The sequence below is a fragment of the Pseudomonas sp. TREG-RG-20F-10-E-6-01 genome, assembly GCF_022662455.1.
In the GTDB taxonomy this organism is placed as follows: domain Bacteria; phylum Pseudomonadota; class Gammaproteobacteria; order Pseudomonadales; family Pseudomonadaceae; genus Aquipseudomonas.
In genome coordinates this window covers 1-115,343 of the sequence record NZ_JAKNQP010000010.1, presented here as the reverse complement: position 1 = coordinate 115,343, position 115,343 = coordinate 1, and the positions used below count along the sequence as shown (strand labels likewise).

Annotated in this window: 98 protein-coding genes, 2 tRNA genes, 1 other RNA gene and 2 pseudogenes (1 of these 103 running past the window's edge); 46 read left to right on the top strand and 57 right to left on the bottom strand. The window is 59.6% G+C overall.

The window, feature by feature from the left end:
- The 5 genes from pgi to L8K08_RS24165 all read left to right on the top strand — a co-directional run.
- Window positions 1-1,275: the 3' portion of a glucose-6-phosphate isomerase gene (gene pgi / locus L8K08_RS24185; protein WP_242200421.1), read on the top strand. Its footprint begins 390 nt before the window's first position; only the last 1,275 of its 1,665 coding nucleotides appear in the window; its start codon lies off the left edge, out of view; its stop codon occupies window positions 1,273-1,275.
- A 105-nt stretch (window positions 1,276-1,380) separates the two neighbouring features.
- Entirely contained in the window at window positions 1,381-3,318 is a 1,938-nt protein-coding gene (gene acs, locus L8K08_RS24180; protein WP_242200419.1) for an acetate--CoA ligase, read from the top strand.
- A gap of 16 nt (window positions 3,319-3,334) precedes the next feature.
- Complete coding sequence (locus tag L8K08_RS24175; RefSeq protein WP_242200416.1) at window positions 3,335-4,204, top strand: oxygenase MpaB family protein; 870 nt, start codon at window positions 3,335-3,337, stop codon at window positions 4,202-4,204.
- 54 nt (window positions 4,205-4,258) lie between these two features.
- The gene (locus L8K08_RS24170) at window positions 4,259-5,275 is read left to right on the top strand and encodes a class I SAM-dependent methyltransferase (RefSeq protein ID WP_242200410.1); all 1,017 of its coding nucleotides are present in this window, start codon (window positions 4,259-4,261) and stop codon (window positions 5,273-5,275) included.
- An 87-nt stretch (window positions 5,276-5,362) separates the two neighbouring features.
- A complete protein-coding gene (locus tag L8K08_RS24165; protein WP_242200408.1) occupies window positions 5,363-8,296 on the top strand; it encodes a DUF748 domain-containing protein in 2,934 nt (977 codons plus the stop codon).
- 288 nt (window positions 8,297-8,584) lie between these two features.
- Here the strand turns inward: L8K08_RS24165 and L8K08_RS24160 are convergent, their stop codons facing one another.
- The 16 genes from L8K08_RS24160 to rlmE all read right to left on the bottom strand — a co-directional run bounded on the left by L8K08_RS24160 (window position 8,585) and on the right by rlmE (window position 24,806).
- Window positions 8,585-9,205: a BON domain-containing protein gene (locus L8K08_RS24160; RefSeq protein ID WP_242200406.1), complete on the bottom strand. Its 621-nt coding sequence runs from the start codon at window positions 9,203-9,205 to the stop codon at window positions 8,585-8,587.
- Between the two features lie 292 nt (window positions 9,206-9,497).
- Window positions 9,498-11,603: a polyribonucleotide nucleotidyltransferase gene (pnp, locus tag L8K08_RS24155; protein WP_242200405.1), complete on the bottom strand. Its 2,106-nt coding sequence runs from the start codon at window positions 11,601-11,603 to the stop codon at window positions 9,498-9,500.
- Between the two features lie 194 nt (window positions 11,604-11,797).
- The gene (gene rpsO / locus L8K08_RS24150) at window positions 11,798-12,067 is read right to left on the bottom strand and encodes a 30S ribosomal protein S15 (protein WP_003176135.1); all 270 of its coding nucleotides are present in this window, start codon (window positions 12,065-12,067) and stop codon (window positions 11,798-11,800) included.
- Between the two features lie 115 nt (window positions 12,068-12,182).
- A complete protein-coding gene (gene truB / locus L8K08_RS24145; protein WP_106579253.1) occupies window positions 12,183-13,100 on the bottom strand; it encodes a tRNA pseudouridine(55) synthase TruB in 918 nt (305 codons plus the stop codon).
- Between the two features lie 3 nt (window positions 13,101-13,103).
- Complete coding sequence (gene rbfA / locus L8K08_RS24140) at window positions 13,104-13,499, bottom strand: 30S ribosome-binding factor RbfA (RefSeq protein ID WP_016973761.1); 396 nt, start codon at window positions 13,497-13,499, stop codon at window positions 13,104-13,106.
- A 159-nt stretch (window positions 13,500-13,658) separates the two neighbouring features.
- Window positions 13,659-16,184, bottom strand: a complete 2,526-nt coding sequence (gene infB, locus L8K08_RS24135) for a translation initiation factor IF-2 (RefSeq protein ID WP_145162144.1) — start codon at window positions 16,182-16,184, stop codon at window positions 13,659-13,661.
- A 27-nt stretch (window positions 16,185-16,211) separates the two neighbouring features.
- Window positions 16,212-17,693 carry a transcription termination factor NusA gene (gene nusA, locus L8K08_RS24130; protein ID WP_008057419.1) on the bottom strand — a complete coding sequence of 494 codons (1,482 nt, stop codon included), beginning with the start codon at window positions 17,691-17,693 and terminating at the stop codon, window positions 16,212-16,214.
- 47 nt (window positions 17,694-17,740) lie between these two features.
- Complete coding sequence (gene rimP / locus L8K08_RS24125; protein WP_003235029.1) at window positions 17,741-18,199, bottom strand: ribosome maturation factor RimP; 459 nt, start codon at window positions 18,197-18,199, stop codon at window positions 17,741-17,743.
- A 140-nt stretch (window positions 18,200-18,339) separates the two neighbouring features.
- Window positions 18,340-18,416, bottom strand: a tRNA-Met gene (locus tag L8K08_RS24120).
- Window positions 18,417-18,512: 96 nt separating this feature from the next.
- Window positions 18,513-18,598 (bottom strand) — tRNA-Leu (locus L8K08_RS24115).
- Between the two features lie 22 nt (window positions 18,599-18,620).
- Window positions 18,621-19,004, bottom strand: a complete 384-nt coding sequence (secG, locus tag L8K08_RS24110; protein ID WP_010206600.1) for a preprotein translocase subunit SecG — start codon at window positions 19,002-19,004, stop codon at window positions 18,621-18,623.
- 4 nt (window positions 19,005-19,008) lie between these two features.
- The gene (gene tpiA / locus L8K08_RS24105) at window positions 19,009-19,764 is read right to left on the bottom strand and encodes a triose-phosphate isomerase (protein WP_003194193.1); all 756 of its coding nucleotides are present in this window, start codon (window positions 19,762-19,764) and stop codon (window positions 19,009-19,011) included.
- A gap of 66 nt (window positions 19,765-19,830) precedes the next feature.
- Entirely contained in the window at window positions 19,831-21,168 is a 1,338-nt protein-coding gene (glmM, locus tag L8K08_RS24100; protein WP_145162150.1) for a phosphoglucosamine mutase, read from the bottom strand.
- Between the two features lie 16 nt (window positions 21,169-21,184).
- Window positions 21,185-22,036 (bottom strand): dihydropteroate synthase, encoded by an 852-nt coding sequence (folP, locus tag L8K08_RS24095; protein WP_242200402.1) that lies wholly within the window; start codon window positions 22,034-22,036, stop codon window positions 21,185-21,187.
- Between the two features lie 8 nt (window positions 22,037-22,044).
- Complete coding sequence (gene ftsH / locus L8K08_RS24090) at window positions 22,045-23,955, bottom strand: ATP-dependent zinc metalloprotease FtsH (RefSeq protein ID WP_106579257.1); 1,911 nt, start codon at window positions 23,953-23,955, stop codon at window positions 22,045-22,047.
- A gap of 200 nt (window positions 23,956-24,155) precedes the next feature.
- On the bottom strand, window positions 24,156-24,806 hold the full coding sequence (gene rlmE, locus L8K08_RS24085) for a 23S rRNA (uridine(2552)-2'-O)-methyltransferase RlmE (RefSeq protein ID WP_034117848.1): 651 nt from the start codon (window positions 24,804-24,806) through the stop codon (window positions 24,156-24,158).
- 106 nt (window positions 24,807-24,912) lie between these two features.
- On the opposite strand from rlmE, the gene L8K08_RS24080 reads away from it, so the two are divergent.
- A complete protein-coding gene (locus L8K08_RS24080) occupies window positions 24,913-25,221 on the top strand; it encodes a YhbY family RNA-binding protein (protein ID WP_106579258.1) in 309 nt (102 codons plus the stop codon).
- Between the two features lie 8 nt (window positions 25,222-25,229).
- Here the strand turns inward: L8K08_RS24080 and L8K08_RS24075 are convergent, their stop codons facing one another.
- The 8 genes from L8K08_RS24075 to grpE all read right to left on the bottom strand — a co-directional run bounded on the left by L8K08_RS24075 (window position 25,230) and on the right by grpE (window position 35,696).
- Window positions 25,230-25,634 (bottom strand): MFS transporter, encoded by a 405-nt coding sequence (locus tag L8K08_RS24075; protein WP_106579259.1) that lies wholly within the window; start codon window positions 25,632-25,634, stop codon window positions 25,230-25,232.
- A 28-nt stretch (window positions 25,635-25,662) separates the two neighbouring features.
- Window positions 25,663-26,139: a transcription elongation factor GreA gene (gene greA / locus L8K08_RS24070; RefSeq protein ID WP_083356716.1), complete on the bottom strand. Its 477-nt coding sequence runs from the start codon at window positions 26,137-26,139 to the stop codon at window positions 25,663-25,665.
- On the bottom strand, window positions 26,136-29,357 hold the full coding sequence (carB, locus tag L8K08_RS24065) for a carbamoyl-phosphate synthase large subunit (RefSeq protein ID WP_145162157.1): 3,222 nt from the start codon (window positions 29,355-29,357) through the stop codon (window positions 26,136-26,138). Before carB ends, greA begins: the two co-directional genes overlap by 4 nt.
- A gap of 105 nt (window positions 29,358-29,462) precedes the next feature.
- Entirely contained in the window at window positions 29,463-30,599 is a 1,137-nt protein-coding gene (carA, locus tag L8K08_RS24060) for a glutamine-hydrolyzing carbamoyl-phosphate synthase small subunit (RefSeq protein ID WP_242200400.1), read from the bottom strand.
- 259 nt (window positions 30,600-30,858) lie between these two features.
- Entirely contained in the window at window positions 30,859-31,665 is an 807-nt protein-coding gene (gene dapB, locus L8K08_RS24055) for a 4-hydroxy-tetrahydrodipicolinate reductase (RefSeq protein WP_242200398.1), read from the bottom strand.
- A 10-nt stretch (window positions 31,666-31,675) separates the two neighbouring features.
- The gene (gene dnaJ / locus L8K08_RS24050; protein WP_119741042.1) at window positions 31,676-32,800 is read right to left on the bottom strand and encodes a molecular chaperone DnaJ; all 1,125 of its coding nucleotides are present in this window, start codon (window positions 32,798-32,800) and stop codon (window positions 31,676-31,678) included.
- A gap of 316 nt (window positions 32,801-33,116) precedes the next feature.
- Window positions 33,117-35,033, bottom strand: a complete 1,917-nt coding sequence (gene dnaK, locus L8K08_RS24045) for a molecular chaperone DnaK (protein ID WP_106579264.1) — start codon at window positions 35,031-35,033, stop codon at window positions 33,117-33,119.
- 102 nt (window positions 35,034-35,135) lie between these two features.
- Window positions 35,136-35,696, bottom strand: coding sequence for a nucleotide exchange factor GrpE (grpE, locus tag L8K08_RS24040; protein WP_017139264.1), 561 nt, complete (start codon window positions 35,694-35,696; stop codon window positions 35,136-35,138).
- A 254-nt stretch (window positions 35,697-35,950) separates the two neighbouring features.
- Here grpE and recN point away from each other — a divergent pair, with 254 nt between their 5' ends.
- Window positions 35,951-37,624, top strand: a complete 1,674-nt coding sequence (recN, locus tag L8K08_RS24035; protein ID WP_242200396.1) for a DNA repair protein RecN — start codon at window positions 35,951-35,953, stop codon at window positions 37,622-37,624.
- A gap of 87 nt (window positions 37,625-37,711) precedes the next feature.
- Here the strand turns inward: recN and fur are convergent, their stop codons facing one another.
- Entirely contained in the window at window positions 37,712-38,116 is a 405-nt protein-coding gene (fur, locus tag L8K08_RS24030) for a ferric iron uptake transcriptional regulator (protein ID WP_024077449.1), read from the bottom strand.
- A gap of 98 nt (window positions 38,117-38,214) precedes the next feature.
- Between fur and L8K08_RS24025 the strand changes: the two genes are divergently transcribed.
- Window positions 38,215-38,742 carry an outer membrane protein assembly factor BamE gene (locus tag L8K08_RS24025; protein WP_106579266.1) on the top strand — a complete coding sequence of 176 codons (528 nt, stop codon included), beginning with the start codon at window positions 38,215-38,217 and terminating at the stop codon, window positions 38,740-38,742.
- Between the two features lie 65 nt (window positions 38,743-38,807).
- Here L8K08_RS24025 and L8K08_RS24020 read toward each other — a convergent pair whose 3' ends face one another.
- Both L8K08_RS24020 and L8K08_RS24015 read right to left on the bottom strand, forming a co-directional pair.
- Window positions 38,808-39,110 (bottom strand): RnfH family protein, encoded by a 303-nt coding sequence (locus tag L8K08_RS24020; protein ID WP_242200394.1) that lies wholly within the window; start codon window positions 39,108-39,110, stop codon window positions 38,808-38,810.
- Entirely contained in the window at window positions 39,103-39,537 is a 435-nt protein-coding gene (locus L8K08_RS24015; RefSeq protein ID WP_124418492.1) for a type II toxin-antitoxin system RatA family toxin, read from the bottom strand. The genes L8K08_RS24020 and L8K08_RS24015 overlap by 8 nt, the downstream gene beginning before the upstream one ends.
- A 166-nt stretch (window positions 39,538-39,703) precedes the next feature.
- Here L8K08_RS24015 and smpB point away from each other — a divergent pair, with 166 nt between their 5' ends.
- The gene (gene smpB / locus L8K08_RS24010; RefSeq protein WP_003176160.1) at window positions 39,704-40,186 is read left to right on the top strand and encodes an SsrA-binding protein SmpB; all 483 of its coding nucleotides are present in this window, start codon (window positions 39,704-39,706) and stop codon (window positions 40,184-40,186) included.
- Between the two features lie 37 nt (window positions 40,187-40,223).
- Here smpB and L8K08_RS24005 read toward each other — a convergent pair whose 3' ends face one another.
- A complete protein-coding gene (locus tag L8K08_RS24005; protein ID WP_242200392.1) occupies window positions 40,224-40,991 on the bottom strand; it encodes an FCD domain-containing protein in 768 nt (255 codons plus the stop codon).
- A gap of 251 nt (window positions 40,992-41,242) precedes the next feature.
- Between L8K08_RS24005 and L8K08_RS24000 the strand changes: the two genes are divergently transcribed.
- From L8K08_RS24000 to L8K08_RS23950, 11 genes and pseudogenes are all read left to right on the top strand, one after another.
- Entirely contained in the window at window positions 41,243-42,937 is a 1,695-nt protein-coding gene (locus L8K08_RS24000) for a lactate permease LctP family transporter (protein WP_242200390.1), read from the top strand.
- 70 nt (window positions 42,938-43,007) lie between these two features.
- A complete protein-coding gene (locus L8K08_RS23995; RefSeq protein ID WP_242200388.1) occupies window positions 43,008-45,818 on the top strand; it encodes an FAD-binding and (Fe-S)-binding domain-containing protein in 2,811 nt (936 codons plus the stop codon).
- A 135-nt stretch (window positions 45,819-45,953) separates the two neighbouring features.
- Window positions 45,954-46,235, top strand: a complete 282-nt coding sequence (locus L8K08_RS23990; RefSeq protein WP_106579272.1) for a hypothetical protein — start codon at window positions 45,954-45,956, stop codon at window positions 46,233-46,235.
- 103 nt (window positions 46,236-46,338) lie between these two features.
- Window positions 46,339-46,735, top strand: a transfer-messenger RNA (tmRNA) gene (gene ssrA / locus L8K08_RS23985).
- Window positions 46,736-46,921: 186 nt separating this feature from the next.
- Window positions 46,922-47,310 (top strand): annotated as a pseudogene (locus tag L8K08_RS23980) (integrase arm-type DNA-binding domain-containing protein); the annotation flags it as partial.
- 849 nt (window positions 47,311-48,159) lie between these two features.
- Complete coding sequence (locus tag L8K08_RS23975) at window positions 48,160-48,369, top strand: hypothetical protein (protein ID WP_200623899.1); 210 nt, start codon at window positions 48,160-48,162, stop codon at window positions 48,367-48,369.
- A 64-nt stretch (window positions 48,370-48,433) separates the two neighbouring features.
- On the top strand, window positions 48,434-49,489 hold the full coding sequence (locus tag L8K08_RS23970; RefSeq protein WP_242200385.1) for an NAD(P)-dependent oxidoreductase: 1,056 nt from the start codon (window positions 48,434-48,436) through the stop codon (window positions 49,487-49,489).
- A 27-nt stretch (window positions 49,490-49,516) separates the two neighbouring features.
- On the top strand, window positions 49,517-50,170 hold the full coding sequence (locus L8K08_RS23965) for an RraA family protein (protein WP_242200383.1): 654 nt from the start codon (window positions 49,517-49,519) through the stop codon (window positions 50,168-50,170).
- Between the two features lie 465 nt (window positions 50,171-50,635).
- Window positions 50,636-50,890, top strand: a complete 255-nt coding sequence (locus L8K08_RS23960) for a DUF6124 family protein (RefSeq protein ID WP_242200382.1) — start codon at window positions 50,636-50,638, stop codon at window positions 50,888-50,890.
- A 107-nt stretch (window positions 50,891-50,997) separates the two neighbouring features.
- The gene (locus L8K08_RS23955; protein WP_242200380.1) at window positions 50,998-52,023 is read left to right on the top strand and encodes a hypothetical protein; all 1,026 of its coding nucleotides are present in this window, start codon (window positions 50,998-51,000) and stop codon (window positions 52,021-52,023) included.
- A gap of 127 nt (window positions 52,024-52,150) precedes the next feature.
- Window positions 52,151-53,584: a glycosyltransferase family 39 protein gene (locus L8K08_RS23950; RefSeq protein WP_242200378.1), complete on the top strand. Its 1,434-nt coding sequence runs from the start codon at window positions 52,151-52,153 to the stop codon at window positions 53,582-53,584.
- A 15-nt stretch (window positions 53,585-53,599) separates the two neighbouring features.
- Here L8K08_RS23950 and L8K08_RS23945 read toward each other — a convergent pair whose 3' ends face one another.
- Window positions 53,600-54,088: a TIGR00645 family protein gene (locus tag L8K08_RS23945; RefSeq protein ID WP_106579278.1), complete on the bottom strand. Its 489-nt coding sequence runs from the start codon at window positions 54,086-54,088 to the stop codon at window positions 53,600-53,602.
- Between the two features lie 165 nt (window positions 54,089-54,253).
- On the opposite strand from L8K08_RS23945, the gene L8K08_RS23940 reads away from it, so the two are divergent.
- The gene (locus L8K08_RS23940; protein ID WP_145162196.1) at window positions 54,254-56,074 is read left to right on the top strand and encodes a hypothetical protein; all 1,821 of its coding nucleotides are present in this window, start codon (window positions 54,254-54,256) and stop codon (window positions 56,072-56,074) included.
- Window positions 56,075-56,078: 4 nt separating this feature from the next.
- Here the strand turns inward: L8K08_RS23940 and L8K08_RS23935 are convergent, their stop codons facing one another.
- Together L8K08_RS23935 and L8K08_RS23930 are read right to left on the bottom strand one after the other, a co-directional pair.
- Window positions 56,079-56,408 carry a hypothetical protein gene (locus L8K08_RS23935; protein WP_242200376.1) on the bottom strand — a complete coding sequence of 110 codons (330 nt, stop codon included), beginning with the start codon at window positions 56,406-56,408 and terminating at the stop codon, window positions 56,079-56,081.
- A gap of 315 nt (window positions 56,409-56,723) precedes the next feature.
- Window positions 56,724-59,162, bottom strand: a complete 2,439-nt coding sequence (locus L8K08_RS23930; RefSeq protein ID WP_106579281.1) for an ATP-binding protein — start codon at window positions 59,160-59,162, stop codon at window positions 56,724-56,726.
- Between the two features lie 280 nt (window positions 59,163-59,442).
- On the opposite strand from L8K08_RS23930, the gene L8K08_RS23925 reads away from it, so the two are divergent.
- The 3 genes from L8K08_RS23925 (at window position 59,443) to L8K08_RS23915 (ending at window position 63,022) form a co-directional block, all read left to right on the top strand.
- Window positions 59,443-59,931, top strand: coding sequence for a DUF3015 domain-containing protein (locus L8K08_RS23925; RefSeq protein ID WP_083356699.1), 489 nt, complete (start codon window positions 59,443-59,445; stop codon window positions 59,929-59,931).
- Between the two features lie 89 nt (window positions 59,932-60,020).
- Window positions 60,021-61,874: a DUF4105 domain-containing protein gene (locus L8K08_RS23920; RefSeq protein WP_242200374.1), complete on the top strand. Its 1,854-nt coding sequence runs from the start codon at window positions 60,021-60,023 to the stop codon at window positions 61,872-61,874.
- Between the two features lie 842 nt (window positions 61,875-62,716).
- The gene (locus tag L8K08_RS23915) at window positions 62,717-63,022 is read left to right on the top strand and encodes a chorismate mutase (RefSeq protein ID WP_242200373.1); all 306 of its coding nucleotides are present in this window, start codon (window positions 62,717-62,719) and stop codon (window positions 63,020-63,022) included.
- Window positions 63,023-63,197: 175 nt separating this feature from the next.
- Here L8K08_RS23915 and L8K08_RS23910 read toward each other — a convergent pair.
- Window positions 63,198-63,293: pseudogene (locus L8K08_RS23910) on the bottom strand (DUF3077 domain-containing protein); the annotation flags it as partial.
- A gap of 109 nt (window positions 63,294-63,402) precedes the next feature.
- Between L8K08_RS23910 and L8K08_RS23905 the strand changes: the two are divergent.
- Window positions 63,403-63,759 carry a hypothetical protein gene (locus L8K08_RS23905; protein ID WP_242200372.1) on the top strand — a complete coding sequence of 119 codons (357 nt, stop codon included), beginning with the start codon at window positions 63,403-63,405 and terminating at the stop codon, window positions 63,757-63,759.
- Between the two features lie 70 nt (window positions 63,760-63,829).
- Window positions 63,830-64,318 carry a GreA/GreB family elongation factor gene (locus tag L8K08_RS23900; protein ID WP_242200371.1) on the top strand — a complete coding sequence of 163 codons (489 nt, stop codon included), beginning with the start codon at window positions 63,830-63,832 and terminating at the stop codon, window positions 64,316-64,318.
- Here the strand turns inward: L8K08_RS23900 and gdhA are convergent.
- Both gdhA and ettA read right to left on the bottom strand, forming a co-directional pair.
- On the bottom strand, window positions 64,315-65,652 hold the full coding sequence (gene gdhA / locus L8K08_RS23895) for an NADP-specific glutamate dehydrogenase (protein ID WP_242200370.1): 1,338 nt from the start codon (window positions 65,650-65,652) through the stop codon (window positions 64,315-64,317). The two genes, L8K08_RS23900 and gdhA, sit on opposite strands and share 4 nt — an antisense overlap.
- A gap of 347 nt (window positions 65,653-65,999) precedes the next feature.
- On the bottom strand, window positions 66,000-67,664 hold the full coding sequence (gene ettA, locus L8K08_RS23890; protein ID WP_053137900.1) for an energy-dependent translational throttle protein EttA: 1,665 nt from the start codon (window positions 67,662-67,664) through the stop codon (window positions 66,000-66,002).
- Between the two features lie 284 nt (window positions 67,665-67,948).
- On the opposite strand from ettA, the gene L8K08_RS23885 reads away from it, so the two are divergent.
- Both L8K08_RS23885 and glyA read left to right on the top strand, forming a co-directional pair.
- Window positions 67,949-71,800 (top strand): bifunctional diguanylate cyclase/phosphodiesterase, encoded by a 3,852-nt coding sequence (locus L8K08_RS23885; RefSeq protein ID WP_242200369.1) that lies wholly within the window; start codon window positions 67,949-67,951, stop codon window positions 71,798-71,800.
- Between the two features lie 240 nt (window positions 71,801-72,040).
- Window positions 72,041-73,294, top strand: a complete 1,254-nt coding sequence (glyA, locus tag L8K08_RS23880) for a serine hydroxymethyltransferase (RefSeq protein ID WP_145162219.1) — start codon at window positions 72,041-72,043, stop codon at window positions 73,292-73,294.
- A gap of 185 nt (window positions 73,295-73,479) precedes the next feature.
- Here glyA and yjiA read toward each other — a convergent pair whose 3' ends face one another.
- The 3 genes from yjiA to L8K08_RS23865 all read right to left on the bottom strand — a co-directional run bounded on the left by yjiA (window position 73,480) and on the right by L8K08_RS23865 (window position 76,899).
- The gene (gene yjiA, locus L8K08_RS23875) at window positions 73,480-74,439 is read right to left on the bottom strand and encodes a GTPase (RefSeq protein WP_145162221.1); all 960 of its coding nucleotides are present in this window, start codon (window positions 74,437-74,439) and stop codon (window positions 73,480-73,482) included.
- A 180-nt stretch (window positions 74,440-74,619) separates the two neighbouring features.
- Window positions 74,620-74,817, bottom strand: coding sequence for a YbdD/YjiX family protein (locus tag L8K08_RS23870; RefSeq protein WP_003194308.1), 198 nt, complete (start codon window positions 74,815-74,817; stop codon window positions 74,620-74,622).
- 15 nt (window positions 74,818-74,832) lie between these two features.
- Window positions 74,833-76,899, bottom strand: a complete 2,067-nt coding sequence (locus tag L8K08_RS23865) for a carbon starvation CstA family protein (protein WP_242200368.1) — start codon at window positions 76,897-76,899, stop codon at window positions 74,833-74,835.
- Window positions 76,900-77,073: 174 nt separating this feature from the next.
- Between L8K08_RS23865 and L8K08_RS23860 the strand changes: the two genes are divergently transcribed.
- The 3 genes from L8K08_RS23860 to L8K08_RS23850 are packed head-to-tail and all read left to right on the top strand — an operon-like array spanning window position 77,074 to window position 78,659.
- Window positions 77,074-77,442 carry a PilZ domain-containing protein gene (locus tag L8K08_RS23860; protein ID WP_242200367.1) on the top strand — a complete coding sequence of 123 codons (369 nt, stop codon included), beginning with the start codon at window positions 77,074-77,076 and terminating at the stop codon, window positions 77,440-77,442.
- A gap of 6 nt (window positions 77,443-77,448) precedes the next feature.
- Window positions 77,449-77,874 carry a hypothetical protein gene (locus tag L8K08_RS23855; protein ID WP_242200445.1) on the top strand — a complete coding sequence of 142 codons (426 nt, stop codon included), beginning with the start codon at window positions 77,449-77,451 and terminating at the stop codon, window positions 77,872-77,874.
- Between the two features lie 38 nt (window positions 77,875-77,912).
- Window positions 77,913-78,659, top strand: a complete 747-nt coding sequence (locus tag L8K08_RS23850) for a sulfite exporter TauE/SafE family protein (protein WP_242200366.1) — start codon at window positions 77,913-77,915, stop codon at window positions 78,657-78,659.
- A gap of 25 nt (window positions 78,660-78,684) precedes the next feature.
- On the opposite strand, the gene L8K08_RS23845 is transcribed toward L8K08_RS23850, so the two are convergent.
- Genes L8K08_RS23845 through katB form a run of 4 tightly spaced genes read right to left on the bottom strand, consistent with a single transcriptional unit; the run spans window position 78,685 to window position 82,989 of the window.
- Window positions 78,685-79,419: a hypothetical protein gene (locus L8K08_RS23845; RefSeq protein ID WP_242200365.1), complete on the bottom strand. Its 735-nt coding sequence runs from the start codon at window positions 79,417-79,419 to the stop codon at window positions 78,685-78,687.
- A gap of 27 nt (window positions 79,420-79,446) precedes the next feature.
- Window positions 79,447-80,814, bottom strand: a complete 1,368-nt coding sequence (radA, locus tag L8K08_RS23840) for a DNA repair protein RadA (protein WP_017139308.1) — start codon at window positions 80,812-80,814, stop codon at window positions 79,447-79,449.
- Between the two features lie 35 nt (window positions 80,815-80,849).
- Complete coding sequence (locus L8K08_RS23835; protein ID WP_242200364.1) at window positions 80,850-81,389, bottom strand: ankyrin repeat domain-containing protein; 540 nt, start codon at window positions 81,387-81,389, stop codon at window positions 80,850-80,852.
- A gap of 58 nt (window positions 81,390-81,447) precedes the next feature.
- Window positions 81,448-82,989, bottom strand: a complete 1,542-nt coding sequence (gene katB, locus L8K08_RS23830) for a catalase KatB (protein ID WP_242200363.1) — start codon at window positions 82,987-82,989, stop codon at window positions 81,448-81,450.
- Between the two features lie 287 nt (window positions 82,990-83,276).
- Here katB and mscL point away from each other — a divergent pair, with 287 nt between their 5' ends.
- A complete protein-coding gene (gene mscL / locus L8K08_RS23825) occupies window positions 83,277-83,693 on the top strand; it encodes a large-conductance mechanosensitive channel protein MscL (RefSeq protein WP_106579295.1) in 417 nt (138 codons plus the stop codon).
- 57 nt (window positions 83,694-83,750) lie between these two features.
- Here mscL and L8K08_RS23820 read toward each other — a convergent pair whose 3' ends face one another.
- Window positions 83,751-84,527 carry a ferredoxin--NADP reductase gene (locus L8K08_RS23820; protein WP_145162227.1) on the bottom strand — a complete coding sequence of 259 codons (777 nt, stop codon included), beginning with the start codon at window positions 84,525-84,527 and terminating at the stop codon, window positions 83,751-83,753.
- A gap of 456 nt (window positions 84,528-84,983) precedes the next feature.
- Here L8K08_RS23820 and L8K08_RS23815 point away from each other — a divergent pair, with 456 nt between their 5' ends.
- Both L8K08_RS23815 and L8K08_RS23810 read left to right on the top strand, forming a co-directional pair.
- Complete coding sequence (locus L8K08_RS23815) at window positions 84,984-85,694, top strand: LuxR family transcriptional regulator (RefSeq protein WP_242200362.1); 711 nt, start codon at window positions 84,984-84,986, stop codon at window positions 85,692-85,694.
- Window positions 85,695-85,860: 166 nt separating this feature from the next.
- Window positions 85,861-86,985 (top strand): methyltransferase, encoded by a 1,125-nt coding sequence (locus L8K08_RS23810; RefSeq protein ID WP_145162233.1) that lies wholly within the window; start codon window positions 85,861-85,863, stop codon window positions 86,983-86,985.
- A gap of 66 nt (window positions 86,986-87,051) precedes the next feature.
- Here L8K08_RS23810 and L8K08_RS23805 read toward each other — a convergent pair whose 3' ends face one another.
- From L8K08_RS23805 to L8K08_RS23795, 3 genes are read right to left on the bottom strand one after another with little or no spacing between them, the layout of a single operon-like run.
- The gene (locus L8K08_RS23805; RefSeq protein WP_071489954.1) at window positions 87,052-87,219 is read right to left on the bottom strand and encodes a DUF2474 domain-containing protein; all 168 of its coding nucleotides are present in this window, start codon (window positions 87,217-87,219) and stop codon (window positions 87,052-87,054) included.
- 12 nt (window positions 87,220-87,231) lie between these two features.
- Entirely contained in the window at window positions 87,232-88,239 is a 1,008-nt protein-coding gene (cydB, locus tag L8K08_RS23800; protein ID WP_124418507.1) for a cytochrome d ubiquinol oxidase subunit II, read from the bottom strand.
- 1 nt (window position 88,240) lies between these two features.
- Window positions 88,241-89,680, bottom strand: coding sequence for a cytochrome ubiquinol oxidase subunit I (locus L8K08_RS23795; protein WP_106579300.1), 1,440 nt, complete (start codon window positions 89,678-89,680; stop codon window positions 88,241-88,243).
- A 329-nt stretch (window positions 89,681-90,009) separates the two neighbouring features.
- Between L8K08_RS23795 and L8K08_RS23790 the strand changes: the two genes are divergently transcribed.
- The gene (locus L8K08_RS23790) at window positions 90,010-91,266 is read left to right on the top strand and encodes an MFS transporter (protein ID WP_145162236.1); all 1,257 of its coding nucleotides are present in this window, start codon (window positions 90,010-90,012) and stop codon (window positions 91,264-91,266) included.
- 145 nt (window positions 91,267-91,411) lie between these two features.
- On the opposite strand, the gene L8K08_RS23785 is transcribed toward L8K08_RS23790, so the two are convergent.
- The 4 genes from L8K08_RS23785 to L8K08_RS23770 all read right to left on the bottom strand — a co-directional run bounded on the left by L8K08_RS23785 (window position 91,412) and on the right by L8K08_RS23770 (window position 95,642).
- Window positions 91,412-93,595: a xanthine dehydrogenase family protein molybdopterin-binding subunit gene (locus L8K08_RS23785; protein ID WP_242200361.1), complete on the bottom strand. Its 2,184-nt coding sequence runs from the start codon at window positions 93,593-93,595 to the stop codon at window positions 91,412-91,414.
- Window positions 93,592-94,581: a xanthine dehydrogenase family protein subunit M gene (locus L8K08_RS23780; RefSeq protein ID WP_242200360.1), complete on the bottom strand. Its 990-nt coding sequence runs from the start codon at window positions 94,579-94,581 to the stop codon at window positions 93,592-93,594. The genes L8K08_RS23785 and L8K08_RS23780 overlap by 4 nt, the downstream gene beginning before the upstream one ends.
- Window positions 94,578-95,102, bottom strand: coding sequence for a (2Fe-2S)-binding protein (locus tag L8K08_RS23775; RefSeq protein ID WP_145162245.1), 525 nt, complete (start codon window positions 95,100-95,102; stop codon window positions 94,578-94,580). Before L8K08_RS23775 ends, L8K08_RS23780 begins: the two co-directional genes overlap by 4 nt.
- A gap of 96 nt (window positions 95,103-95,198) precedes the next feature.
- A complete protein-coding gene (locus tag L8K08_RS23770) occupies window positions 95,199-95,642 on the bottom strand; it encodes a DUF4879 domain-containing protein (RefSeq protein WP_242200359.1) in 444 nt (147 codons plus the stop codon).
- 210 nt (window positions 95,643-95,852) lie between these two features.
- Here L8K08_RS23770 and L8K08_RS23765 point away from each other — a divergent pair, with 210 nt between their 5' ends.
- From L8K08_RS23765 to L8K08_RS23750, 4 genes are all read left to right on the top strand, one after another.
- Window positions 95,853-97,148, top strand: coding sequence for an NCS2 family permease (locus tag L8K08_RS23765; RefSeq protein ID WP_145162251.1), 1,296 nt, complete (start codon window positions 95,853-95,855; stop codon window positions 97,146-97,148).
- Window positions 97,145-98,224 (top strand): tRNA (uridine(54)-C5)-methyltransferase TrmA, encoded by a 1,080-nt coding sequence (gene trmA, locus L8K08_RS23760; RefSeq protein WP_242200356.1) that lies wholly within the window; start codon window positions 97,145-97,147, stop codon window positions 98,222-98,224. Before L8K08_RS23765 ends, trmA begins: the two co-directional genes overlap by 4 nt.
- Window positions 98,225-98,397: 173 nt before the next feature.
- On the top strand, window positions 98,398-98,838 hold the full coding sequence (gene aroQ / locus L8K08_RS23755; RefSeq protein WP_145162258.1) for a type II 3-dehydroquinate dehydratase: 441 nt from the start codon (window positions 98,398-98,400) through the stop codon (window positions 98,836-98,838).
- Between the two features lie 5 nt (window positions 98,839-98,843).
- Complete coding sequence (locus tag L8K08_RS23750) at window positions 98,844-99,692, top strand: shikimate dehydrogenase (protein WP_242200353.1); 849 nt, start codon at window positions 98,844-98,846, stop codon at window positions 99,690-99,692.
- 114 nt (window positions 99,693-99,806) lie between these two features.
- Here L8K08_RS23750 and L8K08_RS23745 read toward each other — a convergent pair whose 3' ends face one another.
- Both L8K08_RS23745 and quiC read right to left on the bottom strand, forming a co-directional pair.
- Window positions 99,807-100,472, bottom strand: coding sequence for a TetR/AcrR family transcriptional regulator (locus tag L8K08_RS23745; RefSeq protein ID WP_145162264.1), 666 nt, complete (start codon window positions 100,470-100,472; stop codon window positions 99,807-99,809).
- Between the two features lie 81 nt (window positions 100,473-100,553).
- The gene (gene quiC / locus L8K08_RS23740) at window positions 100,554-102,455 is read right to left on the bottom strand and encodes a 3-dehydroshikimate dehydratase QuiC (RefSeq protein WP_242200350.1); all 1,902 of its coding nucleotides are present in this window, start codon (window positions 102,453-102,455) and stop codon (window positions 100,554-100,556) included.
- A 221-nt stretch (window positions 102,456-102,676) separates the two neighbouring features.
- On the opposite strand from quiC, the gene L8K08_RS23735 reads away from it, so the two are divergent.
- Window positions 102,677-104,011 (top strand): MFS transporter, encoded by a 1,335-nt coding sequence (locus L8K08_RS23735; RefSeq protein ID WP_145162271.1) that lies wholly within the window; start codon window positions 102,677-102,679, stop codon window positions 104,009-104,011.
- Between the two features lies 1 nt (window position 104,012).
- On the opposite strand, the gene L8K08_RS23730 is transcribed toward L8K08_RS23735, so the two are convergent.
- Window positions 104,013-104,891, bottom strand: a complete 879-nt coding sequence (locus tag L8K08_RS23730; RefSeq protein ID WP_242200348.1) for a DMT family transporter — start codon at window positions 104,889-104,891, stop codon at window positions 104,013-104,015.
- A 197-nt stretch (window positions 104,892-105,088) separates the two neighbouring features.
- Between L8K08_RS23730 and L8K08_RS23725 the strand changes: the two genes are divergently transcribed.
- The 3 genes from L8K08_RS23725 to L8K08_RS23715 all read left to right on the top strand — a co-directional run bounded on the left by L8K08_RS23725 (window position 105,089) and on the right by L8K08_RS23715 (window position 107,551).
- Window positions 105,089-105,505, top strand: coding sequence for a membrane lipoprotein lipid attachment site-containing protein (locus tag L8K08_RS23725; protein WP_145162277.1), 417 nt, complete (start codon window positions 105,089-105,091; stop codon window positions 105,503-105,505).
- 171 nt (window positions 105,506-105,676) lie between these two features.
- Entirely contained in the window at window positions 105,677-106,564 is an 888-nt protein-coding gene (locus L8K08_RS23720) for a neutral zinc metallopeptidase (protein WP_119740949.1), read from the top strand.
- Entirely contained in the window at window positions 106,565-107,551 is a 987-nt protein-coding gene (locus L8K08_RS23715; RefSeq protein WP_242200347.1) for an alpha/beta hydrolase, read from the top strand.
- 135 nt (window positions 107,552-107,686) lie between these two features.
- Here the strand turns inward: L8K08_RS23715 and L8K08_RS23710 are convergent, their stop codons facing one another.
- From L8K08_RS23710 to L8K08_RS23700, 3 genes are read right to left on the bottom strand one after another with little or no spacing between them, the layout of a single operon-like run.
- On the bottom strand, window positions 107,687-108,274 hold the full coding sequence (locus L8K08_RS23710) for an HAD family hydrolase (RefSeq protein WP_242200345.1): 588 nt from the start codon (window positions 108,272-108,274) through the stop codon (window positions 107,687-107,689).
- Window positions 108,271-109,140, bottom strand: a complete 870-nt coding sequence (gene tesB / locus L8K08_RS23705) for an acyl-CoA thioesterase II (RefSeq protein WP_242200344.1) — start codon at window positions 109,138-109,140, stop codon at window positions 108,271-108,273. The genes L8K08_RS23710 and tesB overlap by 4 nt, the downstream gene beginning before the upstream one ends.
- 41 nt (window positions 109,141-109,181) lie before the next feature.
- Window positions 109,182-109,751, bottom strand: a complete 570-nt coding sequence (locus tag L8K08_RS23700; RefSeq protein WP_242200343.1) for a GNAT family N-acetyltransferase — start codon at window positions 109,749-109,751, stop codon at window positions 109,182-109,184.
- 76 nt (window positions 109,752-109,827) lie between these two features.
- On the opposite strand from L8K08_RS23700, the gene L8K08_RS23695 reads away from it, so the two are divergent.
- Both L8K08_RS23695 and L8K08_RS23690 read left to right on the top strand, forming a co-directional pair.
- Complete coding sequence (locus L8K08_RS23695) at window positions 109,828-110,748, top strand: histone deacetylase (protein ID WP_145162292.1); 921 nt, start codon at window positions 109,828-109,830, stop codon at window positions 110,746-110,748.
- A gap of 170 nt (window positions 110,749-110,918) precedes the next feature.
- Window positions 110,919-112,145: a TIGR03862 family flavoprotein gene (locus L8K08_RS23690; protein ID WP_242200341.1), complete on the top strand. Its 1,227-nt coding sequence runs from the start codon at window positions 110,919-110,921 to the stop codon at window positions 112,143-112,145.
- Window positions 112,146-112,267: 122 nt separating this feature from the next.
- Here the strand turns inward: L8K08_RS23690 and L8K08_RS23685 are convergent, their stop codons facing one another.
- Complete coding sequence (locus L8K08_RS23685) at window positions 112,268-113,605, bottom strand: DEAD/DEAH box helicase (protein ID WP_242200340.1); 1,338 nt, start codon at window positions 113,603-113,605, stop codon at window positions 112,268-112,270.
- A 48-nt stretch (window positions 113,606-113,653) separates the two neighbouring features.
- A complete protein-coding gene (gene yedA / locus L8K08_RS23680) occupies window positions 113,654-114,550 on the bottom strand; it encodes a drug/metabolite exporter YedA (RefSeq protein WP_242200337.1) in 897 nt (298 codons plus the stop codon).
- Window positions 114,551-114,710: 160 nt separating this feature from the next.
- On the opposite strand from yedA, the gene L8K08_RS23675 reads away from it, so the two are divergent.
- Complete coding sequence (locus L8K08_RS23675) at window positions 114,711-115,157, top strand: Lrp/AsnC family transcriptional regulator (RefSeq protein WP_242200335.1); 447 nt, start codon at window positions 114,711-114,713, stop codon at window positions 115,155-115,157.
- Window positions 115,158-115,343 lie beyond the last annotated feature (186 nt).

Here is a 115,343-nt window from a genome sequence, read left to right as displayed (position 1 = left end):
ACTGACCTGGTCGGCCGCATCCATGATGGCCTGTGGCGCGGTTACACCGAGAAGCCGATCACCGACGTGGTGAACATCGGCATCGGTGGCTCGTTCCTCGGCCCGGAGCTGGTCTCCGAAGCGCTGTTGTCCTACGCCCACAAAGGTGTGCGCTGCCACTACCTGGCGAACATTGACGGCAGCGAGTTCCACGAGCTGACCCAGAAGCTGCGCGCCGAGACCACGCTGTTTATCGTCTCGTCAAAATCCTTCAACACCCTGGAAACCCTGAAAAACGCCCAGGCCGCCCGCGCCTGGTACCTGGCCCAGGGTGGCTCGGAAGCCGAGCTGTATCGCCACTTCATCGCCGTCTCAAGCAACAACGCCGCGGCCGTGGCCTTCGGTATCCGCGAAGAAAACATCTTCCCGATGTGGGACTGGGTGGGCGGGCGTTACTCGCTGTGGTCGGCCATCGGCTTGCCGATTGCCCTGGCGATCGGCATGTCCAACTTCAAGGAACTGCTGTCCGGTGCCTACACCATGGACCAGCATTTCCAGAACGCCCCATTCGAAGCCAACATGCCCGTGCTGCTGGGTCTGCTGGGCGTGTGGTACGGCAACTTCTGGGGTGCGCAGAGCCACGCGATCCTGCCGTACGACCACTACCTGCGCAACATCACCAAACACTTGCAACAGTTGGACATGGAATCCAACGGCAAGAGTGTGCGCCAGGACGGTACGCCAGTGTCCACCGATACCGGCCCGGTCATCTGGGGCGGCGTAGGGTGCAACGGCCAGCACGCCTACCACCAGTTGCTGCACCAGGGGACCCAACTGATTCCGGCCGACTTCATTGTGCCGATTGTCAGCTTCAACCCGGTGTCCGACCACCATCAGTGGCTGTACGCCAACTGCCTGTCTCAAAGCCAGGCACTGATGCTCGGCAAAACCCGCAGCGAAGCCGAAGCCGAGTTGCGTGAGAAGGGCGTTGCCGAAGCCGAAGTGCAGAAGCTGGCCCCGCACAAGGTCATCCCGGGCAACCGTCCGAGCAACACCATTGTGGTTGAACGCATCAGCCCGCGCCGCCTGGGCGCACTGGTGGCTATGTATGAACACAAAGTGTTTGTACAAAGCGTGGTCTGGGGTATCAACGCCTTCGACCAATGGGGTGTGGAGTTGGGCAAAGAGCTGGGCAAAGGCGTGTATAACCGTCTGACCGGCGCCGAAGAAACCTCGGCCGAGGATGCTTCGACCCAAGGCCTGATCAACTACTTCCGCGGTCGTCACCGCGGCTGAAGCCGGTAAACCAAGGCCAACGTCCGTTTGGACGTTGGCCTTGAACCCTCCCCCCACTGCGTGCATCTTTATGACTTGTCGCCAAAACAAGAATAAGGACCGCTCATGTTCGATATCAGCACATTCCCCAACGCCGATGCCGTCCGCCAGGCCGCGCAGCTCAGTCAAGCCGACTACCAGCGCCTCTATCGCCAATCCATCGAGCAACCCGACACTTTTTGGGCAGAACAGGCCAACAGCTTTCTCGACTGGATCAAACCCTGGCACACCGTCCAGCATTCAGACATTCACACCGGCGCCGCCCAATGGTTTGCCGGCGGCCAACTGAACGTCAGCTACAACTGCATCGACCGTCACCTGGCGCAACGCGCCGACCAGCCTGCCTTCATCTGGGAAGGCGATGATCCGACAGGGTCTGCAAAAATCACCTACCGCCAGCTCCATCAAAACGTCAGCCGCCTGGCCAATGTGTTGAAAAGCCGTGGCGTGAAAAAAGGCGACCGCGTGTGCATCTACATGCCAATGATCCCGGAAGCCGCCTACGCAATGCTGGCCTGCACACGCATTGGCGCGGTGCACTCGGTGGTTTTTGGCGGGTTCTCACCGGACGCCCTGCGTGACCGTATTCTCGACGCCGACTGCCGCACCGTGATCACCGCCGATGAAGGCGTGCGCGGCGGTAAACCGGTGGCGCTGAAAAAGAACGTCGACAAGGCCCTGGCCAGCTGCCCGAACGTCAGCACAGTGCTGGTGGTGGAGCGCACCGGTGCTGACCTTGCCTGGCACGAAGGCCGCGACCTCAAGTACCAGCAAGCGCTGGATGCCGCCAGCGACGACTGCCCGCCCGAGCCCATGGACGCCGAAGACCCGCTGTTCATCCTCTACACCTCCGGCAGCACCGGCAAACCCAAAGGCGTGCTGCACACCACCGGCGGCTACCTGCTGCAAGCGGCGATGACCTTCAAGTACGTGCTCGATTACCGCGACGGCGAAGTGTTCTGGTGCACCGCCGACGTGGGTTGGGTGACCGGCCACAGCTACATCGTGTACGGTCCGCTGGCCAATGGCGCCACCTCGCTGATGTTCGAAGGCGTGCCGAGCTACCCGGACAGCTCGCGCTTCTGGCAAGTGATCGACAAACATCAGGTGAACATCTTCTACACCGCGCCCACCGCCCTGCGTGCCCTGATGCGTGAGGGTCACGGACCACTGGAGAATACCTCCCGTGCCAGCTTGCGCCTGCTGGGCAGTGTCGGCGAACCTATCAACCCCGAAGCCTGGGACTGGTACTTCAACGCCGTCGGTGAACAACGCTGCCCAATTGTCGATACGTGGTGGCAGACCGAAACCGGCGGCATCATGCTCAGCCCCCTGGTCAGCGCCCAGCGGATCAAGCCCGGCTGCGCAACCCAGCCGATGTTTGGCGTGGAGCCGGTGCTGTTGGATGAGCAAGGCAAGCCAATCAGCGGCGCCGGCAGTGGCGTGCTGGCGATCAAGGCCAGCTGGCCGGGGCAGGTTCGCAGCGTCTACGGCGACCCGCAGCGCATGATCGACACCTATTTCAAACCCTACCCGGGCTACTACTTCACGGGCGACGGCGCACGCCGCGATGAAGACGGCGACTACTGGATCACCGGGCGCATCGACGATGTGATCAACGTGTCCGGCCACCGCATCGGCACTGCCGACGTGGAAAGCGCGCTGGTGCTGCATGACCAAGTGGCCGAAGCCGCCGTGGTGGGCTATCCCCACGACGTCAAAGGCCAGGGAATTTATGCCTTCGTCACGCCCATGAATGGCGTTGAACCCAGCGATGCGTTGAAGAAAAACCTGCTTGAGCTGGTCAGCAAGGAAATCGGCAGCTTTGCCAAGCCGGAACTGATCCAATGGGCGCCGGCCTTGCCGAAAACCCGCTCCGGCAAGATCATGCGGCGGATTCTGCGCAAAATCGCCTGCAACGAACTGGACAGCCTGGGTGACACCTCGACCCTGGCCGACCCCAGCGTCGTGGATGGCCTGATCGACAAACGCCTGAACCGCTAGGAACCCTCGAGTCGCCATGGAATTTATCCGCAGCCGTATCGAAACCCAGCTGATGAGCCTCACCGGCCTGTCGCTGGGCCAGCTGGACCTGGAAAACCCCAAGGGCGATCCAGGCCTGTTCGGGCCGGACTCGATCAGTTGGCAAGTCCATGGCGATTTCAGCAGCATGTTGATTGGTGGCATCAGCGCCTTGATGCTGCAAGCCTTGCACCCGTTGGCCCTGGCGGGTGTGTGGGATCACTCGAATTTTCGCCAGGACATGCTCGGGCGTTTGCGGCGCACCTCGCAGTTCATTTCCGGAACCACGTTCGGCTCGCGCAAAGACGCCGAATGGCTGATCGAAAAAGTGCGCACCATTCACCTGCAAGTGACGGGGCACGCCCCGGACGGGCGACCTTACGCGGCCAGCGATCCGGCGTTGCTGACGTGGGTGCATGTGGCGGAGGTCAGCAACTTCCTCACGGCCCACCTGCGTTACTGCAACCCTCGCCTTTCGGGGCGGGATCAGGATCGCTACTACAGTGAAATTGCGTTGGTGGCCGAACGCTTGGGCGCGCGGCATGTTCCGCGTTCACGGCAGGAAATTTCGGATTACCTGGCGCGCATTCGTCCCCAACTGCTGTGCGACGAGCGCAGCCGCGAAGTGTTGCGTCTGCTGCTCAATGCACCCTCACCCAGCACGCTGGCCAAACCTTTTGGTGCGCTGATGATGCAGGCCGGGATCGACTTGCTGCCCGACTGGGCGAGCAGCCTGCTCGAGCAACACCAAAGCCCGCTGCAACGGCAAATGATCCGCGCCGGGGTCAAGCGCAGTGCGCCGTTGCTGCGCTGGGCGATGCGCAATGGCTCGGTGCAGCGTGCCCATCGGCGGATGGGGTTGATGTAGGCCGGCGCCTATAGCTGTTAAACTCCGCGCCCCATTTACAGCAAGGCGCGCTCCATGACTTCCTTGAATCAGGCGCTGCGCGCCGCCCTCGATTACCGCCAAGACCTGATCCACGAGTTGCATGCCCAAGGCACTGACTGCTACCGCTTGTTTCATGGCAGCCAGGAAGGCGCCGGCGGCCTGACTATCGACCGTTACGGCACACAGTTGCTGGTGCAGAGCTTCCACCAATCCCTGGAAACAGCCGATCTTTTGGACCTGCACCAGTTGATCAACCAGTTCATGGGCCTGGAATTGCTGCTGGTCTACAACGACCGCTCCCGTGGCAACTCGCGGATCGACCGTGAAGACACGGTGTATCGCGCCGAGCCTGCCGCGCTGGTAGACCTGGTGGGCCATGAATGGGGCCTCAATTATCGCGTGCGTGGGCGCCATGCCGGGCAAGACCCGCTGCTGTTCCTGGACCTGCGCAACACCCGCGGCTGGGTCAAGGCGCACAGCGCCGGCAAGAGCGTGCTCAACCTGTTCGCCTACACCTGCGGCGTCGGCCTGAGCGCGGCGGCCGGTGGCGCGCGTGAGGTGTGCAACCTGGACTTTGCCGAGGGCAACCTGGCGGTCGGTCGCGAAAACGGTCTGCTCAACCCCCAATTGCCAACCATGCAATTCGTGCAGTCCGACTACTTCCCGGCGATTCGCCAACTGGCGGGCTTGCCGATCACTCAACGTCGCGGGCAGAAACTGCCGAACTATCCACGCCTCGAGCAGCGCCAATATGACCTGGTATTGCTCGACCCACCGGCATGGGCCAAGAGCGCCTTTGGCACCGTTGACCTGTTGCGTGACTACCAGAGCCTGCTCAAGCCTGCGCTGCTCGCGACGGCCGACAATGGCGTGCTGATCTGCTGCAACAATTTGGCGAAAGTCAGCATGGATGACTGGCGCGAACAGGTGCTGCGTTGCGCTGAGAAAGCCGGTCGCCCGGTACGCGACTGGCAAATCATGACACCGGGTGCCGACTTCCCTTCCCAGGACCAGCAGCCACCGTTGAAAACCCTCATCCTGCAGTTGTAGTACTTTTCCCAAGCGGCCCGGTGCTTCGGAACCGAAATCCCGTGCCATACTCCAAGGCACTCCTGTTCGACATAGATGGCGTCACTCATGCCCAAAGGATTGATCCGCGCCGCTGGCGCCTTGTTGACCGCCCTGGCTCTGTACAGCTTGCTGGGTTTTCTGATTTTGCCGGGCATCGCCCTTCGTATTGCCAATCAACAGCTGGCCCATTACGCCACGGTGCCGGCACGCATCGAGCGTATCGAACTCAATCCGTTCAGCCTGGAAGTGACAGCCTGGGGCTTGAAAATCGGCGAACCGGGCAAAGAGCAAGTGGGTTTCGAGCGTCTCTACGCCAACCTGCAGATCGACAGCCTTTGGACTCGCGCCCTGCACCTGGCCGATGTGCAACTCGACCAACCCAAGACCGAGCTGCTGTTCGACAAATCCGGCCAACTGAACCTGGCGCAGTTGTTCAAGCTGCCGCCGAGCGAGCCGACCCCGGCCGATCCCGACGCCAAGCCATTCCCGCTGCGCATCGACAGCATCAAGCTGGCGGGCGGCTATGTGCATTTTCGAGACCTGCGTCCCAGCGAACCGATCGAATTCCTCTACGACAAACTCGACTTTGAACTCAAAAACCTCAGCACCTTGCCGGAAGACAACGCCGACATGACGCTGGTGGCCGCCGGCCCTGAAGGTGGGCAAATCGACTGGAAAGGCAATTTCAGCCTGGTGCCGATCACCTCCAAGGGCACGCTGAAAGTTACCGACGGCAAGATGAAGGCCTGGTGGCCGTATGTTCGTGATGCCGTGCCGCTCGTGCTGGAAGACGGTGTGCTGAATTTCAGCACCGACTACACATTCAGCCTGGCCAAAGAAACCGAACTGAACCTGACCAACACCGCCGCCAGCATTGCGCCGTTTGCTATCAAGGCGCCCGATGGCCGCCCATTGGTGCGCCTGGAACGCTTGGACGTCAGTGACACCACGGTGGACCTGGCCAAGCAGCACGTAGTGGTCGGCAAGATTCGCAGCAACAAGCTGGAAACCTGGGCCGCCCGCGAAGCCGATGGGCAACTGGATTGGCAAAAACTGTTCGCCAGCCAACCGAGCAAGCCGGCCAAGGCGCCCGAGCCCGCCAATGCGCCGGCAACGGCCGACTCGCCAAAGGCTGAATCGGCCGCGCCTGGCAAGCCCTGGCAAGTACTGCTCAAGGATGTGCAGCTGCGTAACTATCAGGTGCACCTGGCCGACCGTCAGGCCAAACCTGCGGTAGCGCTGGAACTGGGCCCCTTGAACGTCGATGTGCAGAACTTCGACAGCCTCAACCAAAGCCCGTTTACCTTGAAGGTCGACTCCGGCCTGGGTAAACAAGGCAAGATCCAGGCAACCGGCGAGGTCAATCTCAACCCGGTCAGCGCCAAACTCAAAGTGAATACCCAGGACATCGACCTGCGGGTTGCTCAGTCCTATATCAGCCCGTTCATTCGGCTGGAACTGCGCAGCGGCATGTTGGGCAGCAACCTGGATGTGAACCTCAAGAGCACCGAGCCCTTGGCGCTTCAGGTCACCGGCCGCGCTCAGGTCGACCAATTGCACACCCTGGACACGCTCAAGACCCGCGACTTCCTCAAATGGCAGCGCCTGGTGCTCGAAGGTGTCAATTATCAACACGGCGACAGCCTGTCGATCAACAAGGTCAACCTGCTGCAACCGTACGCGCGCTTCATGATCAATGATGACCGCACCACCAACATCGATGACCTGTTGATCCCGCAGCCGGCCGACAGTGGCGCCAAATCGGCAGCCAAGCCGGCGGCCAGCAAAGATAAGCCGCTGGGCATCCACATAGGGCAGATCGCGATCAATGACGGCTCGGCCAACTTTGCCGACTTCAGCCTCACGCCCAACTTTGCCACGGCCATTCAACAGCTCAACGGGCAGATCGGCACCATTGACAGTCGCCAAGCCAAACCGGCCAGCGTCGACATCAAGGGCAAGGTGGATCGCTATGCGCCAGTGACCATCAAAGGCAGCGTGAACCCGTTTGATCCGATGGCGGCGCTGGATATCGCCACCAGCTTCAAACGCGTCGAGTTGACCACGTTGACGCCGTATTCCGGCAAGTTTGCCGGTTTCCGCATCCGCAAGGGCCGGCTCAACCTGGACCTGCATTATGTGATCACCAAAGGCCAGTTGAAGGCTGAAAACAAAGTGGTGGTTGAGCAACTGCAACTGGGTGAGAAAGTCGACAGCGCCGACGCCGTGGATTTGCCGATTCGCCTGGCCATCGCCCTGCTCAAGGACTCCGACGGCAAGATCTCCATCGAACTGCCGGTCACCGGCGACCTGAACAACCCGCAATTCAGCGTGATGCCGATTGTCTGGCAAACCCTGCGTAACCTGGTGGTGCGCGCGGCGACGGCGCCGTTCAAGTTCATCGGTGGGCTGGTCACGGGCGGAGGCTCGGAAGATTTGGGCAATGTGTCGTTCGCCCCAGGCTCCAGCGAATTGAACAAAGACGCTCAAGGCGCGCTGAATACCCTGGCCAAGGCACTCAAAGAGCGCCCTACCCTGCGCCTTGAAATCGAAGGCACGGCGGCTGCCAGCAGTGACGGTCCCTTGCTCGCCGCTGAGCGACTGGAACGTGAATATCAATACAACTACTACAAGATACTGCAGCGCCGTGGCGATAAGGTTCCGGCCCAGGCTTCGCTGCTGGTCGTCCCCGAGAAGGAAAAAGCGCCGTTGCTGGAAGGCATCTACCGCACCCGTCTGAAACAACAACCGCCGGCCGAGTGGAAAGACCTGAGCAGCGATGAACGCACCGCGAAGCTGCGTGACGGGCTGATCAAGTTCTGGGGCGCCAGTGATGTACTGCTGCGTCAACTGGGGCAAGACCGAGCCAGTGCCATCAAGGACTACCTGGTGGACAAGGGCCAGCTGGAAGATGACCGGGTGTACTTCATCGATGCCAACCTGGGGCAGGCGGAGAAGGATGGCCGGGTGGTAACCCCAATGCATCTGGATGCTGAGTAACACCTGAGACACCCATCCAAATGTGGGAGCTGGCTTGCCGGCGATGCAGACACCTCGGTCATTCAGTTGAATCGAGGTGATGCTATCGCAGGCAAGCCAGCTCCCACATTTGTTTGTGCTCGGCCTGGGGTTTTGTTTGCGCCCAGAATAGAACAGGCCCCGACACAAGTGCCGGGGCCTGTAATGACCACATCCGTGTGGTCGGTCGCATGAACTCCAGAGGTGCCTTGGGTGGATATCTAACTCGCCCTAAGCCGCCGCTATTCAGTTCAGACGAACAGTTAAGCGTTACTCTGCTTTCAGGCCATCGGCCGATACAGCTTTAACGCCTTTGATTTTCTTGGCGATATTCACCGCGGTGGTTTTCTGTGCTTCAGTCACAGCGACCGAAGAGGACAGAGAAACTACGCCTTTGTTGGTTTCGACTTTGATGTCGGTGCCAGGAATGCCTTTCTCGGTTACCAGGTCAGCTTTCACTTTGGTGGTGATCCAGGTATCGGAAGTGGCGCCCTTGGCGTCAGCTGCTGCGCCTTTGGTTTTGTCGACGTTGTCGGCTTTAGTTGCGCCGCCTGCCAGCAGGCCGTCAGCAGAAACAGCGGTCACACCTTTGATGCGCTTGGTGATTGCTACTGCGGTGGCTTTCTGCGAATCAGAGATCGCTACGGTCGACGACAGGGAAACCACACCTTTGTTGGTTTCAACCTTGATGTCCGAACCAGGAATGCCTTTCTCGGTCAGCAGGTCAGCTTTGACTTTGGTGGTGATCCAAGTATCCGAAGTGGATTCTTTGGCTTTGGTCATTTCGCCAGCAGCCATGGTCATTGGAGCTTGGGAAGTCTGAGCAAAGGCCACGTTAGCACCCATGGCCAGGGTCAGAGCGGTAGCAGTAGCGAGAGCGAACTTCTTCATACGAGTAACTCCTGTTTTATTGAAAGTCTGCAGTGGGTAAACCTTGATGCTGCAGCGTTACCAGGATTATTGCAGGCAGTGTGCCAAGTTAGATTTTCGAATTAAATCCTTATAAAACAATAACTTATAAAAATGACCAATTTTCGGAATCGTGCAACTTGCATGAAGAAGGCCGTCCTTGCATGCAAGTTGCGGCTTTTGGGATTTACTAAGCTTCTGATTTATCGGCATTTTCCTAAGCGCATAAAAAAGGACTCCGAAGAGTCCTTTTTTTCAGCGTGAGGCCGGGTAATTAAACGCCCGAAGCCTTGGCTGCTGCTACGTCCTTGATGGACAGCTTGATACGGCCGCGGTTGTCCACGTCCAGTACCAGCACTTCCACTTCCTGACCTTCTTTCAGAATGTCGGTCACTTTCTCAACACGAGCGTCGCTCAGCATGGAGATGTGCACCAGACCGTCTTTGCCCGGCAGGATGTTGACGAATGCGCCGAAGTCGACGATGCGCTCAACTTTACCGACGTAGATCTTGCCGATCTCGGCTTCTGCGGTGATACCCAGAACGCGCTGACGTGCAGCTTCTGCAGCTTCTTTGGTTTCGCCGAAGATCTTGATCGAGCCGTCGTCTTCGATGTCGATCGAAGCCTTGGTCTCTTCACAGATCGCACGAATGGTCGCGCCGCCTTTACCGATAACATCACGGATTTTGTCGGTGTCGATTTTCATCGCGATCATGGTCGGAGCATTTTCCGACAGCTCGGTACGCGACTGACCAATGATCTGGTTCATCTGGCCGAGGATGTTCAGGCGCGCTTCCAGGGCTTGGCCCAGAGCGATTTCCATGATCTCTTCGGTGATGCCCTTGATCTTGATGTCCATCTGCAGCGCGGTAACACCTTTAGCGGTACCGGCTACTTTGAAGTCCATGTCGCCCAGGTGGTCTTCGTCGCCCAGGATGTCGGTCAGGATGGCGAACTTCTCGCCTTCTTTAACCAGGCCCATGGCGATACCGGCAACCGGTGCCTTCATCGGCACACCAGCGTCCATCAGCGCCAGGGAAGCACCGCAGACCGAAGCCATGGAGCTGGAACCGTTGGACTCGGTGATTTCCGACACAACACGAATGGTGTACGGGAACACGTCGGCGGCAGGCAGCATGGCTGCAATCGAACGACGGGCCAGACGGCCGTGACCGATTTCGCGACGACCAGCACCACCCATGCGACCACACTCACCTACCGAGAACGGAGGGAAGTTGTAGTGCAGCATGAACGGGTCTTTTTTCTCGCCTTCCAGGGTGTCCAGCAGCTGTGCGTCACGGGCAGTACCCAGTGTTGCAACAACCAGAGCCTGGGTTTCGCCACGGGTGAACAGAGCCGAACCGTGAGTCTTCGGCAGAACGCCGACTTCGATGTTCAGCGGACGTACGGTGCGCGTGTCGCGACCATCGATACGCGGCTTGCCGTTAACGATGTTTTCGCGAACGGTGCGGTATTCGATTTCACCGAAGGCAGCTTTGACGTCGCTGGAAGAAGGCTGGCCTTCTTCGCCGGACAGCTTGGCCACAACCTGCTCCTTCAGCTCGCCCAGGCGAGCGTAGCGGTCGGCCTTGACGGTGATGGTGTAGGCGTCGGAGATGGCAGCGCCGAACTCGGCGCGGATCGCACCCAGCAGTTCAGTCGCTTCAGCCTGTGGAGCCCAGGTCCAAGTCGGCTTGGCAGCTTCGGCAGCCAGTTCTTTAACAGCGTTGATCACAACCTGGAACTCGTCGTGAGCAAACAGTACCGCGCCCAGCATCTGGTCTTCGGTCAGCTCTTTGGCTTCCGATTCAACCATCAACACGGCTTCCGACGTACCGGCAACGACCATGTCCAGGCTCGACGCTTTCTGTTGTTCGTAAGTCGGGTTCAGCAGGTAGCCGGTGCTTTCGTGGAAAGCAACGCGAGCTGCGCCGATCGGGCCATCGAAAGGAATACCGGAGATGGCCAGGGCAGCCGAAGTACCGATCATCGCAGCGATGTCCGGATCGGTCTTCTTGCTGGTGGAAACGACGGTGCAGACAACCTGCACTTCGTTCATGAAACCTTCTGGGAACAGCGGACGGATCGGACGGTCGATCAGTCGGGAAGTCAGGGTTTCTTTTTCGGAAGGACGGCCTTCGCGCTTGAAGAAACCGCCAGGGATCTTACCGGCAGCGTAAGTCTTTTCCTGGTAGTGAACGGAAAGAGGGAAGAAGCCTTTGCTTGGGTCAGCGGTCTTGGCGCCAACAACGGTCACCAATACGGTGACGTCGTCGTCAACGGTGACCAGCACTGCGCCGGAGGCTTGACGGGCGATACGGCCTGTCTCGAGGGTAACGGTCGACTGACCGAACTGGAATTTTTTGATAACCGGGTTCACGGTGTCCTACCTTCTTTGTGGCTCTTGGGGAACTTGTCTTCTTGCGAAATTCTTGGGCAATGCCGGGAATCGGCCCGACGCTCGTCCAGGGTAAAACGTGTATCCAGATAAAACTTGAGGCTGGGAGCCTGCCATGGGCCAGCGGGAACCCCACTGACACACGGCAGACAACCAACCTCTAGCGCAATCGCTGATTAGCGACGCAGACCCAGGCGACCGATCAGAGCCTGATAACGACCCAGATCCTTGCCTTTCAGGTAGTCCAGCAGCTTACGGCGCTGGTTTACCATGCGGATCAGACCACGACGGGAGTGGTGATCTTTACCGTTGGCCTTGAAGTGACCTTGCAGCTTGTTGATGTTGTGGGTCAGCAGTGCAACTTGCACTTCTGGCGAACCAGTGTCACCAACAGCTTGCTGATAGTCAGCTACGATTTGTGCTTTTTCTTGAACGTCGAGAGCCATGAGGCAATCCTTTTTTCAGGAAACCACCCAAAGGGTGATCTCAACAGGCCAGGGACAAATCCCTGTATCTAAAAATGAGTGTTGACCGTGCCTGTTAACAGCCACACTCGTTCGGTCATTCTGACCGAATCAGTCGACGCGGCGCGATGCGCCCGTCTTCGCTCACTTCACCGATACCGATGAAGCGACCGTTATGATCCTGTACCCGCACCATACCGAACTTCGGAGCGTCCGGGGCACGCACCGGCTGGCCGTTGAGCCAGTAGAACGCGCTGTGCTCCGAGAAGTGCAGCAATGGCCAATCCAGCAAACCGCTGTCCGATGGCATCAGGAAGCGATCAACTGCTTCATTGCCGCCTTCGGCGTGTACCGCTTCCAACTCTTCCAGCGTGACCGTCTGGGCCAGGCTGAAAGGACCGGCCTGGGTGCGTCGCAGTTCTGCAACGTACGCGCCGCAACCGAGCTTTTCACCAATATCTTCCACCAGGGTACGGATATAGGTGCCTTTGCTGCAGTCCACGGCCAAGCGGGCAGTGTCGCCTTCATGGGCGAGCAATTCCAAGCGCGCAATAGTAACAGAACGCGGTTCGCGCTCCACTACTTCGCCCGCACGTGCCAGCTTGTACAGAGGCTGGCCATCACGCTTGAGGGCCGAGTACATCGGCGGTATCTGACTGATTTGCCCACGAAAACCGGGTAAAGCAGCTTCAATATCAGCACGACCAACGGTCACGTCGCGAACCTGCAGAACATCACCCTCGGCGTCGGCCGTGGTGGTGGTCTTGCCCAGTTGCATCAGGGTTTCGTAACCCTTGTCGGAATCGAGCAGGTATTGCGAGAACTTGGTCGCCTCACCAAAGCACAACGGCAGCACGCCGGTGGCCAGGGGGTCGAGACTGCCGGTATGCCCGGCCTTCTCGGCATTGAGCAGCCAGCGAACCTTCTGCAAGGCAGCATTGGAGGTAAAACCAATGGGCTTGTCGAGCAGAATAATGCCGCTGACGTTGCGACGGATACGTTTGACCTGAGCCACCGCTTACTCCTTGGCGTCTTCAGGTGTGGAAGGGTGCTGGCTGTCTTCAGCCACGGCGCGCTCGATCAGCGCCGACAGGTGCGCACCACGCACGACGCTTTCGTCGTAGTGGAAGTGCAACTGAGGCACGCTGCGCAGCTTCATTTCGCGGGCCAACTGCATGCGCAGGAAACCTGCGGCCGAGTTGAGCACCTTGATGCTTTGCGCGATTTCTTCGCTGCTGTCCTGGCCCATCACGGTGATGAAGATCTTCGCGTGACCTACGTCGCGGCTCACTTCAACGGCGGTGATGGTGACCAGGCCAACGCGTGGGTCTTTGACTTCGCGACGGATCAGTTGGGCCAGCTCGCGCTGCATCTGATCGCCGATACGCTGGGTACGGCTGTATTCTTTTGCCATGTCTTGTTACCTGTTACTGCCACACGGTGAAACCCGTGGGGTCTGAAAGCGGCAAACGCCCGGCCTGACAAAAGCCAGACCGGGCGTTGCGTTTAGAGTCCGTACGCTGCGCGGGGCATCTGCATGCCCACGCGTCGCGTGGCTCCGGAAGTGCGCGAGTTAGAGGCTGCGAGCAACCTGAACCTTCTCGTAGACTTCGATCTTGTCGCCAGCTTTGACGTCGTTGTAGCTCTTGACGCCGATACCGCATTCCATGCCGGCACGCACTTCGGAAGCGTCATCCTTGAAGCGGCGCAGGGATTCCAGCTCGCCTTCGAAGATAACGATGTCTTCACGCAGTACACGGATTGGACGGTTACGGTGCACAACACCTTCGATAACCATGCAACCGGCGATCGCGCCAAATTTCGGCGAGCGGAACACGTCACGCACCTCGGCAACACCCAGGATATTCTCCCGAACGTCGCTGCCAAGCATACCGGTAAGGGCTTTCTTGACGTCTTCGATGATGTCGTAGATGACGTTGTAGTAACGCATGTCCAGGCCTTCCTGCTCGACGATCTTGCGAGCGCCAGCATCGGCACGCACGTTGAAGCCGAACAGTACAGCGTTGGAAGCCAGTGCCAGGTTGGCGTCGGACTCGGTGATACCACCGACACCGCCACCGACAACGCGCACTTGCACTTCGTCGTTACCCAAGCCGTTCAAGGCGCCGTTCAACGCTTCGAGGGAACCACGGACGTCAGATTTGAGGACGATGTTAAGCGTCTTCTTCTCTGCCTGGCCCATGTTTTCGAAGATGTTTTCCAGCTTGCCAGCGTGAGCACGGGCCAGTTTGACTTCGCGGAACTTGCCTTGACGGAACAGAGCCACTTCACGGGCTTTCTTCTCGTCGGCTACTACGCTCATCTCGTCGCCAGCGTCCGGGGTACCGTCCAGGCCGAGAATCTCGACAGGGATGGAAGGACCGGCTTCCTTGATTGGCTTGCCGTTCTCGTCGAGCATGGCACGTACACGGCCGTAGTTCGAACCAACCAGTACCATGTCGCCTTGGCGCAGCGTACCGTCTTGAACCAGAACGGTTGCAACCGGGCCACGACCTTTGTCGAGACGCGATTCAACCACAACACCGCGACCCGGGGCCGATGGCGTTGCTTTCAGCTCGAGTACTTCAGCTTGCAGCAGGACCGCTTCGAGCAGTTCGTCTACACCGGTACCGACCTTTGCCGAGACCGAAACGAACGGCGTATCACCGCCCCACTCTTCGGACGTCACGCCGTGAACCGACAGTTCGCTACGGATGCGATCGAGATCGGCGCCCGGCTTGTCGATTTTGTTCACGGCAACAACCAATGGAACACCAGCGGCCTTGGCGTGCTGGACAGCTTCAATGGTCTGCGGCATCACGCCGTCGTCCGCTGCAACCACCAGAATCACGATGTCAGTCGCCTTGGCACCACGGGCACGCATTGCGGTAAACGCGGCGTGACCAGGGGTGTCGAGGAAAGTGACCATGCCGCGTTCGGTTTCAACGTGGTATGCACCGATGTGCTGGGTGATACCGCCGGCTTCGCCAGCAGCTACCTTGGCACGACGGATGTAGTCGAGCAGCGAGGTCTTACCGTGGTCAACGTGGCCCATTACGGTCACAACTGGCGCACGGGAGAATGACTCACCTTCAAACTTCAGGGACTCGGCCAGGGAATCTTCCAGGGCGGTGTCGCTGACCAGGGTCACTTTGTGGCCCAGCTCTTCAGCAACCAGTTGGGCAGTTTCCTGGTCCAGTACCTGGTTGATGGTCGCTGGAGTACCCAGTTTGAACATGAACTTGATGATTTCAGCAGCCTTGACCGACATCTGATTGGCGAGGTCGCCAACTGTGATGGTCTCGCCGATCTGCACATCACGCACGACAGGGCCGGTTGGGCTCTGGAAACCGTGGGCGTTGCGCTTTTTCAGCTTGGCCTTGCCGCGACCACCACGACGGAAGCCATCGCTTTCTTCGTCGGTAGTACGTGGGGCAACGCGTGGAGCAGGCGCTTTCTCTTTGACCGAGGCACGATGTGGGGCGTTTTTACGCTCGCCATCGCCACCACCACCGCGACGATTGTTATCGTCGGCACGTGGCTTGTCCGGACGACGAGGCTCGTCGCGCTTGCGAGCGTCTGCTGCAGGAGCAGGTGCAGCGGCAACCGGAGCAGCCTCACGCACCGCTTCAACAGGCGCTGCAGGAGCGGCGACCGCGTCAGTACCAGCAGGTTGCGCAGCAGCAGGCTGGCGGCGCGCTTCTTCTTCGGCGCGACGCTTGGCTTCTTCTTCAGCCTTCTGACGAGCAGCATTTTCTACTGCGCGACGTTCATCCAGTTCGCGTTTGCGCTCGGCTTCGATTTCTTCCGGGCTGCGCTGTACGAAGACTTTCTTCTTGCGTACTTCAACGCTGATGCTCTTGCTACCAGCAACACGCAGGGTGCTGGTGGTTTTGCGCTGCAATGTAATCTTGCGCGGTTCTTCCACTTTCGCCTTGTGGCTGCTCTTCAAGTGAGTCAGCAAAGACTGCTTCTCACTGTCGCTCACACCTTCATCGGCGGCGGTGTGCGGCAGACCTGCCTCACGCATCTGCTGCAACAGGCGCTCTACCGGTGTTTTGACCTCATCGGCCAGTTGTTTCACCGTGACTTGCGTCATGCACTTCTCTCCTCAGGCCGCGCCTAGTTACTCGAACCAATGGGCTCGGGCGGCCATGATCAACTTGCCGGCACGATCATCGTCAATGCCGTCGATGTCGAGCAGATCGTCAATAGACTGCTCGGCCAGGTCTTCGCGGGTAATTACGCCGCGCACCGCCAGTTCCATCGCCAAATCCTTGTCCATACCCTCAAGCGAGAGCAGGTCTTCGGCCGGATGGGCGTCTGCCAGCTTTTCCTCAGTAGCGATGGCTTTAGTCAACAAACGATCCTTGGCCCGAGCGCGAAGCTCGTTGACGGTGTCTTCGTCAAAGCCGTCGATGTTGAGCATTTCTTCCAACGGTACGTAGGCAATCTCTTCCAGGCTGGTGAAGCCTTCATCTACCAGCACCTGCGCCAGGTCTTCGTCGACTTCCAGCTCGTCGATGAAGTTGCGCAGGATGTCACCGGTTTCAGCTTGCTGCTTAGCCTGGATGTCCGATTCGGTCATCACGTTCAGGGTCCAGCCGGTCAGTTGGCTGGCCAGACGCACGTTCTGACCACCACGACCAATGGCCTGAGCCAGATTATCTGCGCCAACGGCGATGTCCATTGCATGGGCATCTTCGTCAACGATAATTGCCGCCACTTCAGCCGGCGACATGGCGTTAATTACGAACTGCGCCGGGTTATCGTCCCACAGGACGATGTCCACACGCTCACCGCCCAACTCGCCCGACACTGCCTGGACGCGCGAACCGCGCATACCAATGCAAGCGCCCTGCGGGTCGATGCGTTTGTCCTTGGAGCGGACCGCGATCTTGGCGCGCGAGCCCGGGTCGCGGGACGCAGCCATGACTTCGATCAGGCCTTCGGCAATTTCCGGCACTTCGATACGGAACAGCTCGATCAGCATTTCCGGCGCGGTACGCGACAGGATCAACTGAGGGCCGCGGTTCTCGGTGCGGATTTCCTTGAGCAGCGCACGCAGACGCACGCCGACACGGAAGGTTTCGCGAGAGATGATGTCTTCGCGGGCCAGCAACGCTTCAGCGTTGTTGCCCAGGTCAACGATCACGTTGTCGCGGGTAACTTTTTTCACGGTACCGGAGATGATTTCACCCAGGCGCTCGCGATAAGCGTCAACGACTTGAGCGCGCTCAGCTTCGCGAACCTTCTGCACGATGACCTGCTTGGCGGTCTGTGCAGCAATACGGCCGAATTCGATCGACTCGATCTTTTCTTCGACGACATCACCGACCTTGGCGCCAGGGTGCGTTTCGGCAACCTTGCTTGGCCAGGTTTCGATGGCCGGATCATCAAGATCGGCTTCTTCGACGACCGTCCAGCGACGGAAAGTCTCATAGGCACCGGTGTGGCGGTTGATTTCCACACGCAGATCAACTTCGTCTTCAAAACGCTTTTTGGTAGCAGTGGCCAGGGCCAGCTCCAGCGCTTCAAAAATCACGTTTGCCGGTACGCCCTTTTCATTGGATACCGACTCAACAACCAGCAGTACTTCTTTGCTCATCGTACGCCTCGCCTTTCGCAAGCCATTGGATCCGCGGGATCCGCGTCTCAGTCAAAACTGGGAATAATGTTGGCCTTGTCGATCATATCGATCGGCAACAGGAATTCATGGTCTTCTACCTGCACCACGACATCCTGTTCTTCTACACCGCGCAGAAGGCCCTGAAAGTTGCGTCGCCCTTCAAAGGGAGAGCGCAGCTTGATCTTCACTTGTTCACCGGCAAATTTTGCAAACTGATCAATAGTGAACAGTGGGCGTTCCATGCCTGGCGAGGAAACTTCGAGGGTGTATTCAACGGAAATCGGATCTTCAACATCCAGGACACCGCTGATCTGACGGCTGACAATGGCACAATCGTCCACCAGCACGCCGCCCTCTTTATCGATATAAACGCGCAACATTGAGTGGCGACCTTGAGCCGAAAACTCAATACCCCAGCATTCATAGCCTAGGGCCACGACCACCGGGGCCAACAAGGCCTGCAACTCTTCTAGCTTGCTCGACACCTGAACCCCCTCGTGCATGTATGTGCATGCTGTGCAAAATAAAAAAATGGGCGAAACGCCCATCCTTGAAACGCCGTCGAACAGCGGCGTTGAAAGTGTCCAGCTAACAAAAAGCCCCTTAAAAGGGGCTCCGCTAAAACTGGTTGCGGGGGCCGGATTTGAACCGACGACCTTCGGGTTATGAGCCCGACGAGCTACCAGACTGCTCCACCCCGCGACAAAGCTGGGGCGGAAGTATACGACCGATCCCTTACAGGGTCAATGTAACCTTCCACCTACAAGAAAGCCCGCAACAGCGGGCTCTCCTGATAATTGGTACCGAGAAGGGGACTCGAACCCCTACACCCTATGGGCACAACCACCTCAAGGTTGCGTGTCTACCAATTCCACCACCTCGGCAATACAGCGTTTACAACCCTTCTTACTTCTGCTCTTGAGCTGGAGGTACGTCAGTCGCTGGAGTAGCCGACTTTTGCTCTTGAAGCACCGGGACATCATCAGAAGCCGGTTTTGCTTTTGGTACTTCCAACACTGCTGGGTTTGGGAGACCTACTTGAGTCAGCACATGAGCTTTCTCTTTAGCAAAGTAACCTAACCCCAAGCTGGTTATGAAGAAACCGGCGGCAAGTATAGCAGTAAACTTACTAAGAAAGGTAGAGGAACCTTGGCTTCCGAACACAGTATTTGAAGCACCTGCACCGAAAGACGCACCAGCATCCGCACCTTTACCCTGTTGCAACAAAACCAGGGCAACTACGCCCAGGGCAGCCAACAGATGAAAAACGACTACGACTGTTTCCAGCATTTTTTCAGTTTCCCGCGGCGCGACAGATCGCACCGAACTCATCTGCATTCAGGGAAGCTCCACCAATGAGCCCCCCATCGATATCCGGCATGCCGAACAGTTCGACCGCATTGGCCGCCTTCACGCTGCCGCCGTATAGAAGCCGCACACCTTGCGCGACTTCAGAATTCTCTGCCGCCAACTGAGCGCGGATGGCTGCGTGCACATCCTGCGCCTGTTGCGGCGTAGCAGTCAGTCCGGTGCCAATGGCCCAGACCGGCTCGTAAGCAATGACTGCCTTTGCAAATGCACCAACACCCAGCTCCTCGATGATGCTGCCCAGCTGACGCGAGACAACTTCAAGAGTCTTGCCCGATTCACGTTGCTCCAGGGTCTCCCCTATGCACAACACTGGAATCAAGCCACAAGCCTGTGCCGCTGCGAACTTGCGGTTGAGTGTCCCATCACGCTCGCCCATCATCTGACGGCGCTCGGAGTGCCCGACAAGCACATAGGAACAACCCGCATCTACCAGCTGACTCGGCGAAATCTCGCCGGTCAACGCACCTTGCATGGGCTCCACCGCAGAATTCTGCGCGCCGACCTGAATCGACTTACCTTTCAAGCCATCAACAACCTGGTTGATATGCAAGCAAGGCGGGAAAACCGCAACATCAACACCGCTAGGCAGGGCCAAGTGACGAAGGCCATTGATCAGCTCAGCGACACTGGCGCGGGTACCGTGCATCTTCCAGTTACCAGCTACCATAGTGCGACGCATGCTGTACCTCGTCGGTCAAAGTGGGCGCAGATGTTACCCAACCACATCATCACTGGCAAGCCGAATTCAGGCGCAAATTTCAGTTACCAGTTTTGCCAGGTCTTCGGCATGGCCGCGAACCTGTGTTTCGTCTTCGCCTTCGACCATGACGCGCACCAGAGGCTCTGTGCCGGACTTGCGCAACAGCACCCGTCCACGCCCCGCCATTGCCAGGGTTACGCGCTCGCACGCGTCTTTGACAGCAGGGTGCTCGATCGGGTTTTCGCCACCGGCAAAACGCACATTGAGCAGAACTTGCGGGCACTTACGCAGCGCCTGTCGCGCCTGAGCCAAGCTCTCTTCACGGCGACGCAACGACAACAACACTTGCAGAGCAGCAATAATGGCATCGCCCGTGGTGGTGTGCTGGAAGCAGACAACATGCCCGGAGTTTTCACCCCCCACCTGCCAGTTACGCTCCAGCAGCTCGGCGATCACATACCGGTCACCGACGTTGGCGCGTACGAACGGAATACCCAGCTCAGCCAGAGCGAGCTCAAGCCCAAGATTGCTCATCAATGTGCCGACGACACCGCCTTGCAGCTTGTTACGCTCATGCAGGTCGCGAGCAATGATAAACAGCAGGTCATCGCCATCAACCACGGTACCGGTGTGGTCCACCATCAACACACGGTCGCCATCGCCATCAAAGGCGATGCCCAGGTCGGCATGCTCAGCCAGAACGGCCGCCTGCAACTGCCCCATGTGGGTGGAGCCGCAATTTTCATTGATGTTCAAGCCGTTCGGTTGCGCCGAAAGCACCGTCACGTCCGCACCCAGCTCTTTGAATACACTCGGAGCCACTTTATAGGTTGCACCATGGGCGCAGTCGACAACGATCTTCAGCCCGGCAAAATTGGTACTGCTCGGAACGCTGCTTTTGCAAAATTCGATATAACGGCCTGATGCGTCGTTGATACGCGACACCTTGCCCAGCTTGCTGGACTCAACCACCGTCATCGGTGCATCCAGCAGCTCTTCAATCATCAACTCGATCTCGTCCGGCAACTTGGTGCCCTGGCCCGAGAAGAACTTGATGCCGTTGTCATCGTGGGGATTGTGCGACGCACTGATCACGATCCCGGCTTCAGCGTGAAAGGTACGCGTCAGGTAAGCGATCGCAGGCGTAGGCATTGGCCCCAACAGCATCACATCAGCACCGGCGGCGGACAAACCTGCCTCCAGCGCCGATTCGAACATATAACCCGAAATACGGGTGTCCTTGCCCACCAGAATGCGGCAAGCGCCCATGCTGCGGAACGCCATGCCTGCCGCCCAGCCCAGCTTGAGCATGAAATCAGGAGTAATCGGAAATTCGCCGACCCGACCGCGAATACCGTCGGTGCCAAAATATTTTTTAGTCATAAGTGCTCCGTCATTCTTATTCGGCTGATTCTACAGCGGCAATCATACGCACCACATCGACTGTCTCGGCGACATCATGCACGCGCAAAATTCGCGCACCTTTGGTCATGGCAAGCGCAGCAAGCGCCAGACCGCCGTACAGCCGCTCGCCCACCGGGCGATTCAAGGCCAGCCCTATCATGCTCTTGCGCGAAACACCGACCAACAAGGGCCGACCAAGGGCATGCAGGGCTTCTATATGCTTAAAGAGACTCAAATTGTGCTGGAGCGTCTTGGCAAACCCAAAACCGGGATCAAGGATGATCTTTTCGGCAGCGATTCCCGCTGTGGCGCACTGAGCGATTCGTTCGGCGAGAAACCCACTCACCTCACCTACCAGGTCGTCGTAGTGCGGGCTGTCTTGCATGTTGCCGGGCTCTCCCAGCATATGCATCAGGCACACCGGCAGGCCGGTTGCCGCCGCTGCATACAGGGCACCTTCTCGCTGCAGGGAGCGCACATCGTTGATCAGGCCCGCCCCCAGGCGTGCCGTTTCACGCATTACCGCCGGCGTAGATGTATCAACCGAGATGATGACATCAAGCTCGCGGGCGATACGCTCAACTATCGGCGCGACGCGCTCCAGCTCCTCCAGGGGAGAAACAACACGTGCTCCCGGGCGAGTCGATTCGCCACCAACATCAATCAACGTTGCCCCCGCCAGCACCATAGCCTCGGCGTGACGCAACGCGGCGTCCTGCTGACTGAAACGGCCGCCGTCGGAAAAGGAATCAGGGGTTACATTAAGAATGCCCATGACGTGTGTATGGGCCAAATCAAGAACCCGGTTGCCGCAAGGCAACCGGGTGGAGGACGACGCAGAAGTCATTTCAAACCTTAGTGGTCAGCCGCAGGGCCACCGATCGGGGTTTCAGGGCGTTCGTTCTGAACCACTGGCGGGGTGCCAGAGGTGCCTGAACCGCCTTCCCAGTCGCGAGGCTCACGAGGCGTACGACCGGCCATGATGTCGTCGATCTGGTCGGCGTCAATGGTCTCGTACTTCATCAGCGCATCAGCCATGGCATCCAGCTTGTCGCGGTTGTCAGTCAGGATCTGCTTGGCAGTGCCGTAGCACTGATCAATGATGCTGCGCACCTCGGAGTCGATCAGCTTGGCCGTCTCACCGGAGAAGCTGGCGCTTTGACCGCCGCCGCCACGCCCCAGGAACACTTCGCCATCTTCCTCGGCATACATCAATGGACCGAGTTTTTCCGACAAGCCCCACTTGGTCACCATGTTTCGTGCAATCTGGCTGGCACGCATGATGTCGTTGGAGGCACCGGTGGTCACACCGTCAAAGCCCAAGGTCATTTCTTCAGCAATTCGACCACCGTACAGCGAGCAGATCTGGCTGATCAGCGCTCGCTTGGAGAGGCTGTAACGATCCTCTTCCGGCAGGAACATGGTGACACCCAGCGCGCGACCACGAGGGATGATCGACACTTTGTAGACCGGGTCATGCTCAGGCACAACACGACCCACAATGGCGTGACCGGCTTCGTGATAAGCGGTGTTCTGCTTCTCTTTTTCGGACATGACCATGGATTTGCGCTCGGCGCCCATCATGATCTTGTCTTTTGCCAGCTCGAACTCTTTCATTTCAACGATGCGCTTGCCGGTACGGGCAGCGAACAACGAAGCCTCGTTCACCAGGTTGGCAAGGTCTGCACCCGAGAAGCCTGGCGTACCACGAGCAATCACAGCAGGTGCAACATCGTCGCCCATCGGCACTTTGCGCATGTGCACTTTCAGAATCTGTTCGCGACCGCGGATATCCGGCAGGCCAACCACGACCTGACGGTCAAAACGACCTGGACGCAGCAGCGCAGGGTCCAGTACGTCAGGACGGTTAGTCGCAGCAATGACGATGATGCCGTCATTCATTTCGAAGCCGTCCATCTCCACCAGCAACTGGTTGAGGGTCTGCTCACGCTCATCGTGACCGCCACCCATGCCAGCACCACGATGGCGACCAACAGCGTCGATTTCATCGATGAAGATGATGCACGGTGCGTGCTTCTTGGCCTGTTCGAACATATCGCGAACACGGCTGGCACCCACACCAACAAACATTTCGACGAAGTCAGAACCGGAAATGGTGAAGAACGGCACTTTGGCTTCGCCGGCAATCGCCTTGGCCAGCAAGGTTTTACCGGTACCCGGAGGACCAACCATCAGTACGCCGCGTGGAATACGGCCGCCCAGGCGTTGGAACTTGCCCGGATCGCGCAGGAACTCGACCAACTCACCGACTTCTTCCTTGGCTTCGTCGCAACCTGCAACGTCAGCCAGGGTGGTCTTGACCTGATCCTCGGAGAGCAGGCGCGCCTTGCTCTTGCCGAAGCTCATCGGCCCGCCCTTGCCTCCCGCACCGCCTTGCATCTGGCGCATGAAGAACATGAACACGGCGATAATCACCAGGATCGGGAAGCTGGCGACCAGGAGTTGAGTCCAGATGCTCTGCTGCTCAGGCTGCTTGCCTTCAACGACTACGTGGTTATCCACCAGATCGCCGATCAGACCGTTGTCCTGGATAGCCGGACGAATGGTCTTGAAGCTGTCGCCATCGTTGCGTTTGCCGGTGATCACGTAGCCATCAACCGCTACGCGCTCGACCTTGCCATCCTTAACTTGCTGGATGAAGTCGGAATAGTTGAGGGTCTGCGGCTCGTTAGGGCTGGAGAAGTTGTTCATCACCGTCACCAGGACTGCCGCGATGATCAACCACAGGATCAGATTCTTTGCCATATCGTTCAATTAACTACCCTCTGAAGCAAGCTCCGCTACTGGCGCGCGCTTCGCATGATATTCACCGGCCTAACTTACTACATTACCTACAACTCTGGCAGGCGCCGTCTGTAACCCTTTGTGAAACTTTGACTACACAATATTCGTAAAGCTTCGTGACGAAAGCGATATAAAAAAACCTATCGCCTTCCTCGAATTCCTCAAAAACGCTCTTCACTCGCCGCACCTTCAACACCGCGGAAGCCGCGGCACAGCAGGTATTGCTCCCGAGACCTGTCCCGAGAAGAGTCTGGCTTGCGCGTTTGCACCTTGTCGAACAACTTGCGGATGTTCTTGTGGTACTCGTCAAAACCTTCACCCTGGAAGACTTTCACCAAAAAATCACCACCCGGACGCAACACCCGACCCGCCAAATCCAGCGCCAGTTCACACAGGAACATTGCGCGCGGCATATCGACGGCCGGTAATCCACTCATATTGGGGGCCATGTCGGAAATCACAAGGTCTACCTGCGAATTTCCCACTGCCTCGAGGATCTCTGCGAGCACGGCGTCCTGGGTGAAGTCACCGTGAACAAAGGTCACATCCGGGATGCTGTCCATTTCCAGGATGTCGGAAGCGATCAAGCGGCCCTGCCCACCAATCAGACGACTGGTCACTTGGGACCAGCCACCAGGGGCCGCGCCAAGATCAATAACGCTCATGCCGGGGCGAATCAATTTGTCCTTGTCCTGGATCTCAAGGAGCTTGTAGCTGGCCCGCGAACGGTACCCGTCCTTTTGCGCCTTTTTGACGTAAGGATCGTTGAAATGCTCTTGCAGCCACTTAAGGCTAGTTTTGGAACGGGCCACGGGCCACCTCGAAAAATAAAACGGGTCGTGATTAACTGGGCGGTCCCGGACTCGCTCGGGTAAACTGGCCGCCGCTTTTTACAAGATCAGACGCAGGGGTCAGATTATGCCGCTCACTCAAGAGCAGAAGAAACAGTACAAATCCATTGGCCACCATCTGAAACCAGTTCTGATTGTGGCAGACAACGGTTTGACTGAAGGTGTGTTAGCCGAACTTGAACGCGCATTGGGCGATCACGAACTGATCAAGATCAAGGTCAACATCCTTGACCGCGAAGCGCGTTTGGCCGCCGTTGCAGAACTGTGCAAGGTCGGCAAAGCGGATCTGGTTCAGGTCATCGGCAAGATGGCGCTGCTGTATCGCAAGAACTTCAGCGTCAACAAGCAACTGTCGAACGTACACCGCTTCAAGTAACAAAAGGGTCACGGGCGTGCTTCGCGCGCCCCGCCACTCCATCCTGGCGCCGGTTGTAAAACCAGCACCAAGCCGGAGAACCCTAGCACAAGATAGCTGAATAGCTGCCAGCGCAACGCTTCCGGCAGCCACGTATGCACCACGCAAAACATTGCGCATGCGTACAGCGCCATCAACAGCAGTTGGCCGCGAATATCCCGCCACAAACTCCCCAAGCCCTCGGCCTTGATCAGCACCAGCACCTGGAGCGTCACGCACGCCGCCGCAAAACCTACCAGCAGCGCGCTGAGCAATCCGTCGATTTCATCGATCAGCAACGGCGCCAGGCCAATCAGGCCCAGCGTCGGCAGTAAACCAATGTGTAACAACCACACGCCGCCCACCCAAAGCATCTGGGCAAGCTGCCAAAGCATGGCGCCCGCACGAAGCGGGCGCCGTCTTTCAGATGTGACGAACTTCAACAATCTCGTACTCGATCACGCCACCGGGCGTTTTCACCGCCACCACATCACCCTCTTCCTTGGCAATCAAGGCGCGAGCAAGAGGCGAACCAACCGAGATCTTGCCGAGTTTGAAGTCAGCTTCGTCCTCGCCGACGATGTGGTAAACAACGCGCTCATCCGTCTCGACGTTGGCGATTTCCACGGTGGTACCGAAAATCACCTTGCCGGTATGCGGGATGGTCGTGACGTCGATGATCACCGCGTTCTGCATACGGCCTTCAATGTCACGGATCCGCGCTTCGACCATACCTTGCTGCTCGCGAGCAGCATGGTATTCAGCGTTTTCCTTCAAGTCACCCAGCTCGCGGGCCGTACCGATATCCTGGCTCAGCTTCGGACGGACAACCTTGGTCAGATGGGCGTGTTCCTCTTCCAGGGCCTTGGCGCCCTGGACGGTCATTGGGTATTTGGTCATGCCTTCAATCCTGCGTGTAGATCCTGCAAGCGACGCACGGTCTTTTCCGGACCGAACTTGAGCGCTTCGCAGATGGCTTCGCCAGCAGCAATGGTGGTGGTGCAGTAGATCTTGTGCTGCAAGGCATTACGACGGATGGAGTAGGAGTCCGCGATCGACTGGCGACCTTCAGTGGTGTTGATGATCAGGGTGACTTCGTCATTCTTGATCATGTCGACCACGTGCGGACGGCCTTCCGTCACCTTGTTCACGCGACGCACTTTCAGGCCGGCAGCTTCAATCAGCTTGGCGGTCCCGGCGGTGGCCACGACTTCAAAGCCCAAGTTGATCAGATCACGGGCCACGCCTGCAACCAGCGGCTTGTCATCATCACGCACACTGATGAACGCGGTACCGCCGGTCGGCAGCACTTCGCTTGCACCCATCTGGGCTTTGGCGAACGCTTCACCGAAGGTGTCGCCCACGCCCATCACTTCACCGGTGGACTTCATCTCTGGGCCCAGGATCGGGTCCACACCAGGGAATTTGGCGAAGGGGAACACCGCCTCTTTCACGCTGTAGAAGTTAGGAATGATTTCCTTGGTGAAGCCGATTTCCTTCAAGGTCTTACCGGCCATCACACGGGCAGCAATCATCGCCAGAGAAACGCCGATGCACTTGGAAACAAATGGCACGGTACGCGAAGCACGCGGGTTGACTTCGATGACGTAGATGTCTTCGCCTTGCAGCGCCAACTGAACGTTCATCAGGCCGACCACGCCCAGTTCCAGAGCCATTTTCTTGACCTGCTCGCGCATCTCGTCCTGGATGTGCGCCGGCAGCGAGTATGGCGGCAGCGAGCATGCGGAGTCACCGGAGTGAACGCCCGCCTGCTCGATGTGCTGCATGATCGCGCCGATCACTACGTCGGTACCGTCGCAGACAGCATCCACATCCATCTCGATGGCGCAGTTGAGGAAGTGGTCCAGCAGCACCGGGCTGTCGTTGGACACTTTCACCGCATCACGCAGGTAACGCTTGAGTTCTTCTTCTTCGTAGACGATTTCCATCGCACGGCCGCCCAATACGTAGGACGGACGCACCACCAGCGGGTAACCGATCTTGCTGGCTGCGCGGATGGCTTCGTCTTCGCTGCGCACGGTGGCGTTAGGCGGCTGACGCAGACTCAAGCGCTCAACCATCTGCTGGAAGCGCTCACGGTCTTCGGCACGGTCGATGGCGTCAGGGCTGGTGCCGATGATCGGCACGCCGGCTGCTTCCAGGGCGCGAGCCAGTTTCAGCGGAGTTTGGCCACCGTACTGGACGATCACGCCTTTTGGCTTCTCGACGCGGCAGATTTCCAGCACGTCTTCCAGGGTGACCGGCTCGAAGTACAGACGGTCGGAAGTGTCGTAGTCAGTGGAAACGGTTTCCGGGTTGCAGTTGACCATGATGGTCTCGTACCCGTCTTCGCGCAGGGCGAGAGCGGCGTGTACGCAGCAGTAGTCGAACTCAATGCCCTGGCCGATACGGTTTGGACCGCCGCCCAGAATAATGATTTTGTCGCGGCCCGACGGTGCGGCTTCGCACTCCTCCTCATAGGTGGAGTACAGGTATGCAGTGTCGGTGGCGAACTCGGCCGCGCAGGTGTCAACGCGCTTGTAGACCGGGAAGATATCCAGCTTGTGGCGATGCGTGCGCAGGTTCTTCTCGGTCACACCCAGCAGCTTGGCCAGACGCTGGTCGGAGAAACCTTTGCGCTTGAGGCGGAACATCAGGTCGCGGTCGATGGAGGACAGACCAAGGGTCTTGACCTTCTCTTCTTCCTTGATCAGATCTTCGATCTGCACCAGGAACCACGGGTCGATCATGTTCATGCCGAAGATTTGTTCGACAGTCATGCCGGCGCGGAAAGCATCGGCCACGTACCAGATACGCTCGGCGCCCGGCACGGTCAGCTCGCGCTTGAGCACGCTCATGCTTTCCGGGTTGCTCAGGTCGAGCTTCTCGTCCAGACCGCAAACACCCACTTCCAGGCCACGCAGGGCTTTCTGCAGGGACTCCTGGAAAGTCCGGCCGATGGCCATGACTTCACCGACGGATTTCATCTGGGTGGTCAGGCGAGCGTCAGCCTTGGCGAACTTCTCGAAGGCAAAACGTGGCAGCTTGGTCACGACGTAGTCGATGGACGGCTCGAAGGATGCCGGCGTAGCGCCGCCAGTGATTTCGTTTTGCAACTCGTCCAGGGTGTAACCGATCGCCAGCTTGGCAGCGATACGCGCAATCGGGAAGCCGGTGGCTTTCGATGCCAGCGCCGAAGAACGCGATACACGCGGGTTCATCTCGATCACGACCATGCGGCCGGTGTCCGGGCAGATACCGAACTGAACGTTGGAACCGCCGGTTTCAACGCCGATCTCACGCAGTACCGCCAACGAGGCGTTACGCATGATCTGGTATTCCTTGTCCGTCAGGGTCTGTGCCGGAGCAACGGTGATCGAGTCACCGGTGTGCACGCCCATCGGGTCGAAGTTTTCGATCGAGCAGACGATGATGCAGTTGTCCTTTTTGTCGCGGACAACCTCCATCTCGTACTCTTTCCAGCCGATCAGGGATTCGTCGATCAGCAGCTCTTTGGTCGGCGACAGGTCCAGACCACGGGCGCAGATTTCTTCGAACTCTTCACGGTTGTAGGCAATACCGCCACCGGTGCCGCCCATGGTGAAGGACGGACGGATGATGCACGGGAAGCCCAGCTTTTCGAGGACCGCATTGGCCTCTTCCATGCTGTGGGCGATACCGGAACGCGGGCAATCCAGGCCGATGGACTTCATGGCCTTGTCGAAACGCGAGCGGTCTTCAGCCTTGTCGATGGTGTCGGCGTTGGCGCCGATCATCTCTACGCCGAATTTTTCCAGGACGCCTTCGCGCTCCAGGTCCAGGGCGCAGTTCAGTGCGGTCTGGCCGCCCATGGTTGGCAGCAGCGCGTCCGGACGCTCTTTCTCGATGATCTTGGCAACGGTCTGCCACTTGATCGGCTCGATGTAGGTGGCGTCGGCCATGTCCGGGTCGGTCATGATGGTGGCCGGGTTCGAGTTCACCAGGATGACGCGGTAACCCTCTTCGCGCAGGGCTTTACAGGCCTGGGCGCCGGAGTAGTCGAATTCGCAGGCCTGGCCGATCACGATCGGGCCAGCGCCGAGAATCAGGATGCTTTTTATGTCTGTACGTTTTGGCATGGGTTTGTCACTCAAATCCGCAGGTCAGTCGGCAAGCCGTCTTGAACACTCTTTGAAGAGCCTGCGGGGGCCACCGACATTCGGGGCCGCCCGCAGGCCGCTCAGTCAGCGTCGCTTGGCCATCTCATTGATGAAACGGTCGAACAGCGGCGCTACGTCGTTCGGGCCCGGGCTGGCTTCAGGGTGGCCCTGGAAGCTGAACGCGCTCTTGTCGGTGCGCTCGATGCCTTGCAGGGAACCGTCGAACAGCGACTTGTGAATAGCGCGAACGTTAGCCGGCAAAGTCGCTTCATCCACCGCAAAACCATGGTTCTGGCTGGTGATCATCACAACGCCAGTGTCCAGGTCTTGCACAGGGTGGTTGGCGCCGTGGTGGCCGTGACCCATTTTCAGGGTCTTGGCGCCGGAGGCCAGGGCCAGCAGCTGGTGACCGAGGCAGATACCGAATACCGGAATCTCGGTTTCCAGCACTTCCTTGATCGCTTTGATGGCGTAGTCGCAAGGCTCGGGGTCACCCGGGCCGTTGGACAGGAACACACCGTCCGGCTGCAGGGCCAGCACGTCGCTGGCCGGGGTTTGCGCCGGCACCACGGTCACGCGGCAACCGCGCTCAACCAGCATGCGCAGGATGTTGTACTTGATCCCGTAGTCGTAGGCGACCACGTGGTATTGCAGGTCGGCAGCGGCGATGGTCTCGTGGCTGTCGGTCTTCAAGTCCCAGACAGTGGAGCGCCACTCGTAATGCTCTTTGGTGCTGACAACTTTCGCCAGGTCCATGCCTTTCAGGCCAGGGAAGCCTTGCGCTGCGGCAATCGCCGCTTCTTCGGAAATATTGTCACCCGCCATGATGCAGCCGTTCTGCGAGCCTTTTTCACGCAGGATGCGTGTCAGGCGGCGCGTGTCGATACCGGCGATTGCCACAACATTGTTGGCTTTCAGGTAATCGGACAGCGACATCGTGTTACGCCAGTTGCTCGCAACCAGCGGCAGGTCACGAATGACCAGACCAGCCGACCAGACACGATCAGACTCGACGTCTTCCGGTGTAGTACCGGTGTTGCCGATGTGCGGATAGGTCAGGGTAACAATCTGTTGGGCGTAGGAAGGATCGGTAAGGATTTCCTGATAGCCGGTCATGGCAGTGTTAAACACTACCTCTCCAACGGTTTGACCGTCGGCTCCAATGGCTTCGCCGCGAAAAATGCTGCCATCAGCAAGGGCGAGTATGGCTGGCTTAGTCAAGAAGACCTCCCGTAAATAAAGCCTGAAAGGGCGATCGCAGGTTGTAAAAAAGCGGAGTGACGTATGGACACGTCACCCCGCTTCTTCACTGAATTATTCTGCGCGCTTTTAGTGGACACACTAAAGCTGTAGCTTACAGAAAAAGGCTTTTTTGGTCCACCGCTAATGAGCCTTAAAGGCAGGGGAATGCGACAGGAAGTCGCCTAGCGGGTAAAAACGGGGCCTCAGGATAATCCTGAGGCCCCGTTTTAGCTACTGATTAGTGCAGATCCAGCACATCACGCATGTCGTACAGCCCCGCTTCACGACCTTCCAACCAAAGGGCGGCACGTACCGCACCCTTGGCGAATGTCATGCGGCTTGAGGCTTTGTGCGTGATCTCAAAGCGCTCGCCTTCGGAGGCGAACAACACAGTGTGATCACCCACCACATCGCCACCGCGCACAGTGGCAAAACCGATGGTGTCACGTGCACGCGCCCCGGTATGACCTTCACGGCCATACACCGCGACTTTCGACAGATCACGCCCCAGCGCATCGGCGATGGCTTCGCCCATGCGCAATGCGGTACCCGACGGCGCGTCGATCTTGTGGCGATGATGGGTCTCGATGATCTCGATATCCGCCTCATCACCCAGCACGCGAGCGGCCAGGTCCAGCAACTTGAGCGACAGGTTCACGCCCACACTGAAATTGGCAGCGAAGACGATTGGAATATCCTTGCCCGCCTCCACCAGCAACTGCTTCTGCTCAGCACTCAAGCCCGTAGTACCGATCACCATGGCTTTGCCCGCCTTGCGGCAGAACGCCAGGTTTTTCAGCATCACCTCCGGCAGGGTGAAATCGATCAGCACGTCGAACTCGTCAGCCACCTGCTCCAGGTTGCCCGACAACGAAACGCCGATGCGCCCCAGCGAGGCCAGCTCACCTGCATCCGCACCGATCAACGTGCTGCCCGGGCGGACAATAGCCGCCGTCAGCCCGGAGGCCGGCGAGCGCTGCTGCACCGCTTCAACCAGCGTCTTGCCCATGCGCCCGGCAGCGCCCATTACGGCTATACGTCGCATACTCACTTCCTTACAGGTCGCCGAAGAAGCGCTTCACGCCATCGAAAAAGCCGGTGGTTTTCGGCGAATGGGAGTCATCACCTTCCAACGAACTGCGGAACTCTTCCAGCAGTTCACGCTGACGACGCCCGAGGTTGACCGGTGTTTCCACCGCCACGCGACACATCAGGTCGCCAGCACCGCCACCGCGTACCGGCGCAACGCCTTTGCCACGAATACGGAACTGTTTGCCGGTCTGCGTACCTTCAGGAATCTTGAGTTTGACCCGACCGTCCAGCGTCGGAATCTCCAACTCGCCACCCAGGGCCGCATCGACAAAGCTGATCGGCACTTCACAGAACAGGTGTTTGCCATCGCGCTGGAAGATCGAGTGCTCGCGCACATTGATCACCACATACAGGTCGCCCGTAGGCCCACCTTGAGTCCCCGCCTCACCTTCGCCCGACAGACGAATGCGATCACCGGTATCGACACCCGCCGGCACTTTCACCGAGAGGGTCTTGTACTCTTCTACGCGGCCTTCGCCATGGCAGGAGTCGCACGGATCGGAAATGATCTTGCCCTGGCCATGGCAACGCGGGCAGGTCTGCTGCACCGAGAAGAAGCCCTGCTGCATACGCACCTGGCCGATACCGCCACAGGTTGGGCACGTGATCGGCGAGGAGCCTTTCTTGGCGCCCGAGCCATCGCACGGCTTGCAATTGACCAGCGTCGGCACACGGATATTGACGCTGGTGCCGCGCACGGCTTCTTCCAGGTTCAGCTCCAGGGTGTAGCGCAAATCGCTGCCACGCTGAGCGCCGCCACGCTGGCCGCCACGGCCACCGCCGAAGAAGTCGCTGAATACGTCGCCGAAAATATCGGAGAAATTCTGACCACCAAAGCCAGCACCGCCGCCGCCCATGCTTGGGTCAACACCCGCATGACCATACTGGTCGTAGGCCGCACGCTTGTTGGGATCAGACAGGCACTCGTAGGCCTCATTGGCTTCTTTGAACAGCTCTTCGGATTCTTTGCTATCCGGATTACGGTCCGGGTGGTGCTTCATCGCCAGGCGACGGTAAGCCTTTTTCAGGTCCGCCTCGCTGGAGCCACGCTCCACACCCAACACTTCGTAATAGTCACGCTTTGCCATAAGTCTTTGCACTCTTAAGGACGTTCGGCCAGACCCTCCTGAGCCTTGCCAAACTCGTTGAGCCCCAATACAGGCCCGGACCCAACTCACGTCAATTCAACGATCCTGGTCATAACTGCTTTTAGCCAGGGAGCCGGCCAAAAACGCGGTGACTGTCGCCAGGAAGCAGGAGCATTCCCAGTCACACCGCCAACATCCGAACCTTGTCGTATGTTGTAAAAATTCGCATACCCCAGACACGCCAACGCGGGAGCAAGCTCCCGCGCGGCGACATCCTACCAGTCACCGCTTGATAGCGGTCAACCGGGCGACCAACTTACTTCTGGTCTTTAACTTCTTCGAACTCGGCATCGACAACATCATCGTGCTTGGCTTCAGGCTCTGCGTGCTGCGCAGCGCCTTCTGCCGGCTGGCCTTGTTCGGCGTACATTTTCTGAGCAACCGGTGCGGAAACTTTCGACAGCTCCTCAACCTTGGCTTCGATGGCAGCCTTGTCGTCGCCTTTGATGGCGGCTTCCAGGGCAACCACAGCTGCTTCGATTGCGGTTTTCTCTTCAGCAGTCACTTTGTCGCCTGCTTCGGAGATCATTTTGCGCGTCGAGTGAACCAGGGCATCGCCTTGGTTACGGGCGCCGGCCAGCTCAGCAAACTTGGCATCTGCATCAGCGTTGGCTTCAGCATCACGAATCATCTGTTGAATTTCTTCATCAGACAGACCGGAGTTGGCCTTGATGGTGATCTTCTGCTCTTTGCCTGTGGCCTTGTCTTTGGCGCCTACGTGCAGAATGCCGTTGGCGTCGATGTCAAAGGTCACTTCAATTTGTGGCACGCCACGTGGTGCTGGTGGAATCTCAGCCAGGTCGAACTTGCCCAGAGACTTGTTCTGCGCCGCTTGCTTACGCTCACCTTGCAGCACGTGAATGGTCACAGCGCCCTGGTTGTCGTCGGCAGTCGAGAACACTTGCGATTTCTTGGTAGGAATCGTGGTGTTTTTCTCGATCAGCGCGGTCATCACGCCACCCATGGTTTCGATACCCAGAGTCAGCGGGCTGACGTCCAGCAGCAGCACGTCTTTCACGTCACCGGCCAGTACCGCACCTTGGATAGCAGCACCCATGGCAACGGCTTCGTCCGGGTTCACGTCCTTACGGGCTTCTTTGCCGAAGAACTCGGTAACCAGCTTCTGAACCAGTGGCATGCGGGTCTGACCGCCAACCAGGATCACGTCGTTGATCGAGCCAACGTCGATACCGGAGTCTTTCAGCGCGATGCGGCAAGGCTCGATGGTGCGTTGAACCAGGTCTTCAACCAGTGCTTCCAGCTTGGAACGCGAGATCTTCACGTTCAAGTGCTTAGGACCGGTGGCGTCTGCAGTGATGTACGGCAGGTTCACGTCGGTCGACTGAGCGGAAGACAGCTCGATCTTGGCTTTCTCAGCAGCTTCTTTCAGGCGCTGCATGGCCAGCGGATCACCCTTGAGGTTCATGCCGCTTTCTTTCTTGAATTCGTCAACGAGGTAGTCGATCAGACGAATGTCAAAGTCTTCGCCGCCCAGGAAGGTGTCGCCGTTGGTGGCCAACACTTCAAACTGGTGCTCGCCGTCAACTTCAGCGATCTCGATCACGGAGACGTCGAAAGTACCGCCACCCAGGTCGTAAACGATCACAGTGTGGTCGCCCTTGGCCTTGTCCATACCGTAAGCCAGAGCCGCTGCGGTAGGTTCGTTGATGATACGTTTTACGTCCAGGCCCGCGATGCGGCCGGCGTCTTTGGTCGCCTGGCGCTGGCTGTCGTTGAAGTAGGCCGGAACGGTGATCACCGCTTCAGTCACTGCTTCACCGAGGTAGTCTTCGGCGGTTTTCTTCATCTTTTTCAAGATTTCAGCCGAGATTTGCGGCGGCGACATTTTCTGGCCGTTTACTTCAACCCAGGCGTCACCGTTGTCAGCCTTGGCAATTTTGTAAGGGACCATCTTGATGTCTTTCTGTACGACTTCTTCGTCGAACTTACGACCGATCAGACGTTTCACCGCGTACAGGGTGTTGTGCGGGTTGGTCACAGCCTGACGCTTGGCCGACTGACCCACGAGGATTTCACCGTCGTTGGCGTATGCAATGATCGACGGCGTGGTACGCGCGCCTTCGGCGTTTTCGATAACTTTAGCAACGCCGTTTTCCAGCACGGAGACGCAGGAGTTGGTAGTCCCCAGGTCGATACCGATAATTTTGCCCATGATTTACTCTCCCGAAACTTTAATTTGGTTGCCGCAGCAGTGGTGGCTAACTGCGGTAGCACTTAAACGCTTGACTTATAGATGGGGCCTTTACGACTGATTTCAAGCCTGCTCATCAATAGAAGGTGCAACAGGTGCAGGAGCCTTGCTCACCACCACCATCGCCGGGCGCAACAAGCGACCGTTGAGCTGATAACCCTTCTGGAACACTTTCAATACGCTGTTGGGCTCCAGGTCATGGCTTTCCTGCATGGCCATGGCTTGGTGATGCTCCGCATTGAATGGCTCGCCGCCTTGCGGATCGATAGCTTCCAGCTGATAACGCTTGAGGGTGTCCTGGAACATTTTCAGCGTCAGCTCAATCCCTTCGCGCATCGGGCGGATGTTTTCATCGTCCGGGTTGGACAGCTCAAGGCCACGCTCCAGGCTATCGATAATCGGCAGCAGGTCATTGGCGAATTTTTCCAACGCGAATTTGTGAGCCTTCTCGACATCCTGCTCGGCACGGCGGCGGACGTTCTGCAGATCGGCGGCAACACGCAAAGACTGATCCTGCGCAGCAGCCAATTGCTCTTCGAGCACTTGCACACGAGTCGCCAGCTCATCACCGGCAGCCGAATTGGCGTCTGGAGTTTGCGTATCCTGCGTCTGTTCGTCAGCCATAGATTTCTCCTTTCAAAATCATGCGCGAACTCAACTCGCGCTTCTGTTCCGGTATATGGGGCCACAATTTCCAGGTTCAAGAGCGCAGGCGTTACCAAAAGTCTTTCGCCTGCTCTGGATCAATTCCTGCGCACTCATTCCTCATTGAGCTAAGAAACTTCTGCAATCAAGCAAATCGAGCTAAGCATCAGGATTGTCAGCCTCAAACAAAACACTGTATAAATAACCAGACCTAACGCCTCGGAGCGGCCGCCATGCTCGTGCACCTGTCTGTACATAACTACGCCATCGTTGAACATCTGGACCTCGAACTGGATCGCGGGATGAGCGTAATCACAGGCGAAACCGGTGCCGGCAAGTCGATCATGCTCGACGCCCTGGGCCTGACGCTTGGCGACCGTGCCGACAGCGGCGTGGTGCGACCCGGTGCGGACAAGGCCGATATCCTGGCGACCTTCGACCTGGCAGACATTCCAGAAGCCGAAACCTGGCTGGCCGAGCGCGACCTTAATAATGAGGGCCCGTGCATCCTGCGCCGGGTCATCACCGCGGAAGGCCGCTCCCGCGGCTACATCAATGGCACGCCCTGCCCTCTCGGCGACTTGAAAGCCCTGGGCGAGCTGCTGATCGATATCCACAGCCAGCACGAACACCAATCCCTGCTGAAAACCGATACCCATCGCCGCCTGCTCGATGAGTATGCCGGCGCCACCGACCTGGCCCGGCAGGTACAACTTGCCGCCCAGCGCTGGCGTCAGACTCGTCAGGAGCTGGAGCGTCTTTCCAATTCCGGCGACGAGCAGCGCGCTCGCCATCAGTTGCTTAGCTATCAGCTTGAAGAGCTCGAAAGCCTGGGCCTTGGCGAAACCGAGCTTGAGCAGCTCGAGCAGGAGCACAAGAACCTCACCAATGCCGAAACCCTGCTGGGTATCTGTCGCCAAGTGGTGGAGCAGTGCAGCGAAAGTGATTCGGGCAATGTCCTGAACGCATTGACCGCCAGCCTCAATCGACTGTCCAGCGTGAACAACGCGTCCGGTTCGCTGAGTGAAGCCACAACACTGTTGACCAGCGCACAGATCCAGGTCGAAGAGGCCGTGGGCGAACTGAATCGCTTTCTTGATCACTTCGACGCGGACCCAGCGCGCCTGCAGGAAATCGAAGAACGTCTGGACACTATTTACACCCTGGCCCGCAAACATCGAATTCAGCCAACCGAAGTAGCGACGATGCAGCAGAAGTTGCTGGATGAAATCGAAACCTTGAACGCGAATGACGAATCCATTGAGCGCCTCGGTGACGAGCTCGCCTCCTTTGCTCGCCACTATCAGGAGAAAGCTCGCGAATTAAGCGAGCTGCGCCAGCAGGCGGCCACAGGCCTGGCCGCAGCGGTAGAGCAGGAAATTCAGCGCCTCGGCATGCCGGGCGGGCGCTTCACCATCGAACTGCATGCCAACACCAGCAATGAGCTGCAACCCCACGGCCTGGAACAGGTGGAGCTGCTGGTGAGCGCCAACCCCGGTCAGCCGCTCAAGGCGTTGGCGAAAGTGGCGTCTGGCGGCGAGCTGTCGCGAATCAGCCTGGCGATCCAGGTCATTACCGCGCAAACCTCACGGGTACCCACACTGGTATTCGATGAAGTAGACGTGGGTATCGGCGGGCCGACTGCGGAAATTGTTGGCCAATTGCTGCGCCGCCTGGGCGAACGTGGGCAGGTCTTGACCGTGACCCACTTGCCGCAAGTGGCCGCTCAAGGGCATCAGCACCTGTTTGTACATAAAGTACGCGGCAGCGATGCAACCCACACGGCCGTCTCCAAACTGAACAAGTCGGAACGCGTGGAAGAGGTGGCGCGGATGCTGGGCGGGATCGACCTGACCAAAGAGTCTTTGGCCCACGCGAAGAAAATGGTCGTGGCAGCCAAGGCCTAAAACCCGGTAATTTCTTCTATTTAGAAAGCACGAAGGCGACCCTAGGGTCGCCTTCAATCGTTTTGCAGAGCAAATCTGCGTCGATTTTTACTTTTTCTTACGGATGTACAGCACCAGATTATGGTCCACCAAATCGAAACCATGCTCTTCGGCGATAGCCTTCTGGAGCTTCTCGATTTCCGGACTGGTGAACTCGATAACCTCGTTGGTATCCAGGTCAACCATGTGGTCGTGATGACCACCGTCAGCCAATTCGAACACCGCATGACCGCCGTCGAAATTATGACGAACCACCAGCCCTGCGGCTTCAAACTGGGTCAGCACACGGTAAACCGTGGCCAGGCCAACGTCCTCGTTAGACTCCATCAGCGCCTTGTAAACATCCTCGGCACTCATGTGGCGCTGCTCAGCAGAATCGAGCATTTGTAGAATCTTGACTCGTGGCAGAGTCACTTTAAGACCGGCTTTGCGTAGTTCGCTATTTTCAACCATGGTTAGCTTTCTCGCGGATGCTGCTTCGCAGCTTCTCTTAATACGGGTATGATCGGCGTTTACGTTGTCCCAGCCAAGATAGTGGAAGTCGCCCACCGATGCAAAACACCAAGCTCTTGCTAACCAGTTTCACCCTTGTGGGACTGCTCGCACTCGCCGGTTGTTCATTCCCCGGGGTTTACAAAATCGACATCCAGCAGGGCAATGTCGTCACGCAGGACATGATAGACCAGTTACGCCCGGGAATGACCCGACGGCAAGTACGGTTTATTATGGGCAACCCCCTGCTGACCGACACTTTTCATGCCGATCGCTGGGATTATCTCTACAGCATCCAGCCTGGTGGCGGTGAACGCCAGCAGGAACGCGTCAGTGTCATTTTCAATGGCAATGACCAGCTTGTCAGCCTGTCCGGTGACTTCATGCCTGGCGTAAGCCGTGATGAAGCCTTGCTGGGCAAGGACAACGGCACCAATGTGACTGCGCCCGCGCAGGAAGCAGAGAAGCCGAAGTCTGAAGTACCGGCCAAGCCAGGCTCCTTGCTGGATCAGATCCAGAAGGACGTGGACGGCGTGCAAACCGTTCCAGTCCCGACGCCTCAGCCTCTGGACACCGGCCCGCAGTAACTTTGCGGCGCTCGATAAAAAGCCCGGCATGCCGGGCTTTTTGTTGCCTGCCTTTTAGCAGGGGGTCATGAAAATTTCTGCCGGGCTCTCGCCGCCTTGGCCGCGCGCAGCCTGCGCACTTCCTTGGGGTCTGCCAGCAAGGGCCGGTAAATCTCGATACGGTCACCCGGCTGCACAGCGCGCGTATCCGCATCCGTAACTACCTTGCCGAATATGCCCAAAGGGCAATCAGCCCATGCCACTGCTGGAAAGTGCACCGTAATACCCGACGCCTGCACCGCAGCCCTCAGGCTTGTGCCAGCCGGCACAGTGACCGCCAACAAGACCTGGCGGTCTTCGGCGGCATACACCACCTCAATCTCAACCATGCAGTTGCTTGGCCCGCTGGCAGAATGCGTCCACCAGCGTATTGGCCGCCTGGTTGAACAAAGGCCCCAACGTTGCCCGCACAATCGGCCCCGCATAATCAAAAGACAGGTCCAGGCTGATCTTGCAGGCCTTGTCAGTCAGCGCCTTGAACACCCATACCCCATGAAGCTGGGTGAAAGGCCCCTCTTGCAAATTCATTTCGATGGATTGCCCAGGGACCAACACATTGCGCGTAACAAAATGCTGGCTAAGGCCGCCCTTCGCCACACCGACACTGGCAACCATGTGCTCATCACTGCTCTCCAGTACCTCGGCGGTGTTGCACCATGGCAGGAATTCCGGGTAACGCGCCACGTCGTTGACCAGGTCATAGAGCGCCTGCGCCGGATAAGGCAATAAAGCCGAACGTTGAATATGCGTCGTCATGTGAGCGTTACTTCCACTGCTGAGGCAAACATCGCGAAAGAACAGCCCAATCCGCGAGAGAAAAAAACCAAAGAACTGCCGGTATTGTCCGGGATTCGTCCAACACGCTCAAGCACGCAGGTTGACCGTAGCCGACACGCTCGCAACTCCCTATAATGCCGCCCCTATGGCTAAACAAAAGAAACACCCCACAGGGACCATCGCGCAAAATAAAAAGGCGCGACACGATTACTTCATCGAACATCGGTTCGAGGCTGGTCTGGTCCTGGCCGGCTGGGAAGTAAAAAGTCTGCGCGCCAGCAAGCTGCAACTGGTCGACAGCTACGTATTGCTCAAGGATGGCGAGGCATGGCTGCTCGGCAGTCATATCACCCCGCTGACCACCGCGAGCACCCACGTGATTGCTGACCCGGTGCGCACGCGCAAGCTGTTGCTCAACGCCCGCGAACTCGAAAAGCTCGCCGCCGCTGTGCAGCAGAAGGGCTATGCCTGCATCTGCCTGTCGTGGTACTGGAGCAAGCATCTGGTCAAGTGCGAGATCGCATTGGGCAAGGGTAAAAAGGAATACGACAAGCGCGATACCGAGCGCGAGCGTGATTCCAATCGTGAGCTGCATCGCGCCGTACGTAACAAGGGCAAGGAAGAATAATCCTTGTGACGATGTAGCCCTGGGTGACTCACCCGGGCTACAGGCCTTTACGTCGCTCCGCCCGCGCCACGCGCTGGACCTCCTGACGTACCTCCTCCAACACCTCCTGCACATACAGCAGATGGCGTGTTGAAACTTCACGCGCCTGTTCGGCCCGCCCCTCGATAATCGCCAGGTACAAATCCCGGTGCTGACTGATCAGCATGTCGCGGGTTTCCGTACGCTGTTGATACATGCCACCGATGTTGGTCACCACGTTGCGCTTGAGCAGATCAAACAAGCCGCGGATCGTGTGCAGCAACACCGCATTATGGCTGGCCTCGGCGATAGCCAAGTGAAACCTCGCATCCGCCGCACCCTCCTCCACCCGACTCACTTCATCAACGCGCGTGTAGCAGTCCTGTAATGCCTCAAACGCTGCAGTCAGCCGCTCACGATCAACTTCGGTGGCGCGCTGTGCGGCGTAAAAAGCACACGATGCTTCAAGCGTCTGGCGAAACTCCAGCAAATCCCGCTGGGCCTCGGGGTTATTTTCCAGCAGGTGCAGCAGCGGGTCGCTGAACGTCGACCCCAGGGAGTCCGCCACATAGTTGCCGCCGCCCTGGCGACTGACCAGCAACCCCTTGGCCGCCAGCTTCTGGATCGCCTCGCGCAACGATGGGCGCGACACGCCAAATTGCTCAGCCAACGCGCGCTCGGCCGGCAAGCGCTCGCCCGACTTCAACGTGCCCTCGAGGATCATGCCCTCAAGCTGCTCGACGATATCGTCAGACAGACGGCGCTGACGCACCTGATCAAACCCCATAACTCACTCTCCACAATCCCGACCACTCGCCGGGCCCTCTATTCTGGCCTATCGCCGCGCTTGCGGCACCTATCAGAACGTCCTCGATTTACCCGAGCAGAACCTCTGCGCCGCCCAGCTACGACCAAAGTTTCGCGAGCGGCAAATTGACACACCCCATCCCAGGCTTTTACTCTAGCCAACAGCAACTGTAAATTGGTATTACCAATTATCCACGTTGACCTAACAACAACAATCAGGGGCCACCCCATATGCAAACCTGGCAACAGCTCTACAGCCCGCTCGGCAGCCTCGGCCTGTCCGCATTGGCCGCCGTTATTCCAATCGTATTTTTCTTCCTCGCCCTGGCCGTGTTTCGCCTCAAAGGCCACGTCGCCGGGAGCATCACCTTGGGGCTGTCGATCCTGGTGGCTATCTTTGCCTTCCAGATGCCCGTGGACATGGCACTGGCCGCCGCCGGTTATGGCTTTGCCTACGGCCTGTGGCCTATCGCGTGGATCATCGTCGCGGCCGTGTTCCTCTACAAACTGACGGTCAAGAGCGGCCAGTTCGAGATCATCCGTAGCTCAGTGCTGTCGATTACCGACGACCAGCGCCTGCAAGTGCTGCTGATCGGTTTCTGCTTCGGCGCGTTCCTCGAAGGCGCGGCCGGCTTCGGCGCACCTGTGGCGATCACTGCCGCCCTGCTGGTCGGCCTGGGTTTCAACCCGTTGTACGCCGCCGGTCTGTGCCTGATCGCTAACACGGCGCCAGTGGCCTTCGGCGCGCTAGGTATTCCGATCATCGTCGCAGGCCAGGTCACCGGCATTGACGCATTCAAGATCGGCGCCATGACCGGCCGCCAACTGCCCCTGCTGTCGCTGTTCGTGCCGTTCTGGCTGGTGTTCATGATGGACGGCCTGCGTGGCGTTCGTGAAACCTGGCCGGCCGCCTTGGTCGCAGGCCTGAGCTTTGCCGTCACCCAATATTTCACTTCCAACTTCATCGGCCCGGAGCTGCCGGACATCACTTCCGCGCTGGCCGCCCTGATAGCCCTGACCTTGTTCCTGAAAGTCTGGCAGCCCAAGCGCACTGCGGGCGCGCAGATTGCCGGCGCGACGTCCAGCGCCGCGGTTACCGCCAGTGCCGGCGGCTTCGGCCAACCACGCCAAACGGTCGCTTCGCCCTACAGCCTGGGGCAGATTTTCAAAGCCTGGTCGCCGTTCCTGATCCTGACCGTCCTGGTCACCCTTTGGACCCTAAAACCTTTCAAGGCAATGTTCGCGGCGGGCGGTTCGATGTACAGCTGGGTCTTCAACTTCGCGATCCCACACCTGGACCAGTTGGTGATCAAGGTCGCCCCGATCGTCACCACCCCAACAGCGATTCCAGCCGTGTTCAAACTGGACCCCATTTCAGCCACCGGCACGGCGATTTTCTTCTCCGCACTCGTGTCGATGCTGGTGCTCAAGATCAACGCAAAAACTGGTCTGACCACTTTAAAAGAGACCTTCTACGAGCTGCGCTGGCCGATCCTCTCGATTGGCATGGTGCTAGCGTTTGCCTTCGTCACCAACTACTCCGGCATGTCCTCGACCATGGCACTGGTGCTGGCCGGAACCGGTGCCGCATTCCCGTTTTTCTCGCCGTTCCTTGGCTGGCTGGGCGTTTTTCTGACAGGCTCTGACACATCGTCCAATGCCCTGTTCAGCTCGCTGCAGGCCACCACTGCTCACCAGATCGGCGTCAACGACGTGCTATTGGTTGCCGCCAATACCAGCGGCGGCGTGACCGGCAAGATGATCTCGCCGCAGTCGATCGCCGTCGCCTGCGCCGCCACCGGCCTGGTGGGCAAGGAATCCGATCTGTTCCGCTTTACCCTCAAGCACAGCCTGTTTTTTGCCACCATCGTCGGGCTGATCACGCTGGCGCAGGCCTACTGGTTCACCGGTATGCTGGTGCACTGAAACCTGCACGTAATAGGGTAAGAATCGACGCCGGACACGCATGCCGGCGTCAGCTATTTCTGGAGGACCGATGAGCCTGCCTGCTGCTTTCCTGAGCGACGCCGCACAACTGATCCCGAAAGATCGTCGCTTCGACGATCCACTTTCCACCCTGGCCTTCGGCACCGACGCCAGCTTTTACCGACTAATCCCACAGCTGGTGATCCGCGTGGAGTCGGAAGACGAAGTAGTCGCACTGCTGCAATTGGCTCAGCGTGATCGCGTACCCGTCACCTTCCGCGCGGCGGGCACCAGCTTGTCAGGGCAAGCCATCAGCGACTCGGTGCTGATCGTGCTGGGTGACAATTGGAACGGTCGCGAGATTCGTGGGCAAGGCACACAGATCCGCCTGCAACCCGGCGTGATTGGCGCGCAGGCCAATGCGTGGCTTGCGCCGTTCGGACGCAAGATTGGTCCGGACCCCGCGTCGATCAATGCCTGCAAAATTGGCGGCATCGTCGCCAACAATGCCAGCGGCATGTGCTGCGGTACCGCGCAGAACACCTATTACACCCTGGCTGGCATCCGGCTGGTACTGGCCGACGGCAGCCGCCTGGATACCGAAGATGCGGCGAGCGTCGCGGCTTTTCGCAACCAACATGGCGCGCTGCTGGAACGCCTGGCGACGATGGGACGTGAGACGCGGGCAAACGCTGAATTGGCGGCAAAAATCCGCCACAAATACCGTCTGAAAAATACCACCGGCCTGTCACTCAATGCCTTGGTGGATTTCGACGAGCCACTGGATATCCTCAGCCACTTGCTGGTGGGTTCCGAAGGCACCCTGGGTTTTATCAGCGCGGTGACTTACGACACGGTGATCGATCACCCGCACAAAGCTTCGGCGCTGATCGTGTTCCCGGATGTCGAAACCTGCTGCAACGCGGTGACGGTGCTGAAAACCCAGCCGGTCTCGGCCGTCGAGTTGCTGGACCGGCGCAGCATGCGTTCGGTACAGGACAAACCGGGCATGCCTGCTTTCGTACAGCAGTTATCGGAAAATGCCTGTGCGCTACTGATCGAATCCCGCGCCGCGTCGCCGTCGTTGCTGCACGAGCAGCTGTCGCTGATCATGGCGTCCCTGGCACCTTTCCCTGTGGAAGAACAGGTCGACTTCACCGAAGACCCGGTCGAACACGCAAGGCTGTGGGCCATCCGCAAAGACACCTTCCCCGCCGTGGGTGCTGTACGTAAAACCGGCACCACCGTAATCATCGAAGACGTGACCTTCCCGGTCGAGCAACTGGCCATCGGCGTGAATCGCTTGATCGAGTTGTTCGACAAACATCGCTACGACGAAGCCATCCTTTTCGGACATGCCCTGGAAGGTAATCTGCACTTTGTGTTCACCCAAGGCTTCAACAGCACCGAAGAAATCGCACGCTATCAAGCGTTCATGGACGACGTCGCGCAACTGGTGGCAGTGGAGTTTGGTGGCTCGCTGAAAGCCGAACATGGCACTGGCCGTAATATGGCGCCGTTCGTTGAACTGGAATGGGGCAGCGATGCGTATCAGTTGATGTGGCAGCTCAAACGCCTGCTCGACCCCAACGGCATTCTCAACCCCGACGTGGTGCTCAGCGAAGACCCGCACATTCACCTCAAACACCTCAAGCCTTTGCCTGCGGCCGACGAAATTGTGGATAAGTGCATCGAGTGCGGTTTCTGCGAGCCGGTCTGCCCCTCGAAGGGCCTTACCTTGAGCCCGCGCCAGCGCATTGTGATCTGGCGCGATATACAGGCGAAGAAACGCGCGGGTGCAGACACCACCGAGTTGGAAGCGGCTTACCACTACCAAGGCATCGACACCTGCGCCGCCACCGGGTTATGCGCTCAACGCTGCCCTGTAGGCATCAATACCGGCGACTTGGTGAAAAAGCTGCGCGCCCGTGACGCTGACAGTCAGAAAACCGCCGAATGGCTTGCCAGCCATTTCGCCACGGCACTGCAAGGTGCGCGCTTTACCCTGCATGTCGCCAACGGCGCGCGCATGCTCTTGGGCGCGCCACGCCTGGCCAAACTGTCCGCGACGGTGACTAAGCTGTCCAAGGGGCAAATCCCGCAGTGGAGCAGCGCCATGCCTCAGCCGGAAAAAGCCATTCGCTTCAGCCCGGCCGTGACGGATGAGCGACCGCGCGTGGTCTACCTGGCAGCCTGCGTCTCACGCGCCATGGGCCCGGCGGCGGGTGATAAAGAGCAGATGTCGCTGTACGAAAAGACCCGAGGGCTGCTGGAAAAAGCCGGTTACCAGGTAGTCTTTCCCGACAATCAGGACAGCCTGTGCTGTGGCCAGCCTTTCGCCTCCAAAGGCTATGCCGAACAAGCCGAGCACAAACGCCAGGAGCTGATCGGCGCCCTGCTCCACGCCAGCCGCGGCGGCCTCGACCCGATCTATTGCGACACCAGCCCCTGCACCCTGCGCCTGGTACAAGACCTGGGCGAAACACGCCTGGACCTCTACGACCCGGTGCGTTTTATCCGCACCCACCTGATGGACCGTCTCGACTTCACGCCGCAGGAGGCGCCCATCGCCGTGCACGTCACCTGCAGCACTCAGCACCTGGGCGAGAGCCAGGCGTTGATTGATCTTGCGCGACGCTGCTCAAAAAACGTGGTGATCCCGGAAGGCATCCATTGCTGCGGTTTTGCCGGCGACAAAGGCTTTACCACGCCCGAGCTCAACGCCCACTCACTGCGGTCGCTCAAGGACGCCGTGCAACATTGCAGCGAAGGCATTTCCACCAGTCGCACCTGCGAGATCGGCCTGAGCCAGCATGGAGGCATTGATTATCACGGGCTGGTGTACCTGGTGGACCGGGTAACGCAAGCTCGAGCGCATTAAATGGCCACTAAACCGAACGCCTGTGCGTCTGCGTAGTCATTTGAATAGGCCTCGGCGTACGAGGCTTAACAGTGATGTCGCTGGCCGCCTCTGAACGCCAGCAGCGTCGAGCCCTTTTTCGCAAGGAGATACCCTATGAAGCGTTCCGCTCTTGCTGGCTTGTTCATTACCGCTGCGATGATGGCCTCCCCTGTTTTTGCTGCCGGTGAGCCTGATCTGTGCAAAATCAATCTGGACAAAATCAATAACGGCCAAGCCCTGCTCGCAACCGATACCAGTGGCAAAAAAGGCGAAATCGATACCGCTGTCTCCCAAGCCAAAGCCGCGCACGCGGCCGGTGATGACAAGAAGTGCATCGAGATCACCTCCAAAGCCCTGCAAGACCTGCAGAACAGCGACAAAGGTGGCAATCAGTAACCACGCCAGCCGCAGAGGTCAACCTTCGGGTTGGCCTTCTGTGACGGTTTGGCGTACACTGCACAGGCTTGTCACTCACTATGAAACAACGAGTTACAAGCACGGGGCCGTTTAGGATTCGACGCCGGTCGCGAAACTTTAGGTGCATGCCGAGTTGGTAACAGAACTCGTAAATCCACTGTTGCAACTTCTTATAGTTGCCAATGACGAAAACTACGGCCAGGAATTCGCTATCGCTGCGTAAGCAGCCTTAGACCTGAGCTTCTGGTACCTTCGGGTCCAGCAATCACCAGGGGATGTCTGTAAACCCAAAGTGATTGTCATATAGAACAGAATCGCCGTGCAGTACGTTGTGGACGAAGCGGCTAAAACTTACACAACTCGCCCAAAGCACCCTGCCCTTCGGGTCGCTGAGGGTTAACTTAATAGATACGGCTACGCATGTAGTACCGACAGCGGAGTACTGGCGGACGGGGGTTCAAATCCCCCCGGCTCCACCACTTCATCATCTAAAGACGTCCACGGACGTCTTTTTTTGTGCCTGAAATCCAGTGAATACAAGGCGTCAGCGTCTATTGAGGTCTTCGTAGCTTTTTGGAGCTCAGAAGTTTTGGTATTCCATACGGTATTCCAGCACCTCCGGTGCTCACCTTTGGAATACCAAATCAGCGTGTGAGGGAACTCTCATGACTGCTCAAACCCTCTGCCTTTCCGATCGACACCTCAAGGGAGTCAACCCGCGTCCAAGGATTACGTCCTCATCGACGGGGACGGTTTGCAACCTCGAGTACGCAGCAACGGCTCTTTGCTATGGAATTTCAACTACCGTAAACCGGTGACCAAGAACCGAATTAACAAGGGCTTGGGTACCTACCCAGAGCTTTCGCTGGCGAACGCCCGAAAGATGGCGGTGCAAGCCCGCGAGCTGCTCGCCCAAGGCATCGATCCGAAAGTGCAGCGCGATACGCTAAATGAGGCACGGCGCGCAGAAACGGAACACACCTTCGAGAACGTAGCACCGCCTGGTTCGAGCTTAAAAAAAGATACTGTCAAGCCGGCCTATGCCGAGGACATTTGACGGTCGCTCACGCTGCATGTGCTTCCCCACATGCGCTCCATGGCAGCACCATCCTGAACGAGCATGGGTAGGATCCGGAACTGATCGAAGTCGCGCTGGCACATGTCGATAAAGACGAGGTTCGAAGCGCCAACGGGCGTGTTTAACCTCCGAGCGTCTCATTTGGATCATATAAAGGCTCGTGTAGGGGAGCGGGAGCGGGAGCGGCTGTTAGCCTCATGAAACTTTTTTCATATCCCTCTAGAAAATACCTCGCCGCTCTACCAACGCTTTTCTGGCTATTTTTTCTTTTAGCTTTTTTTTATCTCAAAAAACAGAAGCTTAAGAAAATATCGGCGCTCAAAATTAGACCTTCACCCAACAATATTTGATAGCTCCCTATCATTTTTTCGATGCGGTTTATTCCAAAAAGGTCTTTTGTCGAGAAAACAGGGGCATGCTTTATTGCTCACAGATGTAACAAGTTGTTTCAATTTTTGCCGTTTTTCGGTACCGACAAGGGGGCTTTCTGTCGGCGAACAGGTGAGTTCCGTTCGTTGCGACGCAGTGGGTTAAGCCTGGGACATCGATGATTTTGCTTGTGCCTGTTTGGCGCAATGCAAATAAGGGATTTGTAATTATCGAGGCTTGAACCCATGAATCATGTGATCAACTCCATGCTGGAAAATGCATCAACTCGCCCGTCAATCGGCCATACAACCCTGCGTTACTGCATGACGTTCTATGGCGGGCATTGGAGCACGAACTCAAGGCAAACACGGATGATGCTTCGCAAACCCCGCACACTCGCGGCTGCCTGAGGATCTACGTCGAAATCGATACGCTGTCGTATCTGGACAAGGCAGCTTGCTCAACCTGTGGCCTAGCCTCAAGGCAGAGGTCTACCGCAAGGAAAAGAACCTGAGAATCTATCGGTTGTTTCTTATCTACGCCAAGAGCAATCCCGAGTTCATCCAGTCTTCATCGCTGAATGATTTCTACAGCGGGTTCCTCGCAGCCGTGAGTACCGATGCAGGTCTGGTCGATCCCATCAGCGCCCACCATTTCACCTGGTGATCAGCCCCGATACCCAGGGCAACCTGGGTATCGGCAGGCGCTACCCTGCAAGAGGATCAACTGTATGGCATTTACTACCCTGATACTCGATGCCCCCGGCCCACCGTTACTGTTTGAGGAAGTTGATCGCTTTCTTGAGCTGGGCCTGGCCGTCACCCTCAACCTGCACTATTTCGCGGACAAAGAGCGCATCCGGCAGCACTACACCACGCGCATTCACTATGCCGAGATCAACTGCCACGACGAGCCTGCCTTTATTGCCGCCGTGAGTCGGGCCGGGGGTTACAGCGTGTTCAAGACGCGCTTGAACATCCCCCTGGGCGCCAGCCTGATCCGCGCCGCCAGCTCGCCCGCGTTGGCCACACCACTGCGCGCTATTGCCCAGGCCGGCACCGGGGTTAATCATATTGATCGGCTCGAGTGCGAGCAGTGCGGCGTGGCGATACTCAACACGCCAGGTTCCAACGCGGCCGCTGTTGCCGAGTACGTCGTGGCCCAGACGCTGTTTCTGTCTCGCGACCTGGATTACTACAACGTCCAAACCCACAACGGCCATTGGGCAAAAGGCACCTTGGCACCTACCCCCGAATACGCCGAACTCACGCTTGGGCTGGTGGGCACCGGCAGCATTGCCCGACAGGTGGCACGCAAGGCGGCGGCGCTGGGCATCAAGGTGATCGCCACCGGGTCGGAGCGCTTCACCGAACCGGTGGCACGCAGTCTTGAGCTTGAGCGACGAGCAAACCTTGCGCAGTTACTGGCCGAGGCGCACATCGTTTCGATCCACGTCCCGCTCACCACGCTGACCCGAGGCTTGTTCGGCACTGCCGAGTTCCGGCAGATGCGCCCAGGTTCAATCCTGATCAATACCGCACGCGGCGGGATCGTCGACGAACACCAGCTGGCAGCCTTCATGCGCCAGTTTCCCAAGCATATCAAGGCGGTCGCCATCGATACCTTTGCCCTGGAAAAGGACCGGTTCGAGTCGCCACTGACCGGCATTCCCTGCGCGCAATTGACGCCGCATATCGCCGGCAATACCACCACGGCAATCAGGACGGCATCGCGCCAGATCGTCGACAAAATCCATGCATTCAGTAACGCCGCCCGCATGCGTTAACCTATCGGACACAAGGAAGGCCACACCATGCAAACCTCTATTTTTACCCGTCTCAACGCCCTGAGTTGCACCGACCTCAGCGATGCGATGGACCGCCTGAAAATCGTTTGCCAGTGCACCGACATCATGCCCCTGGATCGCACGTTCAATCTCACCGGCAAAGCCTGGACCCTGCGCTACGGCCCTATTGGTCTGGACGGCGGCTCGGTGGGGGATTACATCGACGACCTTGAGGCCGGCCAGGTGGTGGTGATCGACAACCAGGGGCGGCTCGACACCACCGTGTGGGGCGACTTGCTGACCTCTACCGCCGCCCGTAAGCAGTTGGCCGGGACGGTGATTGACGGTATCTGCCGCGATGTCGACCGTGCGCTGGAGCTTAATTACCCGATCTTTTCCCGGGGTAACTGGATGCGCACGGGCAAGGATCGGGTGCGTGTTGAGGCGATCCAGGCGCCCGTGACGCTGGGCGGCGTGCGGGTACAACCGGATGATTGGTTGCGCGGCGATGGCGATGGCCTGGTGGTGATTCCGGCCGGTTCGCTGAGCGAAGTGCTGACGGTGGCCGAAGAAGTCCACCAGGCCGAAGAGCATATCCGCGCGGCTATCGAGGCAGGCGTGCCGTTGCGCCAGGCTCGGGCCGACTATGGTTACCACGCACTCCAAACCCCACGCAGCTGACGATAGCGTTGACTGCTGGCGAGTGTGTCTGTGGGTGCTCAAGTGAAATGCCATTTCGCACGGTATTCCAGTTGGTATTTACCCATTCGAAGCATCAACAGAACCCGCCCAGTGCGGGTTTTGTTGTTTCTGGAGGGTGGAAAGCCCAGCCGGCGGGCCTTCGGATTTTTCCTTCGATATGTCGCGCTGTTGGTGAACTGGCACAACACCACCCACAACGCTAACTTCCCCCTGTCGTTGCTCATCAGCGACCGGCTTTGACAGGCCGAAAAGTGTAACCTTTCACACCCATTGATCTAGCGGCATGCTTTGCGTGTTCCGTTTCGCTCATGGCGGCTGTGCGTGGGGCATCTTCGGGTGCGCCGGGTTCCTACACTTCCGGTCTGTCAACCCGCGTACAGCTGCCACCTAATCCTGTTTGACAGCAGGGGGTGGCGGCTCCTTAAACAGTGTGGGAGCTTCATCATGAAAAAAATCACCCCCAATCCTCCAACAACGCTCTTCACGATTACTGAAGGCGTCGATCCCGAAACCCTGCTGATCCAAGCCAGCGAAACCCTCGCCTCCCTGAACGCCATGACCACAGACCTGGCCTTCAAGCTTGAAGGCTCGCATCGCCACACGCTGCTGGCCGCTCAGCAATTGACCGTTTTGGGCGAGCTACTCATCGACCGTGTGTTGAGCACCCACCCCTTCCCCAGCTACACGCCTCAGCCCTAAGCGACGTCAAAAGGGCGAGCCGCCTCACAACGCCTCGCCCTCTGGAAACCCCTCACACTTCCCATTACCCTGACGGCCTTTATCAGACAACCGGAAGTCCGATACCCGTGCTCAAGCCTCTTGCTGTCCTCGCGCTCGCTTGCGCGCCGTTGTTCGCCTCTGCTGCCGACCTGGCAGGTGTCTGGAAAGGCACGCTGGGCAAGTCTTCCATTACGGCCTGTTTCAACGGAGCTCACGGGGCCAATGGCAGTTATTACTACCAGCGCATTCTCACCCCCATCCAGCTGACCCAAGCCAACGCCAGCGAGCCGTGGGCCGAAGAGGGCAATACCGGTTTCTGGCAACTGGACGAACCGCAAGGCGACACGCTGACGGGAACCTGGAGTAAAACACTGGGCGGTAAAAGCCTGGCATTGGCGCTCAAGCGGGCGGATTCGGACAGCTGCGCCAGCGACACCTATAACAACCCGCTCGAGGCGGTGCCGCCGGCGGTGACAGTGGAGAAGAAGACGTTCGGCGAGCACGCCTACCAAGTGAAAACCCAGGGTGGGCAGGTCACCTTGAAACTCGAAGGCGACGGGCCGGCGATCGAGAAGATCAACCGCGACCTGGCGCGCCTGGCAGTCAGCCCCGACGGCCAGGCAGACTTCTACCGCGAGCGGCGCAACGCGCTGGATCAGAGCGGCAGCACCTCAACCAGTGAAATCACCGTAGAGCCCTTCTACTGGTCGTCGCAGTGGATCACCGTGCGGTTTTACCGCTGGACAGCCGGTTACGGTCGCGGCGGCATCAGTTGGGGCTTGCACAGCTGGAACCTGCAAACCGGCGACAGCGTAGACCCGTGGACCTGGCTGGGTGGGCGCGAAGAATGGGACAGCCCGTACTCCGGCCAAATCAAGCTGCCCAGCGCATTCAGCCGCTGGCTGACCACGCAAATCACCACTGACGAGGGCTGCCCGGCCATCAACCGCTATTCCTCCTTTGACCTGAGCTTCAACACCCAAGGCCTGCAGCTCTCGACACCGGCCACGGGAGACGGCTGCGACAACGACTTGTCCTTCACCTGGGAGCAGTTGGAGCCGGTACTCACAGCGCAAGGCAAGGCAGCCGTGCCCAGCTTGAAACTGCCCTGAGTTGCACGCCAGCCAGCCTTACAAAAAACTGACACTCATTCATGAAATGTTCAGAAGTGCTGGCAGATACTAGCCGATCGCCACGGCCGTTCCCCCGAACGGTCCCTTGCTCCGGTAGCCAGAAACCATGACGCGTCCCGCTCCTCTGCTGCTCCTTCTCACTGGTGTGTTGTTCTTCTTTGCCTTGGGTGGCCATGAGCTGCAAGGCTCCACCGAAGCCCGCGTCGCCGGGATCGCCATGGCCATGCACCTGGACAATGACTGGGTCATCCCGCGGCTGTTCCGCGAACCCTTCCTGGAAAAACCGCCGCTGAGCCTATGGCTGGACGCCGGCGCCATTCGCCTGTTCGGCGGCACGACGTGGGCCGTGCGCCTGGCGTCGGCATTTGCCGGCCTGTTCAGCGTGATGCTGTTTTACGCGATGCTGCGCAAGTTTGGACGGCCCAAGCCAATGGCATTCTGCGCGGCGCTGATTCTGGCAACCATGGCCAGTTACTGGGGCAACGTGCGGGGCGTGGGTGAGGACTCGCTGCTCAGCCTCGGCGTGACCACCGCGCTGCTGGCGTTCTACCAAGCGGTGCGGCCCGAGCGCCAGGGTTCGAGTACGTGGGCCTGGGCGTTGTTCACCGTCGGCATGGTCATCGCGACCCTGAGCAAAGGTGTACTGGGCCTGGCGATGCCGGGCATTGTGATCTTCGTGTACTTGGCCAGCACCAGCGTGATGGATAAGCGTGTGCGCATTGGCGACTGGCTCAAGCCGGCGCTGTTCACGCTGCTGGCCCTGGTGCCGTTGCTCATCTGGCTGGGCTTCCTGTTCCAGCGCGGCGGCATGCAGGCTGTGGCCGAAGTGCTGTGGACCAACAGCGTCGGGCGTTTCAGCGGTTCGTTTGTCGAGGCCGGGCACTACGAGCCCTTCTATTACTACATCGCCAAACTGCCCGAGGCCTTCCTGCCGTGGAACATCCTGGTGTACCTGGGCCTGTGGCACTTTCGCAAAAGCCTGGTGCGTAACCGCTACCGGCTGTTTTTCAGCGTGTGGCTGGTGGCGCAGTTCACCCTGCTGACCCTGGCTTCGAGCAAGCGCGTGGTTTACCTGATGGCCCTGACACCTGCCGCCGCCGTACTCGCAGCAGAATACGCCGGGGTGTTATTGGAGTGGCTCAAAGCGAACAGGCCGGCGCTGTACCGCTATCACCGTGGCGTGATCGGCGGGGTTTTCACGTTGGCGATCGCCTGCTACCTGACGGCCGCGTTCTGGTTTGCGCCCAAAGCCGACGTGCGCCAGTCGTTTGTACCCGTTATCAGTCAGGTTCAGGCCTACCAGGCCCAAGGCAAGGATGTGGTGCTGTTCCAGCCCAACGAACGCATCGCCGGGGCCAGCGTGTTCTATCTGCAGGCCTACTTGCCGATCCTGCAAACCGAGGCTGAGTTGCGCAGCTATCTCACGGCCAAGCCCGGCAACATCGCGTTGCTGGACCGCACGGAGCAGTTGGCAGAGAAGGTCACGGTGATCAAGGAAATCTCGATCAACCGTCAGCCTTACTACTTCGTCGAGCAGTAAGGCTGACGCGGGGCATCAGTGCTTGGTGAGCTTGTCGAGGTAACCCATGGCGAACGCCGAGATCACAAAGGTCATGTGGATGATCACGTACCACATCAAATGCTGCGGATCGACGTTCTTGGCGTCCATGAAGATGCGCAGCAGGTGAATGGACGAGATCGCCACGATAGACGCCGCCACTTTCATCTTCAGCGATGAAGAGTCCATGGTGCCCAGCCAGTTGAGCTTTTCCTTGCTCTCATCGATATCCAGCTGCGAGACGAAGTTCTCGTAGCCGGAAATCATCACCATCACCAGCAAGCCGCCGACCAGGGCCATGTCGATCAACGACAGCAGCACCAGGATCAGGTCGGACTCGGCCATCGAGAACACGCTCGGCAGCAGGTGAATCACTTCCTGGAAGAACTTCAGCGCCAGCGCCAGCAACCCCAGGGACAAGCCGAAATAAATCGGCGCCAGCAGCCATCGCGAGGCGTACATGGCATTTTCGATAAAGCGTTCCATTGAATCTCACACAGCCTGGCTAAAAATGGCCGCGAGTATACCAGCCGCTACCAAACACCTGTAACCGCGAGAAAACTGACCTGAGCGGCATCTGTAAGAGAATTTTTCTGCTAGTGTCGAGCCCATCAAATCGGCTCGATGCTGACGAACAGGAAGACTCGAATAATGGATGTGCGATCCCCTTTGGCCAGTTTCGGCCTGTGTGCGGTGTTGCTGATGGCTGGCGGCTGCTCGCCCAAAGAAGAGCAGAAGCAGGCCACCCTCGAAGAGAAAACCGCGAAGTTCGAACAATCGCTGGACAGCATTCAAGACCCCAAGCTCAGAGACGCCATCGCCGACCTTGGTGGCTCGCTGCTGTTGCTGGAGCGGGCGCGAGTCAAGCTCGCCAACAAGCCCATCGAAGCCGAATACGGCGAAGACACCCTGGCCCTGCTCAAGCACTACCCCACGCCCCAGGCCTTGGTGGACACCTATATCAATGGCCTGTTCGTGCTGCGCAAAGCCTCGCATTCCGACTACCTGACCGATTTGCAGCCGGTGTTCCCCTTTAACTTCAACACCCCGGACCAATTCCCTTTCCCCCACGGCCTTGAATGGCAGTCGGTGACGTTGAGCAACAACAAGGTCATTCCCTTTCAGCCCGAATGGTCGGAAACCGACCCGGGTATCCAGCTCAGCCCGAGCAGTTCCAACCTGACCAACCCCGATGACCTGACGGTGACCTACCCGTTCATCGAGGGCGTAGAGACCGAGAACAAGAGCCAGCCGCAGCCCGTCAGCCTCAAGGGCGCGGTCGAGGTGGTGGCGCCGGGCAAAGTGCTGACCTTCGATTTGTCGAAAAAAGACGTCGGCCACAAACGCACCGAGGGCAACATCACCCTCAACCTGCTGCTGCTTGAGAAAAACTACGCCGAGATCGAGTTGACCAACAGCGAGCCACTGGCGCCGGAAGTCGGCGACGAATCGCCAAACCCATTGCTGGTGCAGGCGCGCGACAGCACCGGGCAATTTCTCACCCGCTCAGGCTCGATCAACGAAAACGCCGCGCAAGTGGCGTTTTACGAGAAACAACTGGCCGAGATGCAAAAACAGCAAGCCTGGTCGGATGCCTTTGAAAAACAACTGACGGACGAGCAAAAAGCCTTCGAGCACAAACAAAGCAGCCACTACGCCAAGGTGTATTTCAATGGCCTGATCGACAACCTGCAGGTCGACGTCCTGGATTTTTCCAAGGCCACCGTCACCCGCAAGGACCTCGACCTGCCGGTGCTGCGTTTTGACAAGAACAGCCTGCAAAAGACCGTGCAAGCCTTGCCGATGCCGGTCACCGTGTATGACGACAGCGCTGCCAGCTGGCTCAAAGACGCGGCAATGACGGAGGACCAACTGAAAAACAGCGTGACGATCAGCCAATCAACCGAAGACGCCAGCGCTGCGAAGATCGTCTTTGACCACCCGTTCACCTTCAATGACGACCTGGTCGGTGCCGATCGCAACAACAGCGACGCGCCCATCACCTTCTTTGCGGCGGACGACAAAGGTGAACGCGGCGAGCCCATCGAACTGCCGGCCGAGGCCTTCGAACTGAACGCCGCCACCGGCACGCTCACCTACGATCTCAACCTGTTCCCGGAAACCCCGGCGTTTGCGGTGGGCTCGATTCCGCTGTTTCTTGCCACCATCGAGAAAGCCACGATTGACGTTGCCAAGCTGCCCAAGGGCCTGTCGCTCAAGGACAACGCATTGATCGTCGATCAAAAGGAATTTCCCGCCGACAGCTGGCGCTTCTACGCCAAGGATGCGAGCGGCAACTACCTGAAGGAAATTCTCGGCGTCAGCCACCGTGCCGAGGAATACGGCACAGCGTTGTTTGACGTGCACTATTTCTACGGCCAGCCGACCAGCCTGGAAAGCTACCAGCGCACCGACCTCGACACCGTGCAATACGGCTTTGAGGTCAAACTGGACAAGCCCGACAGCAAATAAACGCTCAGTGGCGAGTATCGCTGAGCATCTGGGCTCGCCCGCCATTGAGCTGTCGCAGATGTGCCTGCAGGTGCAGGCACCAGATCTGTGGGTCGTCCGCCAGCTCGTAGCCGTGCAGCGTCAAGCTTTCGACGATCGATCCCAGAATGGTTTCTGCCACGAAGGGCCCATGAAACGGGCCTTGAGACTTGATGGTGGAAGGCTGTTCGCCGGTCATTCCGGCCGCAAACAACAGCGTCCACATCCCGTTATCCCCGGCAAGAGGGCGAATGGAGCATTCGATACGGGTGACCAGGCCCAGGCATTGGCGGGTAAGGCAAAGGTTGCGCGGCATGGCGGCGACCCTCGGTAGATCGGTGTTCAACCTCGCGCGGGGCAAGGCTGTCTCTGTCCAGCGACTCCTGTGGATATCCCTTGAAGAGAGAATAGAAGAAAACCGGTAGAAACCAAGCGTGTAGGGACCAACGGGCATTGGTGCCTGAGGATGGAGTCAATTTAGTGGCGAATTTACCGAGGTGGTCGATAAACCGCTGATCAAATGTGGGAGCGGGCTTGCTCGCGAATGCAATTTGTCAGACACATTGATACTGACTGATCCACCGCCTTCGCGAGCAAGCCCGCTCCCACATTAACCGCGTGCTGACAACAATCAGGTGGGTTTGGCTTCCGCCAACGCCTGCTGTGCCAGCTCCTTTTCCGCTTCCTTCAAGTCATCCTCGCTGATCATCTCGGCGATCGCGCGCAAACGCTCTACCACGCGCGCATTCACAGTGCCTTCAGGGAATTGGCCCTCCTCGTCCGGCTCACCGGCAGGCTCACCGACCAACAAGCTCAACGCCTCGTCCGCCTGACGTACGGCGTAGATGTGAAATTGCCCGTCGCGCACGGCCTGCAGCACCTTCTCGTCAAGCATCAGCGTGGCGACGTTGGCCTGCGGGATGATCGCGCCCTGCTCACCGGTCAGCCCGCGTGCTTCGCAGAGGCGGAAGAAGCCTTCGATTTTCTCGTTGACCCCGCCCACCGCCTGCACTTCACCAAACTGGTTGATCGAGCCGGTGATGGCAAAGCATTGCTTGAGCGGCGTCTTCGACAGCGCCGAAATCAGGGTGCACGCCTCGCCCAACGAGGCACTGTCGCCGTCCACATAACCGTAGGACTGCTCCAGCGCGATACTCGCCGAGATCGCCAGCGGGAATTCCTGGGCATAACGGCTGCCCAGGTAACCGGTGAGAATCATCACGCCCTTGGAGTGAATCGGCTGGCCGAGGTTAACTTCGCGCTCGATGTCGACAATGCCGCTGCCGCCGGGGTACACCGTGGCGGAAATCCGCGCCGGCACGCCAAACGCCGAATCACCGACCTCCAGCACCGTCAGCCCGTTGCACTTGCCGACCGCCGCACCGGCCGTGTCGATCAGGATCACCCCGGCAAGCATGTCGTCGAGAATCCGCGCCGACACCCGCCCGGTACGCGTGGCCTTGGCCTTGAGCGCGCGTTCGATATGCCCCGCGTCGGTCATCTCGTCGCCCGCCAGGTGGCGAATGAAATCCGCCTCACTGACCAGCTGGAACAAGTCGCCAATGCGCGCCGACAACCGCCCCTGATGTTCAGCCAGGCGTGCGCTGTAAGTCGCCAGCCGCGCCACCGCGTCCGACGTCAACGGCGCCATGCCTTCTTCCGAGGTGCGGGTTTTAAGCAACTGGGCAAACTGCTCCAGGCTTTCGTCGACCATCGGGATGTCTTCGTCGAAATCCACCAGGACGCGGAACATCTCCTGGAAGTCCGGATCGGCGTCCTGCAGCGCGTAGTACAGCTGGCGCGAACCGATGATGATGACCTTGACCTGCAACGGAATCATCTGCGGGTTGAGGGTCACCGTGGCCAGACGGCCCAGCTCGCCCAGCGGCGATTCCATCTTCAGCTTGCGCGACTGCAGGGAGCGCTTGAGCGCGTCCCATACAAACGGCTCGCCGAGCATCTTTTCGGCTTCCAGAATCAGGAAACCGCCATTGGCACGGTGCAACGCACCGGGGCGCAACTGGCGATACGTGGTGTAGAGCGCGCCCTGGTCGGTGCTGTATTCGATACGGCCAAACAGGTTGTCGTAGGTCGGGTGCGGCTCAAACACCACCGGCGCGCCGCCGTTGACCGGGTGGCCCACCACCAGGCTGGGGCAGTATTGCTCTTCGAGCAGCTTGCGGGCCTGGGCGTCGGTCTTGGCATCATCCACCAGTTGCTCGACCACGGTTTTGAGCAGGTACACCTGCATGGCTTGCAAGTAGCCGCACACCGCTGCGTTTTCTGCGTACTTTTCCGACAGCGGCGCCAGCAAAGGCTGCAGGGCCAGGGTGATGGTTTCTTCGTTGAATTGGCGCAGTTGGTTGTTGGACTCACGTTTCCACTGCGGCAGGCTGGCCAACTCTTCGTTGAGGCGCTCTTCCAGCTCGGAAATATCGGTGTGGAAGCGCTCACGATCAGCTTCCGGCAGCTGCGAAAACTCGGCCTCGTCCAGCGCCTTGCCATCGAGCATCGGCGTGAACGCGATGTTGGTGCTGTCGCGGTACAGCGCCACGTCCTTTTCCAGGGCCAGACGCTCGATCACGTCCAGAGCCTTGTCGTAGCGCTGGTTGAAGGCGCGGTCGATGGCGCTTTTGCGCTGTTGATAGGTCGGGTGTTCGAACACCGCCGGGAAGGTCGCGACCAGGTTGTCGACCAGAGCGTTGATATCGGCGATGAACGCCGCTGCGCCGCCGCCCGGCAATTCCAGGGCGCGTGGCTCACGCGGCTCATCAAAATTATTGACGTAGACCCAGTCCGACGGGGTCTGCAGGCGTTTGCCTTCGGCTTTCAGGTAGCGTTTGACGAACGAAAAGCGGCCGGTTCCTGGCTCGCCCATGACAAACACGTTGTAACCGGGGCGTGGCATCGCCACACCGAACTGCAACGCTTCAACTGCGCGTTCCTGGCCAAGCACACCGCGAAAGGGCTCCAAATCATTGGTGGTCGAGAAGCTGAACTGTTCAGCGGAGAAAGGGCGAGTCAGCGCTTCAGGCGCTAGACGCAAGCTGGCAGCAACAGGATCAGGCATCGGGCTTCCTTACATCAGGCGGGGCAGATGACGGCATTCTGGCTCTCGGTTGCGCGCTCTGGCAAGGCGCGCCTGTGGGAAAGCGTAGACACGGGAGGCGTCCTACAAAAAAATCGCGACAACCGTGCGCAATCACTTCGATTGTTTTATAAAAAATAACGGAACCCCAGGAACGTGCCTAAACTCCAAACTGCGCGGGTTGGACTAATAACTGGCCCCTAGGGCGCTGCAACGCGCCTGAACCCTTGTCCATTGGTTTGCACACAAAGAGAACAAAGCTATGAAACGGATCCTTCTTGGTACTCTCTTCACCGTCGTCTCCCTCAATGCAATGGCAGAAGCACCAGGTGGCCCGAACTGCGGTTGGGGCAACATGTTGTTTGAAGGCCAGCGCGGTACTCCAGCTCACTTCCTCGCTTCCACCACCAACGGCACCTCGGGTAACGCCACTTTCGGCATGACCTCGGGCACCAACGGTTGCAGCACCAACAGCGCCCTGACCTACGGCGGCAAGTCCTGGATTGCCATGAATGGCATGATGAACGAGCTGTCCGAAGACATGGCCAAGGGCAACGGTGAAGCGCTGACCACCTACGCGGTGGTACTGGGCGTTGCACCGGAAGATCGCGATCACTTCGCGGCCGTGACCCACGAGCACTTCCAGCAGATCTTCAGCAAAGCTGACGTGACCGCCGATGACGTGCACAACAACACCCTGGCTGTACTGAAAAGCGATGCCCGCCTGGCAAAATACGCTACCCAGGCTTAAGCTCGACCCGCCCGCGCCTTTCGAGGCGCGGGTTTTATTTTGGACCCGCCCCCCTTTGGGTCTCACTATTTCCGACTTAAGTTGCCCCTATGCTCAAACGCTTTGCCTGGTTGGCACTCTTCGCCTGCGCCCCGCTGTACGCGGCCCCGCATATTGATGATCAACGTTTGCAGCAATTGGCCAACGATCCGTTCTGGCTATCTCTGGGCCATTACGAAGCCGGCAAGCTCAAGGGCTGGCGCAGCTATGTCAGCGACAAAAAATTCTTCCTCGCCCCAGATGGCGCCCACCATCCAGACCAGGAGCTCAAGGCGACCGTAGAGGCGCTGTACGCCCCGGCCAGCCTCGGCGAAAAACACGCCCAATGCGTTTACCCCGCACGTACGCGCTGGCTCAAGGAACAGTTGCAGCTGAGCGACTTGCCCACCCTGGAGTGCAAAGAATTCACCCAGTGGTTCAAGGACGTCGCGCCCCACAGCGCGGTGATGATCTTCCCGGCGGCCTACCTCAACAGCCCGTCGTCGATGTTCGGCCACACGTTGCTGCGCATCGACCAGGCTGACGTGCAAAGAGACAAGACCGCGCTGCTCAGCTACGCGATCAACTTCGGCGCCTACATCGAAGGTTCCGACAACAGCATTCTCTACGCCTGGAAAGGCCTGATGGGTGGCTATCCGGGCCTGTTTGCGTTGGTGCCCTACCAGGAAAAGCTCTCGGAGTACCGTAGCCTCGAGAACCGGGATCTGTGGGAATACCGCCTGAACCTCACCCAAGTCGAGACCGAACGCATGGTCCGGCACGTGTGGGAGCTCAAGCAGATCCAGTTCGACTACTTCTTTTTCGACGAAAACTGCTCGTATCGCCTGCTGGAGCTGCTGCAAGTGGCGCGCCCAAGCCTGCGCCTGACCGAGCAATTCCCGCTGACGGCGATCCCAACCGACACCGTCAAGGCGGTGAAAGAGGCAGGCCTGGTGGAGAAGATCGACTATCGCCCGTCCCGTGAACGCGAACTGCTCGAACGTGCCAAGCCGCTGGACGGTGATGAGCAGCAATGGGTATTGAAAATCAGCGACGATCAGAAGCAGCTGCAGGAGCCCGCCTTCAAGGCGCTGCCCCGCGACCGCCAGGCGCTGATCATCGACGCCGCCTATCGCCTGGGCCGCTACCGCGCCAATGGCCTGGAGCGCGACACCGAACGCTCGCAACGCAGCTTCGAACTGCTGCGCGCGATCAACCAGAACCCGGCGCCAGACCTGAACATCGAACACCCCGGCCTGCCGGAAGACGGCCATGAGTCGCGCACCTGGCAGGCCGGCATCGGCACCCGTGGCAGCAAGACCTTCGGCGAATACGGCCTGCGCATGGCCTACCACGACCTCAACGACAACGCCGAAGGCTTCCCGTTGGGCGCGCAGATTGAAATTCTGCAGATGAAACTGCGCCAGTACGAAGGCAACCACTGGCAACTGCAGCAACTGGACCTGGCCACCATCCGCTCCCTGACCCCACGCAACGCCCTGCTGCAGCCGTGGTCATGGCAAGTGACTGGCGGCCTGGAGCGCGTGCCAGGCAAACACGACGACGAAACCCTCGTGGCCCACGTCAACGGCGGCGCCGGCGGCACCTGGCAACTCACCGACGACATGCTCGGCTTCGCCCTCGGCACCGTGCGCGTGGAACACAACAACGACTTCAGCGAAGCCATCTCCCCGGCTGCCGGATTCAACACCGGCGTGCTGTGGAAAAACCCGCTGGGCAATTTGAGCCTGGAAGCCAAAGGGGATTTCTTCACCAATGGCGAAGTGCGGCGCAGTGTCAGCCTGAACCAGCAGTGGGAATTGTCGCGCAACCTGGGCCTGCGCCTGAGCGCCCAGCGCGAGTACAGCCACCTGTCCACGCCAGTGAATGAAGTGCTGCTCGAAGTGAAGTGGTATCACTACTGACCTGTGAGACCGGGCGAAGACCCAATGTGGGAGCGGGTTTGCCCGCGAAAGCGGTGTATCAGTAACAACAATACTGACTGCCCGACCGCCTTCGCAGGCAAGCCAGCTCCCACACTGGTTTTGTGCCAGACCTGAATCCCTTGCCCGCCGCAGTTCAAATGTGGGAGCGGGCTTGCCCGCGAAAGCGGTGTATCAGTAACAACCATACTGACTGCCCCACCGCCATCGCAGGCAAGCCAGCTCCCACACTGGTTTTGTGCCTGACCTGAATCCCTTGCCCGCCGCAGCTCAAATGTGGGAGCGGGCTTGCCCGCGAAAGCGGTGTATCAGTAACAACCAGACTGACTGCCCCACCGCCATCGCAGGCAAGCCAGCTCCCACACTGGTTTTGTGCCTGACCTGAATCCCTTGCCCGCCGCAGCTCAAATGTGGGAGCGGGCTTGCCCGCGAAAGCGGTGTATCAGTAACAACCAGACTGACCGCCCCACCGCCATCGCAGGCAAGCCAGCTCCCATACTGGTTTTGTGCCTGACCTGAATCCCTTGCCCGCCGCAGCTCAAATGGGGAGCGGGCTTGCCCGCGAAAGCGGTGTATCAGTAACAACCAGACTGACTGCCCCACCGCCATCGCAGGCAAGCCAGCTCCCACACTGGTTTTGTGCCTGGCCTGAATCCCTTGCCCGCCGCAGCTCAAATGTGGGAGCGGGCTTGCCCGCGATGGCGCTCGGTCAGGCGATGATGTATTGAATGAACCACCGCATTCGCGAGCAAGCCCGCTCCCACATTTGGCCCGCGTACATTCAGGCACATCGCATTGCCCATCCCATCAGGAGTTTCATCAACATGGCCGTTAACTGCACCACCCTCGAAGAAGTCCGCGCAAACATCGACCGCCTCGACCAACACATCGTCACGCTGCTGGCCGAGCGCGGCCATTACGTCTCCCAGGCAGCGCGCTTCAAAAAAGACGCCGATGGCGTCAAGGCGCCGCAGCGGGTTGAACAGGTAATCGCCAAGGTGCGGGGTTTATCCGAGGCGGTGGGTGCCAACCCCGAGGTCACTGAGCAGGTGTATCGCGCGATGATTGCGGCGTTTATCCAGCAAGAATTGGCCGAGCATGCCGCGCTGACGACCCACCAGGCGACATAACCCCCTTTGTGGCGAGCGGGCTTGCCCCGCGTTGGGCTGCGCAGCAGCCCCAAGTCTGTCGTCGGGGAGTATCAGATACTCCGCGTTCCTGTTTATTAGGGCGGCTGCGCAGCCCAACGCAGGACAAGCCTGCTCGCCACATAGGCCGGTTCAGCACCTGTGGCGGTGTCAGGCTTTAGGTGGCGGGTGTTATCGCTTGGGTCAGGTCGTCCACGACGACTTTGCCCATCTCGCACAGCTAATGCGCGGTCCAGGCATATTGTGCGCCGCGTCGTAATGGCCCTTTAACCCAACACCTTTCTCACCTCTCTTTCACACCGGCCCGACAAATCCCTGACTAGACTCACCCTATCAGCCGTGAAACGGTCAGGGAGTACGCCATGTGGCGGTCTGCGGTAATGCTGTGCGCGGTAGTGTGGTTGTCCGGTTGCCAATCAACCCACCAGGATTTGCTGGCCAAAGGTTATCCACCGGCCTTTGCCGATGGCTTTGATGACGGTTGCAGCAGCGGTCGCCAGGCCGCCGGTGTGATCAGCGGGGAGTTTCGCAAGAACGTGCCGCGGTATCTGAAAGACCGCCAGTACGCCGAAGGCTGGGAAGACGGCTTTCGCCAGTGCAAGGCCATGCGCGAGAACGAAGAGTTGCGCGACTACAAGGACAACCACTGGGATGACCGTGAACGGGACTGGCAGCAGGAAAAAGACCGTGACGCCGCCAAGGCTTATCGCGCGCAGTAGGTCGCTTTCAGACATCCATCGAAACTAAAGCGCGGCGACCATGGCCCAAACTCCATTGAAGGAGATTGTCATGAGCCGAGCTTTTGTTAACGAAGACAACGCTGCCGCCCAGGCCGACCAACCGGTAGAGCGCCAGGTCAGTGAGCAACCCAACCACCTCACCGCGCAAGGGTTGGCGCAATTGCAGGCCAAGGTCGCGCAGTTGCAGCACGAATACAGCCTCGAATCTGCCAAGGACGATAAACAGCGCCAGGCGGATCTTGAGCGGGACCTGCGCTACTTCAATCAGCGGGTGCAAAGCGCCCAAGTGGTGGCCCCGGCGACGTCCACCCACAAGGTGCAGATCGGCAGCTGGGTCACCTTTGCCAACGAACAGGACGAACACCAGCGCATTCAGTTGGTGGGTGAAGACCAGGCCGACGCTGCCGCCAACCTGATCAACTGGGGTTCGCCTCTGGGCCGCGCCTTATTGGGCGCCGAAGTGGGCGACGAGGTGCTGTGGAAGCGCCCCGTCGGCGATCAGGTGATCGAAGTACTGCGCGTCGAGCCACAGGTTTAGACGATGCCTTGGGCCAGCATCGCGTCAGCGACTTTTACGAAGCCCGCGATATTTGCGCCTTTCACGTAGTTGACCCGGCCGTTTTCTTCGCCGTAGTGCACGCAGGCGTGGTGGATCGACTGCATGATGTTGTGCAACTTGCTGTCGACTTCGCCTGCGGTCCACAGCAGGCGCATGGCGTTCTGCGACATTTCCAGGCCGCTGACGGCCACACCGCCGGCGTTGGAGGCTTTGCCCGGCGCAAACAGAATGCCGGCTTCGATAAAGATATCCACAGCCGCAAGCGTGGTCGGCATGTTGGCGCCTTCGGCCACGCAAATGCAGCCGTTACGCAGCAACGTGCGGGCGGCTTCGGCGTCCAGTTCGTTTTGGGTCGCGCATGGCAGGGCAATGTCGCAGGCCAGTTCCCAGGGCGTTTTACCGGCGCGAAATTCCAGGCCGTAACGGGAAGCCAACTCGCTGATGCGCCCGCGCTGCACGTTTTTCAGCTCCAGCAGGGCCGACCATTGCGCCTCGGTCAACCCGCTTTCGGCGTACAGGGTGCCTTCGGAGTCAGACAAGGAAATCACTTTGCCGCCCAGGTCCATAACCTTGCGCGCCGCGTACTGCGCGACGTTGCCGGAACCAGAGATCGCCACGCGCTTGCCTTCAACCCGCTGACCGTTGCGCTTGAGCATTGCTTCGGCGAAATACACGCAGCCAAAGCCGGTAGCCTCGGGGCGGATCAGGCTGCCGCCGTACGTCATGCCTTTGCCGGTCAGCACCGAGGTGAACTGGTTGCTGAGACGTTTGTACTGGCCAAACAGGAAGCCGATTTCGCGCGCGCCCACGCCGATATCGCCGGCCGGCACATCCACGTCGGCGCCGATGTGGCGGTACAGCTCGCTCATGAACGCCTGGCAGAAACGCATCACTTCGGCGTCGCTCTTGCCCTTGGGGTCAAAGTCCGAGCCGCCTTTGCCGCCGCCCATGGGCAGCGAGGTCAGGGAGTTTTTGAACGTCTGCTCGAAGGCGAGGAATTTCAGTACGCCCAGGTTCACCGACGGGTGAAAGCGCAAGCCGCCTTTGTAGGGGCCGATGGCGCTGTTCATCTGGATACGAAAGCCGCGATTGACCTGGACCTTGCCGTGATCATCCACCCACGACACCCGGAAAGTGATCGCGCGTTCCGGCTCGCAGATGCGCTCCAGAATGCCCGAGGTCAGGTAGTGGGGGTTAGCTTCAAGAAACGGCCACAAGCTGCGCAGGACTTCTTCTACGGCCTGGTGGAATTCTGGCTGGTCGGGGTCGCGTTTTTTAAGGCGGGCAAGAAAGGATTCAACGGATTCGATCATGAAAAAGTCTCGGCAAATTGATTGTTTTTAAAGGAGATTGAGCCGGACCTTAGCAATTCATGTTGCACCTGAAAAGCGCAAAATGTCGCCTTTGTGAATTTAAATGGTGCATTGGATATAAATAACTGGGCTTTTTTGCACCAGAAAAGGGATTTCAAATCAGAGGATGCACCAGCAGTTAAACCGCTATCGCAGGCAAGCCAGCTCCCACCTTTGACCGCATTTCAAATTGGAAATCCGATCAAATGTGGGAGCTGGCTTGCCTGCGATAAATCCACCTCGGTCCACCTGAATCACACGCAAAAAAAACGGAGCCCGAAGGCTCCGTTTTTTCCAACCAACCCAAATCAGGCCAGTTTTTTGTGGCGCACACGGTGCGGCTGGGCAGCAGCTTCGCCCAAGCGCTTTTTACGGTCCGCTTCGTACTCGGTGTAGTTACCTTCGAAGAACACCGCTTGGGAGTCGTCTTCGTACGCCAGGATGTGGGTCGCGACGCGGTCAAGGAACCACCGATCGTGAGAGATCACAATGGCGGCGCCCGGGAAGTCCAGCAGGGCTTCTTCCAGCGAACGCAGGGTTTCAACGTCGAGGTCGTTTGACGGTTCGTCGAGCAGCAACACGTTGCCGCCTTCTTTCAAGGTCAGGGCCAGGTGCAAGCGGCCGCGCTCACCACCGGACAGGTCCTTGACGAACTTCTGCTGGTCGCCGCCCTTGAAGTTGAAACGGCCTACGTAGGTGCGCGACGGGATTTCATAGTTGCCGATGCGGATCTGGTCGGAACCGTCGGAGATTTGCTGGAACACCGTCTTGCTGCCATCCAGGTCTTCGCGGCTCTGGTCGACGCAGGCCAGTTGCACGGTTTCGCCGACTTCGATGGTGCCCGAATCCGGGGTTTCCTTGCCCATCAGCATGCGGAACAGCGTGGATTTACCCGCACCGTTACCGCCGATAACGCCGACGATCGCGCCTTTTGGCATGGAGAACGACAGGTTGTCGATCAGCACGCGGTCGCCATAGCCTTTGGTGACGTTCTTGAACTCGATGACCTTGTCACCCAGGCGCGGGCCGGCCGGGATGTAGATCTCGTTGGTTTCGCTGCGCTTCTGGAATTCCTGCGACTGCATTTCTTCAAAGCGTTGCAGACGAGCCTTGGATTTGGACTGGCGGGCCTTGGCGCCTTTGCGCACCCACTCCAGTTCTTCCTTCATGGCTTTTTCGTGGGCCGATTGCTGCTTGGATTCGGCGGCCAGACGGTCGGACTTGGCTTCCAGCCAACCGGAGTAGTTGCCCTCGTAAGGGATACCGGCGCCACGGTCGAGTTCCAGAATCCAGCCGGCGACGTTGTCCAGGAAGTACCGGTCGTGCGTGATCGCAACCACGGTGCCCGGGAAGTCGTGAAGGAAATGTTCCAGCCAGGCGACGGAATCGGCGTCCAAGTGGTTGGTCGGTTCGTCGAGCAACAGCATGTCGGGGGCCGACAGCAGCAGGCGGCACAGGGCCACGCGACGCTTTTCACCACCGGAGAGGAATTCGACCTTGGCGTCCCACGCCGGCAGGCGCAGCGCATCGGCGGCGACTTCCAGCTGGCGCTCCAGGTTGTGACCGTCACCGGCCTGCAGGATGGCTTCGAGCTTGGCCTGTTCGGCGGCCAGTTTGTCGAAGTCGGCATCCGGTTCGGCGTAGGCGGCGTAGACCTCATCCAGACGCGCCTGGGCGTCCTTGATCACGCTGACGGCCTCTTCGACCACTTCGCGCACGGTCTTGGTCGGGTCCAGGATCGGCTCTTGCGGCAGGTAGCCGATGTTCAGCTCGGGCATCGGGCGGGCTTCGCCTTCGAACTCGGTGTCGACGCCGGCCATGATTTTCAGCAGCGTGGACTTACCCGAACCGTTGAGGCCGAGCACGCCGATCTTGGCGCCAGGGAAGAAGGACAGCGAAATGTTTTTCAGGATTTCCCGCTTCGGCGGAACAACTTTTCCCAGCCGATGCATGGTGAAGACGTATTGAGCCATGGTGAACCTAGCGTCAGTGACTGATGAATTGAGCGGGCGAAGCCCGTGCAGGCCATGCGCCGCGCTGGCCGTTGACGGTGGTCAATGCCTTCGTGCGCAAAAAGCCTGAATGTCTGGGGCTGGAACGCCCCCGCGTAACCGGCAAAGCTACCTGAATGCGCTTGGTCAGTCCAGCGAGGCAGGGCTGGCACTTTGCCACAAGTCAAGGCATGCTAGCCGCCCTCCGGGCGTCCGGCTTATAGTGCACGTCGCGCGCCAGTCCAGCCAAACCGCAGGATCACAGCTTGTCCAAAGTCACGCCGCCCACTCCCCTGCGCGCCGCTCATATAGCGCCGGGAGCGCCCCTGCACGGCACCCTCAAAGGCGCATTGGCGACGCTTGTCCTGCTGCTGCTCGCGTTATTGTTCTGGCAACTGCTGGACCAACTGCAGCAAAACCAGAAAAACCAACAGCAATACACCATCGACTACAGCGCCGACCTGGCTGAACAGATCAGCTTGAACATGGCCCTGAGCGCCAAAATTGCCCTGAATTTGCTGCCGATGGTCGAGCCGCCGCGCAACGACGAACAGCAACAGGCGCTGGTGCGCACCTTGCAACGTTCGCTGCCGGAACTGCGCAGTGTCGCCCTGCTCGCCCCCAGCGGCGCGATGATCAGCGACAGCGCCAAAGACAGCCAGGACAGCGCCTGGCTTGAAGAGCTGGTACAGCGCAGTCACTCGCAACCTTATTACCTGAGCAACAACCCCGACGGCACGATCATCTATCTATTGCTGCACCAGCCCAGCGGCGGCTCGCGGATGTATTGGGCGCTGCGCCTGGCGCCCAACTACCTGACCAACCTGACTCGCCAGGACGGCGAGGGCCAGCGCCCGATGTGGGCCATCGAGAACCGCCTCAACCACCGCGTGGTCAGCCGTGACAGCGGCATGCCGGCGCAATGGGCCTCTGCGCTGACCCCGGACGAATTGAACAAAAGCGTACTGGTCACGCCCCTGAGCAAAAGTGACTGGCAGTTGCGCGGGCTGTTCGACCGCAGCGCCGTGCTGGAGCAACTGCTGCCGGCCTTCATCGGCAAATGCCTGCTGGGCCTGGCCTTTTCGCTGATCCCGGTGATCGTGCTGCTGAACATGCGTCGTCGCCAGCGCCAGGTGCATGAGGGCCGGCGCCGCTATCAGGATATTTTCGAAGGCACCGGCGTAGCGCTTTGTGTGCTCGATCTGTCGGGGTTGAAGGCCTTTTTCGACAAAACCAACATGCGCACCCGCGAGCAATTACAGGCCTGGCTGCACACCCACGTCCAAGAACGCCAGCAACTGCTCAAGGAGTTACGCGTCACCGAGGTCAACCAGGTGGCTGTGCGCCTGTTGAACGTCAGTTCTTGCGAGCAAGCCTGGGAGCGTCTGATCGATGACTGCCCGCGCAACGCCACGGCCATCGGTTATCAGGTTCTGGAAGCCGTACTGACCCAGCAAAAACAGCTGGAGCTGGAAATTCAGCTCAACGACCTCGCCGGCAACGACCAGTACCTGTGGCTGGTGATGCGCCTGCCCGAGCAGCAAGACGACTTCAAGGCGGTCATCCTCAGTATCAGTGACATCACCAGCCGCAAGCTGATCGAGCTGTCGCTGGTGGAGCGTGAGCGTTTCTGGTCAGACGTGGTGCGCACCGTGCCGGATCACCTGTATGTGCAGGACGTGATCAGCCAGCGGATGATTTTCAGCAACCACCATTTGGGCCACACCCTTGGCTATAACAGAGCCGAACTGGCGCAAATGGGCGAGTACTTCTGGGAAATCCTGCTGCACCCCGACGATGCCCAGTATTACCACGACCTGCGCCAGCAACAACGTGAAGTCGGCTACACCACTCAGCTGCATTGCCAACTGCGCTTTCGGCACCGCAACAACCAATGGCGCCGCTTCGATATCCGCGAGCAAGCCCTGGCCCGCGACAAGACGGCGGTGGTTACGCGGATTATCGGCGTGGCCAAAGACATTACCGATCAGATTGAAGCCAGCGAGTCCCTGCGCGACAGCGAGCAGCGCTACCGCATGCTGGCCGAAAGCATCAGCGACGTGATTTGCTCCACCGACAGCCAGTTGGCCCTCAACTACATCAGCCCGTCGGTCAATGCCGTGCTGGGTTATGACGTGGATTGGGTGTTCAAGAATGGCTGGCAGTCGATCATCGCCAACCCGCAACAACTGTCCGGCATTTACAGCCTGATGGAGCAGGTCAGCCGCTCGCTGGGCGACACTGCGGCGCTGAACAAGCTGCGTGATGACGTGCAAACCCAGCTGTTCCTGTTCGACTGCCTGCGCGCCGATGGCCGCAAGGTGCCGATCGAGCTGCGCCTGGTGCTGGTGTGGGACGAACACGGCGCGTTTGAAGGCATCCTCGGCGTGGGCCGCGATATCAGCCAGCAACGCCGCGCCGAAAAAGACCTGCGCATGGCGGCCACGGTATTCGAACACTCCACTTCAGCGATCCTGATCACCGACCCGGCCGGTTATATCGTGCAGGCCAACGAGGCCTTCAGCCGGGTCAGCGGCTATGCCGTCGCGGATGTGCTCGACCAGTTGCCGAACATGCTCACCGTCGACGAACAACAGGAAGCCCACCTGCGTTATGTGCTCAAGCAACTGCACCAGCACAGCACCTGGGAAGGCGAAGTGTGGCTCAAGCGCCGCAACGGCGAGCATTACCCGGCGTGGGTCGGCATTACCGCCGTGTTCGATGATGAAGGCGACCTGGCCAGCTACGTGTGTTTCTTCAGCGACATCAGTGAGCGCAAGGCCAGCGAGCAGCGCATCCACCGCCTGGCGTATTACGACGCCCTGACCCACCTGCCCAACCGCACGCTGTTCCAGGACCGCCTGCACACGGCCTTGCAGGCAGCGGAACGGCAGAAGTCGTGGGTGGTGTTGATGTTCCTCGACCTCGACCGTTTCAAGCCGATCAACGACTCCCTGGGCCACGCCGCCGGCGACCGCATGCTCAAGGAAATGGCCACGCGCCTGCTGGGCTGCGTGGCCGAGGACGACACCGTGGCGCGCATGGGCGGCGACGAGTTCACCTTGCTCCTGCAACCACGGGTGAGCCGCGACATGGCGCTGAACCGCGCGATTCACGTGGCCGAGCAGATCCTGGCCAGCCTGGTGAGACCGTTTGTGCTCGAAGGCCGCGAGTTCTTTGTGACCGCCAGTATCGGTATCGCCTTGAGCCCGCAGGACGGCAACGAACTGAGCCAGCTGATGAAGAACGCCGACACCGCGATGTACCACGCCAAGGAACGCGGCAAAAACAACTTCCAGTTCTACCAGGCGGACATGAACGCCAGCGCCCTGGAGCGTCTGGAGCTGGAAAGCGACCTGCGCCACGCGCTGGATCAGAACGAATTCGTGCTGTATTACCAGCCGCAATTCAGTGGCGATGGCAAACGCTTGACCGGCGCCGAAGCCCTGCTGCGCTGGCGCCACCCGCGCCGCGGGCTGGTGCCGCCGGGTGATTTCATTCCGGTGCTGGAAGAGTTGGGACTGGTGGTGGACGTGGGCGACTGGGTGCTCAGCGAGGCCTGTCGCCAGCTCAAGACCTGGCACCAGAACAAGGTGCGGGTGCCGAAAGTCTCGGTGAACATCTCGGCGCGGCAGTTCTCCGATGGCCAACTGGGCGAGCGCATCGCCTCCATTCTCAGGGACACCGGCCTGCCGCCGGCGTGCCTGGAGCTGGAGCTGACCGAAAGTATCCTGATGCGCGAAGTCAACGAAGCGATGCAGATTCTCGCCAGCCTGAAAAACCTCGGGCTGAGCATCGCGGTGGACGACTTTGGCACGGGTTATTCGTCGCTCAACTACCTCAAGCAATTCCCCATCGACGTGTTGAAGATCGACCGCACCTTTGTCGATGGCCTGCCCTCCGGCGAGCAAGACGCGCAAATCGCCCGCGCCATTATCGCCATGGCCCACAGCCTGAACCTGGCGGTAATCGCCGAGGGTGTGGAAACCCATGAGCAGCTGGACTTCCTGCGCGAGCATGGCTGCGATGAAGTGCAGGGGTATCTGTTTGGACGGCCGATGCCGGCGAATCGGTTTGAGGCGCAGTTCAGCAACGATGCGCTGTTCATGTTCGACTGAGATCTTGCGGTGCGGCTGATGGCCTCATCGCGGGCAAGCCCGCTCCCACACTCGAGCGCATTTCAGAGGGGGAACTCGTTCAAGTGTGGGAGGGGGCTTGCCCCCGATAGGGCCAGCACAGTCACCGCTTATCCCCAGATGAGCCCCACTTGTCCGCGACATGATGTCCTTTCATATGCCATCTAAAACCCATTGGGTTAGAATGCCCTCCTTTTCTGCCCCCGATCCTTGAGGACCGCCATGTTCAGCCGTGATTTGACTATTGCCAAGTACGACGCCGATCTCTTTGCCGCCATGGAGCAAGAAGCCGTGCGCCAGGAAGAGCACATTGAGCTGATCGCTTCGGAAAACTACACCAGCCCAGCGGTCATGGAGGCTCAAGGTTCGGTTCTGACCAACAAGTACGCCGAAGGCTACCCAGGCAAGCGCTACTACGGTGGTTGCGAGTACGTCGACGTGGTTGAGCAGTTGGCCATTGACCGTGCCAAGGAACTGTTCGGCGCCGATTACGCCAACGTCCAGCCACACGCCGGTTCCCAAGCCAACAGCGCCGTGTACCTGGCCCTGCTGCAAGGCGGCGACACCATCCTGGGCATGAGCCTGGCCCACGGCGGTCACCTGACCCACGGCGCCAGCGTTTCCTCCTCCGGCAAGCTGTACAACGCCGTTCAGTACGGTATCGATGCCAACGGCCTGATCGACTACGACGAAGTCGAGCGTCTGGCGGTCGAGCACAAGCCTAAAATGATCGTGGCCGGTTTCTCTGCCTACTCGCAGATCCTGGACTTCCCACGTTTCCGCGCTATCGCTGACAAAGTCGGCGCCTACCTGTTCGTCGACATGGCTCACGTAGCCGGTCTGGTCGCCGCTGGCGTCTACCCGAACCCGGTGCCTTACGCTGACGTGGTCACCACCACCACGCACAAAACCCTGCGCGGCCCACGTGGCGGCCTGATCCTGGCGCGCGCCAACGCCGAGATCGAGAAGAAGCTGAACTCCGCCGTATTCCCAGGCGCCCAAGGTGGCCCGCTGGAGCACGTCATCGCCGCCAAAGCGATCTGCTTCAAAGAAGCCCTGCAGCCTGAGTTCAAGACTTACCAGCAACAAGTGGTCAAGAACGCCAAGGCCATGGCCGGCGTGTTCATCGAACGCGGCTACGACGTGGTGTCCGGCGGTACTGAAAACCACCTGTTCCTGCTGTCGCTGATCAAGCAGGACATTTCCGGTAAAGATGCTGACGCTGCCCTGGGCAAAGCCTTCATCACCGTGAACAAAAACTCCGTGCCGAACGACCCACGTTCGCCGTTCGTCACCTCCGGCCTGCGCTTCGGCACCCCGGCTGTGACCACGCGCGGCTTCAAGGAAGCAGAGTGCAAGGAACTGGCTGGCTGGATCTGCGACATCCTGGCTGACCTGAACAACGAAGCCGTGATCGACGCGGTGCGTGAGAAGGTCAAGGCCATCTGCAAAAAGCTGCCGGTGTACGGCGCTTGATTGCAATAGCTTGAATAGAAAGCCCGGCCTTAGCGCCGGGCTTTTTTATGGCCAAATTTCAACTTGAAATGCAATCACCTGTGGGAGCTGGCTTGCCTGCGATAGCGGCCTGTCAGCGGGCACATCATTGCCTGATCCACCGCAATCGCAGGCAAGCCAGCGCCCACAGTGGACCGTGTTTCAAGTCAGGATTGGTAGACCTTGGCAAAGCCGTCGCGGATTTTGTCTTCCGGTAACTCATCAGCAATAAACACAATCACACTTTCGCGCGCCTCGCCCTCGGCCCATTCGGTGTCCCAATCGAACCCGTACAGCTTGAGCACGCCCTGGAACACCATGCGCCGGTCTTCGCCGGCAATGTTCAGCACGCCCTTGTAGCGCAGCAATTGCTTGCCGTGGTCTTCCAGCAGCTCGTTCATGAACTCGCTGAGGCGGTCGATATCCAGCGGCTGGTCGGTGCGCAGCACCAGGCTGGAAATGCGGTCGATGGCCGGCGCCGCGCTGACCGGGCGCAGGCTCATGCCGGCGTTGAGGTTGAAGCCGCGCACATCGAGCAATTCCGCCAGGTCGATGGCGCCGTGGTCGACCACACGGATCGGCGCGCGCCGGTTGATGCGGGTCAGGCGCTGGCTGAGGGCGTCGAAGGTCGCCGCGTCCACCAGGTCGCGCTTGCTCACCAGCAGGCGGTCGGCAAAACCGATCTGGGCCTGGGCGATGGTCTGGGTCAGGTGGTGTTCGGCGTGGGCCGCGTCCACCAAGGTGATGATGCCGTCGAGGAGGTAGCGCTCGCGCAGTTCTTCGTCGATGAAAAAGGTCTGGGCCACCGGTGCCGGGTCGGCCAGGCCGGTGCACTCGATCACCAGGCGGTCGAAGGCAATCTCGCCGCTGTCCAGGCGCTCGAGCAGCAGGTACAGGGCTTTGGTCAGGTCGGTGTGGATGGTGCAGCACACGCACCCGTTGGACAGGGTCATGACCTGCACCGGTTCTGCCCCCAGCAGCTGGGTGTCGATACCGGCGTCACTGAATTCGTTTTCGATCACGGCGATTTTCAAGCCGTGCTCGGCCTTGAGCAGGTGGCGCAGCAAGGTGGTTTTGCCCGCGCCGAGAAAGCCGCTGAGGATGGTGACGGGGATGGGAGAGGACAAAAAAATTCTCCTTTTCAGATGAAATGACTGAAGGAACACAAAACAAATGTGGGAGCTGGCTTGCCTGCGATGCAGACCACTCGGTTTTTCAATCAGACCGAGGTGATGCTATCGCAGGCAAGCCAGCTCCCACATAAAGCCCTGCGTTCACAGGGCAATTGCGCTAACCCAAAAGGCAGGTCAGCAGCACTTGGGCCCACCCTTGCCACCGTAACGGGCTTCCTGGCGCTCCCGGAAGAACGCCTTGTAGTCCATCACCGGTTTGTCCGGGTGTTTGGTTTGCATATGCTCGACGTAGGTGTCGTAGTCGGGCATGCCGACCATCAGGCGCGCGGCCTGACCGAGGTATTTACCGAGGCGACTGATGTCATTGAACATGGTTGCAATCCTCGATTACGCGTCCGGAACCGCCTGGAACGGGGCTTCTTTATCCGTACGTTCTTTGTTGCCCCAGGCGGCGACGCCGACCTTGAGCGCATAGAACAGGATGCTGAACACCACGAACAGGAACAGCGCCGTGAGCGTTGCGTTGGTGTAGGCGTTCCAGATCACGTGTTGCATCTGGTCGATGTTCTTGGCCGGCGCCAGGATCTGGCCACCTGCCAAGGCATCGCTGTACTTCTTGGCCAGCGACAGGAAGCCGATCGCAGGGTTCGCGTCGAACAGCTTGATGAAGCCCGCCGTGGTGGTGCAGATCAGCAGCCAGACCGCCGGCAGCATGGTCACCCAGATGTAGCGCTGGCGTTTCATTTTGATCAGCACGACCGTGGCGAGCATCAGCGCAATCCCGGCCAGCATCTGGTTGGAGATACCGAACAGCGGCCACAAGGTGTTGATGCCGCCCAGTGGGTCGATCACGCCTTGGTACAGCAAGTAACCCCACATTGCCACGCAACCTGCGGTTGCAATCAGGTTGGCGGTCCAGGATTCGGTACGTTTGAGCGACGGCACGAAGGAGCCGAGCAAGTCCTGAAGCATGAAGCGACCGGCACGGGTACCGGCGTCAACCGCCGTCAGGATGAACAGCGCTTCGAACAGGATCGCAAAGTGGTACCAGAACGCCATGGTGTTTTCACCCGGCAACACACTGTGCAGGATCTGCGCGATACCCACCGCGAGGGTCGGCGCACCGCCGGCACGTGCCAGGATGGTGGTTTCGCCAATGTCATGGGCCACTGCTTGCAGCGCTTCCGGCGTAATCGCAAAACCCCAGCTGCTGACGGTTTGTGCCACGGCCATCACATCACCACCAACCACTGCGGCCGGGCTGTTCATGGCGAAGTACACGCCAGGCTCGATCACCGACGCGGCAACCATTGCCATGATGGCCACGAACGATTCCATCAGCATCGCGCCGTAACCGATGTAACGGGCGTTGACTTCGTTATCCAACAGCTTGGGCGTGGTGCCCGAGGAAATCAGCGCGTGGAAACCCGAAACCGCGCCACAGGCGATGGTGATGAACAGGAACGGGAACAGGCCGCCCTTCCACACCGGACCGGTGCCGTCGATGAACTGGGTCAGCGCCGGCATTTTCAGCTCTGGCATGGTGACCAGAATGCCGATCGCCAGGGCGATGATGGTGCCGATTTTGAGGAAGGTGGAGAGGTAGTCACGCGGCGCCAGGATCAGCCACACCGGCAGTACTGCGGCAACGAAACCGTAGCCGATCAGCATCCAGGTGATCTGGATCCCGGTGAAGGAGAAGGCCTTGGCCCAGACCGGATCTGCGGCAATCTGCCCGCCCAACCAGATCGAACCAAGCAGCAACAGCACGCCGATCACCGAGATTTCGCCGATGCGGCCCGGGCGGATATAGCGCATGTACACGCCCATGAACATCGCAATCGGGATAGTCGCCATTACGGTGAAGATGCCCCATGGGCTCTCGGCCAGGGCCTTGACCACGATCAGCGCCAGCACCGCGAGGATGATGATCATGATCAGGAAGCAGCCAAACAGCGCGATGGTCCCCGGGATGCGGCCCATCTCTTCGCGAACCATGTCGCCAAGGGAACGGCCATTGCGACGAGTGGACAGGAACAGGACCATGAAGTCTTGCACTGCACCGGCCAGCACCACGCCGGCAATCAGCCAGAGGGTGCCGGGCAGGTAGCCCATTTGCGCCGCCAGTACCGGACCGACCAGCGGGCCTGCACCGGCAATCGCCGCAAAGTGGTGACCGAAAAGAATGTGTTTGTTGGTCGGCACATAGTCCAGACCGTCATTGTTGAGCACTGCGGGGGTGGCCCGCCGTGGATCGAGTTGCATCACGCTGTTAGCGATGAACAGGCTGTAGTAACGGTACGCAACCAGGTAGATGGCCACTGCAGCGACCACAATCCACAAGGCGTTGATCGCCTCGCCGCGGCGCAAGGCCACTACGCCCAGGGCGCACGCTCCTACGATTGCCAGCACCAGCCAGGGTAGGTGGCGTAGCAGGCTATTATTATTTTTCATTTTTATATTCCAGCCAGGGTGGACAGAAAGGACAGCGAATCCGAGTTTAGCGCTGTTGGCTTTAAAGACCACCCCCCTACATTGGTCTAGAGCCTTGCACGGGCAAAAAAAGCACAAATAAAAGCTCGATGATGGCGCCGGGCTACAATCCTTCTATCCACAGAGGATTTGAGCATGAACGAACAGTCGTCCGATCGACGCCATTTTCGGCGTATCGCCTTCGATGCACGAACCACCATTGCGCAGAACGGCTGGAATTGGCCGGTGCAATTGGTGGACGTGTCGCTCAAAGGTTTGCTGGTGCAACGCCCGGATGACTGGCAGGGCAATCGCACGGAGTCGTTCGACGTGGACATCCGCCTTGACCCGCAGGCGCATATAAAGATGCAGGTGAAGCTGGCCCATGACGATCACGGGCAATTGGGGTTTGTGTGCGAACACATTGACTTGGACTCGATCAGCCACCTACGGCGGTTGATTGAGCTGAATCTGGGCGATCAGGAAGAACTGGAGCGTGAGCTGGGCGCATTGTTAGAGATTTGAAAACCCATCTGTGAGCCTTTCAAGGTTCGATCCACAGTTCAGCTGATTAAACAGGCATTACCCAACGTTGACTTAGAAGTGCATTTCCATGATGACAGAGGTTTGGCAATGGCCAATACACTGGCATCCATCGAAGCAGGCGCTACCTTTGTGTCGTGCACCGTGAATGGCATCGGCGAACGCTGCGGTATCACTGAGACATGTCTACTGATTACAAATCTTCATTTCAATTCAATATTGTGCAGCGGCAAAAGCCAAAAGGTATTAAAACTCAGTAGTCTTGTTTCAAAAGCGATGGGCGACACCTTTGATCGCCGTCGTCCGATCATTGGTGAATATAGCTTTGTGCACACCGCAAAACTGCATCTAACCGCTAATAGCAGGGACCGCAATTGCTACCATTGGGTAGACCCCCTCTATTTGAACGAATAACAATTAATGCACGTCATCAGGGATGCAGGTCTTTCAATATGATTGAGCATGAGTGGCTGATAGGCGCGGGGTTGGTCGTACTGGGTGTTATGACGGGTTTTATCGGCACCAATACCGGCGGCAGTGTATTTCTAACAGTGCCGGTGATGATCTGGCTCGGAATATCCCCACAGGCGTCGATAGCGACAGCCCGCCTGGCTTCGGTAGGGACGATGTTTGCCGGATTAAGACACTTTCATAACAATGGAAAAGTGGATTACAGGTTAGCGGCCCCCGCCGCCGCACTTGGGTTGGCTGGCGCCTTGGTCGGTGCAAGTCTACTCGTGCAAATAGATCCGGCGCTGCTGCATAAAATCATTGGCGGCCTGACACTGCTACTGGTGGGGCTTTCACTCATCAGCAAGCCCCACTCGCCGAAGACGGCCCCCTCTTCGCTCAGACGCTTTTGCGGCTATATCCTGTTTATTCCCGTCGGCATGATTGGCGGCCTGTTCGGCGGGCAGGCCAAGCTATCAACTTATTTGTATATTATATTTTTTAAAAAAACGATCAGTGAGTCAATTGGCACGCGTAAGGTGGGAGGCCTCATCCTCTCAGTTGGCTCGTTAATAATATTCGGTGTCAGCGGAATCATTAATTGGCAGTACGGGTGTTGCCTGATCATAGGCACGCTATTTGGCGCCAATGCGGGCGCCAAGTTTGCTCTACACAAAGGCGATAAGTGGATGGAAAGCGCTTTCAACGTAGTCGTGATTGCCTTGGCGTTGAAAATGATCTTTTGGTAGTGACTCTCTCACGCAAAAGCGACAGTCAGGGAAACGCGGCACTCGGGGGGAAGTCGCTTTCCGTGTCCCAATAACCCGCCTTCTGACGCGACACGGCCTGCCATTGCCCATCGATAAAACGATAGGTCGTGTAGCGGGTTGCGAAATCATCGTCGCCGTCACCGTCCATAAAGGACGAGACCTGCAGTAACTCATCCGTACCGCCGGCGGCTGGCGTGGCGATCTGCCAGGCGGCTTTGCCGGTCTGGGCCAGGGTCAGCGGCTCGACCTTAGCGTCGGCGCCCTTGTAATTCAGCGGCGTGAGTTGCTGCCGGCTCGGCAGCAGCAGGTGCGTCGCGGGGCCGCTGTAGCTGCCCATCGGCGCGGTTTGATCGATGGTCAAAAAATACACAGGTTCCGGCAGCCCTTTGATGGGGGCCTTCTCCACCTGGGCCAAGGGGTAGCCGAGTTCTTCGCTTGCCAGCACTTCTCCGGACGCCGACAGCAAGCGCAGTCGGGCGTTGAGCAGCGGGTGTTCAACCAGATCACCGGGCTCGTCAAACGACTCCTCATCCAGGCCATTGCCCCAGCTGTCTTTGTGCAACTGGGCGCTGATGCGCTGGTCTTCCAGTACCTGCAACACGCTGGCGTCTTGCGTTGCCAACGTCTGGGCCGATCGGTAACCGACCGGCAGCTTGGCCGGCTCGGCCAAAGCGCCCATCGGCAACCCTACCAAGGCCATGAACAGGGCAGCGGCTGCCCAGCGGTTCGAGTTGTGCATTGCACTCATCCCTGACTGATCCATGAATTATTCGAACAGTGCATCCAGCGCCTGCTCCAGGCGGGTTACACCGATCACCTTCAACCCTGCCGGCATTTCCTTGGGCGCGTTGCCCTTGGGCACAATCGCGCGCTTGAAGCCGTGCTTGGCCGCCTCCTTCAGACGCTCCTGGCCGCTCGGCACCGGGCGTACTTCACCCGACAGGCCGACCTCACCAAACACCAGCAGATCGTGGGGCAACGGTTTATTGCGCAGGCTGGACATCACCGCCGCCATCAACGCCAGGTCGGAGGCGGTTTCCAGCACCTTCACCCCACCGACCACGTTGAGAAACACGTCCTGGTCGTGGGTGGGAATGCCGCCGTGACGATGCAGCACCGCCAGCAGCATTGCCAGACGATTCTGGTCCAGGCCGAGGGTCACGCGGCGCGGGTTGGCCAAGTGGCTGTCATCCACCAGCGCCTGCACTTCCACCAGCATCGGGCGGGTGCCTTCCCACGTTGCCATCACCACGCTGCCTGGGACTTCTTCTTGTGCGCGTGTGAGAAAAATCGCCGAGGGGTTGGAGACTTCTTTAAGCCCACGGTCGGTCATGGCAAACACGCCCAGTTCGTTCACCGCGCCAAAGCGGTTCTTCACCGCCCGCAGCAACCGCAAACGGCCATCGGATTCACCCTCGAAATACAACACGGTGTCGACCATGTGCTCGAGTACCCGCGGACCGGCCAGCGCGCCTTCTTTGGTCACATGACCGACCAGGAAGATCGCCGTGCCGCTCTGCTTGGCATAACGCACCAGCAGCGCCGCGCTCTCGCGCACTTGGGAGACGCCGCCCGGCGCCGATTGCAGCTGTTCGGTGAAAATCGTCTGGATCGAGTCGATCACCATGACCTTGGGCTTTTCGATGCGCGCCGTGGCGATGATGCTTTCGATGCAGGTTTCGGTCATCACCCGCAGTTGATCCTGGGGCAAGCCCAGGCGGCGGGCGCGCATCGCCACTTGCTGCTGGGATTCTTCGCCGGTGACGTACAGCGCCGGCATGCGGCTGGCGATGCTGCACAGGGTTTGCAGCAGGATGGTCGATTTGCCGATGCCCGGGTCGCCGCCGATCAGCACCACCGAGCCGTCCACCAGGCCGCCGCCGAGCACGCGGTCGAGCTCACCGGACGCGGTGGAGAAACGCGGAATTTCTTCGACGCTGACTTCGGCCAGGGTCTTGATCTGCGCCTGTTGCCCGGTCCAGCCGGCACGGCCGGTGGGCGCTGCGGCGCCGCCGCTTTCGATCATGGTTTCCGTCAGGGTGTTCCACGCGCCGCACTCGGTGCATTGGCCGGCCCACTTGGGAAAGGTCGCGCCGCACTCCGTGCAGCCGTACATGCGCTTGGCCTTTGCCATTTGAGAACCTCCAACCGAAAAACCGCGATGATAGCTCAGCGCGGCGCCGGGGTCCGGATTTCACCACTGGCCAATCGTGAAGCGCTGTTGCCGATCGGGTCTTCAGCGTTGAGGTCGGCGCCTTTGGCCTTGAGTTCATCGAGCAGTTCGACGCGCTTGAACAACCCGGCGTACATGGCCGCGGTCTGCCCGGCGCCGTTGCGTTGGTCGGGGTTGCAGTCGGTGGCCAGCAGGCGCTGGGCAATTTTCAGCTCGCCTTTGAAGATGGCGCCCATCAGGGCGGTGTTACCGCGTTTGTCTTGCACGCAGGCGTCGGCGCCGGCGCTGAGCAGGCGCTCCACGAAAGGGCCCTGGCCGTGATAGGCGGCGAGGATCAGCGCGGTGTAGCCCTTGTCGTCCTGGGTGTTGAGGCTGTAGCCGGACTCGATGAAGGTGTTGAGCATGTCGATATCGCCACGGCGGGCGGCGTCGAAATAGTAGTCCTGCAACTGCGCCTTGAGCGCGAGCGGGTCAGGCGACTCGGCATGGGCGACAAAGGCCAGAATCGCCATCAGTAAACCAATCGAAATACGCATGGGGGTGTTCTCCTGCCAGGGGTCGACGCCCGTAAAAGGGCGCCGACCGGAACCAACGTCAGTCAGTGAGTTTTTCTGCCAGCGCTTTCACGCGAGCCAAATCGCCCTTGGCGACCTTGGTCACGCCGGTGCCGTACTCCGGGTCGGCCTTGTAGAGGAACGACAGGATGATGTGCTTGCTCTCGTCATCGGTGGTGGCCAGCGAGCCGCCAAAGTTGTCGATCAAGTCCTGACGCTCTTTCTTGTTGTACGAGCGGTACAAGTCACCGGCCTGCTTGAAGTTCTGCTCACGCTGGATCTTCGCCTGCTGGGTGCTGCCCGACAGCGCCGACTGGCTGTAGCGCGCGGTTTGCGGCTCTTCGCGCGGCAGCAGGCGGCTTGGCTGGTAGTTCACGCCAGTAGTGGTTTTGCCTGCATTCATCGCGCCGTCCTGGTTACCGTTGTTAACTGTTACCCGTGGGGCGTTGATCGGCAGTTGCAGGGCGTTCGGGCCCAGGCGGTACATCTGCGTGTCGGCGTAGGAGAACACCCGGCCTTGCAGCAGGCGGTCTTCAGAAGGCTCGATACCTGGCACCAGGTTGGCCGGCGCCATGGCCACTTGTTCGGTTTCCTGGAAGACATTCGCCGGGTTACGGTTCAGCACCATCTGCCCGACTTTGCGTTCCGGTACGTTCGGCCAGATTTTAGTGGCGTCCAGCGGGTCGAAGTCGAACTTGGCCAAGTCCTCAGGCTTGAGCACTTGCACATACAGGTCCCACTTGGGGAAGTCACCCTTGTTGATGTGGGTAACCAAGTCATGGGTCATGTGGCTGTAGTCACGCCCTTGTACTTCGGTGACTTGCTTGGGGTCGAGGTTGTTGATGCCTTGCAGGCTCTTCCAGTGGAACTTGACGTAGTGCACTTCGCCCTTGGCATTAATCAACTTGTAGGCATGTACGCCGTTGCCGTCCATTTCCCGATAACTGGCCGGGGTGCCGGAGTCGGAGTACAACTCGGTGAGTGTACGAGTGGACTCTGGAACATGGGAGAAGAAGTCGAAACGGCGGGAATCGTCATCCAGGTTAGTGCGTGGGTCGGGTTTGAACGCATGAACCATGTCCGGGAACTTGATAGCGTCGCGGATAAAGAACGTCGGGAAGTTATTGCCGACCAGGTCCCAGTTACCTTCGGCGGTATAGAACTTGGTGGCAAAGCCGCGTGGATCGCGCAGGGTTTCCGGGGAGTGGTTGCCGTGCACCACGGCCGAGAAGCGCACGAACACTGGCGTGGCCTCGCCTGCCGCGAACACTTTGGCCTTGGTCAGGTCGCTGAGGTCGTCAGTGACGGTGAAGGTGCCGTGGGCGCCGGTGCCACGGGCATGCACCACGCGCTCGGGAATGCGCTCCCGGTCAAAGCGTTGCAGTTTTTGAATCAGTTGCACGTCTTGCAACAGTACCGGGCCATTGGCGCCGGCCGTTTGCGAGTTCTGGTTGTCGCCCACCGCCGCGCCGTTATCGCGGGTCAGGTTGGCAGCGTGTACGGAGAGTGAAAGCAGGCTGGCGCTCGCCAGTATCAGCGCGTGTCGCGCGATAACCGGGCGGCGCTTGATTGGATTCTTCATCGAGGTTTCCTCTGGTTTTTCTAGTGCACATTCAGTTGTGCTTGCCAGAGGCTAGTGACCCGCGACGCAGAAGATAAATAGAAAAACCCCACCGGGACGATTAAGAAAATACGATGGTAAGCCACTGAAATAGCGAGTATTTCGCGCGCGATTGGTGGCACTTTGCAAACTATTTGCGTTTTAATGTGTCGATAAAAACTGACAGTGTTAACGGTTGTGTCGCGCAAGCCCTCTACGACTGACTTACACTGACCTCCACCCTTCTCATCTGTAACAAGGAATAACCTATGGGCGTGATCAGTGAGTTCAAGGCCTTCGCGGTCAAAGGCAATGTGGTCGATATGGCCGTCGGTATCATCATCGGCGCCGCCTTCGGCAAAATTGTTTCCTCGTTTGTAGGCGACGTCGTGATGCCGCCTCTCGGTCTGTTGATCGGTGGTGTGGACTTCGGCGATTTGGCAATCACACTCAAGGCCGCTCAGGGCAACGTCCCCGCGGTGGTGTTGGCCTACGGCAAGTTTATCCAGAGCGTGGTCGACTTTCTGATTGTCGCGTTTGCAATCTTCATGGGCGTGAAGGCGATCAACCGCCTCAAGCGTGAAGAGGCTGTGGCCCCGAGCCTGCCGCCGACGCCGACCAAGGAAGAGGTGTTGCTGGGCGAGATCCGCGATCTGCTCAAGGCACAGAACGACAAGCCGCTTTAACCGGCACGGGTTTGGCAAAAAATGCGCCTGTTGCAGGCGCCTTTTTTATGCGCCGTATTACCAGTAATTCTCCACTGCCACCTGGCCTGGGCGCCGGCTCAGGCTCAGTTGCATGTCGCGTTGCTTGAGCAATTGGCGCGTGTCGTCGACCATCTGCGGGTTGCCGCAAATCAGCACGCGGGAGTGTTCGGGGGTCAACTCGACGCCGGCCGCGCGCTCCAGTTCGCCATTCTCGATCAAGGTGGTGATGCGACCGTTCAAGGCGCCAGGGTGTTGCTCGCGGGTGACGGTGGGGATGTAGACCAGCTTGTGCGCATACTCGGCCAGGTACTCACGCTCGCCCAGCGCGTGGATCAGTTCCTGATACGCAAGCTCCTTGGCCTCGCGGGCGCTGTACACCAGGACAATGCGCTCGAATTTCTCCCACACCTCGAAGTCCTGCAGGATCGACAGGAACGGCGCCACGCCTGTGCCAGTACCCAGCAGCCACAAATCTCGCCCGTCCACAAATCGGTTCAGCGTCAGAAAGCCTGTGGCCTGGCGCTCGACCATCAAGGTGTCGCCCACTCGCAGGCGGCTCAATTGACTGGTGAACTCGCCACCCGGAACGACGATGGAGAAGAAGTCGAGGTGCTCGTCAAACGGTGAGGACACGATTGAATAAGCGCGCCACACGGTGCTGCCATCCGCCGTGTTCACCCCCAGGCGCACGAACTGGCCGGCGGTAAACCGAAAACCCGGGTCGCGAGTGGTACGCAAGGTAAACAGGCTGGGGGTCAGCGATTGCACGTCGAGCAAGGTCTGGCGGGTAAATTTCTCAGCACTGGCCGTCATGGGGGGCTCCGTTGAACAGGTGCCCTAGTGTCCCTCAAAGCGTCGCTGGGAAACACCGGTGGTTTGTACTGGCATTTTCATTGCTCGGGCATTCGCAAATGTAACGCCAGTGAAACGCTGATGTTTTCGAGGCAATTGCACCTTCGTCGGGAATTTCGTGCTCACACTAACTATTTAGCTATCGCACCTCATCCAATAGGCCATTAGATGATGGCGTTCATAAAAACAGCCCTGAATCGGCCGTTTCCGCAACCTATTAAAATCAATAAGTTTTCTTCATTGCGCAACTAACCTTCACAAAAACTCAATTGTTGTACAAGTTTAAGCAGTTTAAATACCCGATCTTGCTGACAACTTTTTCATCTCAGTATGTGGGCTTTATCCTACACTCCTGTTCGTGGCGCATTGGGAGCCTGGACGTACCCAACTCACACCTACCCCATGGAGATTCACCCTATGGTTAACTGGCGCAACACGAGACTCCCAAAACTGGAAGGCGAGAATAAGATCACCACTGTTTACGAGATGATCGTCAATCAAACTTTCCAGCTCGGTTTTGAATATTGCTCATTTACGATGAGTTCCCAACAACCTGTCAACCAAACAAAACCTATTCGATTAAACAACTATCCAAATGAGTGGAATACGCTTTACAACCAAGCGCATTTTTTTGATGTGGATCCCGTAGTCGCCCACTGCAAACGCAGCGTAATGCCGCTGGTCTGGGATGAAAAAACGTTCAGCACCGCGCCGCATCTATGGACGCTGGCCCAATCGTTTGGCGTGCATCTGGGATGGACTCAAGCCGTGCATGACTTCCAGGGTGTGTTCAGCATGCTGACCCTGGCCCGAAGTGCCGGCAACGTCAGCCCTGAAGAGCTGTACGAGAAAGCAGGCCAGGTACTGTGGCTGTGTCACGCCATGCACGCCGTTGTAGCGCAAACATATGCCGACACACCGAGTATCACGCCGCCTTGCAAACTGACCCCACGGGAAATAGAAATTCTCAGATGGTCAGCCATCGGCAAGACCGCCTCGGAAATCGCCACGATTCTGTGCCTGTCGGAGCGTACGGTGGGCTTTCATATCAGCAGTTGCCTGAAAAAACTGGGCGTTACCAACAAGATCGCAGCTGTACTGCGCGCCTCAAAAGCGGGGTGGTTTTAGCCAAGCTGGAAACACCGCATGTAATCCCCCTGAAAAAAACGTAACATTTACGGCCAATTCTGAGTGTTGAAGCTGCGCCTTTAATGCCGCCTCGCCGTACACTCAGACGGTTACGCCGGGTACCACGCCCGTCGAACGCCCATCGATGACCAGAGTCTCCCCCGCCATGCCCCTGCTTGACAGCCCCTTCGCCCAGCTCGATCTGATTCGCCAGCCAGAGCAACACAATGACCCGCTGCAGGCCTTTGATGCCGCCGATGAGTACTTGCTCAACTACCTGGCCGAACAGTCGCTGAGTTCGGCAACCCGCGTGCTGGTGCTCAATGACAGCTTCGGTGCCCTGGCGGCCAGCCTCGAAGGCCAGGTGCAGGTGACCTCCAGTGGCGATTCGTTTCTGGCAGCCCTTGGCCTTGAGAAAAACCTGGTGCGCAACGCCAAGGCGTTTGACGCCGTAGCGTTTGTGCCAGCCTCGCAAGTAGCCACCGGGCCTTTCGACCGCGTGCTGATCCGCGTGCCGAAAACCCTGGCCTTGCTCGAAGAACAGTTGATTCGCCTGCAAGGCCAGCTGGCGCCAGGCGCCGAAGTGATCGCCGGGGCGATGATCAAACACCTGCCACGAGCCGCCGGTGAACTGCTGGAGCGCTATATCGGGCCGATGCACGCCTCGCTTGCGGTCAAAAAAGCCCGGCTGCTGATCGCCACCGCAGAGGCTCGCCCAACCGCCGTGTCGCCCTACCCTACCCGCTACACCCTGGACGCACCGGCCATCGAATTGCTCAACCACGCCAACGTGTTCTGCCGCGAAGGCCTGGACATCGGCACCCGCGCCTTCCTCCCACACCTGCCAAAAAGCCTCGGCAGTGCCCGCGTGGCCGACCTGGGCTGCGGCAACGGTGTATTGGCGATCGCCAGCGCCCTGCAAAACCCCGACGCGCACTACACGCTGGTGGATGAGTCCTACATGGCCGTGCAATCGGCGGCCGAGAACTGGCAGGCCGCCCTGGGCGCTCGCGAGGTCACCCTGCGCGCCGACGACGGCCTGGCCGGCCAGGCGCCGCAGTCGCTGGACGTGGTGCTGTGCAATCCGCCCTTCCACCAACAACAGGTGGTCGGTGACTTCCTTGCCTGGCGCATGTTCCAGCAGGCGCGTGACGCCCTGGTCGTTGGTGGCGCGCTGTATATCGTCGGCAACCGCCATCTGGGCTATCACAGCAAATTGGCGAAGCTGTTCCGTGGCGTCGAGCAAGTCGCGGCCACGCCGAAGTTTGTGATTCTCAAAGCGCGCAAATAAAAAAACCCTGCCGCTCTTGCGAGTGGCAGGGCTGAAAAGCCGGGCCGCGAGGCCCGGATTGGGATGTCAGTGGGTGGTCAGGCCGGCCGCGCTCATGAACATGCGCATCAGGCTGGCCACGACAAACAGGGCCAGCACGCTGCCGGTCCAGATCATCGCCAGCCACCCCAGGCGCCGCCACAATGGCTGCTTCTCGGCCTGTTCGATCTCGTGCAACGAAGGTTTGCCGGACATGAAACGACCCTCCTAGTGATAGCCGTCTTCGTGGGTGACCTTGCCGCGGAACACGTAGTAGCTCCAGAAGGTGTAGCCCAGGATGAACGGGATGATGAACAACGTGCCCACCAGCATGAAGCCCTGACTTTGCGGCGGTGCAGCGGCGTCCCAGATGGAGACCGACGGCGGAATGATGTTCGGCCACAGGCTGATACCCAGGCCGCTGTAGCCGAGGAAGATCAGCACCAGCGTCAGCAGGAACGGCGTGTAGTGCGCATTTCGCGCCACCGCGCGGATCAAGCCGTACATGGTCACCAGTACCAGAATCGGCACCGGCAGGAACCAGAACAGGTTCGGCAGGGTAAACCAGCGCGAGGCGATTTCCGGGTGCGCCAGAGGCGTCCACAAGCTCACAACGCCGATTACCGCCAACACCACGAACGCCAATGGCCGCGCCAGGTTGTGCATCTGCTCCTGCAACTTGCCTTCGGTCTTCATGATCAGCCAGGTGCAGCCGAGCAAGGCATACGCGATGACCAGCGCAACGCCGCAGAACATCGTGAACGGCGTGAGCCAATCCAGCGAGCCCCCGGCAAACTGGCGGTCGACCACCGGAATGCCATCAATGAACGCACCCAATGCCACGCCCTGGAAGAAGGTCGCCGCAATGGAACCGCCGATAAATGCCTTGTCCCACAAGTGACGCTTGTCGTCCTTGGCCTTGAAACGGAACTCGAAGGCCACGCCACGGAAGATCAGCCCGATCAGCATCAGGATCAGTGGCAGGTATAGCGCCGATAGCACCACCGAGTAGGCCAGCGGGAACGCGCCGAACAACGCCGCGCCGCCCAGTACCAGCCAGGTTTCGTTGCCGTCCCACACCGGGGCGACCGTGTTCATCATCACGTCACGGTCGACTTTGCCGGGAATGAACGGAAAGAGGATGCCGATACCCAGGTCGAAGCCGTCCATGACCACGTACATCATGATGCCGAAGATGATGATCACGGCCCAGATCAGCGGAAGATCAATACCCATCTCAATTCCCCTTGTGCTGAATGTGGGCGTGGTCGTCATCGCTGCCATCATCGGCGGCGGACAACGGACGGGCCGGCGTGCGTTTCTGGCCAGGGCCACCATGGGTTGGCTCGCTGCCTTCGTGGGTCTGCGGCCCTTTGCGCACCAGGCGCATCATGTAGCCCAGCCCTGCGCCGAACAGCGCGAAGTACACCACCACGAACAGCACCAGGGTGATCGTCATCTGCGCCAGGCTATGCCCGGAGGACGCATCCGCCGTGCGCATCAGGCCGTAGACCACCCACGGCTGGCGGCCGATTTCGGTGGTGAACCAGCCGGCGAGAATCGCGATCAGGCCGGACGGGCCCATCCACAGCGCCAGGTACAGGAACGGCCTGGAGGTGTACATCTTGTCGCCCCGGCGCAGCCAGAGGCTGAACAGGCCGGTGAAGATCATCAGGAAGCCCAGGCCAACCATGACCCGGAACGACCAGAACACAATGGTCGAGTTGGGACGGTCTTCAGGCGGGAACTCCTTGAGCGCCGGCACCTGTTTATCCAGGGAGTGCGTCAGGATCAGGCTGCCCAGGTAAGGAATCTCGACCGCGTACTTGGTTTTTTCGGCCTTCATGTCGGGCAGGCCGAACAGGATCAGCGGCGTCGGCTCGTTGCCGATATTTTCCCAGTGGCCTTCAATCGCGGCGATTTTCGCCGGCTGGTGCTTGAGGGTGTTCAGGCCGTGGAAGTCACCGATCACCGCCTGGATAGGCGCCACGATCAGCGCCATCCACATTGCCATCGAGAGCATGGTGCGGATCGCCGGGTTGTCTTTGCCGCGCAGCAGGTGCCAGGCCGCCGACGAACCGACGAAGAACGCCGTGGCCACAAAGGCCGCCGTGGCCATGTGCATCAGCCGGTACGGGAAGGACGGGTTGAAGATCACCGCCAGCCAGTCGGTAGGAATCACGCGCCCGTCGACGATTTCAAAGCCTTGCGGAGTCTGCATCCAGCTGTTGGACGCAAGAATCCAGAAGGTCGAAATCAACGTACCGACGGCCACCATCACCGTGGCAAAGAAGTGCAGCTTGCGCCCCACCTTGTTCCAGCCGAACAGCATTACGCCGAGGAAACCCGCCTCCAGGAAGAAGGCCGTGAGCACCTCGTACGTCAGCAATGGCCCGGTTACCGCGCCGGCGAAGTCCGAGAAGCGGCTCCAGTTGGTGCCGAACTGGTAGGCCATGACCAGGCCCGAGACCACGCCCATGCCGAAGTTGACGGCAAAGATCTTCGACCAGAAATGGTAGAGGTCACGGTAGGTGTCGTTATGGGTCTTGAGCCACAAACCTTCCAGCACCGCAAGGTAACTGGCCAGGCCGATAGTGATCGCCGGGAACAGGATGTGGAACGAGATAGTGAATGCGAATTGAATTCGGGCGAGATCTAGCGCCTCCAAACCGAACATAAGTCTTCCTCTGTCAGGTAATACCGGCTGCTGGCTGGAAGCCTGCACCCACTGCCCCCACGGATATGGAGTGTGGCGAATTTCAATTCGTTTCTTTTTTTAACCAACCACGTAGGGAATCGGGCCTTTCGGCCTCCAGAACAATCCCGGGACCGGTTTTGATCTGGATCAAGCATTGCTCAAAGAGTAGTCCCATTTTCGCTGTAGGACGGCGTGGTCTTTTGCCGCGTGACAGCTTGCCTCATGCCGGTGCACAGCAAACCCTTGCAACTATTTGTTACAGCATGATGCTAATCTCGCCGTTCCCTCTGCTCCCGACCTGAATTCCGATGCCTACGAGTGAACCTGCGTTGCTGTTGCGTCACCATCGCCCTTTCATCGCGTTCTGGCTGGCTCGGATTTTCACCGCCAGCGGCTTCCAGATGCTCACCGTGGCCATCGGCTGGAACCTCTACCAACTGACCGGCAACGTGCTGGACCTGGGCTTGGTCGGCCTGGTGGAATTCATCCCACGCGTCCTGTTCATGCTGCACACCGGGCATGTGGCCGATCGCTATGAGCGGCGCAAGGTCGCCGCCATCTGCCAGACTGTGCAGGCGCTGATCGCCTTGTCCCTGGCCATCGGCGGCCTGACCGGCAACGTGACGCGCGAGATGATCTTTATCCTCGCCTTCCTGCTCGGCGCTGCGCGTTCGTTTGAAATGCCGACCACCCAGGCGCTGCTGCCAAGCATCGTGCCCAGCGCACTGTTCCCGCGGGCCGTGGCCTCGTCGCAATCGGCGCAGCAACTGGCAACCATCGTCGCGCCAGCCTTGGGCGGTTTGCTCTACGCATTCGGCAGCGTGTGGGTGTACGGCCCGACAGTGGCGCTGTACCTGATCGCCTGCGTGCTGACCCTCAACCTGCCCGCGCGCCAGACCCCTTTGAACAAAGCCAAGGCCACCATGGACTCGCTGCTGGCCGGGATTCGCTTTATCCGCAGCCGCCCGGACATCCTCGGCGCCATCTCTCTGGACTTGTTCGCCGTGTTGCTGGGCGGTGCGACGGCATTGCTGCCGGTGTTTGCCAAGGACATCCTGCTGACCGGAGCCTGGGGCCTGGGCCTGCTGCGCTCGGCACCGGCGGTGGGTGCGTTGTTGATGTCGTTGTGGCTGGCGCGGTTCTCGGTGGACCGGCATGTCGGGCGCGTGATGTTTACTGCCGTCGGCGTGTTTGGCGTGGCGACCATCGCGTTCGGCCTGTCGACGTCGTTCTGGTTTTCCCTGGCGGTGCTGGTGGTGCTGGGCGCAGCAGACATGATCAGCATGGTGATCCGTGCGTCGTTCGTGCAGCTGGAAACGCCGGATGAAATGCGCGGCCGCGTCAGTGCCGTCAACGGCCTGTTTATCGGCGCGTCCAATCAACTGGGCGAGTTCGAATCGGGGATCACCGCCCACTGGTTCGGCACCGTGCCCGCCGTGGTCATGGGCGGGATCGGCACGCTGCTGGTAACCGGGGTGTGGATAAAACTGTTCCCAACCCTGGCCAATCGCGACCGGATGCATGTGCCGGTGGAAGAGCCGAAGGCTGAAGCGGCGAAGGTCTGAGCACCGCCGCCTGACTGGGTGCAGGACTACAAAAAAATGTGGGAGCGGGCTTGCCCGCGAATGCGGTGCGTCAGTCGATACATTCACTGACTGACGCTCCGATTTCGCGGGCAAGCACGCTCCCACAGTGGTTTTGAGGTGCGTGCTAGAGCACCTTATCCAGGGTGATAGGGAAGTCGCGTACCCGTTTGCCGGTGGCGTGATAAATCGCGTTCGCCACCGCCGCCGCCACCCCGACGATGCCGATTTCGCCCACGCCTTTGGAGCCCAGGGCATTAACCACGTCGTCGTGTTCTTCGACAAAGATCACGTCAATCTCGCCAATGTCGGCATTCACCGGGATGTGGTATTCGGCCAGGCTATGGTTCATGTAGCGCCCCAGGTGATGGTCGATCTGCGTCTCTTCATGCAGCGCCATGCCAATGCCCCACACCACGCCGCCGAGGATCTGGCTGCGGGCCATCTTCGGGTTGACCACGCGACCGGCGGCAATCGCGCTGACCACGCGGCTGACCTTGATGGTGCCCAGGTCTTCATCGACCCGCACTTCCACAAATACCGCCGAATGAGTGGCCGTGGCGTAGCCCTCGCGCTTTTTGTCAGGCTCGCTGTCGACCTGCACTTGCAGCGCGTCCTCACCGCTGTCTTTAACCAGTTGGGCCAACGACACACTCACATCGCCTGTGTGCAATTGGCCGTCTTCAAAGCGCACGGACTCGGCGTCCTTGAACACCGGGTACGTCTGCCGGGCAATCTTCAGCAGTTTGGCGTTCAGCGCTTCGCATGCCTGTTGCACGGCGGTGCCGACGGACGACACGGTAAACGAGCCGCCCTGCAACGGCGCGGTGGGCAAGGACGAATCCCCCAGCAAAAACTGGATATCGCCCATCGCCACACCACTGGCCTGCGCGGCAATCTGGGTCATGACCGTGTAAGTGCCGGTGCCGATATCGGTGGTGGCGCTGCTTACTGTCAATTTGCCTTCGGCGTCGATGCTCGCCTTGGCGCTGGCCTTCATCTGCATGGCTTCCCACACGCCACCGGCCATGCCCCAGCCGATCAACTGGTTGCCGTCACGCATGCTGCGCGGCTCCGGGTTGCGCTGGCCCCAACCGAAGCGCTCGGCGCCTTCGCTGTAGCACTCGCGCAGGGCTTTGCTCGACCAGGGTTTGTCTTCGTTCTGATTGCGCTCGGCGTAGTTGATCAGGCGCAATTGCACCGGGTCCATGCCCAAGGCGCAGGCCAGTTCGTCCATGGCGCACTCCAGGCCGATCACACCCAGCGCAGCGCCTGGCGCGCGCATGTCCAGCGGCGTGTACACATCCAGCGGCACCAGGTTGTAGGTCAGCTGCACGTTGTCGCAGTGGTAGAGCATGCCGCTCCATTCCACGACGTGCTCGCTGAAGTCTTCAAAGCGTGAGGTCTGGCCAATCGCGGTGTGCCCCAACGCCAGCAGCCGACCGTTGGCGGCCGCGCCCATCTGCAACCGCTGCAAGGTGCGCGGTCGGTAGCCAAAGGTGAACATCTGTTGACGCGTCAGGGTGACGCGCACCGAACGCTTGAGCGCCAAGGACGCCATCACCGCCAGGGGCAACTGGTATTGCGGGCGCAGGCCCGAACCGAAAGCGCCGCCGACGAACGCGGCAAAAATCCTCACCTGGCTCTTGTCCAGGCCGAAGATTTTTTGCACATAGGCCTGGCAGTTCTGCGGGCCCTGGGTTTTGTCGTGGATATGCAGGGTGCCGTCCGGCTGATACAGCACCGTACTGGCGTGGGGCTCCATCGGGTTGTGGTGTTCGATGGGCGTGCTGTAGTGCACGTCGAGGCTGACGGCGGCCGCGCTCCACTCGGCCTGGAAGTTGCCGCGGGGCGCGGGCGGCGTTTGCGGCGAGGGGTGCGCCTGCTCCTGCATGGCCAGCAAGTCGGTTTCAAAGGCTTCGCTTGCGTACTCGATCTCGACCAGAGAACCGGCATGTCGCGCCAGCTCCAGGTTGTCGGCAATCACCAGCGCCAAGGGCTGGCCGCTATAAAGGACGCGGTCGTTGTAGAGCGGGCGAAACGGCGAGCCATCCGCCGCATCGTCGTCGGCGAACGCGTCATCGTAGCTGGCAAGCTTGGGGCGATTGTGGTGATCCAGCACCATGACCACGCCCGGCAGCGCCAGGGCCTTTGAGGCATCGATCTTGATAACCCGGCCCTTGGCGATGGTGCTGGAGACCACACTGCCGTGCAGCAAGTCATTGCCTGGAAACTCGCCGGCATAGCGCGCCTGGCCGGTGACCTTGAGCAGACCGTCGACGCGGTCCAGAGGTTTGCCGATAGCGGTCATGGGCGTTCTCCTGCGACTGCGGCGTCGCTCAGGGCGCGAATAATTGCACGGCGCGCCAGCTTGATCTTGAAGCCGTTGTGTTCCAGCGGTACGGCGTCTTGCAGCAAGGCGTCGGCGGCGTTGCTGAAGGTTTCGCGGCTGACCGTCTGGCCAATCAGCGAGGCTTCCACCGCGCGGTCACGCCAAGGCTTGTGCGCCACGCCACCAAGCGCAACGCGGGCGTCGATGATTTGGTCGCCGTCCAGTTCGAGGGCGGCAGCCACGGAGACCAGGGCAAACGCGTAAGAGGCGCGGTCGCGGATTTTCAGGTAATGACTGTGACTGGCCAGCTGGTTGGCGGGCAGCTCGATGGCGGTAATCAACTCATCGTCGGCCAGCAGGTTGTCGCGCTGCGGCGTATCGCCGGGCAGTCGATGGAAGTCAGCAAATTCGATGACCCGCGCACCTGCGCGGCCTTCGACATGCACCCGCGCGTCCAGCGCCGCCAAGGCGACGCACATGTCCGACGGGTGCGTGGCCACGCAGTGTTCGCTGGCGCCGAGGATCGCGTGGATACGGTTCAAGCCGGTGCGCGCCGGGCAGCCGCTACCGGGTTCGCGCTTGTTGCAGGGCACGCTGGCGTCATAGAAGTAGTAGCAGCGGGTGCGCTGCAACAAGTTGCCGCCGGTGCTGGCCATGTTGCGCAACTGCGGCGAGGCTCCGGCCAGGATGGCCTGGGACAGCAGTGGGTAACGCGCCTCGATCACGGGGTGCCAGGCCAGGTCGGCGTTGCTCACCAACGCGCCAATCATCACGCCGCCACTGGCGGTTTCTTCAACGCCCTGCAGCGGCAGGCCGGTGATATCGATCAAGTGCTCGGGGCGGCTGATGTTTTCTTTCATCAGGTCCAGCAGGTTGGTGCCACCGGCGATAAAGCGTGAAGCCGCGCTGCTCATGTGCACGGCCTCGTGCACATCGGCTGGCTTGCTGTACTGGAAAGGGTTCATTGCTCACCTCCCTGAGCACGGCAGGCCGGCAAGGCGTCTTCGATGGCATCACGGATGTTGCTGTAGGCGCCGCAGCGGCACAGGTTGCCGCTCATCAGCTCCTGGATCTGCGCGGTGTCGTGGGCGCGGCCTTCATTGGCCAGGCCCACGGCGGAGCAGATCTGCCCTGGGGTGCAATAGCCGCACTGAAAGGCGTCATGCTTGATAAACGCCTGCTGCATCGGGTGCAGCACGTCGCCATCGGCCAGGCCTTCGATGGTGGTCAACTCGGCGCCATCGCACATCACCGCCAGGGTCAGGCAGGCGTTTACGCGTTTGCCGTCGCGCAACACTGTGCAGGCACCGCATTGGCCGTGGTCGCAGCCTTTTTTACTGCCGACCAGGTCCAACTGTTCGCGCAGCAGGTCCAGCAAGGTGGTCCACGGCAACACGTCAAGTTGGCGGTCCTGGCCGTTCAGGGTCAGACGAATCGGGTGGCTGACGAACGGTCTGGCCGCCGCGCCATTGGGGGTTGCGCTCATAAACACCTCACGGGTTGGGGTATATCCGCGGCGTTCAGGAAAGTCGCCGTCTCAGGGGTACGACTTCCCGGGGTATTGAGCGTTCAAGAGGATTGATCAGCGGATGTTGAGCATCGTCGTCAGCGGGGTTTGCGAGCCGTTGATTGAGGAATTGCTGTACTCGAACCAGCCCGGGGCCTGGACGTTCAGGTCAAACACATAGATGTAGCCCATCACAGTGCCCACGCCATGACAGGCCTGGCTGATGTTGCCGACCTGGCATATCGGCGAGCGTTGCCCGTTCAACTCTGCGCCATCGAAACGGCCCATCGGGCTTTTGCCCAGGCCGACTTCCATCACCGACACCTTGGTGGGCCCGCGATGGGTGCACATCTGCGTGCTGGTCGCGCGCTCCGGGATAGTTTCAGCGCAACCGGCAGACTCCACTTTAAACACGCGCACCTCGCTCAATGCCGGTGCAGTCGCGCCCCAAGCCGGTGCCGCCAGCCCCAGGCCGATTATGGCGAACAGAGCTAGACTGCTGGCGTTGGCTTTTTTCATGCTGTTGACGACTCTGGATTAAACGTCGGCGCAGTATGCCTCAAGGCCATCCACCGACAAAACCAAGCCTATGCGCCATTGGCCTTCGGCTGCTGGTATGATGCGCCGCTTTTTCCGATCCTCTCTGAAACCACAGGCGCTTGGCGCAGTTTGTGCTTTGACTTAGAGGTCAACAAATAACGACGCAAAATAGCGTCACAGGGAGCCGGCATGCTGGAAAAGCTGTTTCAACTCAAAGCACACAACACCAACGTGCGCACCGAGATTCTTGCGGGTATCACGACCTTTCTGGCCATGGCCTACATTCTGTTCGTGAACCCGAGCATCCTTGGCGAGACCGGCATGGACAAGGGCGCGGTGTTTGTCGCGACCTGTCTGGCCGCCGCCATCGGTTCGACCGTGATGGGCCTGATCGCCAACTACCCGATCGCACTGGCGCCGGGGATGGGCCTCAACGCCTTCTTTACCTACACCGTGGTGCTGCACATGGGCCACACCTGGCAAGTGGCGCTGGGCGCGGTGTTTATTTCGGCGGTGCTGTTCTTCCTGCTGTCGATCTTCCGCATCCGTGAGTGGATCATCAACAGCATCCCCTTGCCCCTGCGCTCGGCGATTGCCGCCGGTATCGGCCTGTTCCTGGCGCTGATCGCCCTGCACAACGCCGGGATCGTGGTCGGCAACCCGAACACCCTGGTGGGCCTGGGCGACCTGAAACAACCGGCGCCTATCCTGGCCACCTTTGGTTTTATCCTCATCGTTGCGCTGGAAGCCCTGGCCGTACGCGGTGCAGTGCTGATCGGCATTCTGGCCGTGACCATTGTCTCGATTCTGTTGAATGTCACCCCGTTCGGCGGCGTGATCTCGATGCCACCGTCCCTGGCCCCGACCTTCCTGCAGCTGGATATCAAAGGCGCGCTGGATATCGGCCTGGTCAGCGTGATCTTCGCGTTCCTGTTCGTTGACCTGTTCGACAACTCCGGCACCCTGATCGGCGTCGCCAAGCGCGCCGGCCTGATGGGCAAGGACGGCCACATGCCCAAAATGGGCCGTGCGCTGATCGCCGACAGCACCGCGGCCATGGCCGGTTCGCTGCTGGGCACTTCGACCACCACCAGCTACATCGAGTCCGCGGCAGGCGTGAGCGCCGGTGGCCGTACCGGTTTGACCGCCATCGTGGTCGCGATTCTGTTTCTGCTGGCGCTGTTCTTCTCGCCACTGGCGGCCAGCGTTCCGGCCTTCGCCACCGCGCCTGCGTTGTTGTTCGTGGCCGTGCTGATGACCTCGGGCCTGGCCGAAATCGACTGGGATGACATTACGGTTGCAGCGCCGGTGGTGATCACCGCCCTGGCGATGCCCTTCACTTACTCCATCGCCAACGGCATCGCCTTCGGTTTCATCGCCTGGACCGCCATCAAGCTGCTTTCGGGCCGCTACCGTGAGCTGAACCCGGCACTGGTGATCCTGTCGATTCTGTTTGTGATCAAGCTGGGCTGGTTCAACGCATGACTTTTGACGCCGCAAGCTACACCGCTCAACTGCAAGACAAGGTCACGCGCTTGCGTGACCTGCTGGCACCGTTCGACGCACCCGAGCCGCAGGTCTTCGATTCGCCGCTGCAGAACTTCCGCCTGCGTGCGGAGTTCCGCCTGTGGCGCGAAGGCGGCGAGCGCCACTACGCGATGTTTTCCCAGGACGATAAGCGCACGCCGATTCTGATCGAAGCATTCCCGATTGCCAGCCAGCGCATCAACCAGTTGATGCCGCAACTCAAAGCTGCCTGGCAAGCCAGCGCGGCCTTGAGCCACAAGCTGTTCCAAGTGGAGTTCCTCACCACCCTGGCCGGCGACGCGATGATCACCCTGTGCTACCACCGCCCGCTGGACGAGCACTGGCACGCGGCCGCCAACCAACTCGCTGCCGACTTGAATGTCAGCATCATCGGCCGCTCCAAGGGCAAGCGTGATGTGATCGGCCACGACTACGTGGTGGAAAAACTCTCCGTCGGCGGGCGCACGTTCAGCTATCGCCAACCCGAAGGCGCATTCACCCAGCCCAACGGCACGGTGAACCAGAAGATGCTCAACTGGGCGTATGAAGCCTTGGGCGATCGCCCGGATGACTTGCTGGAGCTGTACTGCGGCAACGGCAACTTCACCCTGCCGCTGGCGACCCGTGTGCGTAAAGTGCTGGCGACCGAAATCAGCAAGACCTCAGTGAATGCGGCGTTGAGCAACCTCGATGAAAACGCGGTGGATAACGTCACCCTGGTGCGCCTGTCGGCTGAGGAACTCACCGAAGCGCTCAACGAAGTGCGCCCGTTCCGCCGCCTGCATGGCATCGACCTGAAAAGCTACGAATTCGGCAGCGTGTTCGTCGACCCGCCACGCGCCGGCATGGACCCGGACACCTGCGAGCTGACGCGGCGCTTTGACAACATCCTCTACATCTCCTGCAACCCGGAGACGTTGGCGGCGAACATTGCGCAACTGCATGACACGCACCGGATCACCCAGTGTGCGATGTTTGACCAGTTCCCATGGACGCACCACATGGAATCCGGCGTGCTGTTGACCCGCCGGTAACCCGCGTGCGACCGCCCTTTGCCATTGGCAAGGGCGGTCGCCGACCACCGAAAACTCCCGCGCGCTGATTTACGGTTCGATAATCGAACAGATCCGCCGCCGTCAATTGACCAAATTAACCATCCAGTACATTTTATCTCCACAACCAATAATAACTGTGGAGATACCCCAAAATGCCGCCCATCGTGCTGGTGCTCAACGGCCCTAATCTCAACCTGCTCGGCACCCGCGAGCCCGCCACCTACGGCCATGAAACCCTGGCCGACATCGCCGCCCTGTGCGGGCGCAGCGCGGAAAAACTCGGGCTGAAAATCGAATTCCGCCAGACCAACCACGAAGGCGAACTGCTCGACTGGATCCACGGCGCCCGCGCCCGTTGCGCCGGCATCGTGATCAACCCGGCAGCCTGGACCCACACCTCGGTAGCGATTCGCGACGCATTGGTGGCCAGCGAAGTGCCGGTGATCGAGGTGCATTTATCCAACGTGCACGCGCGTGAGGCGTTTCGGCATCACTCGTTTGTGTCGCCCATTGCCAAGGCGGTGCTCGCCGGGTTCGGCAGCCATGGTTACCACCTGGCCCTGGAACACTTCAGCCACACGTTGAAAGGGTGAGGCCGATGAAACCGCGCATCCTCGCCGGCCTGATCGGCTCAGGTATCCAAGCCTCACGCACGCCTGCCCTGCATGAGCAGGAAGGTGATGCCCAGGGTTTGCGCTACCTGTATCGCCTGATCGACCTGGAACCGCTGCAACTGAACATCAATGCCCTGCCCGACCTGCTGCACGCCGCCGAGAGGATGCAGTTCACCGGTTTGAACATTACCTACCCGTGCAAACAGGCGATTCTGCCGTTGCTCGACGAATTGTCCGACGAAGCCAAGGGCATTGGCGCGGTCAACACCGTGGTGTTCAAGAACGGCAAACGCATCGGCCACAACACCGACTGCCTGGGCTTCGCCGAAGGGTTCCGGCGCAATTTGAATGACGTCGCGCGCCAGCATGTCGTGCAGATGGGTGCCGGCGGTGCGGGCGCGGCGGTGGCCCACGCGCTGCTGGCCGAGGGCGTGCACCACCTGAGCATTTTCGACGTGGACGTGACCCGCGCTCGGGACCTGGTGGATAACCTTGCCCAGCGTTTCGGCGCCGGGCGCGCGCAGGTCGGCAACCACCTGGAAAGCGCCATGGCCGAGGCCGATGGGCTGGTCAACACCACGCCGATGGGCATGGCCAAGCTGCCCGGCACGCCGGTGCCTGCCCATCTGTTGCGGGCGGCATTATGGGTCGCAGAAATCGTGTATTTCCCGCTGGAAACCGAGCTGCTGCGCGATGCCCGCGCCTTGGGCTGCCGCACGCTGGATGGCGGCAACATGGCGGTGTTTCAGGCGGTAAAAGCGTTTGAGCTGTTCAGTGGTGAAAGGCCGGATGCGCAGAGGATGTTGGCGCACTTCCAGAGCATGAATACTTAACTGTAGAACCCCAATCCAGAAATGTGGGAGCTGGCTTGCCTGCTATAGCGCTTGAACAGTCAATATTGATGTAGCTGACACACCGTCATCGCAGGCAAGCCAGCTCCCACAGGATTAGGCTTGCAGGTAACGCATCACCGCTTCACAAATCATCTCCCGATGCCGCTGTTTAACCGCCTCGTCCGACAACCCGATCTGAAAGATCTCACTGAACGTATGGCGGTTGGACACTCGGTAAAAGCTGAACGAGTTGATCAGCAAGTGCACGTCCAATGGGTCCAGCCCTTGACGGAACACGCCCATCTCAACGCCGCGCTGCAAGGTGGCGCCAAGCGCTTCGAGAATATTGCTGTTCATCGCCTTGATCGAATCCGAACGCTTCACGTATTCGGCGTTGTTGATGTTTTCGATGCAGACGATGCGCACGAAATCCACGTTCTGGTCATGGTGATCAAAGGTGAATTCCACCAGCCGACGAATCGCTTCGCGCGGCTCCAGGGCGGTGAGGTTCATGCGGGTTTCAGTATTGCGAATGTCGCCGTAGAGCTTCTCCAGCACCTCGACGTATAACTGCTCCTTGCTGCCGAAGTAGTAATAAATCATGCGTTTGGAGGTGTGGATGCGCTCGGCGATGGCATCCACGCGAGCGCCGGACAGGCCCTGCTGGACAAACTCGACGATCGCTTCCTGCAGGATGTTTTCGCGGGTCTTTTCCGGGTTGTTCTTACGACTCTTGCGCGGTGCGTCTGACACAGCGGAGAGGTCGGGGGTCAGGGTCATGGTGCGCTCACGGCCATTTTTGTTGTGCAGGCCGCGATTATGGGCCGAGGCGCTTCCCGAAGGAAGCACCTGGCCGCGCCGTCACAACCGTGCTTGTCGCGGCGCCCCGCTACGCGATTTGGCCATCGCCGCCAGGCGCACTGCCACGTTGGCTGCGCCATACCCGGCATAGCCGTTTTTGCGCTGGATGATCTCGAAGAAAAACCGCCCTTCGAACGGCTCGGTGTACACATGAAACAGCTCACCGCCCTGAGCGTCACGGTCGTACAGCACGTTGTAGTACGCCAGCTCGCTGAGGAACTCGTCGTCGAAATCAAAGCGTGCCGCCAGGTCGTCGTAGTAGTTGAGCGGGATGTCCAGCAAGGGCACACCCGCCTCTTTGGCCCGACTCACCTCGGCGAAAATGTCCGCACAGTCGAAGGCGATGTGGTGCACACCCGAGCCGCGGTAGCTCGACAGCGCGTGGGAAATCGCCGTGTTGCGGTTCTCGGAAATGTTCAACGGCAGGCGAATCGAGCTGCAGCGGCTGCGCAGCGCGCGGCTTTTCACCAGGCCGTACGGGTCAGGCAGCACCACTTCATCATCGGCTTCGAAATCCAGCAGGCTCTTGTAGAACAACACCCAACTGTCGAGGCTGTCGGCGGGCAAGGCCATGGCCATATGGTCAATGCGCAGCAGGCCGCCGCTTGAGGTGGCAGTCGGTTGCAGATTGAAGTCGGTGCCGTACAGCCCGCCTGCGTTCTGATCCACCAGGTAAATCAGGCTGCCGTCCGGCGCACGCACAGCGGCCAGCTCCAGCTCATTTGGCCCTACAAGCCCCCGATAAGGCTGGCCCTTGTAAGCAACCGCCCGCTGCAACGCCTTGGCGCTGTCCTTGACCCGAATCGCAGTGGCGCACAGCGACGGCCCGTGGGCTTCAAAAAAGTTGTGGGCAAAAGAATAGGGTTCGCAATTGAGGATCAAGTTGATATCGCCCTGGCGCAACAGGCTCACGCTCTTGGAACGGTGCTGCCCGGCCTTGACGAAACCCAGGCGCTCCAGCCATTGCGTGAGCTTGGCAGCGAGGTTTTCATCCACGGCAAACTCAAGAAATTCGATGCCGTCGTACTCGCTGGCGGCGGGCGTATCAAACAGCAGGTCGACCGGTTGAGCAGGCGCTTGCTGCTTGAGGCGCTCGCGGGTTTTCTCTTCCAGGTACAACAGCGAGCGCAGGCCATCCGCCGCATTCGCCCGCGTCGGGGCTGCGCGAAAGCCATCGTTGAAAATTTCCAGAGACAACGGCCCGCTGTAGCCACTCTGGATAATCGGCGCGAGAAACCCCGCCAGATCGAACTCGCCCTGCCCCGGGAAGCAGCGGAAATGCCGGCTCCACTCCAGCACGTCCATGGCCAGGATCGGCGCGTCGGCCATTTGCACAAAGAAGATTTTATCGCCCGGGATCTGGGCGATTGCACTCGGGTCGCCCTTGAGCGACAGGGTGTGAAAGCTGTCGAGCAACACGCCAAGGCTCGGGTGGTCGATCTGGCGCACCAGGTTCCACACCTGCTGCCAGGTATTCACGTGCTTGCCCCAGGCCAGCGCTTCATAGCCGATGCGCAGGCCACGGCGGCCGGCGTGCTCGGCGAGCAGGCTGAGGTCGTCGAGCAGAATCTGCTCATCGCCGACGCAATCGGCCGAAGCGTTGCTGCACACCAGCACCAGGTCGGTGCCCAGTTCCTGCATCAAGTCGAACTTGCGCTCGGCGCGCTCCAGGTTGCGCGCCAGGCGGTCGCGGCGGCAGCCCTCAAAGTCGCGAAACGGCTGGAACAAGGTGATGGCGATACCCAGGTCGGCGCACATCTGCCTAACTTCCCGTGGGCTGCCGTCGTAATACAGCAGATCGTTTTCGAAGATTTCCACACCATCAAACCCGGCAGCGGCGATGGCTTCGAGTTTTTCCGGCAGGGTTCCACTCAAGGAAACAGTGGCAATGGAGCGTTGCATGGGGCGACTCCCGACAAATGAGGCTCGTCTTATTTACGGCAAATTATTGGCCGCTAAACTGTGCACAGCAATTGAAATGTACGAACCGGTTAGTTTTTTGGGCGATTATCGAACAAAATGGTAATCCGCGAATTGACGAGTTTTTAGCCACTGCGCACCATCGAACACGTATCAAGACCCAGAACACACCATAAAAATTTCAAAAAAACGGGTACGACCTCATGCCTTCGCAAACTCCCGCCGTGGCCGTGCGCCACAGCAATCCGCACAGCGGCATCGGCGACAAAATCCGCGGCGCCATGGCCGTGGGCAAAACCCGCTGGGGCATGCTGGCCCTGGTGTTCTTCGCCACCACCCTGAACTACATCGACCGCGCCGCGCTGGGCGTGATGCAACCGATCCTGGCCAAGGAGATGAGCTGGACGGCGATGGACTACGCCAACATCAACTTCTGGTTCCAGGTCGGCTACGCCATCGGCTTTGTGCTGCAAGGCCGGCTGATTGACCGAATTGGCGTGAAGCGCGTGTTTTTCTGCGCCGTGTTGCTCTGGAGCATCGCCACGGGCGCCCATGGCCTGGCGACGTCGGCCGTCGGCTTTATGGTCTGCCGCTTCGTTCTCGGGCTGACCGAGGCCGCCAACTACCCGGCCTGCGTCAAGACCACGCGGTTGTGGTTCCCGGCCGGTGAGCGCGCGGTGGCCACCGGTATTTTCAACGCCGGCACCAATGTGGGCGCGATGATGACGCCGATGCTGCTGCCATTGATCCTTCACGTATGGGGCTGGCAGGCAGCGTTCCTGTGCATGTCGGCACTGGGCGGGATCTGGCTGGTGTGCTGGGGCCTGAAGTACTACAACCCGGAAGACCATCCGACGGTCAAAAAATCCGAATTGGACTACGTGCTACAGGAAGTCGAACCGGAGCAACCCAGCGTGCCTTTCAGCCGCATCCTGCGCATGCGCGGCACCTGGGCCTTCGCCCTCGCCTACGCACTGACCGCGCCGGTGTTCTGGTTCTACCTGTACTGGCTGCCACCGTTTCTGAACCAGCAATACAACCTGGGCATCAACGTGACCCAAATGGGTATCCCGCTGATCATCATTTACCTGACAGCCGACTTCGGCAGCGTGGGTGGGGGAATTCTGTCGTCATTCCTGATCGGCCGTGGGATGAATCCGATCAAGGCGCGGCTGTTGTCGATGCTGCTGTTTGCCTGCTGCATCGTCGGCGTGATCATGGCCGCCGGCTCCAGCCAGTTGTGGGTCGCCGTGTTCGCCATCTCCCTGGCCATCGGCGCGCACCAGGCCTGGACCGCCAACATCTGGAGCCTGGTGATGGACTACACGCCCAAGCACATGATGAGCACGGTGTTCGGTTTCGGCGGCATGTGCGCAGCCATCGGCGGCATGTTCATGACGCAGATCGTCGGCCACATCCTCACAGTCACGAACAACAACTACACCGTGCTGTTCACCCTGATCCCGGCGATGTACTTCATCGCGCTGACCTGGATGTACTTCATGGCGCCTCGCAAGATTCCAACAGTCGAGGCTTGATTCAGCGCCGCCGCTGCTGCCAGGCAGCGGCCAACCCACTCATGCAGATCACCCCGATGCCGACCACCGTGGTCATGTCGGGGGTATGGTTGAACACCAGCCAGCCCAACAACCCCGCAAACACGATCTGGCAGTAGCCGAACGGCGCCAGCAAGGCCGGCGCCGCAAAGCGGAAGGCCTGGGTCAACATCAAGTGCGCGGTCATGCCGCACGTGCCCAGCGCCAGCATCAGCACGCCATGCCACACCGTGGGCAAGTGCCAGAAGAACGGCACCATCGCACTCATCACCAGGGTATTGCACAGGCCGGCGAAAAAGTTACTGGTGGTCGGCGTGTCGTATTGGCTGAGGATGCGCGTGAGCAGCTGGTAGAAGCAGAAGAACAACGCCGAACACAGCGGCAGCAGCACCGCAGGGGTGAACAGCTCACCGCCGGGGTGGATGATGATCAGCACGCCGACAAACCCGCAGATCACCGCCAGCCATTGGCCACGTGTCACGTGTTCACCAAGCAAGGGCACTGACAATGCTGTCACCAGGATCGGCGCCAGGAAGTTCACCGCCGTGGCTTCCGCCAAAGGGATGTAGTGCAGCGCCGCGGTAAAAAACAGGCTGGTGCCCAGCAGGCACAACGCACGCACCACCTGCATGCCCGGGCGTTTGCTGCGCAGTACGCGCAAGCCCGACTGCGGCAGGAAAATGCCGGCCATCAGCAAGGTGTGCACCAGGTACCGCGCCCACACCACCATCACGATCGGGTAGAACCCGGCCAGGTATTTGGACAAGGCGTCGTGGCTGGAAAACAAAAACGTTGCCACCACAATCAGCAGAATGCCTTTGAAGGGATGGTTGACGCCGGAAAGGGGTGTACTGACAGTCATTGAATTCTCTTGCATGGCGGGCTGAATGCTGAGCACTGAACACGCAAGCGCTCAACCCGGTAATCTAGCAGGCGGGCCTGCGTGCGCCCCAAGAGCATAACCAAACAGCGTGCGAACAGCGCACTAAATCACCGGATTCGAGTCCAACGCTGCACCTTTGCCCGCGCGTTGCACTTTTTAACCAAGGCCTTGCCGCTATGAAAAAGACACTCTTTGCTCTTTCTGCTCTCGTCCTGCTCACTGCTTGTAACCAAGAGTCCAAAGAAGCGCCCAAGCCCGCCCCGGCCTCGGTGCAGGCCACCCTGGTACCGGCCACGCCGCCCACCGACAAATGGGTCGGCAAGTGGATCGGCGTCGAAGGCCTGAACCTGACCATCGCCAAGGACGACAGCATCGGCCGCGGCCACTACGTTCTGACCATGAAGTACGGCCTTGACGCCGACGACGAAGGCACCTTCAAAGGTGAAGCCAACGAAGACGGTATCGCCTTTACCCGCCCGGACGGCCCGCAACAATTGAGCGCCGGCGACGGCGAGGCCACTGGCCTGAAATGGCTGGCGGATAAAAAGGACTGCCTGATCGTCGATACCGGCGAAGGCTATTGCCGCGACTGACCCAATCAAGCTGACACAACTTTCATCTGGCGCCCCTGCCTGCACGGCCTGACAGCAGCAATACTAGGCAACTCTTGTTGCTTGTCGGACAGCCGGGCTGGCGCCATTCATACGCACCAACAACACTGCTCTTACAAAAGTGTTCGACAGGTTTAACGAGAGGATTGCCCCATGCTATGGAAAAAAGGCCGACGCAGCGACAACGTGGTAGATGCCCGCGATGACAGTGGCGGCGGCGGTGGCGGCATGCGGTTTGGCGGCGGCAAGGGGCTGAGCCTGACGGCAATTGTGCTGATCGTCGGTATTGGCTGGCTGACCGGCCAGGACCCGCTGCAGATCCTCGGCCAGTTGACCGGCCAGGCGGAGCAAGCGCCGTCAGTGAGCACGCAGTCGCGCCAGGCACCGCCGGCCAATGACCAGCAGGCCGATTTCGTCCGCGCGATTCTGGGTGACACTGAAGACACCTGGGGCCAGGTGTTCAAGGAAAACGGGTTGGTCTACAAGAACCCGAAACTGATTCTGTTCCGTGGTCGGGTCAATTCCGCCTGCGGTGGCGCCACCTCGGCCAGCGGCCCGTTTTATTGCCCGGCTGACCAGCAGGTGTATTTGGACCTGGATTTCTTCCGGGAAATGTCGCAACGCTTCCAGGCCGCCGGCGATTTCGCCCAGGCCTACGTGATCGCCCACGAAGTCGGGCACCACGTGCAAACGCTGCTGGGCATCTCGGCCAAGATTCAAGCCGCGCGCCAGCAGGGCCGCCAGATGCAAGGCGACGGCGGCCTGCTGGTACGCCAGGAACTGCAAGCCGACTGCTTCGCCGGGGTGTGGGCCAACCGTGCGCAAAAACGCCTGAACTGGCTGGAGCCCGGCGATATCGAAGAAGCACTGAATGCGGCCAACGCCATCGGCGATGACCGTTTGCAACAGCAGGGTCAGGGCCGCGTGGTGCCGGACTCGTTTACCCACGGCACCTCTGCGCAGCGCGTTCGCTGGTTCAAAACCGGCTTCGCAGCGGGCCAGATCACTCAATGCGACACTTTTACAGCGAAGAGTCTTTAGATGAATAAACGATTGGGATTGCTGTTCGGCGTGATGATTGCCTGTTCCTCCTCCACCTGGGCCGCCGAGAAAGAACACGGCGTCAAGGTGGTCAGCCCCGATCGTTTCCACCTGGACGCCGGTGACCTGAGCCTGGGCTTGAGCCAGGACTGGAACCAGCCGCTGCCCAACGTGACCCGCGCGCTGATCATCGTGCATGGCCGCCTGCGCAATGCACAGACCTACCTGCAAAGCGGCGAAGATGCCGCCGAAAACGCCGGGATTGCGGCCAAAACCCTGGTGATCGCGCCGCAATTTCTCAACGAGTCCGACATAAAGCGCAACCACTTGGGCAGCCAGGTGCTGCGCTGGAACGGCAATGACTGGATGGCCGGCGACGCCTCGACGGGCCCAGGTCAGCTCAGTTCCTACGGCGCGCTGGACCAGATCATCAAGCACCTGGGCAACCGCAAGCTGTTCCCGGCGTTGAAGGAAATCGTAGTGGCCGGCCATTCCGGCGGCGGCCAGGTGGTGCAGCGTTTCGCCCTCACCGGCCACGACCACCCGCTGCTGCAAACCGAAGGCATCAGCCTGCGTTATGTGGTGGCCAACCCGTCGTCCTACGCCTATTTCAGCCCGCAACGCCCGGTGACATTCGACACGGCCAGTTGCCCTGGCTTCAACGACTGGAAGTACGGCATGCAAAACCTGCCGGACTACGCCAAGGGCCAGAGTGCCCAGCAGCTTGAGCAGGCTTACGTGTCACGCGACATCACCTACTTGCTCGGCCAGCAGGACACCGACCCGAACCACCCGGCGCTGGATAAAAGCTGCGAGGCCGAAACCCAGGGTGCGTATCGCCTGATTCGTGGGCACAACTACTTTGACTACCTCAAGCAACGTCATCCGCAGCTGACTCAGAGGTTGGTGGAGGTGCCAGGGGTGGGGCACGATGGGGATAAGATGTTTACTTCGCCTGAGGGTGAGAAGGTGTTGTTCCCTAAGTAAAAACAGCTGACGAAACCGGATAAAAATGTGGGAGCGGGCTTGCTCGCGAAGGCGGATTTTCAGTCGACTCATCAGTGACTGATCCACCGCTTTCGCGGGCAAGCCCGCTCCCACATTGGCTCTTCAGTGCCTGGTTTAGATCATCCGGCGCAGCACCGCACAATCTTCAGCATGCCAATCCGCCAGTTCCGGCCACGGGTTCTCCGGCAGGTTCACCAGCACCGTGCGCGTCCCTGCCGCCCGCCCGCAATCCAGGTCAAAGCGGTAATCCCCGACCATCACCATTTCGCCCGGCGAAACCTCCCAAGCTTCTGCCAGTTTCAGCAACCCACCCGGGTCCGGCTTGGGCGGCGCATCTTCACGCCCCAGCACATCGTCGACGGCAAAGCAGTCCGCCAGGCCAATCGCTTGCAGGGTGATATGCGCCAGCTCGCGCGCATTGCGCGTCAGGATGCCCAGGCGATACCCGCGCCCGGCCAGCTCGCGCACCAGCTCCACCGCACCTTGCGCCGCCACTGAACCCACAGCCAGCTCGCGTTCGTGCGCAAGCAACCACGCGTGCTTGGCCGCCGCCACGTCCTCCGGCAAGGCCGCCAGGTGCGTGAGGATGTCGTCCTCGGGCGGAATCTCCAGGGCCACGCGGATCGCCGCAAAATCATGCACGGCCACCGTGAGGGTGCCGTCCATGTCAAACACCCAATGCTTAACGTCCGACAGGCTCATGCCCAGTCCTTGCGATGACGAATCAAGCCTTCCTGGGTCACCGAGGCCACCAGTTGCCCGGCGCGGTTGTAAACGCTGCCGCGCGAGAAACCGCGCGAGTTGCCGGCCCACGGGCTGTCCATTGCGTACAGCAACCAGTCATCGGCGCGCAGGTCGGCATGAAACCACAGCGCGTGGTCGAGGCTGGCGACCTGCATATCTCTTTGCCACACAGTCTTGCCATGGGGCAGCAACGAGGTGGTCAGCAAGCCGAAATCCGAGGCGTAGGCCAGCAGGTATTTATGCAGCGCGGGCGCGTCGGCCAGCGCGCCATCGGCTCGGAACCACACGTACTTGACCGGGTCGGACGGCTGCGGGTTGTACGGGTCTTTTTCAGTCACCGGGCGCACTTCGATCGGCTTGGGGCACAGCAACTTGTCGCGCATGTGCTCGGGGATCAGGTGCGCACGCTGCTTGGTCAGTTCCAGCTCGGACGGCAAGTTCTCCGGGCCGACCACCACAGGCATGGTGGTCTGGTGCTCAAAGCCCTTTTCGTCATATTGGAACGAAGTGGTGCAGGTGAAAATCGGGTTGCCCTTCTGGATAGCCGTGACGCGGCGCGTGCTGAAACTGCCGCCATCGCGCACACGGTCAACCGAATACACCACCGGCAATGACGCGTCGCCGGGGCGCAGGAAATAACCATGCAGGGAATGCACATGTCGCGCTTCTTCTACGGTCTGGCTGGCAGCCGACAGCGACTGGCCCAGCACCTGGCCACCGAACAGTTGGCGAAAACCCAGGTCCTGGCTGCGGCCGCGAAAGAGGTTTTCCTCGATCGGCTCCAGCGTCAGCAAGTCCACCAGATCTTCCAATACTTGGCTCATAGAGCAACTCCTACAACAATCGAGAGGGCATTCCGGGCTGCTTATCCGTGCAGCGTGTCCAACCATTGGGCGCGGGTGATGCGATACAAAACATGATGGCGCAGCGGGTCATCGGCTGCGACCTTGGGGTGTTCAAAATCTGCCTGGGGATCGTAATGCATACCGATGGCCTGCATGACTTTTTGTGATGGCAGATTGGTTTCGGTGGTGAAGGCGAGAATTTCATCCAACTGCAGTCGGTCGAAACCACACCGCAGCGCGGTCCACGCGGCCTCACTGGCGTAGCCCAAACCCCAATGCTCGCGGGCCAGGCGCCAGCCAATTTCCACCGCCGGGGTAAAGTCCGCTTCAAAGCTGACATTCAGCAGCCCGGTCAGGCCGATAAATTCGCCGGTGTCCTTGCGCTGCAAGGCCCACAGGCCAAAGCCGTATTCAGCGAAATGCCCGCGAATCCGGCCAATCAACGCCGCGCTTTCCAAGTGGCTCAACTTGGCCGGGAAATAACGCATCACCTGCGGGTCGGCGCACATGCGCGCAAATTCCGTTAAGTCGCTGTCGCGCCATTGGCGCAGCAGCAAGCGCGCGCTTTCCAATTCCAGTATCGGCTCCATGGGTCCCCCTCCCTTGCCATGTGCGTGAGTGTACAGCGCTGGTAAGATCCTTCGCAGGTTCCCGTCAGAAAATCCCATGCCCTTGCCATTGATCTACCACGATGACTACAGCCCTGAGTTCCCGGCAGACCACCGGTTTCCCATGGACAAGTTTCGCCTGTTGCGCGATCACCTGGTGGACAGCGGGCTGACCGAGGACAGCCAATTGCTGCGCCCCGAACTGTGCCCACCCGAGATTCTGGCCCTGGCCCATGACGCTGGGTATATCGAACGCTACATGGGCGGCGAGTTGTCCCGCGAAGACCAACGGCGCCTCGGCCTGCCGTGGAACGAAGCCCTGGCGCGGCGCACCGTGCGCGCGGTCGGCGGCTCGATCCTCGCGGCCGAACAAGCGCTGCAACACGGCCTGGCCTGCCACCTGGCGGGCGGCACCCACCACGCCCATTACGATTACCCGGCCGGCTTTTGCATCTTCAATGACCTGGCGGTGATCAGCCATTACCTGCTGGCCAGCGGCCGGGTCAACCGCGTGCTGATCTTCGACTGCGACGTGCACCAGGGCGACGGCACTGCACGCATCCTCCACGACACGCCGGATGCCATCACCGTGTCACTGCATTGCGAAAAGAACTTCCCCGCACGCAAGGCCCAGAGCGACTGGGACATCCCGCTGCCCATGGGCATGGGCGACGCCGATTACCTCAAGGTGGTGGACGATGCGCTCAACTACTTGCTGCCGCTCTATCAGCCTGACCTGGTGCTGTACGACGCCGGTGTGGACGTGCACAAGGATGACGCCCTCGGTTACCTCAAGCTGACAGACGCAGGCGTTGCCGCCCGTGATGAAAGCGTGATGCGCCACTGTCTGGGCCGCGACATTCCGGTGATGGGCGTGATCGGTGGCGGCTACAGCAAAGACCGCCCGGCCCTGGCCCGCCGCCATGGCATCCTGCACCACAGCGCTCAGCGGGTGTGGACGTCATCAGGCTGTCATTGAAGTGTGAGCGTTACCCACAATGCCTGTGGAACGGCCTGTGGATAACTTGAGCGTAAGCGCCTGAAAGCGAACAGCCGTATGGCCTGTAGGAAAGTGTACGTTTTTTGATCAGGCAGCCACGCTGCCGTCGGGTAGAATGCTCGGCCTATTCAGCGACCGTAGCCTTGCCCATGCCTCAGCTTCCTTCTCGACACGTCACTCTTATCGGCGGCGGCCCAGCCGGGCTGATGGCCGCTGAAGTCTTGAGCCAGGCGGGCGTGCGGGTAGACCTGTATGACGGCATGCCATCGGTGGGCCGCAAGTTTCTGCTCGCGGGCGTGGGCGGCATGAACATCACCCACTCCGAGGCGTACCCGGCGTTCCTGTCGCGCTACGCCGAACGCGCGCCGGACATGGCGCCGCTGCTGCGAGCGTTCGGTGCCGAGGCGTTGTGCGAGTGGATTCAAGGGCTGGGCATACAAACCTTTGTCGGCACTTCCGGCCGCGTGTTTCCTACCGACATGAAAGCCGCCCCGCTGCTGCGCGCCTGGCTCAAACGCCTGCGCGATCAAGGCGTGGTTATCCACACCCGCCATCGCTGGCTGGGCTGGACGGCCGACGGCGGTCTACTTATCCACAGCCCGGACGGCGAAAAAACTGTCCACAGCGATGCTGTGTTGCTGGCCTTGGGCGGCGGCAGCTGGTCGCGCCTGGGCTCCGATGGCGCCTGGCTCACGTTGCTGGAAGACAAAGGCGTGCCTTACGCGCCGCTGCAACCGAGCAATTGCGGCTTTGAGGTGTCAGCCTGGAGCGAGTTGATGGTGAGCAAATTCGCGGGCGCGCCGTTGAAAAACGTCGCCATCGGTGTAGCGGATGACAAGCCTCGGTTGGGGGAATGCGTGGTCACCGCCATGGGCATCGAGGGCAGCTTGATCTACGCGCTCTCGGCGCCGATTCGTGAAGCGATCAATCGCGATGGCTCAGCCACGGTGCATATCGACCTGCTGCCGAGCAAGCCGCTGGACAAGGTGCAGGCTGCACTGGCCAAGCCGCGTGGTTCGCGCTCGATGAGCAAGCATTTGCACAGTCAGTTGGGCCTGGACGGGGTCAAGGCGGCGCTGTTGCGTGAGTTGGCACCTGCGGAACACTTTCATGATCCGGCGCAGCTGGCGGTGGATATCAAGGCACTGCCGCTGACGCTGGTGAAAACCCGGCCGATGGATGAAGCCATCAGCACCGCAGGTGGTGTGCCGTTTGAGGCGCTGGATGAGCGGTTGATGCTCAAGCAATTGCCGGGCGTGTTTTGCGCCGGGGAGATGCTCGATTGGGAAGCGCCGACGGGCGGCTATTTGCTGACGGGGTGCTTTGCCAGTGGGCGGGCAGCGGCGCGGGGCATGCTGGAGTGGCTTAGGCGCTGAAATCGGCGGTGAATTCAGAGCCGCCCTCGCAGGCAAGCCAGCTCCCACATTTTGAGCTGTGAATACATTCAAAAGGTGGGAGCTGGCTTGCCTGCGATGAGGCCATCAGCAGCGCCGCAAAATCACTTCTTCTTGCGCGGCCCGGTGTTGAACACCGGCACCTTACGCACCGGCTTGATCGATGGTTCAGCCGGCGCTACGTCCCCGCTGTCCACCCACTTACCTAAATTACGCTTACCGCCGCCACCGCCCGACGCCTTGGGTTTCTTCGGCTTTTTCGGTTTCTTCACCACTTGCCCACTGGCGTCGGTGTCCGGCACGCGGTGCTCGGGTTCGAAATCCGGCTCCATTTTGCGGGTCAGGGTCTGACGCGTGAGCATCTCGATGGCCGACAGCATGTTCACCTCATCGGCACACACCAGCGAAATCGCCTCACCGGTGTTGCCCGCACGGCCGGTGCGACCAATACGGTGAATGTAGTCTTCGGCCACGATTGGCAGGTCAAAGTTGACCACCAGCGGCAAGTCTTCGATGTCCAGGCCACGGGCTGCCACGTCGGTGGCCACCAGAATCTGCACGTCGCTGGATTTGAAGCGATCCAGCGCACGCTGGCGGGTTGCTTGCGGTTTGTCGCCGTGGATGCCGTCGGCATTGATGCCCAGGCCCTGCAACTTGTCCACCAGCGCATCCACGCCGTTACGGGTCTTGGCAAACACCAGCACCTGCTTCCAACGACCTTTGCGCATCAGGTGCACAAACAGCTCCGGCTTGCGCTTCTTGTCCACCGGCACCACCCACTGCTTCACGGTGTTGGCGGCGACGTTGCGCGGGCTCACTTCAATGCTCATCGGGTCGTTGAGCATCTGCCCGGCGAGCGAGCGGATTTCATCGGAGAAGGTCGCGGAGAACAGCAGGGTCTGGCGCTTTTTCGGCAGCATGCGGTAGATGTTCGCCAGCTCTTCGGAGAAGCCCAGGTCGAGCATGCGGTCGGCTTCATCCAGTACCAGGGTTTGCAGCTGGTTGAGCTTCAGCGCGTTCTGGCGGAACAAGTCGATCAGGCGGCCAGGCGTGGCGACCAGAATGTCGACACCCTTGCGCAGTTTCATCATCTGCGGGTTGATGCTCACGCCGCCGTACACCGCGTAGGTGGTCAGCGGCAGGTGCTGGGCGTATTCGGCGACGCTGGCGTGAACCTGCTCGGCCAGCTCGCGGGTCGGGCACAGGATCAGCGCGCGCGCCGAGTTGGCGGCGACTTTCGGCCCTTCCATGGTCAGCAGTTGCAGCAGCGGCAAGGCGAAACCTGCGGTCTTGCCGGTGCCGGTCTGGGCCGCGGCCATCAGGTCGCGACCGGCCAGCACCGCCGGAATGGCTTGCGCCTGCACCGGCGTCGGGGTCTGGTAGCCAAGCGTCTCAAGGGCGCGCAGCAAGGGTTCGATCAGGCCAAGGGTGGCGAAAGTCATGTGTTTACCGTAGGAAAAATTCAGCGCAAGGGCGTAATGCGCGGCAGTTTACCTTATTTCCGGCTTGGGCTTTCGCCACTGGGGCAGGCTGATCAGCAACACCGCGCTGATGATCACCAGCATCGCCAAGGCTTCCTCCATGCCGATGGTCTCGCCGACGAAGACAATACCCAATAACACCGCGACGGCCGGGTTCACGTAGGCATAACTGGTCGCCGCCGCCGGGCGCACGTGTTTGAGCAGGTACATATAGGCATTGAAGGCGATGATCGAGCCGAACACGGCCAGGTAAGCCAAGGCCAGCCAGCCTTCAATCGGCGGCACGGCATGCAGGCGCTCACCGGTCAACGCACTGCCCACCAGCAGCAGGGCACCGGCGATGATCATCTCGGCCGCACTGGCCATGGCGCCAGCAGGCAACGGCAAGTGCCGGCTCCACACCGAGCCGAAGGCCCAGGAGGCAGCGGCAAACAGCAGCAACATGGCGCCAGTCGGGCTCGATTGCAGGTTGGAGCCCATGTTGAGCATGGCGATGCCGATAATCCCCAGCACCACCCCGGCCCATTCCAGGCGGGTATTACGCGCGCCCCAGAAATACCCACACAGCAACGTGAACAACGGCACCGTCGCCACCGCCAACGCGGCCACGCCGGAAGCAACGCCGGTGTGCTCGGCCACCGTCACCGCACCATTACCAAAGGTCAGCAGCAAAACGCCGATCTTGGCCGCGGCCTTCCACTGCACCCACGTCGGCGCAGGCGCCCCGCGCCAGCGCAAATAGCCATACATCACCAACCCCGCCACCAGGAATCGAATCCCGCCCAGCATCAACGGCGGCCAGTACTCCACGCCGATTCGAATCACCAGGTAGGTAGAACCCCAGATCACATACAGCGCAAAAAAAGCGGCAATCAACGGTAAGGGAAAGCGACGTGGGCCAGGCATTGGGTAGCTCTGCGGCAGGAAATGGGAGGCTTATTCTAAAAAGGCAGCACGCTGAACATAAGTTACAAAACCTGTTTAAAGCGCCCATACACTTTTCAAAACATGGTTATGAAGGCTATAACCCGTGCATTCGAAAGCTACGCATCACCGGAGCCTTATCATGGACAAATACGACCGCATGCTCCTCAGCGCCCTGCTCGAAGACGGCCGCGCTTCCTATGCGCAGTTGGCCCGCACCGTAAACCTCTCCGCCCCTGCTGTGGCTGAACGCGTGGCCAAGCTGGAAGCCAGCGGGGTGATCACCGGGTATCAGGCCAAGGTCGACCTGTCCAAAATCGGCCTGCCGATTCAATGCACGATAGAACTGCGCTTGACCAACAACGGCAGCCAGAAGGTTTACGACGCCCTCGCGGAAATCCCCGAGCTGACCGAATGTCATCGGGTAACAGGCGACCCGTGCGTGATCATGCAGGCCGCGGTGGGCTCGATGCCGGAGCTGGAGAACCTGATCAACCGGGTGGCGAAGTTCGGGTTCAGCAAAACCTCGATCATTTTGTCGAGCGCGATAGCGCGGCGCGTGCCGTTGGGGCAGTTGGAGAGGAATTAAAAGAGCGAAGCGTAATGGACAGGTTCAAATCTAAAGATAACTCTAAACCATGGGTAGCCCGGATTCGAAAAAACTAAAGCCAGTAACGCTGACTCTGCCTTTCCTAGTCAAACGCAGCTGTCATATTGAATCGCCCCTAGTTTCGTAGACACCTCCAAGCCTTAAAATGAGGCCCATTAGGAGGTG

What these genes read in the sequence shown, in the direction of transcription:
- L8K08_RS23715 (WP_242200347.1), top strand. Translation starts at nt 106,565, where the DNA reads ATGAATAAACGATTGGGATTGCTGTTCGGCGTGATGATTGCCTGTTCC.
- L8K08_RS23735 (WP_145162271.1), top strand. Translation starts at nt 102,677, where the DNA reads ATGCCTTCGCAAACTCCCGCCGTGGCCGTGCGCCACAGCAATCCGCAC.
- L8K08_RS24015 (WP_124418492.1), bottom strand. Translation starts at nt 39,537, where the DNA reads ATGACGACGCATATTCAACGTTCGGCTTTATTGCCTTATCCGGCGCAG.
- L8K08_RS23785 (WP_242200361.1), bottom strand. Translation starts at nt 93,595, where the DNA reads ATGACCGCTATCGGCAAACCTCTGGACCGCGTCGACGGTCTGCTCAAG.
- L8K08_RS23720 (WP_119740949.1), top strand. Translation starts at nt 105,677, where the DNA reads ATGCTATGGAAAAAAGGCCGACGCAGCGACAACGTGGTAGATGCCCGC.
- L8K08_RS23675 (WP_242200335.1), top strand. Translation starts at nt 114,711, where the DNA reads ATGGACAAATACGACCGCATGCTCCTCAGCGCCCTGCTCGAAGACGGC.
- L8K08_RS23925 (WP_083356699.1), top strand. Translation starts at nt 59,443, where the DNA reads ATGAAACGGATCCTTCTTGGTACTCTCTTCACCGTCGTCTCCCTCAAT.
- L8K08_RS23865 (WP_242200368.1), bottom strand. Translation starts at nt 76,899, where the DNA reads ATGAAAAATAATAATAGCCTGCTACGCCACCTACCCTGGCTGGTGCTG.
- L8K08_RS23850 (WP_242200366.1), top strand. Translation starts at nt 77,913, where the DNA reads ATGATTGAGCATGAGTGGCTGATAGGCGCGGGGTTGGTCGTACTGGGT.
- L8K08_RS23905 (WP_242200372.1), top strand. Translation starts at nt 63,403, where the DNA reads ATGTGGCGGTCTGCGGTAATGCTGTGCGCGGTAGTGTGGTTGTCCGGT.
- L8K08_RS23690 (WP_242200341.1), top strand. Translation starts at nt 110,919, where the DNA reads ATGCCTCAGCTTCCTTCTCGACACGTCACTCTTATCGGCGGCGGCCCA.
- L8K08_RS23870 (WP_003194308.1), bottom strand. Translation starts at nt 74,817, where the DNA reads ATGTTCAATGACATCAGTCGCCTCGGTAAATACCTCGGTCAGGCCGCG.
- tpiA (WP_003194193.1), bottom strand. Translation starts at nt 19,764, where the DNA reads ATGCGTCGCACTATGGTAGCTGGTAACTGGAAGATGCACGGTACCCGC.
- mscL (WP_106579295.1), top strand. Translation starts at nt 83,277, where the DNA reads ATGGGCGTGATCAGTGAGTTCAAGGCCTTCGCGGTCAAAGGCAATGTG.
- fur (WP_024077449.1), bottom strand. Translation starts at nt 38,116, where the DNA reads ATGGTTGAAAATAGCGAACTACGCAAAGCCGGTCTTAAAGTGACTCTG.
- L8K08_RS23940 (WP_145162196.1), top strand. Translation starts at nt 54,254, where the DNA reads ATGGATGTGCGATCCCCTTTGGCCAGTTTCGGCCTGTGTGCGGTGTTG.
- tesB (WP_242200344.1), bottom strand. Translation starts at nt 109,140, where the DNA reads ATGAGCCAAGTATTGGAAGATCTGGTGGACTTGCTGACGCTGGAGCCG.
- rbfA (WP_016973761.1), bottom strand. Translation starts at nt 13,499, where the DNA reads ATGGCAAAAGAATACAGCCGTACCCAGCGTATCGGCGATCAGATGCAG.
- L8K08_RS23730 (WP_242200348.1), bottom strand. Translation starts at nt 104,891, where the DNA reads ATGACTGTCAGTACACCCCTTTCCGGCGTCAACCATCCCTTCAAAGGC.
- nusA (WP_008057419.1), bottom strand. Translation starts at nt 17,693, where the DNA reads ATGAGCAAAGAAGTACTGCTGGTTGTTGAGTCGGTATCCAATGAAAAG.
- L8K08_RS23805 (WP_071489954.1), bottom strand. Translation starts at nt 87,219, where the DNA reads ATGTCCGGCAAACCTTCGTTGCACGAGATCGAACAGGCCGAGAAGCAG.
- dnaK (WP_106579264.1), bottom strand. Translation starts at nt 35,033, where the DNA reads ATGGGCAAAATTATCGGTATCGACCTGGGGACTACCAACTCCTGCGTC.
- L8K08_RS23915 (WP_242200373.1), top strand. Translation starts at nt 62,717, where the DNA reads ATGGCCGTTAACTGCACCACCCTCGAAGAAGTCCGCGCAAACATCGAC.
- L8K08_RS23745 (WP_145162264.1), bottom strand. Translation starts at nt 100,472, where the DNA reads ATGACCCTGACCCCCGACCTCTCCGCTGTGTCAGACGCACCGCGCAAG.
- trmA (WP_242200356.1), top strand. Translation starts at nt 97,145, where the DNA reads ATGACTTTTGACGCCGCAAGCTACACCGCTCAACTGCAAGACAAGGTC.
- L8K08_RS23700 (WP_242200343.1), bottom strand. Translation starts at nt 109,751, where the DNA reads ATGGAGCCGATACTGGAATTGGAAAGCGCGCGCTTGCTGCTGCGCCAA.
- L8K08_RS24000 (WP_242200390.1), top strand. Translation starts at nt 41,243, where the DNA reads ATGCAAACCTGGCAACAGCTCTACAGCCCGCTCGGCAGCCTCGGCCTG.
- L8K08_RS23780 (WP_242200360.1), bottom strand. Translation starts at nt 94,581, where the DNA reads ATGAACCCTTTCCAGTACAGCAAGCCAGCCGATGTGCACGAGGCCGTG.
- L8K08_RS24020 (WP_242200394.1), bottom strand. Translation starts at nt 39,110, where the DNA reads ATGGTTGAGATTGAGGTGGTGTATGCCGCCGAAGACCGCCAGGTCTTG.
- L8K08_RS23810 (WP_145162233.1), top strand. Translation starts at nt 85,861, where the DNA reads ATGCCCCTGCTTGACAGCCCCTTCGCCCAGCTCGATCTGATTCGCCAG.
- L8K08_RS23795 (WP_106579300.1), bottom strand. Translation starts at nt 89,680, where the DNA reads ATGTTCGGTTTGGAGGCGCTAGATCTCGCCCGAATTCAATTCGCATTC.
- L8K08_RS23770 (WP_242200359.1), bottom strand. Translation starts at nt 95,642, where the DNA reads ATGAAAAAAGCCAACGCCAGCAGTCTAGCTCTGTTCGCCATAATCGGC.
- L8K08_RS23965 (WP_242200383.1), top strand. Translation starts at nt 49,517, where the DNA reads ATGCAAACCTCTATTTTTACCCGTCTCAACGCCCTGAGTTGCACCGAC.
- L8K08_RS23775 (WP_145162245.1), bottom strand. Translation starts at nt 95,102, where the DNA reads ATGAGCGCAACCCCCAATGGCGCGGCGGCCAGACCGTTCGTCAGCCAC.
- radA (WP_017139308.1), bottom strand. Translation starts at nt 80,814, where the DNA reads ATGGCAAAGGCCAAGCGCATGTACGGCTGCACGGAGTGCGGCGCGACC.
- L8K08_RS23920 (WP_242200374.1), top strand. Translation starts at nt 60,021, where the DNA reads ATGCTCAAACGCTTTGCCTGGTTGGCACTCTTCGCCTGCGCCCCGCTG.
- ftsH (WP_106579257.1), bottom strand. Translation starts at nt 23,955, where the DNA reads ATGGCAAAGAATCTGATCCTGTGGTTGATCATCGCGGCAGTCCTGGTG.
- L8K08_RS24080 (WP_106579258.1), top strand. Translation starts at nt 24,913, where the DNA reads ATGCCGCTCACTCAAGAGCAGAAGAAACAGTACAAATCCATTGGCCAC.
- L8K08_RS24075 (WP_106579259.1), bottom strand. Translation starts at nt 25,634, where the DNA reads ATGCTTTGGCAGCTTGCCCAGATGCTTTGGGTGGGCGGCGTGTGGTTG.
- rpsO (WP_003176135.1), bottom strand. Translation starts at nt 12,067, where the DNA reads ATGGCTCTCGACGTTCAAGAAAAAGCACAAATCGTAGCTGACTATCAG.
- L8K08_RS23970 (WP_242200385.1), top strand. Translation starts at nt 48,434, where the DNA reads ATGGCATTTACTACCCTGATACTCGATGCCCCCGGCCCACCGTTACTG.
- gdhA (WP_242200370.1), bottom strand. Translation starts at nt 65,652, where the DNA reads ATGATCGAATCCGTTGAATCCTTTCTTGCCCGCCTTAAAAAACGCGAC.
- L8K08_RS24160 (WP_242200406.1), bottom strand. Translation starts at nt 9,205, where the DNA reads ATGAAGAAGTTCGCTCTCGCTACTGCTACCGCTCTGACCCTGGCCATG.
- quiC (WP_242200350.1), bottom strand. Translation starts at nt 102,455, where the DNA reads ATGCAACGCTCCATTGCCACTGTTTCCTTGAGTGGAACCCTGCCGGAA.
- L8K08_RS23945 (WP_106579278.1), bottom strand. Translation starts at nt 54,088, where the DNA reads ATGGAACGCTTTATCGAAAATGCCATGTACGCCTCGCGATGGCTGCTG.
- L8K08_RS23860 (WP_242200367.1), top strand. Translation starts at nt 77,074, where the DNA reads ATGAACGAACAGTCGTCCGATCGACGCCATTTTCGGCGTATCGCCTTC.
- greA (WP_083356716.1), bottom strand. Translation starts at nt 26,139, where the DNA reads ATGACCAAATACCCAATGACCGTCCAGGGCGCCAAGGCCCTGGAAGAG.
- L8K08_RS23750 (WP_242200353.1), top strand. Translation starts at nt 98,844, where the DNA reads ATGAAACCGCGCATCCTCGCCGGCCTGATCGGCTCAGGTATCCAAGCC.
- L8K08_RS23950 (WP_242200378.1), top strand. Translation starts at nt 52,151, where the DNA reads ATGACGCGTCCCGCTCCTCTGCTGCTCCTTCTCACTGGTGTGTTGTTC.
- infB (WP_145162144.1), bottom strand. Translation starts at nt 16,184, where the DNA reads ATGACGCAAGTCACGGTGAAACAACTGGCCGATGAGGTCAAAACACCG.
- grpE (WP_017139264.1), bottom strand. Translation starts at nt 35,696, where the DNA reads ATGGCTGACGAACAGACGCAGGATACGCAAACTCCAGACGCCAATTCG.
- acs (WP_242200419.1), top strand. Translation starts at nt 1,381, where the DNA reads ATGTTCGATATCAGCACATTCCCCAACGCCGATGCCGTCCGCCAGGCC.
- L8K08_RS23995 (WP_242200388.1), top strand. Translation starts at nt 43,008, where the DNA reads ATGAGCCTGCCTGCTGCTTTCCTGAGCGACGCCGCACAACTGATCCCG.
- ettA (WP_053137900.1), bottom strand. Translation starts at nt 67,664, where the DNA reads ATGGCTCAATACGTCTTCACCATGCATCGGCTGGGAAAAGTTGTTCCG.
- glmM (WP_145162150.1), bottom strand. Translation starts at nt 21,168, where the DNA reads ATGACTAAAAAATATTTTGGCACCGACGGTATTCGCGGTCGGGTCGGC.
- L8K08_RS23815 (WP_242200362.1), top strand. Translation starts at nt 84,984, where the DNA reads ATGGTTAACTGGCGCAACACGAGACTCCCAAAACTGGAAGGCGAGAAT.
- L8K08_RS23695 (WP_145162292.1), top strand. Translation starts at nt 109,828, where the DNA reads ATGCCCTTGCCATTGATCTACCACGATGACTACAGCCCTGAGTTCCCG.
- recN (WP_242200396.1), top strand. Translation starts at nt 35,951, where the DNA reads ATGCTCGTGCACCTGTCTGTACATAACTACGCCATCGTTGAACATCTG.
- L8K08_RS24170 (WP_242200410.1), top strand. Translation starts at nt 4,259, where the DNA reads ATGACTTCCTTGAATCAGGCGCTGCGCGCCGCCCTCGATTACCGCCAA.
- dapB (WP_242200398.1), bottom strand. Translation starts at nt 31,665, where the DNA reads ATGCGACGTATAGCCGTAATGGGCGCTGCCGGGCGCATGGGCAAGACG.
- L8K08_RS23900 (WP_242200371.1), top strand. Translation starts at nt 63,830, where the DNA reads ATGAGCCGAGCTTTTGTTAACGAAGACAACGCTGCCGCCCAGGCCGAC.
- L8K08_RS24005 (WP_242200392.1), bottom strand. Translation starts at nt 40,991, where the DNA reads ATGGGGTTTGATCAGGTGCGTCAGCGCCGTCTGTCTGACGATATCGTC.
- cydB (WP_124418507.1), bottom strand. Translation starts at nt 88,239, where the DNA reads ATGGGTATTGATCTTCCGCTGATCTGGGCCGTGATCATCATCTTCGGC.
- glyA (WP_145162219.1), top strand. Translation starts at nt 72,041, where the DNA reads ATGTTCAGCCGTGATTTGACTATTGCCAAGTACGACGCCGATCTCTTT.
- L8K08_RS23685 (WP_242200340.1), bottom strand. Translation starts at nt 113,605, where the DNA reads ATGACTTTCGCCACCCTTGGCCTGATCGAACCCTTGCTGCGCGCCCTT.
- L8K08_RS23765 (WP_145162251.1), top strand. Translation starts at nt 95,853, where the DNA reads ATGCTGGAAAAGCTGTTTCAACTCAAAGCACACAACACCAACGTGCGC.
- katB (WP_242200363.1), bottom strand. Translation starts at nt 82,989, where the DNA reads ATGAAGAATCCAATCAAGCGCCGCCCGGTTATCGCGCGACACGCGCTG.
- L8K08_RS23835 (WP_242200364.1), bottom strand. Translation starts at nt 81,389, where the DNA reads ATGCGTATTTCGATTGGTTTACTGATGGCGATTCTGGCCTTTGTCGCC.
- aroQ (WP_145162258.1), top strand. Translation starts at nt 98,398, where the DNA reads ATGCCGCCCATCGTGCTGGTGCTCAACGGCCCTAATCTCAACCTGCTC.
- L8K08_RS23845 (WP_242200365.1), bottom strand. Translation starts at nt 79,419, where the DNA reads ATGCACAACTCGAACCGCTGGGCAGCCGCTGCCCTGTTCATGGCCTTG.
- secG (WP_010206600.1), bottom strand. Translation starts at nt 19,004, where the DNA reads ATGCTGGAAACAGTCGTAGTCGTTTTTCATCTGTTGGCTGCCCTGGGC.
- L8K08_RS24165 (WP_242200408.1), top strand. Translation starts at nt 5,363, where the DNA reads ATGCCCAAAGGATTGATCCGCGCCGCTGGCGCCTTGTTGACCGCCCTG.
- L8K08_RS23960 (WP_242200382.1), top strand. Translation starts at nt 50,636, where the DNA reads ATGAAAAAAATCACCCCCAATCCTCCAACAACGCTCTTCACGATTACT.
- yedA (WP_242200337.1), bottom strand. Translation starts at nt 114,550, where the DNA reads ATGCCTGGCCCACGTCGCTTTCCCTTACCGTTGATTGCCGCTTTTTTT.
- L8K08_RS23790 (WP_145162236.1), top strand. Translation starts at nt 90,010, where the DNA reads ATGCCTACGAGTGAACCTGCGTTGCTGTTGCGTCACCATCGCCCTTTC.
- carB (WP_145162157.1), bottom strand. Translation starts at nt 29,357, where the DNA reads ATGCCAAAACGTACAGACATAAAAAGCATCCTGATTCTCGGCGCTGGC.
- L8K08_RS23725 (WP_145162277.1), top strand. Translation starts at nt 105,089, where the DNA reads ATGAAAAAGACACTCTTTGCTCTTTCTGCTCTCGTCCTGCTCACTGCT.
- L8K08_RS24025 (WP_106579266.1), top strand. Translation starts at nt 38,215, where the DNA reads ATGCAAAACACCAAGCTCTTGCTAACCAGTTTCACCCTTGTGGGACTG.
- L8K08_RS23930 (WP_106579281.1), bottom strand. Translation starts at nt 59,162, where the DNA reads ATGCCTGATCCTGTTGCTGCCAGCTTGCGTCTAGCGCCTGAAGCGCTG.
- L8K08_RS23990 (WP_106579272.1), top strand. Translation starts at nt 45,954, where the DNA reads ATGAAGCGTTCCGCTCTTGCTGGCTTGTTCATTACCGCTGCGATGATG.
- folP (WP_242200402.1), bottom strand. Translation starts at nt 22,036, where the DNA reads ATGACTTCTGCGTCGTCCTCCACCCGGTTGCCTTGCGGCAACCGGGTT.
- L8K08_RS23820 (WP_145162227.1), bottom strand. Translation starts at nt 84,527, where the DNA reads ATGACGGCCAGTGCTGAGAAATTTACCCGCCAGACCTTGCTCGACGTG.
- L8K08_RS24175 (WP_242200416.1), top strand. Translation starts at nt 3,335, where the DNA reads ATGGAATTTATCCGCAGCCGTATCGAAACCCAGCTGATGAGCCTCACC.
- L8K08_RS23710 (WP_242200345.1), bottom strand. Translation starts at nt 108,274, where the DNA reads ATGAGCCTGTCGGACGTTAAGCATTGGGTGTTTGACATGGACGGCACC.
- smpB (WP_003176160.1), top strand. Translation starts at nt 39,704, where the DNA reads ATGGCTAAACAAAAGAAACACCCCACAGGGACCATCGCGCAAAATAAA.
- dnaJ (WP_119741042.1), bottom strand. Translation starts at nt 32,800, where the DNA reads ATGGCAAAGCGTGACTATTACGAAGTGTTGGGTGTGGAGCGTGGCTCC.
- L8K08_RS23935 (WP_242200376.1), bottom strand. Translation starts at nt 56,408, where the DNA reads ATGCCGCGCAACCTTTGCCTTACCCGCCAATGCCTGGGCCTGGTCACC.